This window comes from Pleomorphomonas koreensis DSM 23070, from assembly GCF_000425185.1.
GTDB lineage: Bacteria > Pseudomonadota > Alphaproteobacteria > Rhizobiales > Pleomorphomonadaceae > Pleomorphomonas > Pleomorphomonas koreensis.
In genome coordinates this window covers 167,014-278,833 of sequence record NZ_AULH01000006.1, presented here as the reverse complement: position 1 = coordinate 278,833, position 111,820 = coordinate 167,014, and the positions used below count along the sequence as shown (strand labels likewise).

The 111,820-nt window shown below is 68.4% G+C and carries 107 protein-coding genes, 4 tRNA genes, 1 other RNA gene and 1 riboswitch (2 of these 113 running past the window's edge); of the genes, 83 read left to right on the top strand and 29 right to left on the bottom strand.

The genetic code is table 11. The features are described 5' to 3' along the window. The 11 genes from H512_RS22510 to H512_RS0104780 all read left to right on the top strand — a co-directional run. Positions 1-659 carry the 3' portion of a phage portal protein gene (locus H512_RS22510; RefSeq protein WP_053239554.1) on the top strand. It extends 568 nt beyond the left edge of the window, so 659 of the gene's 1,227 nt are visible here — the last part of the coding sequence; the start codon falls outside the window, past its left edge; the stop codon is at positions 657-659. Next, positions 650-859 (top strand): hypothetical protein, encoded by a 210-nt coding sequence (locus tag H512_RS0104825; RefSeq protein ID WP_026782514.1) that lies wholly within the window; start codon positions 650-652, stop codon positions 857-859. Before H512_RS22510 ends, H512_RS0104825 begins: the two co-directional genes overlap by 10 nt. A gap of 253 nt (positions 860-1,112) precedes the next feature. After that, on the top strand, positions 1,113-1,301 hold the full coding sequence (locus H512_RS26845) for a hypothetical protein (protein ID WP_156899345.1): 189 nt from the start codon (positions 1,113-1,115) through the stop codon (positions 1,299-1,301). Next, positions 1,298-1,813, top strand: coding sequence for an HK97 family phage prohead protease (locus H512_RS22505; RefSeq protein WP_053239553.1), 516 nt, complete (start codon positions 1,298-1,300; stop codon positions 1,811-1,813). The genes H512_RS26845 and H512_RS22505 overlap by 4 nt, the downstream gene beginning before the upstream one ends. Before the next feature lie 82 nt (positions 1,814-1,895). Further along, complete coding sequence (locus H512_RS0104810; RefSeq protein ID WP_026782513.1) at positions 1,896-3,143, top strand: phage major capsid protein; 1,248 nt, start codon at positions 1,896-1,898, stop codon at positions 3,141-3,143. A gap of 97 nt (positions 3,144-3,240) precedes the next feature. Beyond that, positions 3,241-3,807, top strand: coding sequence for a head-tail connector protein (locus H512_RS0104805; protein WP_026782512.1), 567 nt, complete (start codon positions 3,241-3,243; stop codon positions 3,805-3,807). Further along, positions 3,804-4,217, top strand: a complete 414-nt coding sequence (locus tag H512_RS0104800) for a DUF3168 domain-containing protein (protein WP_026782511.1) — start codon at positions 3,804-3,806, stop codon at positions 4,215-4,217. The genes H512_RS0104805 and H512_RS0104800 overlap by 4 nt, the downstream gene beginning before the upstream one ends. Before the next feature lie 52 nt (positions 4,218-4,269). Continuing rightward, on the top strand, positions 4,270-4,683 hold the full coding sequence (locus H512_RS0104795; protein ID WP_026782510.1) for a phage major tail protein, TP901-1 family: 414 nt from the start codon (positions 4,270-4,272) through the stop codon (positions 4,681-4,683). Positions 4,684-4,685: 2 nt separating this feature from the next. Continuing rightward, entirely contained in the window at positions 4,686-5,081 is a 396-nt protein-coding gene (locus H512_RS22500) for a gene transfer agent family protein (RefSeq protein ID WP_053239552.1), read from the top strand. Continuing rightward, the gene (locus tag H512_RS25595; RefSeq protein ID WP_053239575.1) at positions 5,078-5,257 is read left to right on the top strand and encodes a phage tail assembly chaperone; all 180 of its coding nucleotides are present in this window, start codon (positions 5,078-5,080) and stop codon (positions 5,255-5,257) included. Before H512_RS22500 ends, H512_RS25595 begins: the two co-directional genes overlap by 4 nt. Continuing rightward, the gene (locus H512_RS0104780) at positions 5,232-5,795 is read left to right on the top strand and encodes a phage tail tape measure protein (RefSeq protein ID WP_026782509.1); all 564 of its coding nucleotides are present in this window, start codon (positions 5,232-5,234) and stop codon (positions 5,793-5,795) included. Before H512_RS25595 ends, H512_RS0104780 begins: the two co-directional genes overlap by 26 nt. Positions 5,796-5,820: 25 nt before the next feature. Here H512_RS0104780 and H512_RS0104775 read toward each other — a convergent pair whose 3' ends face one another. Further along, positions 5,821-6,072, bottom strand: a complete 252-nt coding sequence (locus tag H512_RS0104775) for an HP1242/YdcH family protein (RefSeq protein WP_026782508.1) — start codon at positions 6,070-6,072, stop codon at positions 5,821-5,823. 109 nt (positions 6,073-6,181) lie between these two features. On the opposite strand from H512_RS0104775, the gene H512_RS0104770 reads away from it, so the two are divergent. From H512_RS0104770 to H512_RS0104685, 18 genes are all read left to right on the top strand, one after another. Continuing rightward, positions 6,182-6,814: a DUF2460 domain-containing protein gene (locus tag H512_RS0104770; protein WP_026782507.1), complete on the top strand. Its 633-nt coding sequence runs from the start codon at positions 6,182-6,184 to the stop codon at positions 6,812-6,814. Further along, positions 6,811-7,689 (top strand): DUF2163 domain-containing protein, encoded by an 879-nt coding sequence (locus H512_RS0104765; protein WP_026782506.1) that lies wholly within the window; start codon positions 6,811-6,813, stop codon positions 7,687-7,689. The genes H512_RS0104770 and H512_RS0104765 overlap by 4 nt, the downstream gene beginning before the upstream one ends. After that, positions 7,686-8,117 (top strand): NlpC/P60 family protein, encoded by a 432-nt coding sequence (locus H512_RS0104760; RefSeq protein WP_026782505.1) that lies wholly within the window; start codon positions 7,686-7,688, stop codon positions 8,115-8,117. The genes H512_RS0104765 and H512_RS0104760 overlap by 4 nt, the downstream gene beginning before the upstream one ends. A gap of 17 nt (positions 8,118-8,134) precedes the next feature. After that, a complete protein-coding gene (locus H512_RS0104755) occupies positions 8,135-12,013 on the top strand; it encodes a baseplate multidomain protein megatron (RefSeq protein WP_026782504.1) in 3,879 nt (1,292 codons plus the stop codon). Continuing rightward, a complete protein-coding gene (locus H512_RS27750; protein WP_026782503.1) occupies positions 12,006-13,454 on the top strand; it encodes a DUF2793 domain-containing protein in 1,449 nt (482 codons plus the stop codon). Before H512_RS0104755 ends, H512_RS27750 begins: the two co-directional genes overlap by 8 nt. A gap of 66 nt (positions 13,455-13,520) precedes the next feature. Beyond that, positions 13,521-13,817: a PepSY domain-containing protein gene (locus H512_RS0104745; RefSeq protein WP_053239551.1), complete on the top strand. Its 297-nt coding sequence runs from the start codon at positions 13,521-13,523 to the stop codon at positions 13,815-13,817. 16 nt (positions 13,818-13,833) lie between these two features. Next, positions 13,834-14,496 (top strand): response regulator transcription factor, encoded by a 663-nt coding sequence (locus tag H512_RS0104740; protein WP_026782501.1) that lies wholly within the window; start codon positions 13,834-13,836, stop codon positions 14,494-14,496. Then, complete coding sequence (locus tag H512_RS0104735) at positions 14,493-15,875, top strand: ATP-binding protein (protein WP_026782500.1); 1,383 nt, start codon at positions 14,493-14,495, stop codon at positions 15,873-15,875. The genes H512_RS0104740 and H512_RS0104735 overlap by 4 nt, the downstream gene beginning before the upstream one ends. A gap of 169 nt (positions 15,876-16,044) precedes the next feature. Then, positions 16,045-16,509: an RT0821/Lpp0805 family surface protein gene (locus H512_RS0104730; protein WP_026782499.1), complete on the top strand. Its 465-nt coding sequence runs from the start codon at positions 16,045-16,047 to the stop codon at positions 16,507-16,509. A 135-nt stretch (positions 16,510-16,644) separates the two neighbouring features. Next, entirely contained in the window at positions 16,645-18,042 is a 1,398-nt protein-coding gene (locus H512_RS0104725; protein ID WP_026782498.1) for a hypothetical protein, read from the top strand. 123 nt (positions 18,043-18,165) lie between these two features. After that, on the top strand, positions 18,166-19,269 hold the full coding sequence (gene ccmI / locus H512_RS0104720; RefSeq protein ID WP_026782497.1) for a c-type cytochrome biogenesis protein CcmI: 1,104 nt from the start codon (positions 18,166-18,168) through the stop codon (positions 19,267-19,269). Positions 19,270-19,277: 8 nt separating this feature from the next. Beyond that, entirely contained in the window at positions 19,278-19,748 is a 471-nt protein-coding gene (gene ccmE, locus H512_RS0104715) for a cytochrome c maturation protein CcmE (protein WP_026782496.1), read from the top strand. Between the two features lie 116 nt (positions 19,749-19,864). Next, positions 19,865-21,847 carry a heme lyase CcmF/NrfE family subunit gene (locus H512_RS0104710; protein ID WP_026782495.1) on the top strand — a complete coding sequence of 661 codons (1,983 nt, stop codon included), beginning with the start codon at positions 19,865-19,867 and terminating at the stop codon, positions 21,845-21,847. A 12-nt stretch (positions 21,848-21,859) separates the two neighbouring features. Further along, positions 21,860-22,333 (top strand): cytochrome c-type biogenesis protein, encoded by a 474-nt coding sequence (locus tag H512_RS0104705; RefSeq protein ID WP_026782494.1) that lies wholly within the window; start codon positions 21,860-21,862, stop codon positions 22,331-22,333. Positions 22,334-22,474: 141 nt separating this feature from the next. Beyond that, the gene (locus H512_RS0104700) at positions 22,475-23,992 is read left to right on the top strand and encodes a Do family serine endopeptidase (protein WP_026782493.1); all 1,518 of its coding nucleotides are present in this window, start codon (positions 22,475-22,477) and stop codon (positions 23,990-23,992) included. A gap of 307 nt (positions 23,993-24,299) precedes the next feature. Then, positions 24,300-25,019 carry a response regulator transcription factor gene (locus H512_RS22495; protein WP_053239550.1) on the top strand — a complete coding sequence of 240 codons (720 nt, stop codon included), beginning with the start codon at positions 24,300-24,302 and terminating at the stop codon, positions 25,017-25,019. Beyond that, positions 24,998-26,383 (top strand): sensor histidine kinase, encoded by a 1,386-nt coding sequence (locus tag H512_RS0104690; protein WP_026782492.1) that lies wholly within the window; start codon positions 24,998-25,000, stop codon positions 26,381-26,383. The genes H512_RS22495 and H512_RS0104690 overlap by 22 nt, the downstream gene beginning before the upstream one ends. A gap of 129 nt (positions 26,384-26,512) precedes the next feature. Continuing rightward, entirely contained in the window at positions 26,513-29,470 is a 2,958-nt protein-coding gene (locus H512_RS0104685) for a bifunctional [glutamine synthetase] adenylyltransferase/[glutamine synthetase]-adenylyl-L-tyrosine phosphorylase (RefSeq protein WP_026782491.1), read from the top strand. A gap of 9 nt (positions 29,471-29,479) precedes the next feature. On the opposite strand, the gene H512_RS22490 is transcribed toward H512_RS0104685, so the two are convergent. Further along, on the bottom strand, positions 29,480-31,924 hold the full coding sequence (locus H512_RS22490; protein ID WP_084798301.1) for a sensor histidine kinase: 2,445 nt from the start codon (positions 31,922-31,924) through the stop codon (positions 29,480-29,482). A gap of 228 nt (positions 31,925-32,152) precedes the next feature. Continuing rightward, a complete protein-coding gene (gene pepN, locus H512_RS0104675) occupies positions 32,153-34,801 on the bottom strand; it encodes an aminopeptidase N (protein ID WP_026782490.1) in 2,649 nt (882 codons plus the stop codon). A gap of 354 nt (positions 34,802-35,155) precedes the next feature. Here pepN and H512_RS0104670 point away from each other — a divergent pair, with 354 nt between their 5' ends. After that, a complete protein-coding gene (locus H512_RS0104670; RefSeq protein ID WP_026782489.1) occupies positions 35,156-37,363 on the top strand; it encodes an anthranilate synthase in 2,208 nt (735 codons plus the stop codon). Between the two features lie 763 nt (positions 37,364-38,126). Further along, on the top strand, positions 38,127-38,486 hold the full coding sequence (locus tag H512_RS27570; RefSeq protein ID WP_245585345.1) for a hypothetical protein: 360 nt from the start codon (positions 38,127-38,129) through the stop codon (positions 38,484-38,486). Between the two features lie 91 nt (positions 38,487-38,577). On the opposite strand, the gene H512_RS0104660 is transcribed toward H512_RS27570, so the two are convergent. Further along, on the bottom strand, positions 38,578-39,015 hold the full coding sequence (locus tag H512_RS0104660) for a hypothetical protein (RefSeq protein WP_026782488.1): 438 nt from the start codon (positions 39,013-39,015) through the stop codon (positions 38,578-38,580). Then, positions 39,012-39,488 (bottom strand): MarR family winged helix-turn-helix transcriptional regulator, encoded by a 477-nt coding sequence (locus H512_RS0104655; protein WP_053239549.1) that lies wholly within the window; start codon positions 39,486-39,488, stop codon positions 39,012-39,014. The genes H512_RS0104660 and H512_RS0104655 overlap by 4 nt, the downstream gene beginning before the upstream one ends. Positions 39,489-39,745: 257 nt before the next feature. Between H512_RS0104655 and H512_RS0104650 the strand changes: the two genes are divergently transcribed. Then, entirely contained in the window at positions 39,746-40,300 is a 555-nt protein-coding gene (locus H512_RS0104650) for a class I SAM-dependent methyltransferase (protein WP_026782486.1), read from the top strand. A 7-nt stretch (positions 40,301-40,307) separates the two neighbouring features. Here the strand turns inward: H512_RS0104650 and H512_RS0104645 are convergent, their stop codons facing one another. Then, the gene (locus H512_RS0104645; RefSeq protein WP_026782485.1) at positions 40,308-40,877 is read right to left on the bottom strand and encodes an FMN-dependent NADH-azoreductase; all 570 of its coding nucleotides are present in this window, start codon (positions 40,875-40,877) and stop codon (positions 40,308-40,310) included. 96 nt (positions 40,878-40,973) lie between these two features. Here H512_RS0104645 and H512_RS0104640 point away from each other — a divergent pair, with 96 nt between their 5' ends. Further along, entirely contained in the window at positions 40,974-41,708 is a 735-nt protein-coding gene (locus H512_RS0104640; protein ID WP_026782484.1) for an AraC family transcriptional regulator, read from the top strand. On the opposite strand, the gene H512_RS0104635 is transcribed toward H512_RS0104640, so the two are convergent. Then, positions 41,709-42,380: a TetR family transcriptional regulator C-terminal domain-containing protein gene (locus tag H512_RS0104635; protein ID WP_026782483.1), complete on the bottom strand. Its 672-nt coding sequence runs from the start codon at positions 42,378-42,380 to the stop codon at positions 41,709-41,711. 88 nt (positions 42,381-42,468) lie between these two features. After that, positions 42,469-43,017 carry a cupin domain-containing protein gene (locus H512_RS0104630; RefSeq protein ID WP_026782482.1) on the bottom strand — a complete coding sequence of 183 codons (549 nt, stop codon included), beginning with the start codon at positions 43,015-43,017 and terminating at the stop codon, positions 42,469-42,471. 177 nt (positions 43,018-43,194) lie between these two features. Between H512_RS0104630 and aptA the strand changes: the two genes are divergently transcribed. Beyond that, positions 43,195-44,514 (top strand): omega-aminotransferase AptA, encoded by a 1,320-nt coding sequence (gene aptA / locus H512_RS0104625; protein ID WP_026782481.1) that lies wholly within the window; start codon positions 43,195-43,197, stop codon positions 44,512-44,514. Positions 44,515-44,531: 17 nt separating this feature from the next. Here the strand turns inward: aptA and mgtE are convergent, their stop codons facing one another. Continuing rightward, positions 44,532-45,899: a magnesium transporter gene (gene mgtE, locus H512_RS0104620; protein ID WP_026782480.1), complete on the bottom strand. Its 1,368-nt coding sequence runs from the start codon at positions 45,897-45,899 to the stop codon at positions 44,532-44,534. A gap of 326 nt (positions 45,900-46,225) precedes the next feature. On the opposite strand from mgtE, the gene H512_RS0104615 reads away from it, so the two are divergent. The 4 genes from H512_RS0104615 to hydA all read left to right on the top strand — a co-directional run bounded on the left by H512_RS0104615 (position 46,226) and on the right by hydA (position 50,063). Next, complete coding sequence (locus H512_RS0104615) at positions 46,226-46,606, top strand: VOC family protein (RefSeq protein WP_026782479.1); 381 nt, start codon at positions 46,226-46,228, stop codon at positions 46,604-46,606. 219 nt (positions 46,607-46,825) lie between these two features. Continuing rightward, on the top strand, positions 46,826-47,056 hold the full coding sequence (locus H512_RS0104610) for a hypothetical protein (protein ID WP_026782478.1): 231 nt from the start codon (positions 46,826-46,828) through the stop codon (positions 47,054-47,056). Positions 47,057-47,317: 261 nt separating this feature from the next. Beyond that, entirely contained in the window at positions 47,318-48,568 is a 1,251-nt protein-coding gene (locus H512_RS0104605; protein ID WP_026782477.1) for a Zn-dependent hydrolase, read from the top strand. A 40-nt stretch (positions 48,569-48,608) separates the two neighbouring features. After that, positions 48,609-50,063 (top strand): dihydropyrimidinase, encoded by a 1,455-nt coding sequence (gene hydA / locus H512_RS0104600; RefSeq protein WP_026782476.1) that lies wholly within the window; start codon positions 48,609-48,611, stop codon positions 50,061-50,063. 85 nt (positions 50,064-50,148) lie between these two features. Here hydA and H512_RS22485 read toward each other — a convergent pair whose 3' ends face one another. From H512_RS22485 to H512_RS22480, 4 genes are all read right to left on the bottom strand, one after another. After that, positions 50,149-50,472, bottom strand: coding sequence for an ArsR/SmtB family transcription factor (locus H512_RS22485; RefSeq protein ID WP_084798300.1), 324 nt, complete (start codon positions 50,470-50,472; stop codon positions 50,149-50,151). Between the two features lie 489 nt (positions 50,473-50,961). Further along, entirely contained in the window at positions 50,962-51,477 is a 516-nt protein-coding gene (locus tag H512_RS0104590) for a transglutaminase-like cysteine peptidase (protein ID WP_036789970.1), read from the bottom strand. Between the two features lie 576 nt (positions 51,478-52,053). Beyond that, a complete protein-coding gene (locus tag H512_RS0104585; RefSeq protein WP_053239547.1) occupies positions 52,054-52,671 on the bottom strand; it encodes a PilZ domain-containing protein in 618 nt (205 codons plus the stop codon). A gap of 97 nt (positions 52,672-52,768) precedes the next feature. After that, positions 52,769-53,434 (bottom strand): PAS domain-containing protein, encoded by a 666-nt coding sequence (locus H512_RS22480; protein WP_036789961.1) that lies wholly within the window; start codon positions 53,432-53,434, stop codon positions 52,769-52,771. 138 nt (positions 53,435-53,572) lie between these two features. On the opposite strand from H512_RS22480, the gene H512_RS26840 reads away from it, so the two are divergent. The 3 genes from H512_RS26840 (at position 53,573) to H512_RS0104570 (ending at position 55,222) form a co-directional block, all read left to right on the top strand. Then, a complete protein-coding gene (locus tag H512_RS26840; protein WP_156899343.1) occupies positions 53,573-53,725 on the top strand; it encodes a hypothetical protein in 153 nt (50 codons plus the stop codon). 203 nt (positions 53,726-53,928) lie between these two features. Next, a complete protein-coding gene (locus H512_RS22475) occupies positions 53,929-54,660 on the top strand; it encodes a rhomboid family intramembrane serine protease (RefSeq protein ID WP_053239546.1) in 732 nt (243 codons plus the stop codon). A gap of 127 nt (positions 54,661-54,787) precedes the next feature. After that, positions 54,788-55,222: a CBS domain-containing protein gene (locus H512_RS0104570; protein WP_036789958.1), complete on the top strand. Its 435-nt coding sequence runs from the start codon at positions 54,788-54,790 to the stop codon at positions 55,220-55,222. A 501-nt stretch (positions 55,223-55,723) separates the two neighbouring features. Here H512_RS0104570 and H512_RS0104560 read toward each other — a convergent pair. Then, positions 55,724-55,990: a hypothetical protein gene (locus tag H512_RS0104560; protein WP_026782472.1), complete on the bottom strand. Its 267-nt coding sequence runs from the start codon at positions 55,988-55,990 to the stop codon at positions 55,724-55,726. Between the two features lie 278 nt (positions 55,991-56,268). On the opposite strand from H512_RS0104560, the gene radA reads away from it, so the two are divergent. The 7 genes from radA to rnpB all read left to right on the top strand — a co-directional run bounded on the left by radA (position 56,269) and on the right by rnpB (position 62,949). Continuing rightward, entirely contained in the window at positions 56,269-57,690 is a 1,422-nt protein-coding gene (gene radA, locus H512_RS0104555) for a DNA repair protein RadA (RefSeq protein WP_026782471.1), read from the top strand. A 123-nt stretch (positions 57,691-57,813) separates the two neighbouring features. Further along, entirely contained in the window at positions 57,814-58,476 is a 663-nt protein-coding gene (locus H512_RS22470; RefSeq protein ID WP_084798298.1) for a CvpA family protein, read from the top strand. A gap of 341 nt (positions 58,477-58,817) precedes the next feature. Then, a complete protein-coding gene (purF, locus tag H512_RS0104545) occupies positions 58,818-60,287 on the top strand; it encodes an amidophosphoribosyltransferase (RefSeq protein WP_026782470.1) in 1,470 nt (489 codons plus the stop codon). 19 nt (positions 60,288-60,306) lie between these two features. Further along, positions 60,307-61,038 (top strand): SDR family NAD(P)-dependent oxidoreductase, encoded by a 732-nt coding sequence (locus H512_RS0104540; protein ID WP_245585344.1) that lies wholly within the window; start codon positions 60,307-60,309, stop codon positions 61,036-61,038. Then, positions 61,035-61,790: a peptidoglycan recognition protein family protein gene (locus H512_RS0104535; protein WP_026782468.1), complete on the top strand. Its 756-nt coding sequence runs from the start codon at positions 61,035-61,037 to the stop codon at positions 61,788-61,790. Before H512_RS0104540 ends, H512_RS0104535 begins: the two co-directional genes overlap by 4 nt. Before the next feature lie 149 nt (positions 61,791-61,939). Further along, positions 61,940-62,521, top strand: a complete 582-nt coding sequence (locus H512_RS22465) for a lytic transglycosylase domain-containing protein (protein WP_053239545.1) — start codon at positions 61,940-61,942, stop codon at positions 62,519-62,521. A 47-nt stretch (positions 62,522-62,568) separates the two neighbouring features. Beyond that, positions 62,569-62,949: RNase P RNA component class A (gene rnpB, locus H512_RS25610), an RNA gene on the top strand. Between the two features lie 3 nt (positions 62,950-62,952). Here the strand turns inward: rnpB and H512_RS22460 are convergent. Then, positions 62,953-63,870 (bottom strand): uracil-DNA glycosylase, encoded by a 918-nt coding sequence (locus tag H512_RS22460; protein ID WP_053239544.1) that lies wholly within the window; start codon positions 63,868-63,870, stop codon positions 62,953-62,955. 219 nt (positions 63,871-64,089) lie between these two features. Between H512_RS22460 and H512_RS0104520 the strand changes: the two genes are divergently transcribed. Genes H512_RS0104520 through H512_RS0104510 form a run of 3 tightly spaced genes read left to right on the top strand, consistent with a single transcriptional unit; the run spans position 64,090 to position 67,021 of the window. Then, positions 64,090-65,763, top strand: a complete 1,674-nt coding sequence (locus H512_RS0104520) for an electron transfer flavoprotein-ubiquinone oxidoreductase (RefSeq protein WP_026782467.1) — start codon at positions 64,090-64,092, stop codon at positions 65,761-65,763. Positions 65,764-65,796: 33 nt separating this feature from the next. Continuing rightward, positions 65,797-66,480: a LuxR C-terminal-related transcriptional regulator gene (locus H512_RS22455; RefSeq protein WP_053239543.1), complete on the top strand. Its 684-nt coding sequence runs from the start codon at positions 65,797-65,799 to the stop codon at positions 66,478-66,480. Between the two features lies 1 nt (position 66,481). After that, complete coding sequence (locus tag H512_RS0104510; protein WP_026782466.1) at positions 66,482-67,021, top strand: NUDIX domain-containing protein; 540 nt, start codon at positions 66,482-66,484, stop codon at positions 67,019-67,021. Between the two features lie 142 nt (positions 67,022-67,163). Here the strand turns inward: H512_RS0104510 and H512_RS0104505 are convergent, their stop codons facing one another. The 3 genes from H512_RS0104505 to H512_RS22450 all read right to left on the bottom strand — a co-directional run bounded on the left by H512_RS0104505 (position 67,164) and on the right by H512_RS22450 (position 71,437). Beyond that, complete coding sequence (locus H512_RS0104505) at positions 67,164-67,814, bottom strand: HD domain-containing protein (RefSeq protein WP_026782465.1); 651 nt, start codon at positions 67,812-67,814, stop codon at positions 67,164-67,166. A 204-nt stretch (positions 67,815-68,018) separates the two neighbouring features. Beyond that, positions 68,019-70,058 carry a glycine--tRNA ligase subunit beta gene (gene glyS, locus H512_RS0104500; protein WP_026782464.1) on the bottom strand — a complete coding sequence of 680 codons (2,040 nt, stop codon included), beginning with the start codon at positions 70,056-70,058 and terminating at the stop codon, positions 68,019-68,021. A 140-nt stretch (positions 70,059-70,198) separates the two neighbouring features. Next, positions 70,199-71,437, bottom strand: coding sequence for a cell wall hydrolase (locus tag H512_RS22450; protein ID WP_084798296.1), 1,239 nt, complete (start codon positions 71,435-71,437; stop codon positions 70,199-70,201). Positions 71,438-71,663: 226 nt separating this feature from the next. Here H512_RS22450 and H512_RS0104490 point away from each other — a divergent pair, with 226 nt between their 5' ends. Both H512_RS0104490 and H512_RS0104485 read left to right on the top strand, forming a co-directional pair. Then, the gene (locus tag H512_RS0104490) at positions 71,664-72,665 is read left to right on the top strand and encodes an MDR family oxidoreductase (RefSeq protein WP_026782463.1); all 1,002 of its coding nucleotides are present in this window, start codon (positions 71,664-71,666) and stop codon (positions 72,663-72,665) included. Positions 72,666-72,784: 119 nt separating this feature from the next. Then, the gene (locus H512_RS0104485; protein ID WP_026782462.1) at positions 72,785-73,684 is read left to right on the top strand and encodes a DMT family transporter; all 900 of its coding nucleotides are present in this window, start codon (positions 72,785-72,787) and stop codon (positions 73,682-73,684) included. Positions 73,685-73,708: 24 nt separating this feature from the next. Here H512_RS0104485 and apbC read toward each other — a convergent pair whose 3' ends face one another. Next, positions 73,709-74,836, bottom strand: coding sequence for an iron-sulfur cluster carrier protein ApbC (gene apbC / locus H512_RS0104480; protein ID WP_026782461.1), 1,128 nt, complete (start codon positions 74,834-74,836; stop codon positions 73,709-73,711). 118 nt (positions 74,837-74,954) lie between these two features. Here apbC and mobA point away from each other — a divergent pair, with 118 nt between their 5' ends. The 4 genes from mobA to H512_RS0104460 all read left to right on the top strand — a co-directional run bounded on the left by mobA (position 74,955) and on the right by H512_RS0104460 (position 78,405). Continuing rightward, complete coding sequence (gene mobA, locus H512_RS25590) at positions 74,955-75,629, top strand: molybdenum cofactor guanylyltransferase MobA (RefSeq protein ID WP_084798295.1); 675 nt, start codon at positions 74,955-74,957, stop codon at positions 75,627-75,629. Positions 75,630-75,853: 224 nt separating this feature from the next. Continuing rightward, a complete protein-coding gene (locus tag H512_RS0104470; protein ID WP_026782460.1) occupies positions 75,854-76,633 on the top strand; it encodes an ABC transporter substrate-binding protein in 780 nt (259 codons plus the stop codon). Positions 76,634-76,867: 234 nt separating this feature from the next. Next, positions 76,868-77,578, top strand: a complete 711-nt coding sequence (locus tag H512_RS0104465; protein WP_026782459.1) for an ABC transporter permease — start codon at positions 76,868-76,870, stop codon at positions 77,576-77,578. Beyond that, complete coding sequence (locus tag H512_RS0104460) at positions 77,578-78,405, top strand: ABC transporter permease (protein WP_026782458.1); 828 nt, start codon at positions 77,578-77,580, stop codon at positions 78,403-78,405. The genes H512_RS0104465 and H512_RS0104460 overlap by 1 nt, the downstream gene beginning before the upstream one ends. A gap of 87 nt (positions 78,406-78,492) precedes the next feature. Here the strand turns inward: H512_RS0104460 and H512_RS0104455 are convergent, their stop codons facing one another. Further along, positions 78,493-78,768, bottom strand: a complete 276-nt coding sequence (locus tag H512_RS0104455) for a hypothetical protein (RefSeq protein ID WP_026782457.1) — start codon at positions 78,766-78,768, stop codon at positions 78,493-78,495. Positions 78,769-78,941: 173 nt separating this feature from the next. On the opposite strand from H512_RS0104455, the gene H512_RS0104450 reads away from it, so the two are divergent. Beyond that, positions 78,942-79,811, top strand: coding sequence for an NAD(P)-dependent oxidoreductase (locus H512_RS0104450; RefSeq protein WP_026782456.1), 870 nt, complete (start codon positions 78,942-78,944; stop codon positions 79,809-79,811). A 406-nt stretch (positions 79,812-80,217) separates the two neighbouring features. Beyond that, a riboswitch (yybP-ykoY riboswitch) is annotated at positions 80,218-80,383 on the top strand. 4 nt (positions 80,384-80,387) lie between these two features. After that, positions 80,388-80,957 carry a manganese efflux pump MntP gene (locus tag H512_RS0104445; RefSeq protein WP_026782455.1) on the top strand — a complete coding sequence of 190 codons (570 nt, stop codon included), beginning with the start codon at positions 80,388-80,390 and terminating at the stop codon, positions 80,955-80,957. Positions 80,958-81,001: 44 nt separating this feature from the next. Here the strand turns inward: H512_RS0104445 and H512_RS0104440 are convergent, their stop codons facing one another. From H512_RS0104440 to H512_RS22435, 4 genes are all read right to left on the bottom strand, one after another. Next, positions 81,002-82,174, bottom strand: coding sequence for an MFS transporter (locus tag H512_RS0104440; RefSeq protein ID WP_026782454.1), 1,173 nt, complete (start codon positions 82,172-82,174; stop codon positions 81,002-81,004). A 59-nt stretch (positions 82,175-82,233) separates the two neighbouring features. After that, positions 82,234-82,779, bottom strand: coding sequence for a helix-turn-helix domain-containing protein (locus tag H512_RS0104435; protein ID WP_036789952.1), 546 nt, complete (start codon positions 82,777-82,779; stop codon positions 82,234-82,236). Positions 82,780-82,853: 74 nt separating this feature from the next. Continuing rightward, positions 82,854-85,517, bottom strand: coding sequence for a DUF2339 domain-containing protein (locus H512_RS22440; RefSeq protein ID WP_053239540.1), 2,664 nt, complete (start codon positions 85,515-85,517; stop codon positions 82,854-82,856). Positions 85,518-85,587: 70 nt separating this feature from the next. Further along, the gene (locus tag H512_RS22435; RefSeq protein WP_053239539.1) at positions 85,588-87,129 is read right to left on the bottom strand and encodes an ATP-binding protein; all 1,542 of its coding nucleotides are present in this window, start codon (positions 87,127-87,129) and stop codon (positions 85,588-85,590) included. Positions 87,130-87,349: 220 nt separating this feature from the next. Here H512_RS22435 and H512_RS0104420 point away from each other — a divergent pair, with 220 nt between their 5' ends. Both H512_RS0104420 and moaA read left to right on the top strand, forming a co-directional pair. Continuing rightward, positions 87,350-87,832 (top strand): Lrp/AsnC family transcriptional regulator, encoded by a 483-nt coding sequence (locus H512_RS0104420; protein WP_210162662.1) that lies wholly within the window; start codon positions 87,350-87,352, stop codon positions 87,830-87,832. Between the two features lie 103 nt (positions 87,833-87,935). After that, positions 87,936-88,946 (top strand): GTP 3',8-cyclase MoaA, encoded by a 1,011-nt coding sequence (moaA, locus tag H512_RS0104415; RefSeq protein ID WP_026782451.1) that lies wholly within the window; start codon positions 87,936-87,938, stop codon positions 88,944-88,946. On the opposite strand, the gene H512_RS0104410 is transcribed toward moaA, so the two are convergent. Beyond that, positions 88,947-90,551 (bottom strand): ABC transporter substrate-binding protein, encoded by a 1,605-nt coding sequence (locus H512_RS0104410; RefSeq protein WP_026782450.1) that lies wholly within the window; start codon positions 90,549-90,551, stop codon positions 88,947-88,949. A 270-nt stretch (positions 90,552-90,821) separates the two neighbouring features. Between H512_RS0104410 and H512_RS0104405 the strand changes: the two genes are divergently transcribed. Beyond that, positions 90,822-91,487 (top strand): phosphoribosyltransferase, encoded by a 666-nt coding sequence (locus H512_RS0104405; protein ID WP_026782449.1) that lies wholly within the window; start codon positions 90,822-90,824, stop codon positions 91,485-91,487. On the opposite strand, the gene H512_RS0104400 is transcribed toward H512_RS0104405, so the two are convergent. Beyond that, positions 91,484-92,242, bottom strand: a complete 759-nt coding sequence (locus H512_RS0104400) for a hydroxypyruvate isomerase family protein (protein WP_026782448.1) — start codon at positions 92,240-92,242, stop codon at positions 91,484-91,486. The two genes, H512_RS0104405 and H512_RS0104400, sit on opposite strands and share 4 nt — an antisense overlap. Positions 92,243-92,376: 134 nt before the next feature. Here H512_RS0104400 and H512_RS0104395 point away from each other — a divergent pair, with 134 nt between their 5' ends. From H512_RS0104395 to H512_RS0104380, 4 genes are all read left to right on the top strand, one after another. Beyond that, entirely contained in the window at positions 92,377-92,616 is a 240-nt protein-coding gene (locus tag H512_RS0104395) for a hypothetical protein (RefSeq protein ID WP_026782447.1), read from the top strand. 97 nt (positions 92,617-92,713) lie between these two features. Further along, on the top strand, positions 92,714-93,112 hold the full coding sequence (locus tag H512_RS0104390; protein ID WP_026782446.1) for a COG4315 family predicted lipoprotein: 399 nt from the start codon (positions 92,714-92,716) through the stop codon (positions 93,110-93,112). Between the two features lie 133 nt (positions 93,113-93,245). Continuing rightward, positions 93,246-93,752, top strand: coding sequence for a sigma-70 family RNA polymerase sigma factor (locus tag H512_RS0104385; RefSeq protein ID WP_026782445.1), 507 nt, complete (start codon positions 93,246-93,248; stop codon positions 93,750-93,752). Next, positions 93,749-94,525 (top strand): anti-sigma factor family protein, encoded by a 777-nt coding sequence (locus H512_RS0104380; RefSeq protein WP_026782444.1) that lies wholly within the window; start codon positions 93,749-93,751, stop codon positions 94,523-94,525. The genes H512_RS0104385 and H512_RS0104380 overlap by 4 nt, the downstream gene beginning before the upstream one ends. Before the next feature lie 21 nt (positions 94,526-94,546). Here H512_RS0104380 and H512_RS0104375 read toward each other — a convergent pair. Next, positions 94,547-94,631, bottom strand: a tRNA-Tyr gene (locus H512_RS0104375). A 182-nt stretch (positions 94,632-94,813) separates the two neighbouring features. On the opposite strand from H512_RS0104375, the gene H512_RS0104370 reads away from it, so the two are divergent. Both H512_RS0104370 and H512_RS0104365 read left to right on the top strand, forming a co-directional pair. After that, on the top strand, positions 94,814-95,656 hold the full coding sequence (locus H512_RS0104370; protein ID WP_026782443.1) for a TrmH family RNA methyltransferase: 843 nt from the start codon (positions 94,814-94,816) through the stop codon (positions 95,654-95,656). 58 nt (positions 95,657-95,714) lie between these two features. Beyond that, positions 95,715-95,789, top strand: a tRNA-Thr gene (locus H512_RS0104365). Between the two features lie 39 nt (positions 95,790-95,828). On the opposite strand, the gene H512_RS0104360 is transcribed toward H512_RS0104365, so the two are convergent. Next, positions 95,829-96,242, bottom strand: coding sequence for a GNAT family N-acetyltransferase (locus H512_RS0104360; protein ID WP_026782442.1), 414 nt, complete (start codon positions 96,240-96,242; stop codon positions 95,829-95,831). Positions 96,243-96,425: 183 nt separating this feature from the next. Between H512_RS0104360 and H512_RS0104355 the strand changes: the two genes are divergently transcribed. The 6 genes from H512_RS0104355 (at position 96,426) to H512_RS0104330 (ending at position 100,947) form a co-directional block, all read left to right on the top strand. Further along, positions 96,426-97,415, top strand: a complete 990-nt coding sequence (locus H512_RS0104355; RefSeq protein WP_026782441.1) for an ABC transporter permease — start codon at positions 96,426-96,428, stop codon at positions 97,413-97,415. Further along, entirely contained in the window at positions 97,412-98,239 is an 828-nt protein-coding gene (locus H512_RS0104350; protein ID WP_026782440.1) for an ABC transporter permease, read from the top strand. Before H512_RS0104355 ends, H512_RS0104350 begins: the two co-directional genes overlap by 4 nt. Next, complete coding sequence (locus H512_RS0104345) at positions 98,236-99,018, top strand: ABC transporter ATP-binding protein (RefSeq protein ID WP_026782439.1); 783 nt, start codon at positions 98,236-98,238, stop codon at positions 99,016-99,018. The genes H512_RS0104350 and H512_RS0104345 overlap by 4 nt, the downstream gene beginning before the upstream one ends. Then, positions 99,015-99,800, top strand: a complete 786-nt coding sequence (locus tag H512_RS0104340; protein ID WP_026782438.1) for an ATP-binding cassette domain-containing protein — start codon at positions 99,015-99,017, stop codon at positions 99,798-99,800. Before H512_RS0104345 ends, H512_RS0104340 begins: the two co-directional genes overlap by 4 nt. Further along, positions 99,797-100,834 (top strand): pyridoxal-phosphate-dependent aminotransferase family protein, encoded by a 1,038-nt coding sequence (locus H512_RS22430; protein ID WP_053239538.1) that lies wholly within the window; start codon positions 99,797-99,799, stop codon positions 100,832-100,834. Before H512_RS0104340 ends, H512_RS22430 begins: the two co-directional genes overlap by 4 nt. Positions 100,835-100,873: 39 nt before the next feature. Further along, positions 100,874-100,947, top strand: a tRNA-Gly gene (locus tag H512_RS0104330). 22 nt (positions 100,948-100,969) lie between these two features. On the opposite strand, the gene H512_RS0104325 is transcribed toward H512_RS0104330, so the two are convergent. After that, complete coding sequence (locus H512_RS0104325; protein ID WP_026782437.1) at positions 100,970-102,184, bottom strand: MFS transporter; 1,215 nt, start codon at positions 102,182-102,184, stop codon at positions 100,970-100,972. Positions 102,185-102,500: 316 nt separating this feature from the next. Here H512_RS0104325 and tuf point away from each other — a divergent pair, with 316 nt between their 5' ends. From tuf to rpoB, 9 genes are all read left to right on the top strand, one after another. Next, positions 102,501-103,691, top strand: a complete 1,191-nt coding sequence (gene tuf, locus H512_RS0104320) for an elongation factor Tu (RefSeq protein ID WP_026782426.1) — start codon at positions 102,501-102,503, stop codon at positions 103,689-103,691. 207 nt (positions 103,692-103,898) lie between these two features. Next, positions 103,899-103,974, top strand: a tRNA-Trp gene (locus H512_RS0104315). A gap of 101 nt (positions 103,975-104,075) precedes the next feature. After that, positions 104,076-104,273 carry a preprotein translocase subunit SecE gene (gene secE, locus H512_RS0104310; RefSeq protein ID WP_026782436.1) on the top strand — a complete coding sequence of 66 codons (198 nt, stop codon included), beginning with the start codon at positions 104,076-104,078 and terminating at the stop codon, positions 104,271-104,273. Between the two features lie 27 nt (positions 104,274-104,300). Beyond that, a complete protein-coding gene (gene nusG / locus H512_RS0104305; protein ID WP_026782435.1) occupies positions 104,301-104,831 on the top strand; it encodes a transcription termination/antitermination protein NusG in 531 nt (176 codons plus the stop codon). 170 nt (positions 104,832-105,001) lie between these two features. Beyond that, on the top strand, positions 105,002-105,430 hold the full coding sequence (gene rplK, locus H512_RS0104300; protein WP_026782434.1) for a 50S ribosomal protein L11: 429 nt from the start codon (positions 105,002-105,004) through the stop codon (positions 105,428-105,430). A gap of 5 nt (positions 105,431-105,435) precedes the next feature. Further along, the gene (gene rplA / locus H512_RS0104295; RefSeq protein ID WP_026782433.1) at positions 105,436-106,137 is read left to right on the top strand and encodes a 50S ribosomal protein L1; all 702 of its coding nucleotides are present in this window, start codon (positions 105,436-105,438) and stop codon (positions 106,135-106,137) included. Positions 106,138-106,557: 420 nt separating this feature from the next. Further along, positions 106,558-107,076, top strand: a complete 519-nt coding sequence (gene rplJ, locus H512_RS0104290) for a 50S ribosomal protein L10 (protein WP_026782432.1) — start codon at positions 106,558-106,560, stop codon at positions 107,074-107,076. 57 nt (positions 107,077-107,133) lie between these two features. Beyond that, positions 107,134-107,511 (top strand): 50S ribosomal protein L7/L12, encoded by a 378-nt coding sequence (gene rplL / locus H512_RS0104285; protein ID WP_026782431.1) that lies wholly within the window; start codon positions 107,134-107,136, stop codon positions 107,509-107,511. Between the two features lie 214 nt (positions 107,512-107,725). Next, positions 107,726-111,820, top strand: partial view of a DNA-directed RNA polymerase subunit beta gene (gene rpoB, locus H512_RS0104280; protein WP_026782430.1) — the 5' portion only. 42 nt of this gene lie beyond the right edge of the window; 4,095 of the gene's 4,137 nt are visible here — the first part of the coding sequence; it begins with the start codon at positions 107,726-107,728; its stop codon lies off the right edge, out of view.

Sequence of the window (111,820 nt, the reverse complement as noted above, 5' to 3'; positions counted from 1 at the left end):
CGCCGATCGAGGCGGCGCTGACCAGCCTCGATATCCACAACGCCGCCGCCGCCTGGAACAAGGCGCTGCTCGACAACGCGGCGCGGCCGTCCGGCGCGCTGGTCTACACCGGCGCCAACGGGCTCACCGACGACCAGTTCGAGCGGTTGAAGAAGGAACTGGAAAGCGGCTACCAGGGCACCGACAACGCCGGCCGGCCGCTGGTGCTGGAAGGCGGACTCGACTGGAAGGCGATGGCGCTCAGCCCCAAGGACATGGACTTCGTCGAGGCCCGCAACATGGCCGCCCGCGAGATCGCACTCGCCTTTGGCGTGCCGCCGATGCTGCTCGGCATCCCCGGGGACGCCACCTACGCCAACTACCAGGAGGCCAACCGGGCGCTGTGGCGGCAGACCATCCTGCCGCTGGCCCGCCGCATCGCCGACGCGGTCGGCGGCTGGCTGCTGCCGGCCTGGGGCGACGGCCTCGCCGTCGATCTCGACCTCGATCAGATCCCGGCGCTGCTGAGCGAGCGGGACGGTCTGTGGGAGCGGGTCGGCAAAGCGTCCTTCCTGAGCGAGGAGGAAAAGCGCGCTGCTGTCGGCTATGGCCCATCCGACAAGGCCAGGGCGGACAGGCCGGCCAGCGCCGCCGGAGCGGAGGAAGAGCGATGGACGTGACGCGCGCCTTCGTCGAGCGCGGCGATCTCGCCCACCTCGCGCTGTTCCTGTGGGCGTCGGGCGCCTCGGGCCTGCTGCTGATGGTGCTCAAGGAATTCGCCGCCCAGACCCGCCGCTTCGATGCCTTCGTCGGCGAGATCGCCCGCTTGAATCATCGCTTGAACGACGAAAGCGGCACTTCAACGACCGCCTCCAAGTGACTCGGAAGACTCGCCAATTCCGGTTCTCTTGAATCACTTGTTCAAGCGCCGGCGCGCGTCTTCGTCCGCACTTCTGAATCACAATCTCAGACGCCGGATTCATCCTGCGAGCCGGCTGATTCACTTCGCGAGGCCGCCGGAATCGCCTTGCGAAGTCGCTGCGGCGCTGCCTGAGGCCCTTTCTTATCCGGCTGCTTCCAGTTCACCCGCCGCTTCACGGAAGCGGATTCCAGATCTTCGCGAGGAGATGCAAATGCCGACGCGGACTCGTGTTTTGAAGTCGCTGATTCATCGCCTGAGCGGCGCGCCCGAAAATGCCGGACATGACGCCGAGGAGGTGTTCCGCGCCTTTGGCGAAACCGTCGAGAGACGGCTGCGGTCGGACACCGACAAGGCGCGCCGCCCCACCCGCCGGCGCACCGGCAAGGAGGCCGGCCGATGAGCGCCGTCGCATCGGTGGCGGCCGAGGCACGAGCCGGCGACGTGTTCTCCGGCTACGCCAGCCTGTTCAATGTCGCCGACCTCTCCGGCGACGTGCTGCTGCCCGGCGCCTTCCGGGCGTCGCTGGCGCGGCGGGGAGCGGCCGGCGTCAAGATGCTCTACCAGCACGATCCGGCGCGACCGATCGGCCGCTGGTTGCAGATCGCCGAGGACAGCCGCGGCCTCCGCGTCACCGGCCTCCTGCATACGGAGGTTGCAGCTGCCCGCGAGGTCAGAAGCCTCGTCGACGCCGGCATCCTCGACGGCCTCTCCATCGGCTTCCGTACGGTGCGCGCCCGCTCCGACGCCGCCGCCGGCATCCGCCGCGTCGCCGAGGTCGACCTCTGGGAAGTGTCCGTCGTCACCTTCCCGATGCTGCCCGCGGCGCGCATCGACCGCCTCGGCGGCGATGGCGCCGACCTTGCCCGCCGCATGGCCGAGCTGAGCCGCCGGCTCGTCGCGGCCCGCCGCTGACCTCCCTCCCTTCGGGCGCCGCGCGCCCCGACACCGGCCCGCCCGAGGCGGCCCGGCCTATCCCGCCGAAAGGACCGACACGATGATGGAAAAGAAAAGCGTGGTGCCCGAGACCAAGGGCACCGGCGACGTCGCCGCCGCGTTGAGCGAGCTGATGGGCGCCTTCGAGCTGTTCAAGGAAACGAACGACCAGCGTCTCGCCGCGATCGAGCGGCGGTCGGCCGACGTGGTCACCGAGGAGAAGCTCGCCCGCATCGGCGCCGCCATCGACGAGCAGAAAAGCCGTCTCGACGGCCTGTTCGTGCGCCAGAGCCGGCCGGCGCTGTCGGGCCGTGATGCGCCCCGCGACGGCGGCGACCTCGAGCATCGCTCGGCCTTCGCCGCCTACATGCGCTCCGGCAACGAGCGGGTGCTGGCGACGATCGAGGCCAAGGCGATGTCGGCCGGCAGCGGCAGTTCCGGCGGCTACGTGGTGACGCCGGCCGTCGAGGACGAGATCGGCCGCCGGCTCCTCGCCATCTCGCCGATCCGCGCCATCGCTGGCATCCGCCAGGTGTCGGTCGGCACCTACAAGAAGCCCTATCGCACCACCGGCCCGGCGGTCGGCTGGGCGGCCGAGACGGCGGCGCGCGCCGAGACGACCTCGCCGGTGCTGGCCGAACTGGTCTTCCCGGCCATGGAACTCTATGCCATGCCCTCGGCGACGCAGACGCTGCTCGACGACGCGGCGGTGGACATCGAGGCCTGGCTGGCTGAGGAAATTGAGCTGGCCTTTGCCGTGCAGGAAAGCGCCGCCTTCGTCTCCGGCAACGGCACGACGCAGCCCAAGGGCTTCCTCTCCTACACCAACGCGCCGGAAGCCTCCTGGGCTTGGGGCGGCCTCGGCTACAACGTCACCGGCGTGTCGGCCGGCTTCCCGGCCAGCAACCCTTCCGACGCGCTGCTCGACCTCGTCTACACGCTGAAGGCCGGCTACCGCCAGAACGGCACCTTCGTCATGAACCGCAAGACGCAGGCGGCGGTGCGCAAGTTCAAGGACTCGACCGGCAACTACATCTGGCAGCCGCCGGCGGTGGCCGGCGGACAGGCGAGCCTCCTGGGCTTCCCGCTGGTCGAGGCCGAGGACATGCCCGACGTCGCCGCCAACAGCCTCTCCGTCGCCTTCGGCGACTTCAAGCGCGGCTACCTCGTCGTCGACCGTCTGGGCACGCGCGTCATGCGCGATCCCTATTCGGCCAAGCCCTACGTGCTGTTCTACACCACCAAGCGGGTGGGCGGCGGCGTGCAGGACTTCGACGCCATCAAGCTCCTGAAATTCGGCACGGCCTGATCTCCCCCGTCTCCACGGGCCGTCCGAACGGCGGCGCCGGTCCCCCTCCCGCCGGCGCCGCCACCCTTTCCGGAGAGTTCCCCAACAGGGTTTTGCAATGACCTCGCGATTGCTGTCCGCCCCCGCCGTGGAGCCGGTCACGCTTGCCGACCTCAAGCGCCATCTGGAGATTGACGACGCCGCCTCCGACGATTTCCTGACGCCGCTGATCGTCGTCGCCCGCGCCGCCGTCGAGCGGCTGACCGGCCGGCTGATGATCACCCAGAGCTGGCGGCTGAGCCTCGACGCCGTGCCCGACGACGGCCTCGTCCGCCTGCCGGTCGGGCCGGTGCAGACGGTGAGCGCCGTGCGCGTGTTCGACGGAGCCGGCGGCTCGATCGTCTGGCCGGGATCGGGCTACACGCTCGACCTGGTTGGGGAGCCGGCGCGCCTCTTGTTCCACGGCAGCCTGCCGATGCCCGGCCGCCGCCTCGCCGGCATCGAGATCGACGTCGTCGCCGGATACGGCGCTTCGATCGCTGCGGTGCCGGCCGATCTCGTGCAGGCGGTGAAGCTGCTCGCCGCCCACTGGTACGCGACGCGCGGCGACGTCGACGCCGGCGGCATTCCCGCCGACGTGGCGGCGCTGACCGGCGGCTATCGCCGTCCGAGGCTGGTCGCATGAGCCTCCGTCCGACCGCGGCGGCGCTGGCGCTGCAGGCGGCGCTGACCGAAGCCTTCGCCGCCGACGCGACGCTCGCCGGCCTCGTGCGCGGCCGCATCCACGACGGCCCGGCCCGCGCCACCGTCGTCCCCTATCTCGCCTTCGCCGGGATGCGCAGCCGCGACTTCTCAAGCGGCGACGGCGGCGGCGCCCGTGTTTTCCTGACGCTGGAAGCGGTGACCGGCGACGGCGACCGCACGCGGGCGCTGGTCATCCTCGACGCCGCGCTCGCCGTGGCGACCGATCCGGCACTGGCGATCACCGGCGGCCGGCTCGTGCTCCTCACCGTCACCGCGACCGAGGTGGAACGCCTCAAGGCCGGCGATCGCTGGCGGGCAAGGGCGACCATCGAGGCGCTGGTCGACGGCTGAGCCGCCGGCCGCATCCTCACCATCAGATGACATAATTTGGCAGGAGATCGACATGACGGCTCAGAAGGGGCGCGACCTGCTCCTCAAGGTCGACAGCACCGGCGCCGGCGTCTTTGCGACGGTGGCCGGCCTGCGCGCCCGCAAGCTCTCCTTCACCTCCGGCACGGTCGACGTCACCGATGCCGACAGCCCCGGCCGCTGGCGCGAGCTGATCGAGGGGGCGGGCATCCGCCGCGCCTCGATCTCCGGCAGCGGCCTGTTCCGCGACGCCGCCGCCGACGAGACGGTGCGCGGCATCTTCTTTGGCGGGCTGCTCAGGACCTGGCAGGTGGCGATCCCGGATTTCGGCATCGTCCAGGGCGCCTTCCAGCTCACCGCGCTCGACTACGCCGGCACCCACGACGGCGAAGTCACCTACGACATCGCGCTGGAATCGGCCGGCGCGCTCACCTTTACGGCGGTCTGATCATGGCGAACCTTCATCGCGGCGAGATCGCCGCCTTCATCGGCGGCGCCGAACGGCGCCTGCGGCTCACCCTCGGCGCGCTGGCCGAACTGGAGGAGGCCTTCGGCGCCGAAGACCTCGCCGACCTCGCCCGCCGCTTCGCCTCCGGCTCGCTGAAGGCGCGCGACGTCATCCGCGTCCTCGCCGCCGGCCTCAGGGGCGCCGGCGAGGCGCTCACCGACGCCGATGTCGCCGCCCTGCCGGTGGAGGGCGGCATCGCCGGCTATGCCGACACCGTGGTCCGGCTGCTCGCCGCCACCTTCGGCGGCGAGGAGGAGGCGCGCCCTTTGGACGGTCCGGCGCCGGCCGCCGCGCCTTCCCCTGGGACGACGTCCTCGCCTTCGGCTTCGGCGTCCTGAAACTTCCGCCCGACGCCTTCTGGGCGATGACGCCGCGCGAGCTGGCCGCCGCGTTGCGCGCCCACCGGCGGCCGGCGGCGGCCGAGCCGCTGGAGCGCGGCGCCTTCGACCTGCTGATGCACCGCTTCCCCGACCACAACGGAGGCCCCGATGGCCGAGACAACCGATACCAGTGATCTCGAAGAACGGCTGAAGCTGCTCGAAAGCCTGAACGGCGCCGCCGACCGCTTCGGTGCAACCATGACCACCGGCCTGAAGCAGGCGGTGGTGCAGGGCAAGTCGCTCGACGAGGTGCTGAAGTCGATGGCGCTCCGGCTGTCGTCGAACGCCATCGACGCGGCGCTGAAGCCGCTGTCGTCGCTCCTGTCCTCGCTGGCCGGCAATCTGACGAGCGGCCTCGGGTCGGCGCTGTCGTCGATCCTGCCCTTTGCCAAGGGCGGCGTCGTGCCGTTCGCCGACGGCGGCGTGGTGGCGAGCCCGACCTATTTCCCGCTGGATGGCGGCCTCGGCGTGGCCGGCGAGGCCGGCGCCGAGGCGATCCTGCCGCTGGCGCGCGGCGCCGACGGCCGGCTCGGCGTGGCCGGCGGGCAGGGCGGCAACGTGGCGGTGACCTTCAACGTCACCACGCCCAATGTCGAGAGCTTCCGCCAGTCCGAAGCGCAGGTGACGGCAATGCTAGCCCGCGCCGTCGGACGGGGACGGCGCGGGCTATAGCGCAGGGGCCCAACGAGGAGGGGTGTCAAGCCACGGCGCGTTCGGACGCGGCGAGGGCGGCCGCGATTTCATCCTTGAGCAGGGACCGATGGCGCCTGAGATCGTCGAGGACGCCCGGCCCGGCCGGTTCCTCCAGCGACTCGATGCGGAAAATGCGCCGGTTGATCTCCTGATAGGCAGTGGCGAGGTCGCAGAAACCGGCATCGAACAGCATGAGCTGTTCGATGGTCTCCCAGTTCTGCGGGAGTTCCTCGGCAAGCTCGTGCGGGATGCTCATCGCGCCAACCCCTCCATTCTCATGCTCCCGAAGCTAACCTTCATGTCGCAACAAGACCTTGAGGTGGATCAAAAGACGCTTCGGGCCATTCACCAACAGGGGTTTTCCTATGTCCGGCTTCCATGAGACGCCGTTTCCGCTGGCCGTGGCGCTCGGTGCCAGCGGCGGACCGGAGCGGCGGACCGACATCGTGACGCTGGCCTCCGGCCGCGAGCGCCGCAACGGCCGCTGGGCCGACAGCCGCCGCCGCTACGACGCCGCCTCCGGCATCAAGACGCTCGATGAGCTGCATGCGGTGATCGCCTTCTTCGAGGAACGGCGCGGCCGGCTCTACGGCTTCCGCTTCCGCGACCGGGGCGACGACCGGTCCTGTCCGCCGCTCCAGACGCCGGGGCCGCTCGACCAGCGCATCGGTACCGGCGATGGCACGACCAGGGCATTCCAGCTCGTCAAGACCTACGGCGGCGCCTTCGCGCCCTATGTCCGCACCATCGCCAAGCCGGTGGCCGGCAGCGTCGCCGTTGCCGTCGATGGCGCAACGCTGGCCGGCGGCGCCGTATCGGTCGACACGACGACCGGCATGGTGACGCTGGCCACGGCGCCGGCTGCCGGCAAGGCAGTGACGGCCGGCTTCCGCTTCGACGTGCCGGTGCGCTTCGACACCGATCGGCTGACCGTCGACCTCAACCAGTTCGCGGCCGGCGCCGTTCCTGCCATTCCCATCGTCGAGATCCTGCCATGAGGGACATCCCCGCCGCCTTCGCCGCCCGCATCGCCGGCGAGGCGACGACGCTCGCCACCGCCTTCGTCGTCCGTCTCGCCGACGGCACGGTGCTCGGCTTCACCGATCACGACCGGCCGCTCACCGTCGCCGGCGTCACCTGCCGGCCGGACAGCGGCTTCACGGGCAGCGAGGCGACGCGCCACGCCGGCTTCGCGGTCGGCGAGGAGGAGGTGGCCGGCGCGCTCAGTTCGGAATTCATCACTGAGGCCGATCTCGCCGCCGGCCGCTGGGATGGCGCGACGATCGAGGTCTGGCGGCTCGACTGGACCTCGCCCGCCGATGGACTGCTCCTGCGCACCGGCCGGCTCGGCGAGGTGACGGAACGCGATGGCGCCTTCCGCGCCGAGCTGCGCGGGCCGGCCCACGCCCTCGGGCAGGTACGCGGCCGGCTCTATTCGCGCTTCTGCGATGCTGCCTTCGGCGACGGCCGCTGCGGCGCCGACACCGCCGCCTGGCGACGCGCGGCAACCGTGGCGGCCGGATCGGATGGCCGCGTTGTCCGCCTCGCCGGCATCGACGACCTCGCCGCCGGCTGGCTCGCCCGCGGCACCTGCCGCTTCGACGGCGGCGCGCTCGGTGGCCGCAGCTTCGCCGTCGACGACCACGTCAAGGACGTCGCCGGCAGCGGCGTCATCCTGCGCCGGCCGCTGCCGGCCGTGCCGGAACAGGGTGTGACGGTGATGCTGACGGCCGGGTGCGACAAGCAGTTCGCCACCTGTCGCGACCGCTTCGGCAACGCCGACAACTTCAGGGGATTCCCGCACATGCCCGGCCGCGATTTCGTCTTCTCCTTCGCATCCGGCTCAGCCGGCGACGAGGTGCTGTTCCGATGACCCGCGACGAACTGGTCGCCGAGGCCCGCTGCTGGCTCGGCACGCCCTATCGCCATCAGGCGTCGCTGAAAGGGGTGGGCTGCGATTGCGCCGGCCTTATCCGCGGCCTCTGGCGTGCCTTCCTCGGCCCGGAACCCGAGCCGCTGCCGCCCTACAGTCCGGAATGGGCGGAGGTGGGCGGCGCCGAGCTGATGGCCGGCGCGGCCGGCCGTCATCTCCTCGCCATCCCGCTCGATGAGGCGGGGCCGGGCGACGTGCTGCTGTTCCGCTGGCGCGACGGCCTGCCGGCCAAGCACGCCGGCATCGTCACCGTGCCGGGGCGGTTCATCCACGCCCAGGAGGGCGCCGTGGTCGCCGAGGTGCCGCTCGGCCGCTGGTGGCAGAGCCACGCCGCCGCCGCCTTCCGCTTCCCCGGCCTCGACGGCTGACCTTCAGGAGACTTGTCATGGCGACGCTTCTTCTCGCCGCCGCCGGCTCGGCGGTCGGCGGCCTGTTCGGCGCGACCGCCGCGCTGCTCGGCCAGGCGGCGGGCGCGCTGGCCGGCGGCGTACTCGACCGGGCGCTGTTCGGCAGCGGCCGCAACACCTCGATCGGCAAGCTCGCCGACCTCGATGTGCAGACCTCCAACGAGGGCGCGCCGATCGCCCGCCTGTTCGGCCGCGTGCGGATCGCCGGCGAGGTGATCTGGGCGTCGAGCTTCGAGGAGACAAGCACCACCGAGACAAGCGGCGGCAAGGGCTCGGGCGGCAGCAAGACCACCACCTACCGCTATTTCGCCAATTTCGCCGTCGGGCTCTGCGAGGGGCCGATCGCCCACATCGGCCGCGTCTGGGCCAACGGCAAGCTCGTTGATCTCACGCGCGTCACCATGCGCGTCCATTCGGGCACCGAAAACCAGCAGCCGGATTCGCTCATCCTCGCCCACCAAGGCACGGCGCCAGCCTATCGCGGCCTCGCCTATGTGGTGTTCGAGCGCCTGCCGCTCGACGACTTCGGCAACACGCTGCCGCAGCTCTCCTTCGAGGTGATCCGGCCGGTCGGCCGGCTGGAGCGCAAGCTGAAGGCGGTGACCATGATCCCCGCCGCCACCGAATTCGGCTATGCCACGACGCGGGTGACGCGCAGCCTGTCGCGCGGCGTCACCGCCACCGAGAACCGCCACGCCGCCACCGGCGCGACCGATTTCGCCGCCTCGCTCGACGAACTCTGTGCCGTCTGCCCCAATCTCAAATCGGTGGCGCTGGTCATCACCTGGTTCGGCGACGACCTCCGCGCCGGCGCCTGCTCCATCCGGCCGAAGGTTGACAACGCCACCAAGGCAACCACCGGCCTCGAATGGCGGGTGAGCGGCCTCGCACGCGGCGCGGCGCGGCTGGTCAGTTCTGTGGACGGCCGGGCGGCCTATGGCGGCACGCCGTCCGACGCGAGCGTCGTCGAGGCGATCAAGGCGCTGAAGGCGAGGGGGCTCGCCGTCACTTTCAACCCCTTCGTGATGATGGACATTGCCGCCGGCAACAGCCTGCCGAGCCCCTATGGCGGCACCTCCCAGCCGGCCTATCCCTGGCGCGGCCGCATCACCTGCCATCCGGGAAAGGGCGTCGCCGGTTCGCCCTGGGGCACCGCCGCGGCGGCGAGCCAGGTGGCCGCCTTCGTGGGCGCCGCCGTGCCGTCGCAGTTCGGCGCGAGCAGCGGACTTCCCACCTATACCGGGCCGGTGGACTGGGGCTACCGGCGCATGGTGCTGCACTATGCCAAGCTCTGCGCGCTCGCCGGCGGCGTCGATACTTTCCTGATCGGCTCGGAGCTGCGCGGCCTCACTTCGGTGCGCGCTGCCGGCCGCAGCTACCCATTCGTTACCGCGCTGACGGCGCTGGCCTCCGATGTCAAGGCGATGCTTGGCGCCGGCACGGCGGTGTCCTACGCCGCCGACTGGAGCGAGTGGAACGGCGATCAGGCCGGCGACGGCGACTTCGCCTTCCATCTCGATCCGCTGTGGACGAGCCCGGCGGTCGATTTCGTCGGCATCGATGCCTATTTCCCGCTGAGCGATTGGCGCGACGGCGAGCACGCCGACGGCCTTGTCTATGAGGGACCTTGCGATCCCCGCTATCTCAGGGCCAACGTCGCCGGCGGCGAAGGTTTCGACTGGTTTTACGCCAGCGACGCCGACCGGGCCGCCGGCACGCGCACGCCGATCACCGACGGTCTCGGCAAGCCCTGGGTCTGGCGAACCAAGGATCTCAAGGGCTGGTGGTCGAACCGCCACTACGACCGCGTCGGCGGCGCCGAGCTTTCGAGCCCCACCGCCTGGGTGGCCGGCATGAAGCCGATCCGCTTCACCGAATTCGGCTGCCCGGCCGTCGACCGCGGCGCCAACCAGCCCAACGTCTTCCCCGACCGGCGGTCGAGCGAGGGCGCCGTGCCCTGGTTCAGCGCCGGTGGCCGCGACGACGCCATGCAACGCCGCTATCTCGAAACGATCATCGACCACTTCGATCCGGAGGGCGCCGATTTCAGCGAGGCCGACAATCCGCCGTCGCCTGTCGATGGCCGGCGCATGGTCGACATGGCGCGCGCCTATGCCTGGACCTGGGACGCGCGGCCCTATCCATGGTTTCCGCTCGCCCTCGACGTCTGGTCCGACGGCGGCAACTGGCAGACCGGCCACTGGCTGAACGGCCGGCTCGGCGCCGCCGCTCTCGGCGAGGTGGCCGAGGCGCTGCTCGCCGACGCCGGCGCCGGGGCGGTCGACGCTGTGGCGCTGACCGGCGTCGTCGACGGCATGGTCATCGGCAACCGGTCGAGCGCCCGCGACGTGCTGGAGCCGCTCTCCGACCTCCTGCGCTTCGATCTCCTGGAGACGGCGACCGGCCTGCGCCTCGCCGACCGCAGCCGGCTGAGCCGCGCCGACCTCGGCCTCGACAACCTGGTGGCGGCCGGCGACGGCGCCGATCTCGAACGCCGCCGCGCGCAGGACGAGGACATCGCCGGCGAGATCGCCGTCACCTTCCTCGACAGCGACCGCGACGGCCTGTCGGCGGTTGCCTCGGCCCGCCGCGACGGTCCGCCGGGCAGCGAGGATATCGTGCTGCCGGTGATGGCCTCGGCCGCAGTGATCGAGGGGCTGGCCGACCGGGCGCTGCGCGATCGCGAGGCCGAGCGGGAGACCTTCGTGTTCCGCCTGCCGCCCGAGCGGCTGGCGCTGGAACCGGGCGACGTCGTGCATCTGACCACCGGTGCCGGCCGGCAGGCGCTGCGCATCCGCAAGGTGACCGATGGCACCGACTGCCGCATCGAGGCGGTGACCGTCGATCTCGACAGCCTCAGGCGATCGACGGCGGCCGATACCAGCTCCAACGTCGTGTCGCCGCCGGTCTCCGCGTCGGTGGCCGAACCGGTGGCGCTGGTGCTCGACCTGCCGGCCCGCTTCTCGGGCGAGGAAGCCTGGCGACCCTATATCGCCGCGACGGCCTCGCCCTGGCCGGGCCGCCTCGCCGTCTATCGCCTTTCCGGCGATAGCCCGTCGCTGATGACGACGCTCGACCGGCCGGCCACCATCGGCACGCTGGAGGCGCCGCTCGGCGCCGGCCGGCCGTGGCTGTTCGACAGGGCGAATGCGGTGGAGGTGGAACTGGTGCGCGGCACGCTGTCGAGCGTCGGCGATCTCGCCCTGTTCGATGGCGCCAACATGGCCGCCGTCGGCTCGATGGACGGCGGCTGGGAAGTCATCCAGTTCCGCGCCGCTGAACTCGTCGGCGACCGCCGCTACCGGTTGACCGGCTTGCTGCGCGGCCTCGGCGGCAGCGAGCGCTTCGCGGCAAGCGGCCATTCGTCCGGTGCCGACTTCGTGCTGCTGGACGGTTCGGTGCAGCGGCTGCCGATCACCCGCGACCAGACGGGACGGCCGATGACGTTGCGTATCGGCGACGCCACCGCCGGTCTCGGCGATCCGGAGTTGGTCGAACTGACCATGACGCCGGCCGCCATCGGCCTGATGCCGCTCTCGCCCGTCCATCTCAAGGCGCGTCGCGACGCCGCGTCCGGCGACATCCTGATCGGCTGGACGCGCCGCACCCGCCTCGACGGCGACGACTTCGACGCCCGCGAGGTGCCGCTCGGCGAGACCAGCGAACTCTACGAGGTGGAGATCCGCGCCGGAAGCGCCATCCGGACGCTCGCGGTGACGACGCCGTCGGTCGCCTACGCGGCGGCCGAGCAGATCGCCGACGCCGGCGGTCTCGTCACGTCCTTCGACCTCTCCGTCGCCCAGGTCTCCGAGACCATGGGCGCCGGCTGGCCCGCCAGGAGCACCCTGCATGTCTGATACACCCAACCTCGGCCTGCCGCTGATCGCCGCGGCACAGGCGCAGAAGCACGTCACCCACAACGAGGCGCTCGACCTCCTCGACCGGCTGGTCATGCTGACGGTGAAAAGCCGCGGCCTGACGGCGCCGCCGAGCGGCGCGGCGGCCGGCGACCGCTACCTCGTCGCCTCGGGCGCCACCGGCGCCTGGGCCGGGCAGGACAACACCATTGCCGTCTGCGAGGGCGGCAATTGGTCGTTCCTGACGCCGAAGGCCGGCTGGCTGGCCTATGTCGCGGACGAGACGGCGCCGGCCGTCTATACCGGCACCTACTGGGGCAGCTTCGGCCGGCTGGGCATCGGCACCAGCCCGGATTCCACCAACCAGTTCGCCGCCGCGCTGACCGCCGCGCTGTTCACCGATCTCGGGGCAGGGTTGCAGTTGAAGGTCAACAAGTCGGTGCCCGGCGTCACCGCCTCGTACCTGTTCCAGACGGGCTGGTCGGGCCGGGCGGAGTTCGGCTTGATCGGCGGCGACGATTTCGCGCTGAAGGTGTCGGCCGACGGCGCCGCCTGGACCGAGGTGCTGCGCGTCGACCGGACGAGCGGCGTTGCCGCCTTCGCCAAGGGCAGCGCTCGCGTATCCTGCGACGTGTTCGACAGCTCGGGCACCTGGACCAAGCCGGCCTGGGCGCGCCTCGTTACCGTCGTCTGCATCGGCGGCGGCGGTGGCGGCGGCTCGGGCCGGACGGGCGTCGCCGCCACGTTGCGCTACGGCGGTGGTGGCGGCGGCGCCGGCGGTCTGGTCAGCGAGCAGTATCTCGCCGATGAACTCGGCGCGACGGTAACCTGCACGGTTGGCGTCGGCGGCACCGGAGCGGCGGCGGTGTCGGCAAGCACCACCAACGGCGCGGCCGGCGTCGCCGGCGGCTACACGGCGGTGTCGAGCAACGGCGTCGAGTTGCTGCGAGCGACCGGCGGCAATCCGGGCGCCGGTGGCGGTACGACGGTTGGTGTCGGCGGCACCGGCGGCTGCGGCGCGAGCGCGGCCAGCAACTCAGGTGGTAACGGCGACGGCGGCGCGGGAAGTCCGCTTTCCACCAGCTCGGCCGGCGCCTCGGCCGCACCGGGCGGCGGCGGTGGCGGCGGCTACATCGACACCGCCAACGCCACCTTCGCCGGTGGTGCCGGCGGCATTGGCGGTCGTTCCGGCGGCCCCTCCTCGCAGGCGGCCGGCGGCACGGGCGGCGTGGCCGGGGCGAGCGGTGGCGTCGGCGGTTCGAAAGCGTGGACACGCGGTATGGGCGGTGGCGGCGGCGGCGGTGGTTCGGCCGGCAAGGGGGGCAACGGCGGTGTCCCCGGTGGCGGTGGCGGCGGCGGTGGCGGCGCCCTCAACGGCACGGCGAGCGGCGCCGGCGGCGCGGGCGGACGCGGCGAAATCCGCATCATCGCCATTGGTTGACGCCTGAACGGCAAGCAGCGCGCGTGTTCATGGACCGTTCAGCCTCAACTGGTTAATCTCCGGCCCATGAACACCAAACGCACGCGATTCCGTCTCGCCCTCCTGGGGCTGGCGATGCTGCCGCTTGTAGCGGGACATGCCGCCGAGGCACGCTGCCTGACGCCGAACGAGGCGCAGGCCGTCGTCAGCAAGGGGGCCGTCCAGAGGCTCAGCGTCATTGCCCGCGTCGTCGGCGGCGAGATCGTCGACGCCCGGCTCTGCGAGGGCGGCGGGCTGCTCGTCTACCAGCTCGCGGTGATGCGTGAGGGCGGGCGGGTCGACAACATCGTCGTCGATGCCACGTCGGGCCAGAGGCTTCGCTGAACCGGGAACATTGAGCATGCGGATTCTTGTGGTCGAGGACGACCGCGACCTGAACCGACAACTGGTCACCGCCTGCCGCGATGCCGGCTACGCCGTTGACGCCGCCTTCGACGGCGAGGAAGGGCATTTCCTCGGCGACACCGAACCCTACGATGCGGTGATCCTCGATATCGGCCTGCCGAAGATGGACGGCCTCAGCGTGCTCGAAGCCTGGCGCCGCGATGGCCGGCTGGTGCCGGTGCTGCTGCTCACCGCCCGCGACCGCTGGAGCGACAAGGTGGCCGGCATCGACGCCGGCGCCGACGACTATGTCGCCAAGCCCTTCCACATGGAAGAGGTGCTGGCCCGCCTGCGTGCCCTGACGCGCCGTGCCGCCGGCCGCGCCTCCAACGAGGTGGAGGTCGGCAAGGTGCGGCTGGATGTCAAGGCCGGCCGCCTCACCGTCGACGGCAATCCCGTCAAGCTCACCTCGCACGAGTTCCGCCTCATCCAGTATCTCATGCTGCACATGGACAAGGTGATCTCGCGCACCGAGCTGGTGGAGCATCTCTACGATCAGGACTTCGACCGCGACTCCAACACCATCGAGGTGTTCGTCGGCCGGCTGCGCAAGAAGATGGGCATCGACCTCATCGAGACCGTGCGCGGCCTCGGCTACCGCGTCGCGTCCGGCAAATGAGAGCAGGTGTCAAAAAACTTGGCGAGTGGCTGACCAGTTCGCTGGCCCTCAGGCTCGTCCTCGCCTCGGCGCTCTGGGCGGCGATCGCGCTGGCCGCCTTCGGCTGGCTGCTCACCGAGCTTTACCGGGCCAGCCTGATCCGCTCCTTCGACGAGCGCATCATCGTCTACGAGAAGACGCTGGCCGGCATCGTCGCCTCGGCGCCTGAAGGCAACATGCCCGACCCCGGCACCATGGGCGACCCGCGCTTCGGCCGCTACCAGTCCGGCTGGTACTGGCTGGTGATCGACGCCAAGACGCAGGCCACCATAGCCACCAGCCAGTCACTGTTCGGCGAACTGCTGACGCTGCCGCCGCCGCCCGCCAACGGCGTGGTGGTGACCGACGACGCCCGCGATCCCTCGGGCACCGCCCTGCGTCACGCCAAGCAGCGCATCTTCCTCAGCAGCGGCCGCATGTACGACCTGCACGTCACCGGCAACGTCGCCGAGCTGGCCGACGAGATTTCCACCTTCCGCTTCCAGGTGTTCGCGACGCTGGCCGCCTTCGCGCTCGGCCTCGTCGCCGCCGCCGCGCTGCAGGTGAGCTTTGGCCTCCGGCCGCTCGCCGCCATGAGCCGCCGTCTTGCCGACATCCGCGAGGGCCGCGCCAGCCGCCTCGAAGGCCGGCTGCCGCGCGAGATCGCCGTGCTCGGCAAGGAACTCAACGCCCTCATCGACACCAATTCGGCCATCGTCGAACGGTCGCGCACCCAGGTCGGCAACCTCGCCCATGCGCTGAAGACGCCGCTCGCCGTCATCCTGAACGAAGCGCGCGCCGAGGGCGGGCCGCTCGCCGACAAGGTGGTCGAGCAGGTGACGGTGATGCGCGACGAGGTCGACCGCTATCTCGACCGCGCCCGGCTCGCCGCCGACCGCAAGGTGATCGGCGCGGTGGCCGACGTCCGCCCCTCGCTCGAAGGGCTGATCCGGGTGCTGAGCCGCGCCTATCCCGATCGCAGCCTGTTCCTCGACGCGCCGGCCGGCGCGCAGCCCAAGGCGCGCATCGAGCGGCGCGACCTGGAGGAACTGGTCGGCAACCTGATGGACAATGCCTGCAAATATGGCCGCGAGCAGGTGCTGATCGCGCTCGCCGTCGACGATGCCGACCGCGACCGACCGATGGTGGAGATCCGCGTCGAGGACGACGGCGCCGGCCTGCCGCCCACCGCCTATGCCGAGGTGCTCGGCCGCGGCAAGCGGCTCGACGAAACGCAGCCGGGCTCGGGCTTCGGCCTCGCCATTGCGGCCGAGATTGCCGAGACTTACGGCGGCTCGCTGGTGCTTGGCCGGGCCGGTCTCGGCGGTCTGGCTGTGACCTTCCGCATCCCGCGAAGCTGAATGGGATTGACAGATCGATGCACAATGACGGCAGTAAACGGAAAGGAGGGGGAGGGCGCTGACGGCAAGACCAGGTTGCAACCAAAATTCGGCCATGGTTTCAGGCCATTGCGGATATCAACGGGCGATTCGCCCCAGACCATTGCTTCTATTCTCGGAGACCGGAAACATGTTGGTGAAGAAACTTGTGATTGTCGGCCTGACGGCAACCATGCTGGCGGGATGCGCGACAGGCGGCGGCAACCAGAACGCGACGCTCGGCACGCTGGCCGGTGCCGTCGGCGGCGCCGCTCTCGGCTCGGCCTTCGGCCAGGGCAGCGGCAAGGTGGCGGCCATCGCCGCCGGCGCGCTGGTCGGCGGCTTCCTCGGCAACCAGATCGGCGCCTCCCTCGACGCCGATTCGCAGCGCTACAACTACGCGGCCAGCGTCAATGCGCTCGACAGCGGCGCCCCGCAGCAGTGGCAGAACCCGCAGACCGGCGCCTACGGCACGGTCAATCCGGGGCCGGCCAACTATGTCAACAATCGCATGTGCCGCCCCTATACCAACACCGTCTACATCGACGGCCAGCCGCAGGTGGCGCGCGGCACCGCCTGTCGCAACCCGGACGGCAGCTGGCAGGTGGTCGGCTGACGGCCGACGACCCTCTTCCCCACGAAATCCGAAAGGCCGGCTCCCCCGCGAGCCGGCCTTTTCGCATCCGTTACCAGTCATAAACCATCTTGCGGCAGGATCGGTTTGGTAAAGGAGCGGTTTACGGGATTCGCGATGGACGAGCGTACGGCGGTTGCCGACAAGGCCGAGAGTTTTCTGCGGGGCCTGACGCCCAGGGCGCGCGGCATGCTGGTCCGTCGCCTTGAAAATGGCGGCGCGGCGCCCGACGCGGCCGAAGCCCGTCGCCGGCTGATCCTCGGAGCGGCTCACGCCATCGCCGATAGCCGCCGTGCCGCCCAGCGGTCTGCTATTCCCGGCGTACCGCCCGACATGCGCCGGCTGATGTTCGCCGCCTTCGAGCCCTACGTGATCGAGGAGAGGTTGAGCTTTCCGGGCCGTGGCTTCATCACCGCGGCGACGCTGTCCCATCTCTGGTCCTATGCCGCCACCGAACTGCTGCCGGCCGAGTTCGCCGTCTGGAACGATCCGGCGACGGCGCCGTCCCTGCCGAACGAGGCGGCTGGACGCGAGGCGGCGCGGCTCGAAGCCCGCCTGTTCGAGGCGCTGGCGCGGCATGTCGAAGCCATCGCCGACGAGCCCAAGCTACAGCAGCGTTTCATGTCGCGCCTTGGCGGCGAGCTGGCCCGCGGCGAGGTCGATGACATGCTCGCCGTGCGCGACCGCCTTCCCGATTTACCGACGCTGAGCGCTGCCATCGTGCACCTGATCGGCGCCGGCCCGGTCGATATGGCGCTGCTCGAACAGATCGCCGCTTATCTCACGCGCTATCCCGAGACGGCCGGCTGGGTGGCCGGCGGTGCCTTCCGGCGCCTCGCGGCCGTGGCGCCGCTCGTCACCTTCGCCAAGATGCTGGCCGGCGGCGACAGCGCCCGTCGCGTCCGCGCCACGCCTGCCGCCGCGGCCTTCGTCGACCTTGGTTTCGCCGTCGCCGATCGCGCCGCCTCGCGCTTCCTGACGATCTGCCGGGGCAGCCGCAACCCCGCCGACGCCGTACGCGAGATCAATGCCTTCCGCACGACGCTGAACGAGCTTTCCGCCAGCCTCGACGTCGAGAGTGACGGCTGGTGGCAACAGCGGGCGGTGGCCATCAAGCGGCGCTTTTCGGAAGTGCTGTTCGCCGAGTTCGACAAGCTGCTGCCGGCCATGCGCCGTGCCTTCCGCGTGCAGGATGCCCCGTATCCGGGACCGGCCGACGGTGCCGAGGCCGTCTTCCTCGCCGCCATCTTCGCCGCCGCCGGCCGCGCCCGCGACACTCTGGCCGTCAACGGACTGATCGGCCGCCTGACGCCGCTGGTCGATCAGGCCGTTGAACTCTACGCCCTCGACCTGCCGATGAAGTTGCGCAGCCTCGACGGCGAGGCGCGAACGGCGGCGCTGTCGGCGGTCGACCACCTGATCAAGGCGGCCGGCTTCCTCTATGGCGACGACTACGCCGCTCATCTCCGCCGCAGCAAGGAGCAGCAGCTCAAGGGGCGGCGAACGGCGGCGTGACGCCGCCACCCTTTTCTGGAATCCTTCTCAAATTCACCCAGAAGTCCATTGAGAAACCGGCGAAGTTGCCCTATTCGCATGCAACGGGTAGCGACAGAGACGCTGCCCGAGGGAAAGAGCGAAGTGGTTTTCTGGGTTCTCCTGGCATTGACGACGGCCGCCGTCGTTCTCGTCGTTATCGCCCCGCTGGCGCGGCCGGCCGGCGCCTTCCCGACCGATAGCGGCGAGGAGACGCGCGTCTACCGCGACCAGCTGGCCGAACTCGACCGCGACCGCGAGCGCGGCCTGATCGGCGGCGAGGAGGCCGAAGCCGCCCGCGCCGAGATCGGCCGCCGCCTGCTGCAGGCCGCCCGCGCATCGGCGCCGGCCGAAAGGCCGCGCCCCGCCGCCAACCGCCTGCTGGCGCTGCTGACGGTGATCGCCGTGCCGGCCGTCGCCCTGCCGCTCTATCTCTGGCTCGGCCAGCCCGACATGCCCGACGCGCCGCTGGCCGGCCGCCTTGCCGCCGCGCCGGCCACCGACAACATCTCGGAGATGGTCGGCCGCGTCGAGAAGCACCTCGCCAGCAACCCCGACGACCTCGCCGGCTGGCGCGTCGTTGCCCCCATCTACACCCGCATGGGCCGGCTCGACGACGCGGCGGACGCCTGGGGAAGGCTGGTCAAGGGCGGCCAGACGGATCCCGAAACCCTCGAAAGCTATGGCACCAGCCTGGTGGACGCCGCCGAGGGCGTCGTGTCGCCGGAAGCGCAGTCGATCCTCGCCCGCGCCATCGCCGCCGATCCCAACCGGCCGCGTGCCCGCTTCTACCATGCCGAGGCGATACGGCAGGCCGGCAAGCTCGATGCGGCGCTCGAGGAGATCGACGATCTGATCCGCCGCTCGCCGTCCGACGCGCCCTGGCTGGAAACGGTGCGCGACAAGCGACACGAAATTCTCGCCGCATCGAACAAGCCGGCCGACACGCCGGAGCCGCCGACCTTGCCGGCCGCCGGCCTGACCATCGAGAGCATGGTCGATCAGCTCGCCGAGAGGCTTGCCGCCAACCCCGCCGACCGCGACGGCTGGATCCGGCTGATGCGCTCCAATGTCGTGCTTGGCCGCGACGAGGCGGCCAGGGCGGCGCTCGACGGCGCGCGCAAGGCGTTTGCCGGCGACGCCGCATCGCTCGCGGCGATCGAGGACGCGGCCGCCGCGCTCGACATCGGCAAAGCGGAGGAAAAATGACCAAGGCCATGACGCGCAAGACGCGCCGCCTCATCCTGATCGGCACGGTCGGCGCGGTGCTCGCCGCCGCCGTCGGCCTCGTGCTCTACGCGCTGTCCGGCGAGATCACGCTCTATCGCACGCCGACCGAGATCGCCGAGCAGCCGCCGAAGGAGGGGCAGCGGCTGAGGATCGGCGGTCTGGTCGAGGCGGGCAGCGTGGTGCGCGGCGACGCCGGCCGGGTGGACTTCAAGGTGACCGACACGGCGACCGCCTTGCCCGTCACCTACGTCGGCCTGTTGCCGGATCTCTTCCAGGAAGGGCAGGGCGTGGTCGCCGAGGGCAAGCTCGATCCGGCCGGCCTGTTCCACGCCGACACCGTGCTCGCCAAGCACGACGAGCGCTACATGCCCAAGGAAGTGGTCGACGCGCTGAAGGCCCAGGGCGTCTGGGAAGAAGGCCAGCCCGGCGGACCGATGCCGCCGACCGCCAAGAACTAGGGCAGCGGGCCGGGAGGTGCGCCTCTCGGAAAAATCCGTTGCTTCGATAAGGAGACAGGGCAACGTAGCGCATTCGTCTGGGATGCACGTTGCCTGAGGCGAGGAGAGAGCCCGGCATGATCGTCGAATTCGGCCATTTCGCCCTGATCCTGGCGCTGGCGGTGGCCGTTGCGCAGTCGGTGCTGCCGATCGCCGGCTCGATCCGCCGCGATCCGGCGCTGATGGCGGTAGCGCCGCGGGCGTCGGTGGTGCAACTGCTGCTGGTCGTCATCGCCTTCGCGGCGCTCACCTATGCCTATCTCGTCTCCGATTTCTCGCTTCTCAACGTCGTCGAGAACTCGCATTCGCAGAAGCCGCTGATCTACAAGATCTCCGGCGTCTGGGGCAATCACGAGGGCTCGATGCTGCTCTGGGTGCTGATCCTGGCGCTGTTCGGCGCGGCGGTCGCCCTGTTCGGCGGCAACCTGCCGGCCACTCTGAAGGCCAACGTGCTGGCCGTGCAGGGCTGGATCAGCACCGCCTTCCTCGCCTTCATTCTGACGACCTCCAACCCCTTCCTGCGCCTCGCCAAGCCGCCGATCGAGGGGCAGGACCTCAACCCGGTGCTGCAGGACATCGGGCTCGCCATCCACCCGCCGCTTCTCTACCTCGGCTATGTCGGCTTCTCGATCGCCTTCGCCTTTGCCGTGGCGGCGCTGATCGAGGGCCGCATCGACGCCGCCTGGGCGCGCTGGGTGCGGCCCTGGGTGCTGGCCGCCTGGATCTTCCTCACCGCCGGCATCGCCATGGGCTCCTACTGGGCCTATTACGAACTCGGCTGGGGCGGCTTCTGGTTCTGGGACCCGGTGGAGAACGCCTCGCTGATGCCCTGGCTGGCTGGCACGGCGCTGTTGCATTCGGCCGTGGTGATGGAGAAGCGCGAGGCGCTGAAGGTGTGGACGGTGCTGCTGGCCATCCTCGCCTTCTCGCTGTCGCTGCTCGGCACCTTCCTGGTCCGCTCCGGCGTGCTGACCTCGGTGCATGCCTTCGCCACCGATCCGACGCGCGGCGTATTCATCCTGGCCATCCTCTGCCTGTTCATCGGCGGCGGCCTCGCCCTGTTCGCCTTCCGCGCCGGCAGTCTCAGCCAGGGCGGCCTGTTCGCGCCGGTCAGCCGCGAGGGCGCGCTGGTGCTCAACAACGTCTTCCTGACGGTGGCGGCCGGCGTGGTGCTGTTCGGCACGCTGGTGCCGCTGATCGTCTCGGCCTTCGGCGGCGCCATCTCGGTCGGCGCGCCCTATTTCAACACGGTGTTCGGCCCGCTGTTCGGCGCCACGCTGCTGGTGGTGCCGCTCGGGCCGCTGCTCGCCTGGAAGCGCGGCGACCTGCTCGGTGCTCTCCAGCGCCTTTCGGTCGTGTTTGTCCTTGCCGCGCTGGTTGCCCTTGTCGTCGCCTGGCTGAACGGCGCGACGCATCTCCTCGCCGCCGTCGGCCTCGGTGTCGCCGTCTGGGTGCTGGTCGGCGCCTTCGCCGAGCTGTGGACGCGCGCCCGCTTCCGCGAGGCGGGATTGGCCACCGGCTTCCGTCGCCTCGTCGGCCTGCCGCGCTCGGCCTACGGCACGGCGCTCGCCCACGCCGGCCTCGGCGTGACGCTGATGGGCATCGTCGTCACCTCGGCCTTCCAGAGCGAGACGATCGTCGAGATGAAGCCGGGCGAGACCGCGACCGTCGGCGCCTATGCCGTCACCTTCGACGGCATCCACAGCGCCGCCGGCCCCAACTATTCCGAGATCGTCGCCAGCATGAGCGTGCGGCGGGACGGTGTGCTGCGCTTCGTGGCCGCGCCGTCGCGGCGCCTCTACACCACGCGACAGATGCCGACCTCCGAAGCCGGCATCCACACCCACGGCCTGTCGCAATTCTACGTGACGCTGGGCGGCGAGGGCCGACAGCTCGGCGCCGTGGTGGTGCGCATGTGGGACAAGCCGCTGGTGACGCTGATCTGGCTCGGCGCCCTGGTGATGATGGCCGGCGGCGCCCTGTCGCTGGCCGACCGCCGCCTGCGCGTCGGCGCGCCGAAGCCGGCCCGCCGGGCGGCGCCGACCGTTGCCGCCGACTGACGGAGACCGCCGATGCGCTTCGCTGCTGCCTTTGCCCTCATCCTCGCGCTGGCCGGCCCGGCCTTTGCCGTCGATCCGTCCGAACGGCTGGCCGATCCGGCGCTTGAGGAGCGCGCCCGCGTCGTCTCCGAGGAACTGCGCTGCCTCGTCTGCCAGAACCAGTCGATCGACGCCTCGGACGCCCAGCTCGCCAGGGACCTGCGCGTCCTGGTGCGCGAGCGCATCGCCGCCGGCGACAGCGACGACGAGGTGCGCGACTTCCTGGTTGCCCGCTACGGCGAGTTCGTGCTGCTGAAGCCGCGCGCCCACGGCGTCGGCCTCATGCTGTGGGTGCTGCCGCCGGCCCTGTTGCTGATCGCCGGCCTCGGCCTGTTCCTCGCCGTCCGCCGGCGGACCGCCATACCGGCCGGAACAAGACTCACCGCCGAGGAGGAGGCAGCGCTGAAAGCCTTGTCGCAGGAAGGGGATGGGAAACCAACCCCTTGAAATATGGCAGCTTTTCGGCGGGCTTTCTTACAAAAGTTTAATCCGGCCGCAATCTTCAGGTTAGGAGCGGGGTGGCTATATCTCCTCCATCGAAACCGGAACGGTCCGGTTTTCCGAGGCTCATTTCCTGGAGATCGTTCCATGCTCAGGACTTCCAACAAGTCGGCCACCTCCCGCGTCAAGGCGCTGCTGCTCGGGTCGGTCTTCGCACTGGCGCTCGGCGGCATCGTCGCCGGCGAGACGGCGTTCATCTTCGGCAACACGGCGCAGGCGCAGAACCTGTCGGAGCCGCAGAGCCAGCCGGTGTTCTCCTTTGCCGACATGGTGCAGCGCGTCCAGCCGGCCGTCGTCTCGATCCGCGTCAAGACCGACGAGACCGTTGCCCAGCGCGGCGACAACGACGGCCTGCCGCCGGGCCTCACCCCCGACAGCCCGTTCTACGACTTCTTCAAGCGCTTCGGCATGCCGGGCATGCCCGGCAACCGCAACGGCGGCCCGCAGCACCGCTACGGCATGGCGCAGGGCTCCGGCTTCTTCATCTCGGCCGACGGCTACGTCGTCACCAACAACCACGTGGTCGAGAACGCCACCGACGTGAAGGTGGTCACCGACAACGGCACCGAGCACGCCGCCAAGGTGATCGGCACCGATCCCAAGACCGACCTGGCGCTGGTCAAGGTCACCGACGGCAAGGACTTCCCGCACGTCTCCTTCGCGGCCAACGAATCGCGCGTCGGCGACTGGGTGGTGGCGGTCGGCAACCCGTTCGGCCTCGGCGGCACGGTGACCGCCGGCATCATCTCGGCCCGCGGCCGCGACATCGGCGCCGGCCCCTACGACGACTTCCTGCAGATCGACGCGCCGATCAACAAGGGCAACTCCGGCGGCCCGGCCTTCAACGCCGGTGGCGAGGTGATCGGCGTCAACACCGCCATCTACTCGCCGTCGGGCGGTTCGGTCGGCATCGGCTTCGCCATTCCGGCGCGCACCGCGCAGCAGGTGGTCGCCTCGCTGATGGAGAGCGGCAAGGTGGTGCGCGGCTGGCTCGGCGTGCAGATCCAGCCGGTGACCGAGGAGATCGCCAGTTCGATCGGTCTCGACAAGGCGCGCGGCGCCATGGTGACCGAGCCGCAGGACAACTCGCCCGCCGCCAAGGCCGGCATCAAGTCGGGCGACACCATCCTGTCCGTCAACGGCCAGGATGTCGAGGACGCCAAGGATCTTGCCCGCAAGATCGCCGCCTATCCGCCGAAGACCACGGTGGACGTCACGCTGTGGCGCGACGGCAAGGAGAAGGCCGTCAAGGTCGATCTCGGCGAGCTGCCGAACGAGCAGGCGGCCAACGCGCAGTCGAACGACAGCGGTGATACCGACCATACCTCGCTCGGCGACTACGGCCTGACGCTCGCCCCGGCCGACGCCGCGGGTGCCGGCGACCGCGGCGCCGTCATCACCGACCTCGACCCGAACGGCAAGGCGGCCGATCGCGGTCTCAAGGAGGGTGACGTCATCCTGGAGGCCGGCGGCCAGACCATCGCCGGGCCGCATGACGTGTCGAAGGCCCTGACCGCCGCCGAGAAGGCCGGCAAGAAGGCGATCCTCCTGCGTGTGAAGTCTGGGGACAGCGTGCGCTTTCTGGCGCTGCCTCTCGGCAAGTGAACCGCTAGCCGCTAGCCGCCAACGGAGCGAACCTGGCATCTGAACCCGACCCACATCGGGCGCCGGAACAAGTGCCAGGTTCGAGAACTCCAATAATAACAATAAACTGCCAGTGGTTCCCTTGACTCCGACATCTGCACCGGGCCTCGTATCGGCCGGCTGCCAGTGTCGGAGTCGAACCGCTGGTCGTACCGGCGGGCGGGCTCGGCGCCTCGCCGGTACGCGCCTTCCCCGCAACGCTTTTCCCTTGCGCCGGTCGTCGCCGGCGCTAAATCATTGTCATTGAACCCTTTGCGGACCAAACGACATGCGTATCCTGGTGATCGAGGACGACAGGGAAGCGGCAGCCTATCTCGTCAAGGCGCTGGACGAGATGGGACACGTTGCCGAGCACGCCGCCGACGGCGACGCCGGTGCCTTCATGGCCGAGGAGGGCGGCTACGACGTGTTGATCGTCGACCGCATGTTGCCCAAACGCGACGGCCTCTCCGTCATCGAGGACATGCGCAAGCGCGGCGACCATACGCCGGTGCTGGTGCTCTCCGCCCTCGGGCAGGTCGACGACCGCGTGCGCGGCCTCAGGGCCGGCGGCGACGACTATCTCACCAAGCCCTACGCCTTCACCGAACTGCTCGCCCGCGTCGAGGCGCTGGCCCGCCGCAACCGGCCGGCCGACATCGAGACCACCTACCGCGTCGGCGACCTGGTGCTCGACCGGCTGTCGCACACGGTGACGCGCGCCGATGCCGAGATCCCCTTGCAGCCGCGCGAGTTCCGCCTGCTCGAATATCTGATGCGCAACGCCGGGCAGGTGGTCACCCGCACCATGCTGCTGGAGAACGTCTGGGACTATCACTTCGATCCGCAGACCAACGTCATCGACGTCCATGTCTCCCGGCTGCGCGGCAAGATCGACAAGGGGTTCGAGAAGCCGCTGCTGCACACCGTGCGCGGCGCCGGCTACATGATCCGCGAGGCCGGCCCTGACAGGGGCGGGGAGGCTGCATGGGCGCGCTCGGGCGGCTGATCCGCACCACGGCCTTCAAGCTGTCGCTGGTCTATCTCGTCGTCTTTTCCGGCCTGACGCTGTTCCTGACCGCCTATATCGCCAACAACACCGCCGACCTGCTCGATTCCCAGATCAACGACACCATCCAGAGCGAGATCAACTCGCTGTCCGATCAGTATGAGCGCGGCGGCCTGAGGCAGCTGGTCAGCGCCGTCGATCTCCGCAGCCGGCGGCCGGGCGCCAGCCTCTATCTCGTCGCCGACTCCTCCGGCCGCACGGTGGTCGGCAACGTCGCCGACCCGCCGCTGTCGCTGCTCGGCCTGTCCGACGGCGCCGCCACCACCGTCTCCTACCAGCGGCTCGACGGCGAAACGAGCCGCCGCTACGACGCGGTGGTCAGGGTGTTCGCGCTGCCCGGCGGCTTCAAGCTGCTGGTCGGCCGCGACATCGGCGAAATCAGCCAGTTGCGGTCGCTGATCTTCGACGCCTCCCGCTATGCCATCATCGTCATGGTGCTGACCGGCTTCGTCTCCTGGTTCTTCGTCGGCCGCTCGGTGCTGAAGCGCGTCGAGAACATGGCCGAGACGTCGCGCCGGCTGATGTCCGGCGACCTCACCCACCGCCTGACGGTCAAGGGCTCGCACGACGAGTTCGACAATCTCGCCTTGAGCCTCAATGAGATGCTCGACCGCATCGAGGCGCTGATGACCGGCCTGCGCGAGGTGTCCGACAATATCGCCCACGATCTCAAGACGCCGCTCAACCGGCTGCGCGGCCGCCTGGAGGAGACGCTGCGGCGCGGCGGGCCGGTGGAGGACTATCGCGAGGCCATCACCTCGGCCATGGAAGAGGCGGACAACCTGATCCACATCTTCGACGCCCTGTTGAAGATCGCCCGCATGGAGGCGGGATCGTCGGGCGACAGCTTCGAGGCGCTGGACGCCGCCGGCATCCTCGACGAGATCGTCGAACTCTACGAGCCGGTGGTGGAAGACGCCGGCGGCCGCCTGACGCTGGAAACGGCGCGGCCTCTGCCGCTGAAAGGTAACCGGACGCTGCTGAGCCAGGCCTTGTCCAACCTGATCGACAATGCCATCAAGTACGGCCAGCCGGAGGGCGGCGGGCTGTCGATCGCGCTGACCGGCACGGTCGAGGACGGCGAGGTCTGCCTCAGCGTGGCCGACGCCGGCCCCGGCATTCCCGAGGCCGACCGGCAGAAGGCGCTGTCGCGCTTCGGCCGGCTTGATGCCGCGCGCAGCCGGCAGGGGTCTGGCCTCGGCCTGTCGCTGGTGGCGGCGGTGGCGCGCCTGCACGGCGGGCGGTTCATGCTCGGCGACGCCGGGCCGGGTCTCAGGGCCAGCCTCCATCTGCCGAGGGTCTAGAGAAAATCCGGCGAAAAATCGGAGCCGGTCTTGCGTCCGGAATTGCGCTAGAACAGCGAGATAGGAAACTCTCGGGGAGCCTGGTCGCACCGGAAATGCTCCGGGAACACCGGATGGATGGAGCGGGCGATGGCGGATGCGGGGCAGGGGAACGACGGCGCACTCAAGGATCGCATCGCGATCATTCCCCCCGAAGGACCGGACATCGCCATCGCCGCCTCGCTGCTCGACGATTGCCTGAACGGGCCGGCCGGCGAGGCGCTGGCCGCGCTGTTCGCCGCCGCGCCGAAAGCGCGCGACTTCCTGCTGGCCGTCGCCTCCAACAGCGCCCACCTCAGGGAATCGGCGACACGCGACGGCGAGCGGCTGCGCCGCGTTCTGTCGAGCGATCCGGCGGTGCTGGTCGACGGCCTGATCGCCTCGCTGGCCGAGCCGGCCATCGACGAGCCGTCGCTGCGCCGGCATCTCCGCCGCGTCAAGGCCGAGGCGGCGCTGGCTATTGCCCTCGCCGACATCGCCGGCGCCTGGGACGTCATGGAGGTGACCGGCGCCCTGACCCGGCTCGCCGACGCCGCCATTTCCGCCGCCCTCCGCTTCCTGCTGCGCGAGGCCGACGCCGCCGGCAAGCTCAGCCTGCTAGACCGCGACGACCCCGAGCGGGATTCCGGCTGGATCATCCTCGCCATGGGCAAGGAAGGCGCCTTCGAACTCAACTATTCCTCGGACGTCGACCTGATCGTCTTCTTCGACCCGGCCGTGGTGCCGGCCGCCGACAAGGACGACCTGACGACGCTGTTCGTCCGCCTGACGCGCCGCCTCGTCGCCATCCTGCAGGACCGCACCGCCGACGGCTACGTCTTCCGCACCGACCTGCGCCTCAGGCCCGACGCCGGCGCCACACCGCTCGCCATGTCGACCACGGCGGCGCTGATCTACTACGAGAGCGCCGGCCAGAACTGGGAGCGGGCGGCGATGATCAAGGCGCGGCCGGCCGCCGGCGACATCGCCGCCGGCGAGCGCTTCCTGTCGGAGCTGCGGCCCTATGTCTGGCGCAAGTATCTCGACTACGCCGCCATCCGCGACATTCACTCGATCAAGCGGCAGATCCACGCCCACAAGGGCCACGGCGAGATCGCCGTCGCCGGCCACAACGTCAAGCTGGGGCGCGGCGGCATCCGCGAGATCGAATTCTTCGTGCAGACGCAGCAGTTGATCGCCGGCGGCCGCAACCCCGACCTGCGCGGCCGCCAGACGCTGCCCATGCTCGACGCGCTGGTCGCCCAGGGCTGGCTCGACGAGCCGGCGCGCGATCTCCTGGCCGAGGCCTATCGCTTCCTGCGTCGCGTCGAGCACCGCATCCAGATGCTCAACGACGAGCAGACCCACACGCTGCCCGACGACGCCGAGGGGCTCGCCCGCGTCGCCCATCTGATGGATTTTGCCAACCCCGACGACTTCGCCGCCGCGCTGACGGAGCGGCTGGTGGCGGTCAGCGACCAGTACTCCGCGCTGTTCGAGGAGGAGGCCGACCTCTCCTCGCAGCATGGCAACATGGTGTTCACCGGTAACGACATCGACCCCGGCACGCTCGACACCTTCACCCGGCTCGGCTTTGCCCGGCCCGAGGACGCCATCCGCATCGTCGCCTCCTGGCACTTCGGCCGCTATCCGGCCATGCGCTCGGCCCGCGCCCGCGAACTGCTGACCGAGATCACGCCGCGCCTGATGGTCGCCTTCTCGGAAACCGAGGCGCCGGACGCCGCGCTGCTCGCCTTCGATCACTTCCTCGCCCGCCTGCCGGCCGGCGTGCAGCTGTTCTCGCTGATGTCCTCCAACCAGCCGCTGCTGACGCTGCTTGCCATGGTGATGGGCAACTCGCCTTATCTCGCCGACACCGTGGCGCGGCGGCCGCACGTCGTCGACGCGTTGCTCGAACCGCAGTTCTTCGGCGCGCTGCCGGGGCGGGTCGAGCTGACGCGCCGGCTCGACGCCTTCTTCGGCGAAGCGACCGGTTATGAGGACGTTCTCGACCGCGCCCGCATCTTCGCCCAGGAGCAGAAGTTCCTGATCGGCGTGCGCGTCATCACCGGCACCGCCGCCGCCCGCCAGCTCGGCCAGAGCTTCTCCCGCCTCGCCGACCTGTTGCTCGGCCGCGTGCTCGACGCGACGTCCGCCGAGCTGGAGCGCCGGCACGGCCGCGTGCCGGGCGGCCGCGTGGCGCTGGTCGCCATGGGCAAGCTCGGCAGCGAGGAACTGACGGCGGCCTCCGACCTCGACCTGATCCTGCTCTACGACCACGAGCCGGAGGTGACCGAGAGCGACGGTATCAGGCCGATCTCGCCGGCCCAGTATTACGCCCGCCTGACGCAGCATTTCGTGACGGCGATCACCGCGCCCACCGCCGAGGGCACGCTCTACGAGGTGGATTTCCGCCTGCGGCCGTCCGGCAACGCCGGGCCGCTCGCCACCCGCCTCGACGCCTTCGCCCGCTACCAGCGCGACGAAGCCTGGACCTGGGAGCACATGGCGCTGACCCGCGCCCGCGTCGTCGCCTCGACCGGCGGCCTCGGCGAGGCGGTCGAACGGGTGATCGCCGAGACGTTGTCGCGCCGCCGCGATCCCGACAAGGTGCGCAGCGACGCCGCCGACATGCGCGCCCGCCTCGAACAGGAAAAGGGCTCGACCGATCCCTGGAACCTCAAGCGAGCGCCGGGCGGCCTCGTCGATCTGGAGTTCATCGCCCAGACGCTGCGCCTCAACAACGACTGGCGCGAGCCGGCCATCCGCCTGCGCAACACCGAGGCGATCCTGCTCACCGCCGCCACCCACGGCCTCATTTCGCCGGCCCACCGCGACGTGCTGCTGCCGGCCATCCGCCTGTTTGGCGATCTGACGCAGGCCCAGCGCCTGACGCTGCCGGTCAAGGCGTCGGTGGCGGAAGCGCCGCGCGGCGTCCACGACGTGCTGTGCCGCGTCGCCTCGGCGCCGTCGCTGCCCCAGCTTGAAGCGGAACTGCGCGAGCGGCAGGCGGCGGTGCGCGAGGCGTTCACGGAGATCGTCGGGCCGGTGGTGCGCCGCAGCGAGTGAGGCCGACCTTCAGTGGACGGTGCGGCGCGGCCCGGTGAAAGCCTCGGGCGCCGCGACCACCCGCGGATAGGCGGTGCCGGCCGGAGCGGTCTGCGACGTCGTCACGGCGGCGGTGCCGTCGCTGGCCGTCGGCGCGGCGATGCGCGGCATCGAGACGGTGACCGTCGTTCCCGATCCCTCCACCGACTCGATGGTCATGTGGCCGCCATGCAGCCCGACCAGCGATTGGGCGATGGCGAGGCCAAGGCCGGAGCCGGGATGCTTGCGTGTCAGCTGGTTTTCCACCTGCACGAAGGGCTTGGCGATCTGGTCGAGCGAGACGGCGGGAATGCCGATGCCGGTATCGCTCACCGAGAACAGCACGTTGTCGCCGAGCTGCCGTGTCCGCACCGTCACCGTGCCGGCGGCCGGGGTGAACTTCAGCGCGTTGGACAGGAGGTTGAGCGCCACCTGCTTGACGGCGCGGCGGTCGGCCACCATCGGCTCGGCGGCGGCGAAGTCGGAGACGAGGGCGATCTGCCGCGCCTCGGCCTGCGGCGACATGATGCGCACGCACTCGCCCAGCACCTCGTCGACCACCACCGATTCCAGCGCCAGGTTGACCCGGCCGGCCTCGATCTTCGACATGTCGAGAATGTCGGAGATGACGTTCAGCAGGTAGATGCCACTGTCATGAATGTCGCGGCAGTAGCCGGTGTACTTGTCCGAGCCGAGATCGCCGAACATGCCGGACATCATGATATCCGAGAAGCCGATGATGGCGTTGAGCGGCGTCCTGAGTTCATGGCTCATCGAGGCGAGGAATTCCGACTTGGCCCGGTTGGCCGCCTCGGCGCGCGCCTTTTCCTCGGCGTATTTCTCGGCCAGCTCGACGAGCTGCGTCGTCTGGAGCTGCATCTTGTGGCGATGCTGGCGCAGGTCGGCGACGGTGGCCATCAACTGCCGCTCGCTTTCGAGGAGGTTCTCCTCGTGGCGCTTGAGCTGCGTGATGTCGGTGCCGACCGACACGAAGCCGCCGTCCTTGGTGCGGCGCTCGTTGATCTGCAGCCAGCGGCCGTCGTCGAGCCGCGCCTCGTAGGACCGCTCGCCGCCGGACAGCGAATAGCGCAGGCCCTCGCTCGACACCTTCGGCTGGCGGGCCGCCGCCATCACCTCGGCATAGGGCGTGCCGGACTTGACGACGCCGTCCGGAAGCTGGTGCAGGCTCTGGTATTTCGAGTTGCACATCACCAGCCGGTTCTCCGAGTCCCAGATGACGAACGCCTCGGAGATGGTGTCGATGCCGTCGCGCAGGCGGATGGCCGCCGTGGCGTTCTCCTCGGCCAGCGTCTTCTGCTCGGTGACGTCGACGGTGATGCCGATCAGGTGCGGCGAGCCGTCACGGTCGCGGACCACCTCGGCGCGCATTCGGAGCCATACCCAGTCGCCGCCGGCGTGGCGGATGCGGAACTCCAGGTCGACGGCCGGCTGGCCGGTCTCCAGAAGATCCTTGGCCAGCTCGTAGAGATCGACGTCGTCGTCGTGGATCATCGCCTGCAGGTCGTGGAAGCCCATCAGGTCGGAGTTGGGCTCCATGCCGAGGATGACGTACATCGACGGCGACCAGAACAGCCGGCCTCGCGCGAGGTCCCAGTCCCAGAGACCGCAGCGGCCGCGGCGGAGCGCCGTGTCGACGCGCGCCTGCGTGGCGTTGTAGATGCGGTCGGCCTCGCGCGCCCGGCTCATCTGGGCGAAGAAGGCGTAGACCACGGCGATCAGGATCAGCGACGTACCGACGAACAGCACCGCCGTCATGGTGACGTCGTGCCGCCAGCCGACGTAGACCTGGGCGAGCGGCTGGTAGACGGCGACGGTGCCGCGCTCGCCGGAAAGGTTGCGCACCGTGGCGAGCGCTTCGGTATCGTTCGACAGCGTCACGTCCAGCACGCCGGCCCGCTTGCCGAACACCAGCATCGGCTGGTCGGCGCCGAACAGGTCGGCAAGATTGCCGCTGCCGGCGAAGGCGCCTTCCGGCGCCGTCGCCCGGATGTTGCCCTTGGCGTCGGCGAACAGGATGACGCGGCCGTCGCTGGTCGCCGACGGCGGCAGGCTGTCGCGCAGCGCGGCGCGCATGACGCCGGAATAGCCGCCTTCGGCCTTGTCGAGCGAGGGATGGGCAGAGAGGTCGGCGTCGAGCGCCTCGGCCAGCAGCGCCACCATGTCCGAGGCGGCGCGATAGGTGTCGGTGCGCTGATCGAGCAGGTTGGAGACGTGGAAGATGCCGCCGAGCAACAGGAACAGCGAGATCAGCACCGGGATCGAGCGGCGGAACAGCGGCTCGGCCTGGAGAAGGCGGAGATAGGAGGGGCGGACCAAGAGGCCGGCGTGACCCTTGAGGATGCTCTCGGTCTCGGCGTCGCCGAAAAAGCGCGCCCTCCACGTTGCCGACCCTCTTCCGAGGTCGTTGCCCGCCATGTCGTTGCCCCGCCGCATGTTGTTGGGGAACGCAAAACACCCCCGAATCAAGGGCAGTTTGAATCATGCGGAATCGCTCTGTCCATAGGTTAAGGAGCGCTGAATCCGCTTTTTGAATCCGTGCCGACGAATGGGGCGGCTTGTGACATTCCTGCCGAGTCGCCTGGGGAAAACGGGCGGTAGAAACACGGAGGGGAGGGCCGGCCGAACGGCCGGTCCTCCCATTCCCTACGCCAGCGTGCGCTCCAGGATGTCGGCGACGTCGCGCGACAGCTGCGGCTTGATCTGGATCGAGCGCAGCGCCGTCTCGGCCTGGACGCGCCGCTTCGGCTCGTAGGAACGCCATGAGCGGAAGCTGACGAGCAGCCGCGCCGCCAGCTGCGGATTGGCGTCGTCGAGCCGCGCGATGACGTCGGCGACGAAGCCGAAGCCCCGGCCGTCGGCCCGCCCGAACTGGGTGGGGTTGGCGGTGGCGAAGGCGCCGATCAGCGCCCTGACGCGGTTGGGGTTGCCGAAGGAGAAGGCCGGATGCCGGGTCAGCTCCATCACCTTGTCGAGCGTCTCCGGCAGCGGCGCCGACGCCTGCGCCGACAGCCACTTGTCGACGACGAGCGGCACCTCGCCGAAGCGGGCGAAGAAGGCGGAGAGCGCCGCCTCGGCGCCGGCGTCGCCGCGGTGGACCAGAATGGTCAGCGCCGCCAGACGGTCGGTCATGTTGGTCGCCGTCTCGAAGCGCCGGCGCACCAGCGCCATCGCCTCGGGCGAACCGGTCATGGAAAGGAGGTCGAGCGCCGTGTTGGCGAGTGAGCGGCGGCCCGAACCGGCGGCGTCCGGCACGTAAGGCTCTCCGGCTGCCGCCTCGTCGGCGTCGAGAACCGCCCGGAAGCGCGCTTCCAGCCGGGCGGCGATGGTGCGGCGATAGGCATGATGGGCGGCCGCCACGGCGTCGGGATCGACGTTCTCGCCGACCTCGCGCGCCACGTCGTTCTCGCTCGGCACGGCGATCAGCAGCGCCTTGAAGGCGGCATCGAGAGCCGGGTCGTCGAGGAGGCTGCCAAGCGCGTCGATCGGCGCCGTCTCGAAGGTCGGAGCCTGGCCGGCGCGCACCTGCTGCGTCGCCTTGACCAGCGCCGTCATGGCCAGCGTGGTGCCGGCCTGCCAACGGTTGAAGCTATCGGCGTCGTTGGCCAGCAGGAAGATCAGATCGCCTGACGACAGCGACTGCCGCACCTTCACCGGCGCCGAGAAGCGGCGGAACAGCGACGGCACCGGCCGCGACGGCAACCCCTCGAAGACGACGGTGTGCGACGGCTGCGTCAGAATCAGCGTGTCGCCGTTCACTTCGGAGCCGGAGATCGAGGTTGGCCGCATGTCCTCGCCGCCGGGGCCGACCAGGCCGAAGCGCACGGGAATGACGCGCGGCTTCTTCGTCTGCTGGCCGGGCGTCGCCGCCGTCACCTGGGCGAGCGTCAGCGTGTAGCGCCGCGCCGCCTCGTCCCAGCTCTCCTCGACCGTGACGATCGGTGTGCCGGCCTCGCGATACCAGACCATGAACGGTTCGAGATCGCGGCCGGATGCCTCGGCGAAGCAGGCGACAAACTGCTCGATCGTGGCGGCTTCCCCGTCGTGGCGGGCGAAATAGAGGTCCATGCCGCGTGCGAAGGCGTCGTCGCCGATCAGCGTCTTCAGCATGCGGATGACCTCGGCGCCCTTCTCATAGACGGTCGCCGTGTAGAAGTTGTTGATTTCCTTGTACTGCTCCGGCCGCACCGGATGGGCGAGCGGGCCGCCGTCCTCGGGGAACTGCTGGCTGCGCAGCAGGCGGACGTCGGAAATGCGCTTCACCGCCCGCGAGCGCATGTCGGAGGAGAACTCCTGGTCGCGGAAGACGGTGAGGCCCTCCTTGAGACAGAGCTGGAACCAGTCGCGGCAGGTGATGCGGTCGCCGGTCCAGTTGTGGAAATACTCGTGGGCGATCACCGCCTCGATGCCGGCATAGTCGGTGTCGGTGGCGATCTCCGGATCGGCCAGCACGTATTTGTCGTTGAAGACGTTGAGGCCCTTGTTCTCCATCGCCCCCATGTTGAAGTCGGAGACGGCGACGACGTTGAACACATCGAGATCGTATTCGCGGCCGAACACCTCCTCGTCCCACTTCATCGAGCGCTTGAGCGAATCCATGGCATAGGCCGCCTTCGGCGCGTTGCCCTTCTCGACATAGATGGCGAGCTTGACCTTGCGGCCGCTCATCGTCGTGAAATCGTCCTCCAGGGCGTCGAGGTCGCCGGCCACCAGCGCGAACAGGTAGCTCGGCTTCGGCCAGGGATCCTGCCAGACGGCGAAGTGGCGGCCGTCGGCCAGCTCGCCCGACGACACCGGGTTGCCGTTGGACAAGAGGATCGGCGCCTCGGCCTTCGGCGCGGCGATCCGCACCGTGAACACGGAGAGCACGTCCGGCCGGTCGTAGTAATAGGTGATGCGGCGGAAGCCCTCGGCCTCGCACTGGGTGCACCAGGTGCCGGACGAGCGGTAGAGGCCCATCAGCTTGGTATTGGCGGCCGGATTGAGGCGGGTGGTGGTCTCCAGGCGGAAGCTGCCGGCCGGCGGCGCCTTGATCGTCAGCCGGTTGGCGCTCGCCTCGTAGTCGGTCGATGCGAGTTCGCGGCCGTCGAGGACGACGCGCACCAGTTCCAGCTCGTCGCCGTCGAGAACGAGCGGCTCGCCGGCGGCGGTGCCGGGCCGCGGCGAGAGGACGAGCACGGCGGTGACCAGGGTGGTTTCGGGCGTCAGGTCGAAATCGAGATCCACCGTGTCGATGGCGTAGGGCGTGGGCCGATAGTCGGCGAGACGGATGACGGGAGACGATGACTGGGACAAGGCGATACCTGTTTGCTGGGAAATGCGGCGCAGGGCGCCAAAATCGGGTGGGCCGGATGCGGCCGGCGATGCAAGGTTTGTAAGATCGATCGGAGGAAATGCAAACTCCTCTTTGCGAATGTGTCGCGATGTTGATCGGCTTTACAAGCCGCGCCGCTTCGCCTATGGGAGAGAGCATGAACGGTTCTATCGCCCTGAATGCCGCGTGGTGGTGGCGCTTCTCGTAACGAGAGCGGCCGACGCGGTGTGTCCAGGCGGGACGAATTGAGCGAGGGCTGCTCCGGGAGACCGGAACGGCCCTTTTTGTTCAGGGTGTCCGAGCGGTCTCTCCGGGTGGCGACAGGGGAGATGGCAATGATCAAGCGCGACGCGGAAGCCGGCCCGTCCGGCAATAAAGAGTCCTTCGTCACGGCGGGCGGCGTCGAGGTGGCGCGAAGCGCCCGGCCCGACCACTACAAGACGGCGATATCAGGCTATTTCGACAAGCTGGACACCCGGCGCGGCGCCGTCCTCTCCTCCAACTACGAGTTTCCCGGCCGCTATTCGCGCTGGGACATCGCCTTCGTCGATCCGCCGGTGGCGATCACCGCCCGCGGTCGCGCAATGACCATCGAGGCGCTCAACGCGCGCGGCCGGGTGCTTCTCCCCGCCTTTGCCGCCGCCGTGCGCGGCCCCGACCTCGCCACCCTCACCGTAGACGACCGGCTGATCTCGCTGGAAGTCGCCGCCCCGGCCGGCCTGTTCGCCGAGGAGGACCGCTCGCGCCAGCCGTCGGTGTTCTCGGTGCTCCGCCGCATCATCGCCAAGTTCGCGACGCCCGAGGACGACAGGCTCGGCCTGTGGGGCGCCTTCGGCTACGATCTCGCCTTCCAGTTCGACAGCGTCGACTTCAAGCTGCCGCGTCCTGACGACCAGCGCGACCTCGTGCTCTATTTCCCCGACGAGATCGTCATCGTCGACCACCACCGCGCCGCCGCCACCGTCTATTCCTACGACTTCGTCGTCGAGGGCAAGCTCACCGTCGGCCTGCCGCGCGACGGCGAGACGCTGCCCTTCGAGGCGAGCGACCGCGATCCGGGCCGCGGCGACCACCGGCCGGGCGAATATGCCGCCTCGGTGGCCGACGCGGTGGAGTATTTCCGGCGCGGCGACCTGTTCGAGGTGGTGCCGGGCCAGGTGTTCTACGAGAAGCCGGCCGCGCCGCCGTCGGCCATCGCCCGTCGCCTGCAACAGATCAATCCGGCGCCCTTCGGCTTCATGATCAACCTCGGCAACGCCGAATACCTGGTCGGTGCCAGCCCCGAGATGTTCGTGCGCGTCACCAACGGCAAGCGCGTCGAGACATGCCCGATCTCCGGCACCATCCGGCGTGGCCGCAACGCCATCGAGGATGAGGAGCAGATCCGCCGGCTGCTCAATTCCAAGAAGGACGAGGCCGAGCTGACCATGTGTTCGGACGTCGACCGCAACGACAAGAGCCGCATCTGCGAGCCCGGCTCGGTGCGTGTCATCGGCCGCCGCCAGATCGAGATGTACTCGCGCCTCATCCATACCGTCGACCATATCGAGGGCCGCCTGCGCGACGGCATGGACGGCCTCGACGCCTTCCTCTCCCACGCCTGGGCGGTGACGGTGACCGGCGCTCCGAAGCTCTGGGCCATGCAGTTCATCGAGGATCACGAGAAGAGCTGCCGCGCCTGGTATGGCGGCGCCGTTGGCGCCCTCCTGATGAACGGCGACGTCAACACCGGCCTGACGCTGCGCACCATCCGCCTGAAGGACGGCATCGCCGAGGTGCGGGCCGGCGCCACGCTGCTCTACGATTCGGTGCCGGAGGAGGAGGAGAAGGAGACCGAGCTGAAGGCGTCGGCGATGATCGCCGCCATCCGCGAGGCCGGCACGGTGCCGGTCGTCGCCGCATCGGTGATGCGCGAGGCGGTCGGCACCGGCGTCAAAGTGGTGCTGGTCGACCATGAGGACAGTTTTGTCCATACGCTCGCCAACTACTTCCGCCAGACCGGCGCCTCGGTGAAGACGCTGCGCGCCGGCAAGGGGCGTGGTATCGACCCCGCCCTGATCGCCGCCGAGCAGCCCGATCTCGTCGTCATGTCGCCGGGGCCCGGCAACCCCTCGGACTTCGAGTGCGCGAGGACGATTGCTGCGGTGCGCCAGCTCGGCCTGCCGGTGTTCGGCGTCTGCCTCGGCCTTCAGGCGATGGTCGAGACCTATGGCGGCAAGCTCGCCCGGCTCGACACGCCCTATCACGGCAAGCCGTCGAAGGTCGCGGTGTCGGCCAACTCGCTGCTGTTCGCCGGCCTGCCGCCCGAGATCGTCGTCGGCCGCTATCACTCGCTCGCCGCCGACCGCCCGCACCTGCCCGAAGCGTTCCGTGTCACCGCCGAAACCGACGACGGCGTGATCATGGCCATCGAGCACGCAAGCGAACCGCTCGCCGCCGTGCAGTTCCACCCGGAATCGATCATGTCGCTGTCCGGCGATGCCGGACATATCATCGTGGAGAATGCCATCCAGGGTTTAGTTCGTTTCCGCTTAAACACCTAGTCTATAAATTTGCTGGTCCATCGTCCAACGATGCGTGCCCAATCGCGGTGGCGGCCGGGGTGGGGCAGCGGCGAATATCGGTGGGTGAGGAGGTGCCGGCCGGCTGCGGAGCCGATATGGAGGCTCCATCAAGGGGGCAGGGCGCCGCGCATTCGTTTGGGCAGGTAGTGTTTCGTTAAGTTTATCAACGGGATGGATGGCTAAGCCGGCGTTCTTTCATGGCGGGTGCGGCGTTGTTGCAAGGATGTCGCACTTGCTGGGGGAATCTGGACTTTCTGCCACGATATCGACAAAAATGTGCAAGGGGCAACTTTTGGTGCTGGAAGATTGCCCGCGAAACGCTATCATAAAAATTGCGACAACGTTGCTGGCTCAACTCGTCGCGGGGTTAGCAGCCCCTTTCCGCGGTTTCGCGGACTAGCGGTCCAAAACAACTAGAGGGCGCAAGCCCTCTTTTTTTGGGCGGATGGTTCCGGTGCCCGCCGGCTCGCCGTGGCGGCTCCCCGGCGGCCCGATCGCCTGTCTATCCACCCAACCGCGCTGCTCGATCCTTTCCTTTCCACGCTCCCGAGCCGTCGCGCGCTAAAAATGCGGGGCAGAGATAAGGGCGACGGTTTGCGTTCGCCAGTTTGTGCTCGTAGGGGCGTATGACGCTCCAGCAACGGGCCAATCTCCATGCCGGACATGTCAGCAGGAGAACTCGGCGCGACCGATCGCGCGAGGCACGTCTCGGACGACACCCGCCGCTCGGCGCGCATGAGGCTTGGCCGAGAGCGGCCGCTGTTACTTCTGCTTCGGCGCGCCTTGCGCCGCCGCCTGCCCGACCTCGATCGACATTCCCCTGGTCATCCGCAAGATCGGCACGGGCAATGTCGACAATGCCATTGAAACCATCGCCTCCGCCAACATCCTTGGCGGCATGCGCCCGCGTCTATCCCGCCGGAACGCCGTGCGAGGAGACCTGCATGGGCGACGTCGCCGGGGACAGACCTGTCCGTATCGGCCTCCCACGCCGCCCATGTATGGCCACGTGCCGGCTACCTACCAGCCGCGGGGTGGCTGTCGGTGGCGCCGGCCCGGCCGGCCTCGCCTGCCGCCAGGAGTTGGCGCTGCGGGGGCATGAAGTGACCATCAACGGGCCCGCGGCCTCAACGAGTTCGGCATCGCCGCCTACAAGGCCGTCGATGACCGCCTTCGCGGCGGAATGAGGTCCGTCAGCCGGCCCGGCGCCGCCTGAGGCCGAGGCCGTCGCGGAAGCTCAGCGTCAGCAGCGCGACGTTGACGGCGCCGGCCGCCAGTTCGACCGCCTGCACCGCGTAGAACAGCGGTCCGATGGTGCCGCTGGCGGCGAGATGGTGCAGGACAAAGGCCGCCGGCACCAGGATCAGCAGGCCGTTGCCGGCAATTACCGGCATGCGCCGCCGCTTGGCGACGACGCGCGGATGGCGCGAGCGGCCGCCAAGACGCATGCCGCTCATGCCCACCGCCAGCATGGCCGGCACCAGCACGAGCAAGCCCCGGAGGATGCCGGTCTTGACGGCGAGGATCGCCGCATGGCCGCCGAACAGCTCGACGGCGACCGTCGACAGCCAGAAGGCGGCGATGGTGACGAGCGCCAGCAGACCGGCGATGGCGTGCAGCCGCTTGATCATCGCAAAGCCTCCGGATCGGCATTGTGGGTCAGCCGCTCGACGACAGTGCCAAGCAGGACGATCGCCGCCTCGATCGTCTCTCCGGCCATGCCGGCGAGAAGCGCTTCGGCAGTCGGGCGCCAGGCGGCGTTGGCGGCGGCAAAGGCTTCCCGCCCGCGCGCCGTCAGCCGCACCAGCCGGGCACGCCGGTGGTTGGGGTTGTCGTGGAGGCCGATCAGCCCGCCGGCTTGCAGTTCGTTGACCAGCCGCTGCACCGACTGCCGGGTGAGGCCCATGTTGCGGCCGATCTGGGCAGCCGTCAGCCCGGCGTCGTCACCGGCCGCGATGGCGCCGAGCACCTGCCAGCGGGCCGAGGTGAGGCCGATCGGCCGCGCCGTCTGGTCGCCCGCGGCGATCAGCGCGCCGTTGGCGCGGAAGATGGCCAGCGCCAGGCGGTTGGCCGGATGGTCGAAAGGAGAGAAGTCGCTTGGCATAATGACAATATGCTGTCATTAAGTAAGCATGCTGTCAATATCCGTCTACGCACTCGTCCCGAGCGGCGATGCTATCGACGGCCGCCGTCCGCCACCCCATCTCTAGGCATCGGCAGGCGCACCGGCCGGTTCGCCGCTTGTTTGCCAGGGCAATTCCAGCAAAAGTGGGAAACGGGTTTGCGTCCGGAGTTGCGTGAAGAAACATGGCATGTCCGATGAGTCGGCTTTCACGGACATGCTCCAGAGGGAGGAGCGCGGTGCCCCATCGCTGTCCCTGGTATCTCGGCTATGTCCTGCTCAACCCGTTGCGCCGGCTGCTTCAGCGCCCGGCCCGGCTGCTCGCCCCTTACGTGCGGCCGGGCTTCCGCGTGCTGGAGCCCGGCCCCGGCATGGGCTATTTCACGCTCGAACTGGCCCGCCTCGCCGGCCCGGCCGGCAAGGTCCATGTCGTCGACATCGAGCCGCGCATGCTGGCTGCCCTCGGCCGCCGCGCCAAGTCGGCCGGCTGCGCCGATCGGATCGACATGCGCCTCGCGCCGGAGCGCGGCCTCGGCGTCGCCGATCTCGCCGGCGAGATCGACTTCGTCCTCGCCTTCGCCGTCGTCCACGAGCTGGACGATGCCGCCGCCTTCTTCGTCGAGGCGGCGTCGAGCATGAAGCCCGGCGCGCGGCTGCTGATGGCCGAGCCGACCGGCCATGTCTCCGGAACGCTGTTCGCCAGGGAGTGCGCGGCGGCGGAAGCCGCCGGTCTTGTCCTTATGGAGCGCCGGGACATCTGGCGGAGCCACGCCGCCGTCTTCGTGAGAACCTGAGGCGAGGTCAGGCGTCGACGGCCTGCCGCCGTTCGGCGCGGAGGCGGGCGGCGATGCCAGCGATCTCGGCGTCGGCCGCCGCCAGTGCCCGCGCCTTGTGCTCGTCGGAGATGTTGACGCCCTCGGCGCGCACCACGTCGATGTCCTTGATGCCAAGCAGGCGGAAGAAGGAGCGGAGGTAGGGATCGACGAAATCCTCCTCCGGCCCGCGGTGGAAGCCGCCGCTCGCGTAGGCGACGATCACCCTGCGGCCGCCGGCCAGGCCCTCCGGCCCCTTCTCGGTGTAGCGGAAGGTCTTGCGCGGAATGGAGATCGAGTCGAGCCACGCCTTGAGGCGCGACGGCACGCTGAGGTTATACATCGGCGCGCCGATGACGATCACGTCGGCGGCGAGGAACTCGTCGGCAGCAGGACTGTCGCCGGCGCGCGGGTTGATGGCGGCCGGCGCCTCGGTGGTGAGATCGTGGCGGATTACCGTCTCGCCCGGCTCGGCCACGGCCGCGACGATGGCGGCGGTGAGCCGGCGCGAAACCGAGCCCTCGGTCTGGATGCTGGAATCGATATGCAGGATGGTCACGTGTCTGGCTCCGATTGACTGTCGGGCGACACCCTATCGCTGGCGCCGGCGATCTGTTATCGATAGTGGATCAATCAATATTGAGTTTGGGCCAAAGTGACCGACGCCTGCCATAACCGTCTCGTCGAGAGCGATCGGCGCCACAGCGCCGCCATGCACACCCACGACCAGGGCCAGCTCACCTATATCGAGCGCGGCGTGCTGAGCCTTGAGGCCGACGGCGGCATCTGGGCCATCCCCGCCGGCCGGCTGCACTGGATTCCGGCCGGCCTGCCGCACGCCTCCCGCTCGCACGGCGAGGTGCGTTTCTGGCTGACGCTGGTCGCCGACGACTTCGCCCGCCGCCTGCCGGACCGCATCACCGTGCTGGAGGCGTCGCCGCTGCTGCTGACGGCGCTCGAACGGTTGCGCGGCCTTGAACCGGGCGACCCGCTGGTCGGACCGCTGCTCGACGTCGTCGCCCACGAGATCGAGGCCGGCGCCGGCGACGAAGCCGGCATGCGCCTGCCGGGAAATCCGCGCATGCGCGACTGGGCGCTATCCTTCCTCGCCGCACCGAGCGTCAAGACCGGCATCGACGCCGCCGCCGCCGCGGTGGCCATGTCGCGCCGGAGCTTCACGCGGCATTTCGAGCGCGAGGTCGGCATGACCTTCGCCGCCTGGAAGCGGGCGGCCATCGTCCACCGGGCGGCGACGCGCCTCGCCGACGGCATGGGCGTCGGCGACGTCGCCATCGAGGCGGGCTATGAGAGCGTCAGCGCCTTCGTCGCCATGTTCCGCGCGGCGCGCGGCCTGCCGCCGGGCGCCTTCAGGCGGCGGGCGGAAGCCTGATCAGCGGTTGCCCGGCAGGATGCCGCGCATCAGCACGCCGATCACCGTGTCGGAGGCGGCGCGGAAGGTGGCGGGGTCGTCGATGCCGCACCCCAGCACCGAGCGGACCTGCACGTCGAAGTCGGCGTAATGCTGCGTCGTTGCCCAGATCATGAAGATCAGGTGGACGGGATCGACGTCGATCAGCCGGCCAGCCTTGATCCAGCGGCGGATCACCTCGGCCTTCTCGGCGACCAGCGACTTGAGGTCGGTCTTCAGCACGCCGTCGAGATGCGGCGCCCCTTGCAGCACCTCGCCGATGAACAGCCGGCTTTCCAGCGGAAAGTCGCGCGACTGCTCCAGCTTCTGGCGGATGTAGCCGCTCAGCTCGGTCTCCGGATCGCCTTCCTCGGCCATGTCGCGAAACGGCGCGAGCCACATGTCGAGCGTGCGCGTCAGCACGGCGGTGTAGATGTCGTGCTTGCGGCGGAAATAGTAGAGGAGGTTCGGCTTGGACATGCCGGCCCGTTCGGCGATCTGGTCGACGGTGGCGCCGCGGAAGCCGTAGCGCGAGAACACCTCCAGCGCCGCGTCGAGGATACGCTCCTCATTCTCGACCTGGATGCGCGTCCGCTTCTTCGAGCCGCGCGCTCGGGCGAGGTCGTTGCTGTCGGGGACTGTATCGTAGGTCATGCCGCGACTGTCCACGCAATCCAGGCGTTCGGCAAGTCCCGATCGATCGCAAAACGGCGGTGGCAGTGGATGAATTTCATCGGAGTCTTCAGAAGCTTGGCGGCGTGCAGACCGAGATCACCTCGCAGACCTCATCGCTGACGTTGCGGAAGCGGTGCGGCTCCTGGCTTTTGAAATAATAGGCTTCGCCGGGGCCGAGCACCTGCCGCTCATCGCCGACCGTCACCTCCAGCTGGCCGCAGAGCACGATGCCGCCTTCCTCGCCCTCGTGGCGGATGCGGATGCGGCCGGAATCGCCGCCCACCTCGTAGCGCTCGGACAGGATCTGCAACGCCTTGCCGGAAAGGTCGCGGCCGACCTGCCGGTAGGAGACGCCGCCGCGGCCGATCTCCATCAGGTCCTCGGCCCGGAAGAATATCTGCTCGGCGGCCGGCGCTTCCTCGGCGAAGAAGTCCGACATCGGCAGCGGCAGCGCGTCGAGGATGCGCTTCAGGGCCCCCACCGACGGGCTGATGGTGTTGGATTCGATCTGGCTGACCGTGGCGTTGGAGATGCCGGCCCGCCGGGCCAGCTCGCGCTGGGAGAAGCCGCGCGCCTCGCGAAACCGCCTGAGCCGGCCGCCGAGATCGAGCGTCATGCCGTCCTCCCTGTTAACTCGTTCGATATTCCGAACAGGCCGCCACGAATCGCCCGCAATTGCAAGGGGTGGCCCCTGCGCAAGATAACTGCTTGTTCAGGAAACCGGCCTGTCGTTATCTACGTAGCGACACGGAGGCCGCAGGAGCCGCCGCGATCCGTTCGCCCGGAGATCCTCATGAACGTGCCCGTTCCCAACAACCTCGAAGCCTTCTGGATGCCGTTCACCGCCAACCGGCAGTTCAAGAAGGCGCCGCGCCTTCTGGCCTCCGCCTCGGGCATGTACTACACCACCGTCGACGGCCGGAAGCTGCTCGACGCCGCCGCCGGCCTCTGGTGCGTCAACGCCGGCCACGGCCGCCGCGAGATCGTCGAGGCGATCGCCGCCCAGGCCGGCGAACTGGATTACGCGCCGGCCTTCCAGATGGGCCATCCCAAGGCGTTCGAGCTGGCGGCGCGGCTGACCTCGATGCTGCCCAAGCCGCTCGACCACGTGTTCTTCACCAATTCCGGCTCGGAATCGGTGGAAACGGCGCTGAAGATCGCCATCGCCTACCAGCGGGCGCGCGGCAAGGGCACCAAGATGCGGCTGATCGGCCGCGAGCGCGCCTATCACGGCGTCAACTTCGGCGGCATCTCGGTCGGCGGTATCCCAACCAACCGCAAGTTCTTCGGCTCGCTGCTGACCGGCGTCGACCACATGCGCCACACGCATGATCCCGAGCGCAACGCCTTCTCGCGCGGCCAGCCCGAATACGGCGCCGAATTTGCCGACGAGTTGGAGCGGATCATCTACCTGCACGACGCCTCCAACATCGCCGCCGTCATCGTCGAGCCGATGTCCGGCTCCACCGGCGTGCTGGTGCCGCCCAAGGGCTATCTCGAACGCCTGCGCGAGATCTGCACCAGGCACGATATCCTGCTGATCTTCGACGAGGTGATCACCGGCTTCGGCCGCCTCGGCGCGCCGTTCGCCGTCGACTATTTCGGCGTCGTGCCGGACATGGTCGTCACGGCGAAGGGCATCTCCAACGGCGTCGTGCCGATGGGCGGCGTGTTCGTCGGCTCGGATATCTACGACGCCTTCATGACCGGCCCGGAGAACGCCATCGAGCTGTTCCACGGCTACACCTATTCGGCCCATCCGGTGGCCTGCGCCGCCGCCATGGCGACGCTCGATATCTATGCCAACGAGGGCCTGCTCACCCGCGGCGCCGAGCTGGCGCCCTATTTCGAGGATGCGCTGCATTCGTTGAAGGGCCTGCCGCACGTCATCGACATCCGCAACATCGGCCTGGTCGGCGCCGTCGAACTGGCGCCGATGGCCGGCGAGCCGACCAAGCGCGCCTTTGCCGCCTTCCTCGCCGCCTACGAGAAGGGCGTGATGGTCCGCACCACCGGCGACATCATCGCCCTGTCGCCGCCGCTGATCGTCAGCAAGGCGGAGATCGACACGCTGGTGTCGGTGCTCGCCGACGTCCTCAGGGCGCTGCCCTGAGGACTGCCGGATGGCGGTCAGAGCAGCGTGCCGCGCAGGATCAGCAGCGCCACGCTGAAGTAGATGACAAGGCCCGTGACGTCGACCAGCGTGGCGACGAACGGCGCCGAAGCGCTTGCCGGGTCGAAGCCCAGCCGTTTCAGCATGAACGGCAGCATCGAACCGGCGAGCGAGCCAAAGGTGACGATGCCGACGAGGCCGACGCCGACCGTCAGGGCGATCAGCTCCCAGTGCTGGCCATAGTCGAAGATGCCGAGCGTCTGCCAGGCGGCGATGCGAACCATGCCGATCACGCCGAGGCTGGCGCCGAGCGTCAGGCCGATCGGGATTTCGCGTAGCGCCACCCGCCACCAGTCGCGCAGCCGCAACTGGCCGAGCGCCAGGGCGCGGATCAGCAGCGAGGTCGCCTGCGAACCGGAGTTGCCGCCCGAACTCATGATCAGCGGTATGAACAGCGTCAGCACCACCGCCTTCTGCAATTCGTCCTCGAAATGCTGCATGGCGCTGGCGGTCAGCATCTCGCTCAGGAACAGCACGGCGAGCCAGCCGGCGCGCTTGCGGTACATGCTGAAGAAGCCGGTATCGAGATAGGGCTCGGTCACGCCCTCGACGCCGCCGAACTTCTGCACGTCCTCGCTGCCTTCGGCCAGGATGGCGTCGATCACGTCGTCGACGGTGACGATGCCCAGCATCTGCCGCCGCTCGTTGACTACCGGCACCGACAGGAGGTCGTGGATGGAGATCAGCCGGGCGACCTCCTCGCGGTCGATCTCGGCGCGCACGGTGATCGGCTGGCGATCGGGGGCGAGATCGAGGATCGGTTCTTGAGGCTCGCCGATGATCAGTTCGCGCAGCGTCACGACCCGCTTGAGGGCGCGCGTCTGCGGGTCGAGCACGTGAATCGAATAGACCGTCTCGCGGGTGCTCTCGACCTCGCGGATGTGGCGCAGCGTCTCGGCCACCGTATAGGTGTCGGGCACGCTGACGAACTCGGTCGACATCAGGCTGCCGGCCGTGCCCTCGGGATAGGCGAGCAGCCGCTTCAGCGGCCAGGCGCTGTCGAAGTCGACGCGCTTCAACAGCTCGGAGCGATCCGCCTCGTCGAGCGCGCGCAGCACGTCGGCGGCGCGGTCGTCGGCCATGCCCTTGAGGATTTCGCCGGCCCGGTCGTGCGGCAGGTCGAGGAGCAGGTCGCCGGCGCGGGTCAGCTCCGGCCGGTCGAACACGTCGATGGCGCGTTCGAGGGGGAGGTGGGCGAGCACCGCCGCCGCAGTCTCCCTGTCCTCGTCATTGAGACGGGCAACGATATCGGCGGCATGCGCGTCAAACAGGTCGGCAAACAGTACCAGATCGACCGCGCCGGGCGCGATGCGGATGTCTTCCATGGTCTCACCTCTCGATCCGTCGTCACGGCGGATCGCGGGTGAGCCAACCCATGCGGGTCAGTCCGGCGTCGGCCGTGACGACAAGGACAATCGACTACTGTCGCTTGGCATGGGGTTGTGTTCCTTAGGACTCACGCCTCCGGCCGGAACCGGTCAGCGCGCCGGGAAGATGGTCCTCCAGGCCGTCAAGGTCAAGTCAGTCCGCGAGAAAAAGCCATTCCGGCCGGCGTCGTCCGCCATGGCGGCGGCCGACAATGCGGGTTGCGCCGGACGGCTCGATAGTTCATGGTATGTTCTGCGCGTAATCCAACGGAGAGGAGATCGTCATGATCAAGCACGGTACCTTCATCTGGAATGAGCTGATGACGCCCGACGTCGCCGCCGCCACGGCGTTCTACGCCGCCGCGCTCGGCTGGACCTTCACCGAGCAGAACATGGGCGAGGGTGGCATCTACACGCTGGCCCACGCCCCGTCGCAGGAGATGCCGGTGGCCGGCATCTACGAATGGCCGGACAGCCAGCCCGGCTCGCGCGACTGGTTCCCCTATGTGGCGATCGACGACATCGACGCGGCGGTGGCCAAGGTGGGGCCGGCCGGCGGCAAGGTGCTGCGCGGTCCGTGGGCGATTTCGGGCGTCGGCAAGGTCGCCATCGTGCAGGATGCCGCCGGCAGCGCGATCGGCTATCTCGAACCCGAGCCGATGTGACGGGCCGCCGCTCATCGGACTGTTCTGTCGGTCATCTGCGTCGGCCGCCTTGTCCCGGAGGGATCGCGGCGGCTGGTGCGATGCGGCAGGCCGGGATGTCCGGCGTTATTTGTCGCCAATCGCGATCTTGTGATCCAGCTGCCCCCGTTTTGCCCCGATCCGGCCATTTCGTGCGTCGGGCGGAAGCGTTGATTTCCGCCGGTCTCGACGGGGTGAGCCATGACTTGGGTTGTCGCCGTGACCATGTTGGTTGCCGCCTTCTGCGGCCTGATGCGACGTCTCGCTGCGGCACTCGTCGGAATGTTCCTGCTGGTCATGTCCGGCATCGGCAACATGCTCATGCGCCAGCCGGCGTCGCTTCTTCACCTGACGCTGCATGCCTTCCATCTGATCCTGATTTTCAACATCACCTACGCCGCTTTCCTGCTTCTGGCCGCGGTCGTTTTCTGAGCCGGCTGCCGGTCTCCCGGCCGGCGATGCGTGACGATGCTGGCCTGGGCGCGTCTCCGGCAGGCGCTGAAAACCAAGGCTCGGCCGGGACTTGCTGCCCAATAATCATCCTTGACCATCTCAACGGCAAACGGGACCATGGCTTTGTCGATCGGTAAATGATCTGCGGTCCGATGCCGGCGCCCCGCCGCTGGTGTATGACGGGGCAGGATCACCGTTTGCGTCAGGGTGGATGCCGCAGGCGGCGCGCGAGGGAACGGGATGACGAAGCCGGCCGACAACATGCGCGTCAATGGAGCGCGTCTCTGGGACAGCCTTCAGGAAATGGCAACGACCGGCCCCGGCCTCCGGGGCGGCTGCAATCGCCAGACGCTGACCGACGCCGATGCCAGCGGGCGGGCGCTGCTCAAGTCCTGGGGCGAGGCGGCCGGCATGACGCTCGGCGTCGACAAGTTGGGCACCATGTTCTTCACCCGCCCCGGCACCGATGCCGGCGCGCTGCCGGTTTACGTCGGCAGTCATCTCGACACCCAGCCGACCGGCGGCCGCTACGACGGCGTGCTCGGCGTGCTCGGCGCCCTCGAAGTCGTGCGCTCGCTCGACGACCTCGGCATCCGCACCAGACATCCGATCGTCGTCGTCAACTGGGCCAACGAGGAAGGCGCCCGCTTCGCGCCGGCCATGCTGGCTTCCGGCGTGTTCGCCGGCGTCCACAGCCTCGACTACGCCTATTCCCGTCAGGATCTCGACGGCAAGACCTATGGCGACGAACTGTTACGCATCGGCTGGCGCGGCGACGAGGAGGTCGGCGCGCGCAAGATGCACGCCTATTTCGAGTATCATATCGAGCAGGGGCCGATCCTCGAAGCCGCGGGCAGAGAGATCGGCGTCGTCACCCATTGCCAGGGCCTCTGGTGGCTGGAATTCACGCTGACCGGCAGGGAGGCGCACACCGGCTCGACGCCGATGGACATGCGCGTCAATGCCGGCCTCGCCATGGCCCGCATCTTGGAACTGGTGCAGAAGGTGGCGATGGACAACCAGCCGGACGCCGTCGGCGGCGTCGGCCAGGTGAAGGTCTCGCCCAACTCGCGCAACGTGCTGCCCGGCAGCGTCGTCTTCACCGTCGACATCCGCTCGCCCGAGCAGGACAAGCTCGACCGCATGCGGGCGATCATCGAGGCCGAGGCACTGAAACTCTGCGCCGCGCTGGGCGTCGGGTGCGCGGTGGAGGTGGTCGGTCATTTCGATCCCGTCACCTTCGACCCGACGCTGGTCGCCCGCGTCCGCGCGGTGGCCGAAAGGCTCGGCTACAGCCACATGAACATCGTCTCCGGTGCCGGCCACGACGCCTGCTGGGCGTCGAAGGTGGCGCCGGCCACCATGATCATGTGTCCTTGCGAGGGCGGCCTCAGCCATAACGAGGACGAGAGGATCACGCCCGAATGGGCGGCGGCCGGCGCCGACGTGCTGCTGCACGCCGTGCTGGAAATAGCGGAGATCGTCGCCTGACAGGCGGCGCGCCGGTTATGAAACAACGGGGGAGGGAGCCATGTCGAAGGTCATCAAGGGTGGAACCGTCGTTACCGCCGATCTGACATATGAGGCCGACGTGCTGATCGACGGCGAGCGCATCGCGGCGATCGGCCCCGATCTCCGGGGCGACGAGGTGCTGGACGCCTCCGGCTGCTACGTCATGCCGGGCGGCATCGATCCGCACACCCATCTCGACATGCCGTTCATGGACACCTATTCGGCCGACGACTTCGACAGCGGCACGCGGGCCGGCCTGGCGGGCGGCACCACCATGGTTGTCGACTTCGTGACGCCGCGCCCTGACCAGTCGATGCTGGAGGCCCTGCAGAGCTGGCACAATCGGGCGAGCCGCGCCAACGCCGATTACTCCTTCCATATGTGCGTGACGTCGTGGAGCCGGCAGATCTTCGACGAGATGAAGGTGATCGTCGAGGAGAAGGGCATCAACTCCTTCAAGCATTTCATGGCCTACAAGGGCTCGCTGATGGTCGACGACGACGAGATGTTTCAGTCGTTCCAGCGGCTTGCCGAACTCGGCGCCTTGCCGATGGTGCATGCCGAGAACGGCGACGTCGTCGCCCAGATGCAGCAGAAGCTCTATGCCGAGGGCAACACCGGCCCCGAGGCGCACGCCTATTCGCGTCCGCCCGAGGTGGAAGGTGAGGCCACCAACCGCGCCATCATGCTGGCCGACATGGCCGGCGCGCCGCTCTACGTCGTGCACACCTCCTGCGAACAGGCGCACGAGGCGATCCGCCGTGCCCGCCAGAAGGGCATGCGCGTCTACGGCGAGCCGCTGATCCAGCACCTCCTGCTCGACGAGAGCGAATACGCCAATCCCGACTGGGATCATTCGGCGGCCCGCGTTATGAGCCCGCCCTTCCGCAACAAGCTGCACCAGGACAGCCTGTGGGCCGGCCTTGCCGCCGGCTCGCTGAGCTGCGTCGCCACCGATCACTGCACCTTCACCATCGCCCAGAAGCGCAACGGCCTCGGCGACTTCCGCAAGATTCCCAACGGCACCGGCGGCCTCGAAGACCGCATGCCGCTCTTGTGGACCTACGGCGTCCGCACCGGCCGCCTGACCATGAACGAGTTCGTGGCCGTCACCTCCACCAACAGCGCCAAGATCCTCAACATGTACCCCAGGAAGGGGGCGGTGCTGGTCGGCGCCGACGCCGATCTCGTGGTCTGGGACCCCAGGCGCTCCAAGGTGATCTCACCTGGGAACCAGCAATCGGTGATCGAATACAACGTGTTCGACGGCTACGAGGTCACCGGCCTGCCGCGCTTCACGCTGTCGCGCGGCCGCGTGCTGGTCGAGGAATCGACCATGAAGACCGAGGAGGGCTACGGCCGGTTTGTGCCGCGCAAGCCGTTCACGGCGGTGGCTCGGTCGCTCAGCCAGTGGAAGAACATCGTGGCGCCGCGCCGCGTCGAGCGCGCCGGCCTCCCGGCGACCGGCATCTGAGGCCGGCCTCCGTGCCTGGCAGCCGGCAGGAGCCGATCGCGACACGCAGGACAAGCTCGCATCGATCCGGAGACGCCGCGCCGTCTCAGCCGAGCAGACAGCGCAGCCCGGCGAGGAAATCGATGAGGCGCTGGCGATGGGCGCAGTAATAGATGGTCCGCCCCTCGCGGCGGGCCAGCACCAGACCGTCCGACCGCAGGCGTGCGAGCTGTTGCGAAACCGCAGGTTGCGGAAGCGCCAGCTTCCTCTCAAGTTCGCCTACCGAGCATTCCTTGCCGCATAAATGAACCAGGATAGTAAGGCGCTGCTCGTGCGAAAGCGCCCTGACGGTGCCGCACAAGTCGTGAATCAGCGACGAGATGCTTGCCTCGCCGTCCTCCGGCAAAGCGATCTGGGTAGGGTCTTGCATGGCTCAGTTCACCTCGACGCATGAGGTGCCTTCGTCGGCACTAAACCGTCAACGCCAAGGAAACACAAGGCGAGCCAGCAGACGGCTTCCGTGTGTCGGTCGCCCGAAAGGCGTCGCCATATAACCTTTGCGAGTGATACTAACAATGATAATATAATCATATAAAAAAGTGAACAAAAGAACTAATGGGCGATAATGTAGACTGTTTTTAGAAACGATGGGTTTTCGGGGGAATTTCAAGCCGGTAGAATGGCAGCTACTCCGGATGAAACGGGGCAAGCATAATATCCGCTCGTCTCGCCGTCGGGATAAATAAAATCTTGAGTTGTAGTAAATCTTGCGAATTATTCCTGAGGAAATTACTGCGCCTGATGGTCCAGGCGCGTCTTTTGGACATGATCAGCGATTGTTCACCGTCACGCGCTGGAAAAGAGAATCGAAACGTCGCCATTTCCCTTCCGGGAAACGGCGACGTTCTGGTGTCTGCGGTTACTTCAGAGAGCCGACCAGCGAGGCGCGGGCGTCCTCGATGAGGTCCCAGGTGTTGGGGTCCGTGGTCGATTGGCGCTTCAGATAGGTATAGGGCGTGTCGGCCCAGACCAGGATGCGATCGGTCTTGTTGTCGAGCACCACGTCGCCGCGATTGGTACGGACGGTGAGCACCGCGTGGCCGGAGCCAGTTTCGTCGCGCACCACGGTGATCAGCAGCGCGCTTTCCGGCCAGCCGGCGCGCAACAGGTCGCGCCGCTTCTCCAGCACGTAGTCCTCGCAGTCGCCGGCCAGCTTCGGATAGTCCCAGTGCTCGAGCACACCGTAGATTTCCATGTCGGTGGCCGGCAGCACGGCGGTGTTGACGGCCGTGTTGACCTGGTTGAGCTGGTTCCACACCGCCTGGGTCAGGCTGACGACCTGATTGGCGTCCTTTGCGCCCCGGCAATCGGCGGGATACTCGGCGCAGAACTGCACGTAGCCGACCGGCGGCGCCGCGATGCCGCGGATTTTCATTTCCTTCTCGGCCGCATTGGCGCTGGCAGCTGCAAATAGAGCCGAAGCAAACAGAACCGTTGTTCTTAGCGTCGCGATCTTTCTCATCGTCGTGACGTCTCCCTGTTGTTAGTCAGGAGAATGACACAATTGTTTTTCGGTCACGTGAAATGGAGGAATCAAAACGGCCGTATCGCGGAAATGATCTGTTTACGAAAATTCGAGATGCATTTTATGATTTGTTTATACTGATGAAGTCGATCGTGTTTACTTTCCATCCACCATGGTTCATGCGTTCGGCCGCCGGCGTTAAGGCTTGGTGACCCGGAGGGAACGCACCAGCGGCCGGGACGCTCCCGGTTGTCCGATTTCGGAACGTCCCGTCTCGATGGCTGCATTAACCCTGCCAGGGCGAGGTGTCCGGCAATGGCACAGCCGGCACGGTGCGGGGGAGGGGAGGAGGGCGCCGATAGCGGGCGCGGGACAGGCGCGATCGCGCCGGCCGGGCGTTGGGACGGCCGGGCCGGCGGATGGCGTAATCATGGCTTGGTTAGCGAAGGGGAAATGCCGCGGCGGCCGTCATGGCCGCCGATCTCCTCAGAGATTGTTCTTCAGCATGTCCTCGGATTGCAGCATCGCGAATTCCAGGGCGATGCCTTCCTTGAAGTGGCGCACCACGCGGGCGCGCATGCGGCCAAGCGTCACCGCGGTGCCGAGCGGCGGCTTGAAGTCGGTGGCGATGGCCGCGCCCGACAGCGACACGTCGATGATCTTGCAGCGGCTTTCCTGCCCGTCGGGCAGGACCAGATTGGAGAACGGCCGTTGTGGCGTGATGCGCTCGTGGCGGCGGTCTTCCGGCAGGTTGAGGTTGTCGCGGTTGGCGAGCCAGGTGAGCTGGGAGGCCAGCTTCTCGCGCTTGCCGGCCGTGGCGTTCACCGTCATGGCGAAGCCGCCCTCGAACAGGCGTGTGATCTGCCCTTCGATGCGGCCGACGTGGTCGAGATAGGCGACGACCCGCTCGCCGACGTCGCCGGATACCGGCGTCATCAGCGCCACGCCGCCGGGCGACATATCCTGCACCTGGCAGGGGTATTCGTTGCGGCTGGGCAGCATGAAGCGGCCGAGCACGTCGATCTTGACGCGCTGGAACCGCCGGCGTTCCGGCTTGGGAAATCTGCTCGTCCGGGGGGGCGTCGGGGCCGCGAGGGTTGCCATGCCGCTGTCCACTGGCGGCCACGAGCGGCCGCTCACCCCACAACGGTAAGCATCCAACCTTAAGATTGGGTTTAGCCGGTCCGTCCGTACCGCCTGATCAGTCGCTGCGGCCGCCCTCGATGACGCGGAAATGGCGGAACACCCGGCCCGACGCCTGAGGAGGAACGGGGCGGCGGCGGTCGAAGCGCAGCGGCGGCGGATCGTGGCGGACCGGCGAGCCGCCGTGCGTGCCGTCCACCTTCTCCGTGTTGAGCAGGAAGGCCGGCTTCTCGTCGGGCCAGATCAGCCGCAGGCTCTGCAACGGCTGCCGTACCACCGGGTAGAGGCCGAGCCAGTAGGGTTGATCCATCGGCGCGAAGCAGCCGAGGATGCGGGTGTGGTTCGGCCCCTCGTGATGGAGCGGCAGGAACATCACCTCCACCGGCATGATCTGGCCGCGCTCGTTGGTGGCGCTGAGGCCGAACACGGCGGCCGCGCCATCCTCGACGACGGCCGCCAGCAGGCAGGCGATCGATTCGCGGTCCTTGCCGGACCAGAAGTCCAGCATGTTGCGCCCCTTGAGTTCGCGGCCATAGGCGGCGCAGAGGCGCGTGCCGGCCAGGCGGAAGGAATAGGTGTGGCGGTCGAGCGCCTCGAGGATGAAGGTGTCGCCGAGCAGGCCGCGGATGGCCGCGGGGTCGACCTCGTTGCGCTCGGGCGCCGGTCGCTGGCCACGCAGCTTCGTCCAGTAGTCATAAAGTGAACGCGCGACGACGCTTTTCATCGGAATCCCCGCAAAACCGGACCGATCCGGCTCAAGATGCCTGGCCCGACGGAGCGCCATGCCATTTCGGCACAGTCATGCCCCCGTCTCGGACCAATCTGAAGGCTCCCGAGCAGACCTCGTGCCAGGAGACTTTTCTTGTCCCCGCTGTTCTCGGGGAGAAGGGGATCGGCAGTTGAAAAAGCGGCCTGCCGAGTGGAGTGGCCGTTCGTCCGACCTGTTCCTGAAATGACGAATGCGGACGTTCTGAAAGGAACACCGGCGGCGGAAGCGTTCGCCGCTGAAACATGACCATTCGGCGCCGGTATGTATTGATGATCGGTTAGCGCGGCCGTTAAGTTTCGAGTCGATCGGTCGATCGCCGCGCCGGCTGCCCCGTTGCGGCACGTCCGGCCGCCGCTGTGCCTTTTTGACTGCGCTCTGGCACGGCTGCCGCCTTTGGGCTAAAGCCTGTCAGGCCCGCCGGCCGGACGGCGGATGCTGAGGGAGCCGCGATGCAGGGCGACAACGACAATCATCAACCGATGTTCAACCTGCCGCGAGTGATCCTCGCCTTCATCCTGCTGTCGGCCGGCATCTTCGTCGGACGCACCTGGTATCTCGGCGGCGACGGCGCCACCACCTTCCTCCTCACCTTCTCCTTCACGCCGATGCGCTACCGCTTCCTGGCGTCGGGCGTCGACTTCCCCGGCGGCTGGGCGGCCGGCCTGTGGAGCCCGTTTACCTACGTCTTCCTCAGCCCGACGCCGTCGGCCCTGGTGTTCGACCTGCTGTGGCTGACCGCCTTCGGCTCCGCCGTGGCGCGTCGCTTCGGCCCCTGGCGCTTCGTCGGCTTTTCCGCCACGGCGGCTCTGGTCGGCGCCGGCCTCTACTGGCTGCTGATGCGGGACGGCCAGTCGGTGCTGCTCGGCCCGAGCTTCGTGGTGGCGGCGCTGCTCGGCGCGGCGATCCGCTTCGTCTACGCCGCCGGCATCGGCGGCATCATGACGATGGGCGGCGACGCCTGGAACCAGCCGGCGCTCGGCATCGTCGAGATGTGGTCGGACGTCCGGGTGCTGCAACTGTTCGGCTTCATCTTCGCCGCCAACGCGTTGTTCGCCGTGCTCTACGCCTCCTCCGGTCTCGATGGTCGGGCGCTGTTGCAGAACGCCCTCGGCTACATCGTCGGCATCCTGCTGTTTTCGCTGTTCGATCCCCGACGGCCCGTTCCGGGCCGTGCCGGCTAAGGGAAATTCCCTAGAAGGCGCTTGAATCGGCGTGCAATTCATTCCATCCTTTATCCAAGGCGACGGGGAGGACGGCCGCCGGGAGACCGGCGGGCCCGGAAAGCCAGGATGAGCTGGAGGGATAGCAATGACGACCGTCAGGCAGATTTTGTCCGCCAAGGGCGATGGAGTGGTCACCGGCGACCGAACGATGTCGCTGGGACAGGCGGTGGCGCGACTGGCCGACAACCGGATCGGCGCGCTGATCTTCGTCGATGACGACAGCCGTGTCGTCGGCATTCTGTCGGAGCGCGACGTGGTGCGCTCGCTGGCCAAGCACGGCGCGCCCGTGCTGGACGATGCCGCTGCCGATCACATGACGCGGCAGGTCAAAACCTGCACGCGGGAGGATACGGTCGAGGATCTGATGGACATGATGACCGCCGGTCGCTTCCGCCACCTGCCGGTGGTTGAGGAGGGGCGGCTGGTCGGCATGGTGTCGATCGGCGACGTCGTCAAGCACCGCGTCGCCGACATCGAGCATCAGGCCAAAGAGATCCGCAACTACCTGTTCACCTCGTGAACGGGCCTGCCGGCGCGGGATCGCCGGCATGGTTTTCCACTGCCCGGCGTCCGGATGGCGCCGGGCGCAAAGAAATTCCGCTTTTCTCGTGGAAGGTTGGAAGGATATTCGCCTTATTGCCCATGGCAAGCGGGCGGAAATGCGTTGCGCTCCGGCGAGAGGCCGCTAAGATTTCCATCAAGCCCGGTCGACTGGGTGCGCGGTTTCGTGTTCACGGAGCCGCATGAACAGCGGTTCCGCCGGCGGCGGAGCTCACGAACAGGTTGAAACGTTCTGTTTCGGCGATGGTCCGGAAGCCGCTTGTCGGAGGCCGGAGGATCGCCAAGGCACGAAGGAGACCCGCGATGAGCCTGACCCGTAGCCTCAACACCCTCGTCGTCTGTGCCGCGTTTCTGTTCGTCGTAGCCATTGTGGCCGGCGTCATCTGAAATTGCGGCGCACGTCGGTTCCCGACAAGCCGATCAGCGGAGGCCCGCCGGTCGGCTTTTCCGTTTCCGGGCGTCAGGACGCGATGACGATGCGCTCCACCTCGGCGCGGCGGGAATCGAAGCGGCCGAAGATGCGCGCCGACAGGGCGCGCTCGCCCTTCAGCACGATGGTGGCGTCGCCGTCGAACAGGCAGTCGACGGTGCTGAACGTGCCGGAATGCGTCTCGATCCGGTCGAGTTCGGGCTTGTCGCCGCCCGCCGAAAGGCTGACCCAGGCCGGCGAAGCCTCGATCTGGTAGCGCTTGATGGCATCGGCGATCATCGTCTTGGTCGGGTGCATGATGGTCCTCGGGAAATCTCTTGGGAAGAATACATACGCGACAAACGTTCTTTTCCGGCTAATGACGACAAAACTAAGGCGTTTTCCTCCACTTGCGACCTTGGTCGGGGGAACGCGCCGGATTGCCGCAAGCCCTTGAGCGGCGACAAACTTTTTCCGTCTGGTCAATGCGGCATCGACGTTTTGCTGTGGACAAAACAGGAACATTCGGTCATTGTCCGTCAACCATGTCCGCTGTTTTCTGGCGGGCCGACCGATTCCCCCGCTCCGGAGACCCCATGGCCAAGCGCACCACCCAATTCGTCTGCCAGTCCTGCGGCGCCGTCAGCCCGCGCTGGGTGGGCAAGTGCGAGGCCTGCGGCGAGTGGAATTCCTTCGTCGAGGAGGTCGGCGGCGGCGCCGGCATGGGCTCGGCGGTGTTCGGCCAGAAGGGCCGGCCGATGCGCAAGGGCCGCGTCGTGCCGCTGGTGGAATTGTCCGGCGAGATCGTCCAGGCGCCGCGCCTCTGCTCGGGCATCGCCGAGTTCGACCGCGTCACCGGCGGCGGCTTCGTGCGCGGATCGGCGCTCCTGGTCGGCGGCGATCCCGGCATCGGCAAGTCGACGCTGCTGATCCAGGCGGCGGCGACGCTGGCCCGCCAGGGCGCCCGCGTCGTCTACGTCTCCGGCGAGGAGGCGGTGGCGCAGGTGCGCCTCAGGGCCGAGCGGCTCGGCCTCTCCGACGCGCCGGTGGCGCTGGCCGCCGAGACCTCGGTCGAGGACATCCTGACGACGCTGAACGCCGGCCCGCGTCCCGACCTCGTGGTGATCGATTCGATCCAGACCCTGTGGACCGAGCTGGTCGAATCCGGCCCCGGCACGGTGACGCAGGTGCGCACCGCCGCCCAGGCCATGGTCCGCTACGCCAAGGAGAGCGGCGCCACCGTCGTGCTGGTCGGCCACGTCACCAAGGACGGCTCGATCGCCGGCCCGCGCGTCGTCGAGCACATGGTCGACGCCGTGCTCTATTTCGAGGGCGACGGCGCCCGCCATTTCCGCGTGCTGCGCTCGGTTAAGAACCGCTTCGGCCCCACCGACGAGATCGGCGTGTTCGAGATGACCGGCGAGGGCCTGCGCGAGGTGCCGAACCCCTCCGAGCTGTTCATGGGCGAGCGCGACGGCGCCGCGGCCGGCGCCGCCGTCTTCGCCGGCATGGAGGGCACGCGGCCGATGCTGGTGGAGATCCAGGCGCTGGTGGCGCCCACCTCGCTCGGCACGCCGCGCCGCGCCGTCGTCGGCTGGGACAACAGCCGCCTCGCCATGATCCTCGCCGTGCTGGAGGCCCATTGCGGCGTCCGCTTCGGCCAGCACGACGTCTATCTCGCGGTAGCCGGCGGCCTCCGGATCCAGGAACCGGCCGCCGACCTCGCCGTCGCCGCCGCGCTGGTGTCGTCGCTGGCCGGCGCGCCGCTCGGTCACGACTGCGTCTATTTCGGCGAGGTCAGCCTGTCGGGCGCCGTCCGGCCGGTGGCGCACGCCGCCGCCCGCCTCAAGGAAGCCGAAAAGCTGGGGTTTGCTCGGGCGGTCGGGCCGAAGCTCGCCCGCGGCGACGCGCCGACCGGGCTGAAGCGGGCCGCCGTCGCCCAACTCGTCGATCTCGTCACCCGCATAGCGGCCGACGGGGCCGGCGCGCCGGCGGCGCGGCGCGAGCAGCGTGGATAAGCGGCCGGCCGGGGAAGGGCATTTCCGTCCGTTGATTGAATTTGCCGAGCCGGGCCATTACCGTTAACTCGGTTCGGGCTTGAAGGAATCAGGGGGCGGGCTTCGGACGCCAAAGGGGCAGAGATGTCGATTACGCTACTCGACGGTATCCTCATCGTGGTCATGCTGATCTCGGCGCTGCTCGCCATGATCCGCGGCTTCGTGCGCGAGGTGCTGTCGATCGCCGCCTGGGTGGCCGCCGCCGTCGCCGCCTTCCTGCTCTACGGCGACGTCCTGCCCTTCGTTCAGCCGCACATCTCGCAGAAGCAGCTGGCGCTGGTGGCCTCGGCCGGCGGCATCTTTGTGGTGACGCTGATCATCGTCAGCTTCATCACCATGCGCATCTCTGATTACGTGCTCGACAGCCGCATCGGCCCGCTCGACCGCACGCTGGGCTTCGTGTTCGGCGCGGCGCGCGGCCTGCTGCTAGTGGTGGTCGGCATGCTGTTCTTCAACTGGTTCATCCACGATCCGGCATCGCAGCCGGCCTGGGTGGCCGACGCCAAGTCTCGGCCGCTGCTCAACGCGCTCGGAGCCCAACTGATGGCGGCGCTGCCGGAGGACCCGGAAAAGCAGATCCTCGACCAGTTCCGCAATCCGAGCCTCGACGACGGCGCGCCGGTGCCTGACGGCGACGACAGCCAGCCGCCGTCCGACGATGCTGCGCCCGGCGACGGCGCCTATCGCCAGGGCGAACAGAACGGCCTCAATCAGCTGATCCAGTCGACCAACGCCCCGAAGCCTTGAGCGGCCATGCGGATGCGCAGGTCCATTCCGGCGCCACGCGACGCGGAGCCCGCCGGCCAATGAAGCCGTGACGGAAAGCAGGGCCGTCGTCTTCCCGAGCAGTTCCGGCGGAATCGGAAACCGGCGTGGCGTCCACAATAGCGCCAAAACAAGCGGATAGAGCCTGTCCGGCGTGTCGCAATCGGACCGGACATGCGCTGGCGATTGCCAGCCCGGCGTATTTGACGTTTTGAAGACGGCGACGGATGCTTTATACGGGCGCCGTGCGCGGTGGTCTTCCTGTGTCGCGAGATGCCGGAGAGTGGCGCGGTCCTGAAATCTCGAAAGTGGGTAGGCCGACCATGGACGATTTCACCCTCGACCCCTTCGCCGCCGACGGCGACGACCGCTTCCACGAGGAATGCGGCGTGTTCGGCGTGTTCGGCGTGGAAAACGCCTCGGCGCTCGCCGCTCTCGGCCTGCACGCGCTGCAGCACCGCGGCCAGGAGGCGGCGGGCATCACCACCTTCGACGGCAAGGAATTCTACACCGAGCGGCACATCGGCCTCGTCGGCGACAACTTCACCAAGGCCAAGGTGCTGGCCCGCCTGCCGGGCAACCGGGCGATCGGCCACACCCGCTACTCGACCACCGGCGGCTCCGGCCTCCGCAACGTCCAGCCGCTCTATGCCGAACTGTCGGCCGGCGGCTTCGCGCTCGCCCACAACGGCAACCTGACCAATGCCATGACCATCCAGCGCGACCTTCAGCGCCGGGGGGCCATCTTCCAGTCGACCTCCGATACCGAGACCATCCTGCACCTCGTCGCCACCAGCCAGAAGGCGGCGCTGGTCGACAAGGTGGTCGACGCGCTGCGTGCCGTCGAGGGCGCCTATTCCATCGTCTGCATGAGCCAGGAGAAGATGATCGGCTGCCGCGATCCCTTCGGCATCCGGCCGCTGATCCTCGGCGATCTCGACGGTGCGGTGATCCTCGCCTCCGAGACCTGCGCCCTCGACATCATCGGCGCCCATTTCGTGCGCGAGGTCGAGCCCGGCGAGATGGTGGTGGTCACTGAGCGCGGCATCGAGAGCCTGCGTCCGTTCGACAGGCGGCCGCCGCGCTTCTGCATCTTCGAGTATGTCTATTTCGCCCGGCCGGATTCGGTCTACGCCGGAACCTCGGTCTACCAGGTCAGGAAGCGCATCGGCGCCGAGCTGGCCCGCGAGACGCCGGCCGTCGCCGACGTGGTGATCCCGGTGCCCGACAGCGGCACGCCGGCCGCCATCGGCTTTGCCGAGGCGTCGGGCATTCCCTTCGACTTCGGCATCATCCGCAACCATTATGTCGGCCGCACCTTCATCTCGCCGACCGACACCATCCGTCACATGGGCGTCAAGCTGAAGCACAACGCCAACCGCACGGTGATCGAGGGCAAGCGCATCGTGCTGGTCGACGACTCGATCGTCCGCGGCACCACCTCGCTGAAGATCGTGCAGATGATGCGCGAGGCCGGCGCCGCCGAGGTGCACATGCGCATCGCCTCGCCGCCGACCACCGATTCCTGCTTCTACGGCGTCGATACGCCGGAGAAGGGCAAGCTCCTGGCCTCGCGCATGTCGATCGAGGAGATGACGCGCTACATCCAGGTCGACAGCCTCGGCTTCCTGTCGATCGACGGCCTCTACCGCGCCGTCGGTTCGGCCGCCCGCGACAACGAGCAGCCGCAATATTGCGACGCCTGCTTCACCGGCGACTATCCCACCGCCCTAACGGATGCCGCCGGCTCCGGCCCGGTGCGGCAGCTGTCGCTTCTGGCCGACGCCGGCTGACCGTATCGGGGAGGAGAGGGTGACCGAGAAACGCATCGTGGTGGTAACCGGCGCGTCCCGTGGCATCGGCTACGAGGCGGCGCTGGCGCTTGGCCGGGCCGGCTGGCACGTCGTCGCCGTCGCCCGCACGCAGGGCGGGCTCGAAGAGCTTGACGACGCCATACGCGACGCCGGCGGCTCGGCCTCGCTGGTGCCGCTCGACCTTGCCGATGCCGCCCGCATCGATGAGCTTGGCGCCGCGCTCAACCAGCGCTTCGGCCGCATCGACGCGCTGTTCGGCAATGCCGGCCTGCTGGGCGGCCTGGCGCCGGTCGGCCACATCGACCCGAAGAAGTGGGACCAGGCCTTCGCCGTCAACGTCACCGCCAACTACCGGCTGATCCGTTCCCTCGACCCGCTGCTCCGGCAGTCGCCGGCCGGCCGCTGCCTGTTCGTCACCTCGGCCGCCGCCTGGAAGGGCTCGCCCTTCTGGGGCGTCTACGCCGCCTCCAAGGCGGCGCTCAACGCGCTGGCCGTCGCCTATGCCGAGGAAGTCAGGAACTTCGGCATCACCGTCAACCTCCTCAACCCCGGACCGCTCCGGACGCGCATGCGCGCCCAGGCCATGCCCGGCGAGGACCCCGATGCGCTGGCAAGCCCCGCCGATCTCGCGCCACATATCGTCTCGATCCTCGATGGCGATGACGGCCGTACCGGCGAGCTTTACGACTTTCCGACGCTCTCGTGGATGAAGCCGCGGCCGCCGCAATGAGCCCCTACGACATCGATCGCGCTTATGCCTCGCCCAATTCGGGGCACCGGCCGCCGGGCAGCGTCGTCGATCATCTGGTGTTGCACTATACCGGCATGCGCTCGGAGGAGGGCGCCCGCGACTGGCTGTGTGACCCGCGCTCGCAGGTGTCGAGCCATTACATCGTGTTCGAGGACGGCCGCGTCTTCCAGCTCGTCGATGAGAGCCGCCGCGCCTGGCACGCCGGCCGCTCCTTCTGGCGCGGCGTCACCGACCTCAATTCGCGCTCCATCGGCATCGAGATTGCCAATCCCGGCCACGAATTCGGCTACCGGCCGTTTCCCGACCGTCAGATCGAGGCGGTGATCGGCCTCTGCCGGTCGATCTTCGCCCGCCATTTCATTCCGCCGCATCAGGTGGTCGCCCATTCCGACGTGGCGCCCGACCGCAAGGAGGACCCCGGCGAGCTGTTCCCCTGGGAATGGTGCGCCGCCTTCGGCATCGGCCTCTGGGTGCCGCCGGCGCCCTTCGATCACGCTCCGGCGCTCGGCCTCGGCGATAGCGGCGAGAAAGTGCTGGAACTTCAGCGGCTTCTGGCCGGCATCGGCTTCGATATAGCCCCGAACGGCGCCTTCAACGAATGGACCGAAACCGTCGTCCGCGCCTTCCAGCGCCATTGGCGGCCGGCCCATGTCGACGGTCGCGCCGACCCCTCTACGCTCGACACGATGGCGCGCGTCGCCGACGTTTTCGCGGCGTCCGCCGGGGCCTGATCCTTTGCCGGCTGCCCGGCCAATGCGGCGAAGATGCGGACCATTTCGCGGCCGCATGGCTGGTATGCGCCACATTGACGGCCCCGCATGGCCCGATTCGTCGGTCAATTCCTTGCCTCACGACTGGGGGGCAATGGAACAGAGACCGCATGACACTGATCAAGACGCTTGCCACCGCCACGCTGCTTCTCGCCTTCGCGGCGCCCGCCATGGCCGATACCGCCAAGCCGGAGGTGGCCGCTCCCGAAGCCGCCGCCGAAAAGCCCGACAGCATCTTCGAGCTGATGTTCGGCACCAAGGCCGACAAGAGCGCCGCCGCCGAGACGATCGTTGAGCCTGCCGCCAAGGGCGGCCCGGAAGCCACTCTCCGCCACCGCATCGCCGCCCATGCCAGGGCGGCCGGTCTGCCGGCCGAACTGGCCGAGGCGGTGGTCCGCCACGAGAGCCGCTTCAATGCGAGGGCGCGCGGCCGCCACGGCGAGATCGGGCTGATGCAGATCAAGCCGCAGACCGCCCGCGGCCTCGGCTATCGCGGCACGGCCGCCGGCCTCTACGACGTCGAGACCAACCTCAAGTGGGGCATGGCCTATCTGGCCGGCGCCTACAAGCTGGCCGGCGGCGACACCTGCGGTACCATCCTGCGCTACAACGCCGGCCACGGCGCGACGCGCATGAACCGCATCTCCCGTGCTTACTGCTCGGAGGTGGTCACCTACGTCGCCTCGCTGTGATCCTCTTTCCTTGACCTTCCGGCGGGGGCATGCCACATGGCTCCCCGCCAGTCGGTCGGACGACCGCGCGGACAACAGGCGAAAGCCCGTCCGGGAGGAAAGTCCGGGCTCCACGGAAACACGGTGCCGGGTAACGCCCGGCGAGGGCGACCTCAGGGAAAGTGCCACAGAGATCGAACCGCCCCGGCATGCCGGGGTAAGGGTGAAAAGGTGGTGTAAGAGACCACCGCGGCCCCGGCAACGGGACCGGCATGGCAAACCCCACCGGGAGCAAGACCGAATAGGGACGACGCGGGGGCAACCCCGGCCTGTTTCCGGGCCAGTCGTCCGGGTTGGTTGCATGAGGCGTCCGGCAACGGCCGTCCCAGATGAATGGTCGTCGGGCGGGAAACCGCTCACAGAACCCGGCTTACAGACCGACTGGCCCTTTCCTACGCGGGCGGCAGCGTGCCGCCGTTCTCCAGGAACAGCTTGGCCGTCAGGAAGTCGCGCCACGCTTCCCGCTTCTTGATCGGCGTCCTCAGGAGATAGGCCGGATGGAAGGTCGGCAGCGCCTTGAAGCGTTTGCCGCCGATCTCCAGTTCGCACCAGCGGCCGCGCAGCTTGTTGATGCCCTGCTTCACCGCCTCGCCGCCGAGCAGCGCCTTGGCCGGCTGCGCCCCGAGGAAGACGATCAGCGCCGGGTCGATCAGCTCGATCTGCCGGAGGATGAACGGCCGGCAGATAGCCACCTCGACGTCGGACGGATCGCGATTGCCCGGCGGCCGCCAGTAGATGACGTTGGCGATATAGGCGTTATGGTTGCGGCTGTAGCCGATGGCATTCAGCATGCGGTCGAGCAACTGGCCGGAGCGGCCGACGAAGGGGCGGCCCTCGATATCCTCGTCGCGGCCCGGCGCCTCGCCGATCAGCATCAACTTCGAGGCCGGATTGCCGTCGCCGAACACCGTGTTCTTGGCGGTGAGCTTCAGATTGCAGCCGTCGAAGCCATGGATCAGCGCCCTGAGTTCGTCGAGCGTGGTCGCCGATTGCGCGGCGGCGCGCGCCTGCATCACCGTGGATTCGGTCGGAAGCTGCGCCGTCGGACCTGTGGCGACGACCGGGCGGGCTGGCGATCGCTGCGGTGCAAAGTCCGTCGCCGGCGGCAGCGGCCGGCCGGCCCCGGCCTGCGGTGGTGGCGGGCGCCGTTCCGCCCGCGTCTCGGCCGCCGCCTTCGCCTTGGCGCTCTCCTCGAAGCGATCGACCGGCGCCTCGGCGAGCGGCGTATCGACGCCCGTCGCCGCATACCATTCGAGCAGCGCGGCGGCGGCATCGAGGCCGGAGGAGGGATTGGTCGGATCGGACGGCATGGCCTTCTCTATAGACGAGGACGGCCGCCGTGGAAACGCCGCAGCCGTCAGGCTTGCGAAAGCGCCGGAGCCGGCCCGAAAGCGTTTGATCGCGCCGGCCGTTCGTGGTTGAAGAGCCGCAATGCGCTTCATCCGTGTTTGTCGGTAGCCGGCGCGCCGCCGCCTGGCGCGATGGTTGCAAAGATCCTTGCCGATCAGCTGCTTGGAAGAGAGTGAGCCATGAGCACCGAACTGCCCGAGCGTGAGTCGATGGAATTCGACGTGGTGATCGTCGGCGCCGGCCCGGCCGGCCTTGCCGCCGCCATCCGCCTGAAGCAGCGGGCCGCCGCCGGCGGGCAGGACATATCCGTGCTGGTGCTGGAAAAAGGCTCGGAGGTCGGCGCCCACATCCTGTCCGGCGCCGTGGTCGACGTCTCGGGCATCTCGGCGCTGCTGCCCGACTGGCGCGATGATCCCGGCAATCCGTTCAGGACGCCGGTCACCGACGACCGCTTCTATTTCCTGTTCGGGAAGACCGGCATCCGCCTGCCCAACGTCCTCCTGCCGCCGCTGATGCACAACCACGGCGCCTACGCCGTGTCGCTGGGCAACGTCTGCCGCTGGCTGGCGCAGAAGGCCGAGGCGCTCGGCGTCGAGATCTATCCGGGCTTCGCCGCCGCCGAAGTGCTCCACGACGAGGCCGGCCGGGTGATCGGCGTCGCCACCGGCGACATGGGCGTGAAGAAGGACGGCACGCCCGGCACCAACTACCAGCGCGGCATGGCGCTTCTGGCGAAATACACCCTGTTCGCCGAGGGCGCGCGCGGCTCGCTCACCAAGAGGCTGATCGCCCGCTATCGGCTCGACAACGGCTGCGAGCCGCAGAAATTCGGCATCGGCATCAAGGAGCTGTGGGAGGTGGCGCCGGAGAGGGCCCGGCCCGGCCTCGTGCAGCATTCCTTCGGCTGGCCGCTCGGCGCCGGCACCGGCGGCGGCTCCTTCCTCTACCACCTTGAGAACAATCAGGTGGCCGTCGGCTTCGTCGTCCACCTCAACTACGAAAATCCCTATCTCTCGCCGTTCGAGGAGTTCCAGCGCTTCAAGACGCACCCGCTGGTGCGCGACACCTTCGAGGGCGGCCGGCGCGTCTCCTACGGCGCGCGGGCGCTCACCGAGGGCGGCTGGCAGTCGGTGCCGAAGCTGGTGTTTCCCGGCGGCGCGCTGATCGGCTGCGCGGCCGGCTTCATGAACGTGCCGCGCATCAAGGGCAGCCACAACGCCGTTCATTCGGGCATCCTCGCGGCCGATGCGGCCATCGAGGCGATCGCTGCTGGTCGGGCACAGGACGAGCTTTCCGCCTTCGAGACGGGCTGGCGCGGCTCGGCCATCGGCCGGGACCTCAACCCGGTGCGCAACGTCAAGCCGCTGTGGTCGAAGTTCGGCACGCTTCTCGGCATCGGCCTCGGCGGCCTCGACATGTGGATGCAGACGCTGTTCGGCGTGTCGCCCTTCGGCACGCTCCGCCACGGCAAGACCGACGCCGACTGCCTGAAGCCGGCCGCCCGCTTCCAGCCGATCGCTTACCCTAAGCCGGACGGCAAGCTCACCTTCGACAAGCTGTCGTCGGTGTTCCTGTCGGGCACCGCCCACGAGGAGGACCAGCCGGTTCATCTCAGGGTTCTCGACCCGGACCTCCAGAAGATTTCGGAACTCGAGGTGTTCGCCGGTCCGTCCGTCCGCTACTGCCCGGCCGGCGTCTACGAGTGGATAAACGAGCCAAATGCCGGGCCGCGTTATGTAATCAATGCCCCAAACTGTGTTCACTGCAAAACTTGTGATATCAAGGACCCCAATCAGAATATCGATTGGGTCGTTCCGGAGGGGGCGGGCGGACCCAATTATCCGAACATGTAGTGGTCATTTCGTTCCAGCGGGTAGGGTGGATTGATGAGCGAGCGGGTAGAAGACGCGCAGCCGGCCGACGTCGGCCAGAATTGGACGGCGATCGTCGCCGAGGACCATCCGATCATCCAGTCGGCCGTGGTGCGCATCCTGAAGAAACGCTTCGGCTTCCGGCAGCCGATTCTGGCCACCGCCTACGATGAACTTGCCGACGCCGTGCTCGACACCGGCGACAACACCCTGGTCATCACCGACCTGGTGATGCCCGGCATGCGCGGCCTCGACACCATCAAGCACGTCCGCTCGCTGGCGCCGAAGGCTTTCGTGGTGGTCTATTCCTCCAATTCCGGCGAGGAACTGGCGCAGGGTTGCCTCGATCTCGGCTGCCGCGCCTTCATCGGCAAGCGTTCGTCTGAGGACATGCTGGCCGCGGCCATCGAGACGGTGCTCGACGGCGGCACCATTATCGAGGTCGGCGCCGACAATTCGGCGGTGTCGCAGGCGGTGCTGGAACGCTCGGCGCTGGTGGCCGAATTGTCGCCGCAGCAGCTCAAGGTGTTCCAGCTCCTGGGCGACGGCCTCCTCAACAAGCAGATCGCCTATCAGCTCGGCATCTCCGAGGCGACCGTCAAGGCGCATGTCGGCAAGATCCTGGAAACGCTGAAGATCACTTCGCGCAGCCAGGCCGCCATCACCTCCGCCTGGATGGCCGAGCACGGCCTGATCTGAGGTGATCCGCACCGTCGAGAGCCGCGTCGTCTATGAGAACCGCTGGATGCGCGTCCGCGAGGACGCCATCGAGCGGCCGGACGGCTCGCGCGGCCTCTACGGCGTCGTCGAGAAGCCGGACTTCGTGGCCATCGCCGCCGTCGACCGGCCGCGCCGCCTGATCCATCTCGTCGAGCAATATCGCTACCCGGTGGCCGGCCGCTACTGGGAGCTGCCGCAGGGCTCATGGGAAACGCGGCCCGACGTGCCGCCGGAGGAGGTCGCCCGCGCCGAACTCGGCGAGGAAACCGGCATCGTTGCCGGCAAGATGACCTATGTCGGCGCGCTGTTCCTCGCCTACGGCTACTCCTCGCAGCGCTACCACGTCTTCCTGGCCGAGGACCTGACGGCCGGCGCCACGGCGCTGGAAGCTGAGGAGGCCGACCTCGTCTCCCGCGCCTTTCCGCTTTCCGAGGTGGAGGCGATGATCGCCGACGGCGTCATCCGCGACGCCACCACGGTGGCGGCGCTGGGGCTGATCCGGCTCAAGGGATTGCTCTGAGGGGGTGACGGGGCTGCCGGTTCCGGCTGGTTTGCCTCTTCCTGCCCGAGGTGGTCCGCCTTCGCGGACCATGACGATTAAACATAACAACAACAATGTCATGGTCCGCGAAGGCGGACCACCTCATCCCGAAAGGGGCGCCTCAAATCTCTTCCAGCAAATCGTCGTAGAAGCGCTTCAGCCGGGCGTGCCGCTCGGCGGCGAGGCGGCGGCCGGTGGCCGTCTTGAAGCCGTCGCACAGCCGGAACAGCTTGGTCATGAAGTGGTCGAGCGCGAAGCGGCTGTCGTTGAGCGGCCGCTCCTCGGCGGCCGGATCGCCGGCATCGTAGAGATGATTGTTAAGCCGACCAGCCACATAGAAGCAGCGGGCGGCGCCGATCATGCCGATGGCGTCCAGCCGGTCGGCGTCCTGCAGGATGCGTGCTTCCAGCGTCAGCGGCTCGATGCCGCCCGAGAAGCTGTGCGCCTCGATGGCGTGCGCCACCTTCTCCCGCCGCTCCGCTTCCCAGCCGATTTCGGCCAGGATGCCCCGCGCCTTGCGCCCCGAGAGTTGCGAGGCGCGCGGCCGGTCGGGCGAATTCTTCTCGACAGCGACGCAATCGTGCAGCAGCACCGCGGCAACGAGAATCTCGCTGTCGCCACCCTCGTTGTCCGAGATGATGGTGGCGTTCTTCCAGACGCGGATCAGGTGGGAAACGTCATGGCTGCCGTCCGTGGTGCAGACGCAGGCGCCCGAGTGGGGCAGCAGCAGGGAAGCAAGGCGGTCGTGCGGAGAGAACAGCGAAAAGGTCAACAGCGCTCATCCGTTTGGCTAAGATATGACGGCCAGCATACGCCGAAAGTCGTAACTGCCAACCCCTTTTGCGTAAGAAACGTGCAAAAAAGCATACCGGCCGAATCGTAACGATTTCGGCCGAACTTCGTTCCGCCGGATGAAAACAGAAGAGCCGCCCGCCAACATTGGCGGGCGGCTCGTCTCGTCATAAATAACGATGGATCAGCCTTCGATCTTCGAGAAGTCGGCGACCTGATGGCAGGCGTCGCGCAGCACGGTCAGGAGGGCGAGGCGGTTGGCGCGCACGGCGGCGTCGGCGTCGTTGACCAGCACCTTGTCGAAGAAGGCGTCGACCGGCGCCCGCAGCGTCGCCAGCGCCTTCATGGCGCCCTCGAAGTCCTCGGCGGCGACGGCGGTGCGGGCGGCCGTGGCGGCCGTCTCCACGGCGGCGGCGAGTGCCTTCTCCTCCACCTCGCGGAACAGCGCGGCATCGACGGCGGCGGCGACCGCGGTGCCCTTCTTCTCCTCGGCCTTCAGGATGTTGGCGGCGCGCTTGTAGCCGGCGAGGAGGTTCCTGCCGTCGTCGGTGGCGAGCAGGGCGCCGAGCGCCTCGACGCGCTTGACGATCAGCAACAGGTCGTCCTGGCCGCCAAGCGCGAACACCGCGTCGACGAGATCGAAGCGGTTGCCCTGCTCGCGGAGCTGCACCTTCAGCCGGTCGGCGAAGAAGTTGAGGAGATCGGGCGTCTTCTCGGCATAGGCGCCGAGCGGCAGGCGCACGCCGTTGTCGAGGATGATGCGGATGACGCCGAGCGCCGCCCGGCGCAGCGCGAACGGGTCCTTGCTGCCGGTCGGCTTTTCGTCGATCGCCCAGAAGCCGGTGAGCGTGTCGAGCTTGTCGGCCAGCGCCACGGCGATGGAGACCGGCGCCGCCGGCACCCGGTCGGATGGCCCCTGCGGCTTCCAGTGCTCCTCGATGGCGGCGGCCACCGCCGTATCCTCGCCGGCGTGGGCGGCGTAATAGCGGCCCATCAGGCCCTGCACCTCGGGGAACTCGCCGACCACGCCGGTGAGCAGGTCGGCCTTGGCGAGCAGGGCGGCGCGGGCCGCCTTGTCGGGATCGGCACCGACCAGCGGCGCGATCTCGCGGGCAAGCTCCACGATGCGCCGCACGCGGTCGCCCTGGCTGCCGAGCTTCTCGTGGAAGGTGATGCCGTCGAGCTTGGGCACCAGCGTGTCGAGCGAAATGGCGAGATCGCCGTCCCAGAAGAACTTGGCGTCCGACAGGCGGGCGCGGATGACGCGCTCGTTGCCGGCGACGATGGTGGCGCCGCCGTCGGTCGCCGCCATGTTGGAGGTCAGGATGAAGCGGTTGGCGAGGCGGCCGGTCCTGGGGTCCCGCAGCACGAAGCACTTCTGGTTGGCGCGGATGGTGGCGCGGATCACCTCGTCGGGCACGTCGAGGAAAGCGGAATCGAACGAACCCATCAACACCACCGGCCATTCGACGAGGCCGGCCACCTCATGCAGCAGGCCCTCGTCCTCGACCAGTTCCAGGCCGGCGGCCAGCGCCAGATCGCGGGCGTCGTGCAGGATGATGTCGCGCCGGCGGGCCGGATCGAGCACCACCCTGGCCTTTTCGAGCTTCTCGACATAGTCGGAGAAGCGCCTCACCTTGATCGCCTCGGGGGCGAGGAAGCGGTGGCCGTAGGTGACGTTGCCGGAGCGGATGCCGTCGACCTCGAAGTCGACGACGACCGGCTCCTCGGTCTCCGGGCCGAAGGTGCAGACGATCGAATGCAGCGGCCGCACCCAGCGCAGCGTGCCCGAGCCCCAGCGCTGCGACTTCGGCCAGGGGAAACCGCGGATCACCGACGGCATCAGCTCGGCGATGATGCCTTCGGCGGCGCGGCCGGATTTCACGAGGTCGGCGACATAGAAGTCGCCCTTCTTCGGATCGGAGACGACGCGCGCTTTCGCTATGTCATCGAGCCCGGCGCCGCGCAGAAAACCCTGGATGGCGCCGGCCGGCGCGTCGGTGCGCGGCCCCTTCTTCTCCTCGCGGATGTCGGGCGAACGGGTGGTGAGGCCGTGGACGGTCAGCGTCAGGCGGCGCGGCGTGGCGAAGGCGGCGGCGCTTTCGTAGGTGAGGCCGGCGTCCACCAGACCGCCCGTCACCAGGCCCTTGAGATCGTCGGCGGCCTTCGCCTGCATGCGGGCGGGGATCTCTTCGGAAAAGAGTTCGATGAGCAGATCGGGCATGGTGGTCCTCGGGTCGTCCCGGCGGTGCCGGTCGTCTGGCGATGCTGCGCCTGATTAGTCGGTTCGGGGCTGAATGTCATCCCCGAATAGGCGCGGCAGAGGCGGACGGACGCGAGGAAGCGAGGGGGAAAACGCGGCTCTCAGCTCCAGCCGCCGTTGATCGTCTGGTAGAAGACGTGCATGCCGATCTTCGCCTTCTTCTTGAACACGCTCGCCCAGTTCGGCCGCACGTAGGTGGCGTGATAGTGGGTGGCCGTGCCGACTTCGTCGATCCAGGCGGCGCCGCTGGTCACCTCGCCGGCGATCTGCTGCGCCCGCCTGAAGGCCGCCTTGTCGAAGATGATGTCGCGCTTGCCGTCGCAGGCGAACGAGAACTGGCACTCGTTGTAGCGGTCGCGGTTCTGGTAGACCACCTTGCAGATGGTCTCGGGGTAGGCCGGATTCTTGACGCGGTTGAGCACCACCTGCGCCACGGCGATCTGGCCCTTGCGCGGTTCGGAGCGCGCCTCGAAATAGATCGCCTCGGCGAGGCATTTCTGCTCGCCGTCGTTCCAGACGCTGGCCGGCAGCGGATTGGCCGCCCACCAGTGATCGCCCGGCCGCACCACCGGCGCCGGTGGCTCGGGCTTGTCGCCGGGCATGGCGAACAGCGGCGCGAACATGTCCTGGCTGACCACCGAGCTGTCGGGCGCGTAGGCGGCCAGCAGCGCCGAGGCGGCGGCGCCGGTCTCGGCCGGCGCGTAGGCGCGCGACGGATAGCTCGACGCCACCAGCATCGTCCGGCCGGGCTTGTGCTGGGGCAGCGGTATCGGCGCGAGATCGGCGACGGCGGTCTCCGGCTTGGGGCTGATGAAGCGCGATACGGCGAGAACGGACAGCGGCGCCGACGATTCCTCGAAGGCCATGGTCGGCAGCACGGCCGGCGGCGTCAGGCGGCTGTTGTCGTTGAAGGTGATCGAGCCGGCCGAGAAGCCGCGCTCGGTGGGCGGCGTCGTGACCGTCATCGGCAGGTCGCCCTTCCACGAGCGGTCGATGCGCTCCTCGTCGGGCACGAAGGCCGAGCCGTCGATGGCGCCGGTGATGACGTCGCCGACGCCCTCGACGACGATCGAGCCGCCGTTCATCTCGACGCGGGCCGAGGCGGCCTTGACCTCGCCGAGGCGCGGCGCGACCACGGTGCTCTCGCCGCCCGGTCCGACGCCGAGCGTCACCGCCCAGCGGCTTTCCGGCTTGTTGATCTGGTCGACGACGAGGCTGGCGATGTCCTGGTAGGCCACGCGGGTCGGGAAGGCCGCGGCAGCGAGAAACACCACGCCGGCGGCGACGAGCCCGACGCGCCCGTGTCCGGGCCGGACTCTGCTACGAGGAACGCGACGCATGGACTGACGGCCTCCGCGGGAACAGGACTGTGACGAACGATGACGGAGACGAAAGCTGCTCCCGGTCCGGATGCTGGCGGATTAACCTTGAAAAGCCGTTAATGGCGTTGCGCGGGCCGGTCGCGGGCGGCGCTTTTCCGCGGAAAACGTCGATCCGCGAGTGTTTTGAAGGTACTGGCCAAATCGTCGTCGTGGTAAACGGTGGCGGATGCAGGGAGGAACAGGGATGACCGATTTCGCCGCGGTGCTGCTCGAACGGAACGGCGAGGGCGCCACGAGCGCGCGCCTCGCCCGGCTTGCCGAAGCCGACCTGATGGATGGCGACGTGACGCTGGCCGTCCGCGCCTCGGCGGTGAACTTCAAGGACGGTCTCGCCGTCACCGGCCGCCTGCCGGTGGTGCGCCGCTGGCCGATGGTGCCGGGCGTCGATGCCGCGGCCACGGTGATCGCCTCCGACGACACGCGCTGGCGGCCCGGCGACGAGGTGATCCTGACCGGCTGGGGCGTCGGCGAGACGCATCTCGGCGCCTGGGCCGGGCGGATGCGCGTCTCCGGCGATTGGCTGGTGCGGCGGCCTCCAACACTGTCGCCGGTCGAGGCGATGGCGCTCGGCACGGCCGGCGTCACCGTCGCCGCCGGGCTGGAGCGCCTTGCCCGCCACGGCCTGTCGCCGGCCGACGGCCCGGTGGTGGTAACCGGCGCGGCCGGCGGCGTCGGCTCGCTCGCCGTGCTGCTGCTGGCGGATGCCGGCTGGAGCGTCACCGCCGTCACCGGCCGGCCGGAGGAGGCCGAACGGCTGCGGGCGCTCGGCGCCGCCGAGGTGATCGGCCGCGAGCCCTTCGCCGGCCCGCTGAAGCCGCTCGCCAGGGAGCGCTGGGCGGCGGCCTTCGACACCGTCGGCTCGACCGTGCTCGCCCATGTCGTGTCGATGCTGAAGCCGGGCGGCGCGGCGATCGCCTGCGGCAATGCCGCCGGCATGGATTTTCCTGCCAGCGTGGCGCCGTTCATCCTGCGCGGCGTCAGCCTGATCGGCGTCGACAGCGTCCGCCTGCCGGCCGCGCAGCGCGAGGCGATCTGGCAACGCCTGTCGGAAACGGTCGATCGGCGCCGGCTCGCCGCCATGACGCAGGTGATTCCGCTCGATGCGGCCATCGATGCCGCCCGCCGCATCGTCGATGGTCGCCTGGCCGGCCGGACGGTGGTGGCGATCGGCAATCTGGACGGCTGACAGCCACCGGCAGGTCACGCGTCAGGCGGACGTCAGCGACATGGAGTCTTTCCTTGCCGTGAATCGTTCCATGGGCGATATAGGGGCAGATTGACCGTTCTCGAGGCAAACCCCGTCCCATGACCGACTTCCGCGACACGCTGCGCGGCATCGTCGCGATGCTGCTCAGCTGCCTGTTCTTCATTATCAACGACACCGCCATCAAGGTGACGGCCGAGGGCCTGCCGCTCGGCCAGGTGCTGTTCCTCCGTTCGGTTCTGGCCACGGCGGTGGTGCTGGTCATCGTCTGGAAGATGGGCCTTCTGCCGCGCGTGCTGCCCCAGACCTCGCGCTTCGTCCTGACGCGCTCGATCGTCGAGGGTGTGACGACGCTGGCCTACATCGGCGGCCTGATGCACCTGCCGATCGCCAACGCCTCGGCCATCGCGCAAGCCACGCCGCTGGCGCTGACGGCGGCCGGCGCCATCCTCCTCGGCGAGGCGGTGGGCTGGCGGCGCTGGCTGTCGGTGGCGGTCGGCTTCTGCGGCATCCTGATCATCGTCCGGCCGGGGCCGGACGGCTTCAACGCCTGGGCGCTGCTGATCCTGCTGTCGGTGGTGCTGGTCACCATCCGCGAGCTTTCCACTCGCTTCATCGCGCCGAATACCGATACCGCGGTGGTGTCGCTGGTCACCCAGGTGATGGTGACGATCGCCTGCGGCCTGCTCGCGGCCACCGAGGTCTGGCAGCCGATGGACATGATGCAGATCGGCCTGATCGTGCTGGCCAGCGTCGGCTGCCTGCTCGGCGTCCACTTCTCCATCGACGCCATGCGGCACGGCGACATCTCGCTGGTCGCCCAGTTCCGCTATTCCTTCATCCCCTTCGCCATCTTCCTTGGCTGGCTGGTGTGGGGCGACGTGCCCGATCTCCTGACCTTCGTCGGCATCGCCGTGGTGGCCGGATCGGGCATCTACGTCTTCTATCGCGAGCGGGTTCGCCACCAGTTGCTGGCAAGCCGCGCCGAGCCCGGAATCTGATCCCGGACTCCAGCGCAGCGGTGCTCACTCGATGACGATGCGCGGCGCCGCCCGTTGCGGCTTGCCGGCCAGCGCGTCGAGCACGCGGCCGGCGATGGCGAGGTAGGATTCGGCGTGCGGGCCGGCCGGCTCGGTCGCCACCACCGGCAGGCCGGCGTCCGACGTCTCGCGGATGCGCATCTCCAGCGGCACCTCGCCGAGGAAGGGCACGCCGATGCGGCGGGCTTCCTCGGCCGCGCCGCCGTGGCCGAAGATGTCGTGGTGGGTGCCGCAGTTGGGGCAGACGAAATAGGCCATGTTCTCGACGATGCCGAGCACGGGCACCTCCACCTTCTGGAACATGGCGACGCCACGCCGCGCGTCGAGCAGGGCGAGATCCTGCGGCGTCGAGACGATGACCGCGCCGGTCAGTGGCACCTGCTGCGCCATGGTCAGCTGCACGTCGCCGGTGCCGGGCGGCATGTCGACCACCAGCACGTCGAGATCGCCCCAGGCACTCTCGCGCAGCATCTGCGTCAGCGCCGAGACGGCCATCGGCGCCCGCCAGATCATCGGCGTCTCCTCGTCGACCAGGAAGCCGATCGACATCACCTTGAGGCCGTAGTTCTCGAGCGGCACCAGCCGGCGATCCTCGCCCATCTCCGGCTTCTCGCCGCTGAGACCCATCAGCCGCGGCACCGACGGGCCGTAGATGTCGGCGTCGAGAATGCCGACCTTGAGGCCGCGTGCCGCCAGCGCCAGCGCGAAGTTGACCGCCGTCGTCGACTTGCCGACGCCGCCCTTGCCAGAGGCGACGGCGATGATCGACTTGACGCCGGGAATGGCATTCTTGGCCGGCATGGCATGGCTGTGTCCGTGATCATGGCCCTGCGCCGGCGGCGCCTGACGCGGCGCGCTGCCGGGCGCCACCTCGGCGGTCAGCGCCACCGTCGCCTTGACGACGCCGGGCACCGACTTCACCGCCGCCTCGGCCGCCGCGCGGATCGGCTCGAAGCGGGAGGCCTTGTCGGAGGGCACCGAGATCGACAGCATCACCTTGCCGTCCTTCTCGTAGATGTCCGACACGGCGCCGGCCGCGACGATGTCCTTGCCCGTTCCAGGCATGGTGATCTTGCTGAGAGCGGCGGCGACTTGGTCCTTGAGGCTTGGCATGGCGGGCTCCGAATTGGCTTTTGCTCTACCTAATCCATAACGCGCGGGATCGGGAGTGAATTTGCGGCAGGGCAAGCATGCTGGCCGAACCTGCGGGGGGCTTGCCCGGTTCCTCCAGATGCCGTTCACTTGGGGCATGACGACATTTGCCGGTCTCATCCTCGCCGGAGGGCGCTCAAGCCGCATGGGCACGCCGAAGGCTCTTGCCGTGCTCGACGGCGCCACGCTGCTCGACCGGACGGCCGCCCTGCTGGCGCCGCAGGTCGAGCATCTCGCCGTCAGCCTGCCGCCGGATATCGACTTGCCCGGCCTCACCCTGCCGGTTCTGCACGACGAGGCGCCGACTTTCGAGGGACCGTTCGCCGGTGTGCTGGCCGGGCTCCGCTGGGCCGCCGCGCTGCCGGTCCGGCCGACCCATCTCCTGACCGCGCCGGTCGACCTGCCGTTCCTGCCGGCCGACCTCGCCGCCCGTCTTGCCGAAGCGATCGGCGATGCGGATGCCGTCATCGTCGCCGAGGGACCGAACGGGCGGGCGCCGCTCTGCGCGCTGTGGCCGCTCGACGCCGAGCCGCGCCTTGCCGGCTTCCTCGCGGCGGGACAGCGGCGAGTGCTGACCTTCCTCGCAGGCGCGCCGCTACGGACCGTAACCTTTCCCCGGGCGATCGTCGGGGGAAGGGCGGTCGACCCCTTCCTCAACGTCAACGCGCCAGACGACCTCGCGGCGGCGGCCGAAGCGATCGCCGCCGACCGTCCGTGGTCATCCCGGCGTGCGGAATCCGGGCCGGCGCAGTAATGTCCCGTTGCATCCGGCCGCCGAATGAGTTGAAGATGTAGGCGGGTCGGCTTTCGCACAAGGTTTAGGCATGGCGCCGATCCGACGAAAAGTTCGTGCGCGGATTGCCGCCGCGACGCAGGATTTGAACTCCGGCGGCGCCCGCATTGAGAATAAACGGGGTCCGTCGGCCGGCTGCGACCGCCGCAGCCGCGGCCGATCAAAGAGGTTCAGAGGGGATAAACATGAAGTTCGCCAAGACACTCGTCACCGCCGCCGCCCTCGTCGCGCTGTCGCTCGGCGGCGCCGCGGCCAAGGAGTGGAAGAAGGTCATCATCGGTACCGAGGGCGCCTATCCGCCGTTCAACTACGTCGACACCGACGGTAAGATGAAGGGCTTCGACGTCGACATCGCGCTCGCCCTCTGCGACGAGATGAAGGTGGAATGCGAGGTGGTCGCCCAGGACTGGGACGGCATGATCCCGGCGCTGCTCGCCGGCAAGTTCGACGCCATCATCGCCTCGATGTCGGCGACCGACGAACGCAAGAAGGTCATCGACTTCTCGGAGAAGTACTACAACACGCCGCCGGCCATCGTCGCGCCGAAGGACACCGACATCAAGGGCGTGACGCCGGACGATCTCGCCGGCAAGACGATCGGCGCGCAGGTGTCGACCATGCACGCCGACTTTGTTGAGAAGGTGCTGACCAAGAGCGAACTCAAGGCCTATCCCACCGCCGACGAATACAAGCTCGATCTCGAAAACGGCCGCCTCGACGCCGCCAACGACGATGTGGTCGTCCTCTCCCAGTGGCTGAAGACCGAGGCCGGCGCCTGCTGCAAGCTGGTCGGCACCATCACGCCGATCCGCGAGATCCACGGCCCCGGCGCCGCCATCGGCGTCCGCAAGGAGGACACCGACCTGCGCGACATGTTCTCGGCGGCCATCAAGGCGATCCGCGCCAATGGCAAGTACCAGGAGATCAACCAGAAGTACTTCGACTTCGACGTCTACGGCGGCTGAGACGGAGCATCCGGAACCATCGATCGATGCGGCGCGGGATTTGCTTGACGAGGCGATCCCGCGCCGCTTTCGGTGCGCGCAAGGCTCGAAAGGCGGCAAAGCATCCGCGCGGGGGCTTGCCAAGATTTCCGATCCGGCGGATATGGCCGGGGGCCGGGCTGACATGCGTTCCGGCTGGGGTCCGCTTTTGCTCCGGGACGAGGCGCCGGGGGCGCTGTTGGGGAGACCGGCCTGATGGCCAACTACATGCAACTGCTGTCCTTCGGTGACAGCGGCTGGGGCGACGAACTGGCGCGCGGCGTCCTGGTGACCGTGACGCTGGCGCTGGCCACGCTGCCGCTTGGCCTTCTCATCGGTTTTCTGATCGCCGTCGCCAAGAACTCGTCCGAGCCGCTGCTGCGCAACGCCGCCCACGTCTACACGACGATCTTCCGCGGCCTGCCCGAATTGCTGACGCTGTTCCTGATCTACTACGGCGGTCAGATGGCGATGTCGGCGCTGTGGCGCCTCTTGTTCGGCACCCCCTTCGAGATCAACAGTTATCTCGCCGGCATGATCGCGCTGGCGCTGGTGTTCTCCTCCTATGCCAGCGAGGTGTTCCTGTCGGCCTTTAAGGGCATCACCCTCGGCCAGTACGAGGGCGCCTACGCGCTCGGCCTGTCGCGCTCGCGCACCATGCTGCTGGTCATCCTGCCGCAGCTGGTCCGGCTGGCGCTGCCGGGCCTCTCCAATCTCTGGCTCAATCTCCTGAAGGATACGTCGCTGGTGTCGGTGATCGGCCTCAGCGACCTTCTCCGCAACACCAACATCGCCGTCGGCGTCACCAAGCAGGCGTTCTTCTTCTTCTTTGTGGCCTGCTCGCTCTATCTCGTCATGTCGATCATCTCGTCCTTCGGCCTGCGCCGCGTGTCGGCCTGGGCGGAACGCGGCGAAGGGAGGCGCTGATGGCCTACGTCGACGCTCCCTCCACCGAGCGGCCGCCCGCCGCCGCCCGTCGCCGCTGGACCGGCGCCCGTGTCATCGGCCTGCTGCTGATGGTGCTCTGGGCGCTGCTCGGGGTCTCCATCGTCTACATGCTGATCGTCGGATACGATCCCGAGAAGGTGGCCAAATACGGCCCGCGCATCGTTCAGGGCATCTGGGTGACGCTGCACCTGGTCACCATGTCGCTGCTGCTCGGCGCCGTCATCTCGATCCCGGTCGCCGCTGGCCGCATGTCCGCCAACCCGGTCATCGGCGGCATCGCCTTCGGTTATTCCTACTTCTTCCGCGGCACGCCGCTGCTCGCCCAGACCTTCCTCGTCTACTACGGCGCCGGCCAGTTCACCGACGCGCTGAAGGCGGTGGGGCTGTGGGTATTCTTTCGCGACGCCTATTTCTGCGCCGTGCTCACCTTTTCGCTGAACACCGCCGCCTATCAGGCGGAAATCCTGGCCGGCGCCATCCGCGCCGTGCCGGCCGGCCAGTGGCAGGCCGCCGATTCGCTCGGCCTTCGCCATTTCACCACCATGCGCAAGGTGATCCTGCCACAGGCGCTGATCACCGCGCTGCGGCCCTACGGCAACGAGGTGATCCTGATGATCAAGGCGTCGGCGATCGCCTCGATCATCACCGTGCTCGATCTGATGGGGCAGACCCGCTACGTCTTCTCCAAGACCTACGATCTACAGGTCTACATCTGGGCGGCGGTGATCTACCTCGCCACCGTCGAGGTGTTGCGACGCTTGTGGGAACTGATGGAGCGCCGCCTCACCCGCCATTTGAGGCGCTGAAAAGCACAAGGCCCGAGGCGGGTAGCCTCGGGCCTTGCGTGAGAGAGGGGAACGCAGCCGTCCCGCAATTCTCCGACGGACGAGCCGTTAGCGGCAGGGCGCCCGGTAGGCGCGGCCGTAGCGGTCGTAGGCAATGCAGTCTTCCCGCTGAGCCGTGGCGCCAGCCACCGCCGCGCCGCCAATGCCGCCGGCCACTGCACCGATCGCCGCACCCTTGCCGCCGCCGGCGATGCCGCCGATTGCCGCGCCGCCCAGGGCGCCAATGGCAGCGCCGGTGGTGACGCGCTGCTGGTTGGGCGTCTGGTTGGCACAGGCGCCGAGACCCAGCGCCAGAGCGGTGACTGCAATAGCAAGAACTTTCATGACTGCCTCCAGTTTGGTCCTGTCGGTGACTTCAACGCGCCGGCTATAAAATGGTTCCCCGGCCGCCGCATCGCTGGCATCTGGTTCGGGCCGGCGTCTTTTGATAGATGCGGTAAGGACAAACGCCGGCAAGGATAGGCGAAATCGCGGCAGATGGATAGGTGAGGTTGAAGATGGCAAAGGTCGCATTCCTGGGTCTCGGCGTGATGGGCTATCCGATGGCCGGCCACTTGGCGCGGCGCGGCGGCCACGCGGTGACGGTCTACAACCGCACGGCCAAAAAGGCGGACGCCTGGGTCGAGGCTTTCGGCGGCACTGCCGCGCCGACGCCGCGCGAGGCGGCAGCCGGCGCCGACTTCGTCTTCGCCTGCGTCGGCAACGACGACGATCTCCGCTCGGTGGTCCTCGGCCCGGATGGCGCCTTCGCCGGCATGACGGCGGGCGCGGTGTTCGTCGATCACACCACCGCCTCGGCCGGTGTCGCTCGTCAATCGCAGGAAAAGGCCGTTGCCCTCGGCCTCGACTTTCTCGACGCGCCGGTGTCCGGCGGCCAGGCCGGCGCCGAGAACGGCGCGCTGACGGTGATGGTCGGCGGCAACGACAAGAGCTTCGCCGCCGCCGAGCCGGTCATGGCCGCCTATGCCAAGGCAATCGTCCACCTCGGGCCATCCGGCTCGGGGCAGCTCGCCAAGATGGTCAACCAGATCTGCATTGCCGGCGTGGTGCAGGGGCTCGCCGAGGCCATCCACTTCGCCAAGTCCTCCGGCCTCGATGTTGAGAAGACCATCGCCGCCATATCGAAGGGCGCCGCCCAGAGCTGGCAGATGGAGAATCGCTGGCAGACCATGGCGGCCGGCAAGTTCGACTTCGGCTTTGCCGTCGACTGGATGCGCAAGGACCTCGGCATCGTGCTCGACGAGGCGCGGCGCACCGGTGCCCGCCTGCCGCTGACCGCTCTGGTCGACCAGTTCTACGCCGACATTCAAGCAACCGGCGGCAATCGCTGGGACACGTCGAGCCTGATCGCCCGGCTGGAGACGTGAGGATTTCGCCCCCGCTCGCCATGGCCTGCCTTCAGGCATCGTGACGGGCATTCCGTCCGCGGATCAATAGCAAGGCCTGTCTTCCTGCACCCGGCTGGAGGAGGGCGGGCCGGCAAAGGCGTGCCGCAGGTCTGGAGTGCCTCGCCTTCGCCGATTCCTTGCGGCTGCCCTTCGCGGGTCACCGCTCGACGTCGCCTGCCCGTTTACCGCATGGTTGCCATTCGCTCTCCGCAGGGCTGTGGGCCGGCTGTCGTCCAGCCCTCCGTGCCCATGTCCGGAAACGGCAATTCCATCAGGACCATAGTGCCGCACGATCGCTCCGCCATCGGTCGCCGATAGTTGCAAATGAATGTCATTTTCATATAAGTACCTGAAATCGCTTGATTTTCGCCTGTACCTTGTTTATCCCGCCCGCATCGGGGAGTAGCCACCGTCGCTTGTGACGGGACCGCGTCAACATGCTCGCACTCAATTGCGTGGCGCGGTCGGCCTGAAGGTTCGGCAAGACCGTGGTGGCGCCATCTTCGAGCGAGGTGTGACGACGCCATCCGGTCTTTCGCTCGTCTGGTATCTGCGATGTCTCCGATCTCCATCGCCGTGCTCGCCGTGGGCATGTCCATCGACAGCCTGCTTGTCTCGGTCAGCGGCGGCGCCAGCCTCCGCCGCGGCTGCCGCATCTGCGATGCCGTGCTGGTTGGCGCGGTGTTCGCCGTGGTGCAGATGATCACGCCGCTGATCGGCTGGACGGCCGGCGCTGCCGCCAGTTCCTATGTGGCGCGCTTCGATCACTGGCTGGCCTTCGGCCTTCTGACGCTGGTCGGCGGCCGTATGATCCTGCTGGCCCTTCGCGCCGACGAGGGAGAGGGGCGCGAGACCAGCTTCATCGGCACGCCGGTGACGCTGCTGTTCACCGCCGTCGGCACCTCCATCGACGCCATGGCCGTCGGCGTGTCGCTCGCCTTCATCAAGGCCAACATTTTCGTCATCGTGGCGGCCATCGGCGCCACCACCTTCCTGATGTCGGCCGGCGGCGTGCTGATGGGCCGGCTGATCGGCAACCGGTTCGGCCGCTCGGCCGAGGTGGTCGGCGGTCTGGTGCTGATCGGGCTCGGCTGCCTGATCCTGCGCGAGCATCTCGCCGGCTAGCGAGCACATTCGGATCGACAATCTCGGCTGAACCGGCGGCTTCGTTACCGCCGCACGGCCAGCCGCTCGCCGAATGCGAAGCCGAGGAAGGACAGCAGCGACAGGCCGGCTATCATCGGCGCGACCACCGGCCAGCCCCAGCGGCTCGCGGCATAACCGATCAGCGGCGGGCCAATCAGCGATCCGGCGGCGCCGAACTGGGCGAACACGCCGTTCGAGGCGGTGACCAGCGACAGCGGCGCGCCGCTGCGGCGGAGCAGGTCCGGCAGGCGGGCGAAGGCGACGGCGGCGACGATACCGGAAACGGCGTTGGCGGCGATCACCGCCAGGGCGACGGTATTGTCCGCGAGATGCCCGGCCAGACTCTCGCCGGGAAAGCCGATGAAGAACAGCATGGCTGGCAGGAGGAGGCCGAGGCCGATCAGCGCGAGCGGCCGGCCGGCGCCGCGCCGCATCAGGCGGGCGGCCGCGTAGCTGCCGGCGATGGTCGCCGCCGAGGTGATGCCGGTGATCGTGCCGGCCGGGCCGATGGCGAAGTTGCGAGCGTCCGTGAGATAGGCCGGCAGCATGCCGAGCACGCCGACTTCCAGTGTCGTGTAGAAGCCGAAGCCGATGGCCAGCGCCCAGACGGCCGGCGGCGGTACGGCAAGCCGGCTCTGCCGGTGCTCGGCCATCGCCGGCAGGCGCAGGGTGCCGGGCAGGATTGCCAGCATCAGCAGCGCCCAGACGGCGAGGATCGGCCGCCAGCCGGCCACATCGGCGGCGATGCCGGAGAGGCCGGTACCCAGAGCGATGCCGATCGGCACGAAGGTGCTCCAGAGGGCGAGCGCCGCCGCGCTGTCGCGGCCGGACACCAGGGCGATCAGGCTCGGCGCGGCGATCACCACCATCAGGTAGCCGAGGCCCTCGACGAAGCGTGCCGCGTAGAGCAGGCCGATGCCGGGCGCCATGGCCGCCGCGAGGCCCGCCATGGCGATCAGCGCCGCCCCGAGGACCAGCACGCTACGCGCCGAGAAGCGCGCCGCCGCGAGGCCGGCGATGCTGCCGAGGCCGGCGCCGCCCGCCTCGATCAGCGACACCATCAGCCCGGCGGCGCCGAGCGTCAGGCCAAATTCGGCGCGGATGGCCGGCGTGAGTGCCGCCATCTTGCCGAGCTGGGCGGCGGCCAGCACACCGCTCAGCCAGAGAAGGAGAATGGTCGGCCAGCGTCCGGTCATCGTCGTCGATCCTTTCGGACCTGCGCTAGCAGCGTCGACGGCCGGCCGCCACGCATGAATTATGCGGACCGCTCGTAGAAGGAGGTGACCAGCCGGCCGGCCGAGCCGTCAGAAAGGCGCAGCCGCTCCCACAGCATCGGGCCGGGCCGGATGGGGAGGTCGGGATCGCCGTTGGCGCCGGTGTCGAAGGCCAGCGAGGAAACGTCGCCATCGTTCCAGCCGATCCCGTCGAGCCGCGCCTCGGCGGCGAGGATCTCCGTGGAGGCGTAGACCAGCAGCGATTTGCCGAGATAGTCGGAAAGGTTGACGCGCCAGTCGGCGGTGCGCACCGGCGAAGCGGCGAGCAGCCGGTGAGTGCGGTCGCAGATGAGATGCACGGGGATCGTCGAGGTCTCGACCAGCCGCTTCAGCGCCGCGTCCTGCGCCGGATCGGGCGGCGTCACGAAGATCGCCTGCAAGGCGCGTGTCTGCTCGGCCGTCGGCGGCAGTTCGCCGCTCTCCCAGCGCGACACAGTCGACTGCGCCACGCCCATCCGCTCGGCGAGATGCGCCTGCTTCATGCCGGCGAGGCGGCGCAGGCGGCGGAGCGGCAGGGTCGGGACCATGGCATATGCCTTATCGGATCGGGCCGGCGAGGGTAGGGCACCGCCGGCCCCCCGGCAAGCCCCGCCGGCAAGCCTCAACGCCGCCGCAGCACCGTCTGGTAGGCGAGGCCGATCGCCACCAGCACGCCGCCGAGGCCGATGAAGGACAGCGCCCTGAGCGCGCCGGTCAGGCCGGCGGTGTCGATCAGGAACACCTTGGCCACCACTGCCGCGACGATTCCCGCGGCGACCAGCCGCACCGTCCGGTTTTTCAGGGCGAAACCGATGACCAGCACCGCGAGTCCAAGCACCAGCCAGACAGCGGAATAGGCGTAGAGTTCGCCCTCCTGCACGTCGCCCCAACTGAGGTCGCCGCTATGCCAGCCGGCTCGCACGGCGAGCGTCGCCCACATGGCGATCAGCAGGCCGGCCATGGTGGCGGCAATGGCGGCATGGCGGCGGGGCGGTTCGGACCGGCGGTGCGCCACCCAGGCGACCAGCAGGGCGAGGACGGCCGGCGCCAGATAGCCGACGATCAGCGTGCCGTCGAAACTACCGCCGTCGATCGGCTCGCCGGTGACGGCCGGGTTGTGGGCGGTCAGCAGGCCGGCCGCCGCCATGATGAGGCCGAGGCCGCCGAACACCGGCGCGCCCCAGGTCAGCACCATCGACGGACGCCGGGCAGCGATCCAGTTGAGGCCGAGCGAGATCGCCAGCATCACCATGGTGAGGAGGCTCTGCTCGGCAAGGCCGGATATCGGCGCGAACAGATCGCCGCCATTCATGGCGTGATGGATTTCGAGCGTCGCCGTCAGCGCGGCGAACACCACGGCCAGCGCCTCGAACATCGGCACGTAGCGCTGGTCGCCCGGCGTGCGGCCGAAGCGCCAGGCGGCATAGGCGAAGGCCAGCGTCGGCACGCCGTAGCCGTAGAGCAGCGGATTGAACAGGATGGTCGTGCCGAGGTCGGCGCCGACGACGCGCGGATCCCAGGCGAAACGGGCGACCACCACCAAGGCGACGGCCAGTGCCGTCGGCCTGAGCGCGGCGACCGGCCGGCGCGCCTCCACCCAGGCGATGGCGGCAACCATCAGGGCAAGGGCGACGGTCAGCATGCCCTTCTCGAAGCCGATGGCCAGCGCTGCGCCGAGCGTCGCGACGCAGCCGACCGCATAGGCGGCGATGGCGCCGTCGCGGCCGAGGGCGTCGGCCGGCCGGCGGCGGCCGAGATATTCGGTGACCGAGGCGAGATAGCCGGCGGCGGCCAGCGCCGCCACGGCAAAGGCCGGTGACGCCGCGAGGTCGCGGCTGGTGGTGAGATAGGCGAGGGCGATCAGGCCCGGCGCCGCGAAGGCGCCGGCCACGGCGAGTTGCGGCCGGCCGCGCGACAACAGCGCACCGGCGAGGCCGGCGATCGTCAGGAGCAGGCCGAGGAAGACGCCGATGCCGAGATAGTCCTTGCCGGCCGGCGAGGCGAGCAGATCGGCAAAGCCCGGCATGGTCGGCTCGCCAGTCACCGGATCGATGACGACGCCGGCCACTGTCACGTTGAGAAGGCCGTAGGCAAGCACCGTCGAGATGACGGCGGTCACCGCGAGGCCGCGTGCCGCCGGCCATTCGGAGGCGAGCGCCATCGTGACGATCGCGAAGGCGGCGACGAGGCCGACCGTCAACGGTCCGCTGCCGGCGGCGCCGGTGAAAGCGAGGAGCGGCAGGGCGAACAGGCTGAGCACGGCGGTGGCCGTGCGATCGAAGGCGGCATCGGCCGTCCGGTCGCGCGGAGCGTGGCTGGTGACGAACACCACGGCGGCGAGCAGCAGCGAGATGAGGAAGTGGGCGGCGACGTTAAGCTGGACGCTCGCATCGCCGGAGGCGACGCTGATGGTCAGCAGCAGCGACCACAGGAGATTGGCGACGGTGGCGGCCACGGCCAGCCAGCGCCACAGGCGGAGGCGCGCGACGCCGTAGGTGGCGACGGTGACCACGGCGAGATAGACGACGAGCGGCGTCAGCGCCGGCTCGGCGCTGGAGACGAGCAGCGGCGTCGCGTAGGAGGCGAGGAGGCCGAGCGCCGCCAGCGCCGGCCCGTGCCGGAGCGCCAGCGCCAGCGTTGCCACGCCGACCGCGCCAAGGCCGATGAAGGCGGCGGCCGGCCCGATCAGCCCGTAGAGGCCATAGGCGGCATAGACCGAGGCGAAGGCCGACACGGCGCCGGCGGCGGCCAGCACGCCCGGCACATAGGCCCGCCGGGCGGCGCCGGCCGTCTCGGCCAGGCCCGAGCGACGCAATCCCTCGCTGCCGGCGATCAGCGCCACCGCGAACAGCAGGCCCAGCAGCACGCGCGCCGTCGGGCCGAGCAATCCGGCCTCGATCGAATAGCGGACGAGGAAGATGCCGCCGAGGCCGAGGGCGAGGCCGCCGACCCAGACGGCCCAGCGGCCGCCGATCTTCTCCTCGAGCGAGACGCGGGCGGCTTGCGGCGCCGCCTCGGCGAGCGGCGTTTCCTCGGCCGATTGCTCCAATGCTTCGGGGGGCGGCTCCGTTTCGGGCGTGGCGAACAGGTCGGCCGTCTCGGCTTCCGGTGTCGGCTCGGGAGCCGCCTCGTCGGTGACGGGCACCCGCGTGGCGCGCAGTTCCGCTTCCAGACGCTCCACCCGGCGCCTGAGGTCGCGCGTCCGGCCGAAGGCAACGAGGCCGAGCAGCGAACCGACGAGGATGGTCAGCAGAACGAGAAAGGCAAGAAGCAGCAGATCATCCATGGCGCAACCGGTTCCCTTTGGAAAACCAGTCATAACCGATGACGCCGGTTTGCGGAATGGCTGCCGGCTGTCAGCCGTAGCGGCGCTGGCCAGCCCGCCTTGTCCGGCCGGTGGTGCCTTCCTCGATCGGCGGCATCACCTCCATGACGCGCGACGGCGGGAAGGTGATGGTCACCTCGGTGCCCTCGCGCAGCTTCGACTGCAGGTCGAGCGTGCCGCCGTGCATCTGCATCAGCGCCACGCAGATCGGCAGGCCGAGACCGGTGCCCTGCTCGGCGGTCTGAATGGCCAGCGAACCCTGGCCGAAGGCTTCGAGCACGGTGGGAATCTCGTTCTCGGGAATGCCGGGGCCGTTGTCGCGCACCGACACATATTGGCCGCCGCCGGCTGTCCAGCCGAGGCGGATGTGGATCTCGCCGCCGGGTTGGGTGAACTTCACCGCATTGGACAGGAGGTTGAGGATGATCTGCCGCACCGCCCGCTCGTCGGCCCAGATCTTCGGCAGGTCCGCCTCGAAATGCTCGAGAATCGTCAGGTTCTTGGTCTTGGCCTTCAGCTTCAGGAGGTGGTGGCACTCCTCGGCCAGGAAGGAGAGGGTGACCGCCTCCTCGTTGATCTGATAGCGGCCGGCCTCGATGCGCGACAGGTCGAGGATTTCATTGATCAACTTCAGGAGATGCTGGCCGGAGGTGTGGATGTCGGCGGCATATCCCTTGTAGTGCTGGTTGCCGACCGGGCCGAACACCTCGTTCATCATGATCTCGGAGAAGCCGAGAATGGCGTTGAGCGGCGTCCTGAGTTCGTGGCTCATGGTGGCCAGGAACTTCGACTTGGCGAGGTTGGCCTCCTCGGCACGGCGGCGGCTGTCGTCGGAGATCGCCTTGGCCTGCTCCAGCTCGGCGATCAGCGCGTCCTTCTCGACGCGGAACTCCATCATGGTCAGCGTCGCCTCGTAGAGACGATAGGCGAGCAATACGAAGAAGATTTCGGCCAGAACCAGGAAGCCGGCCATCGAATAGTCGACGAAGCCGCGGCCCATTGCGAGCTTCAGGGCGCCACCGATGGCGATCGGCAGCGTGCTCAGCACCACGGCGCGCGGCAGGTTGCTCGCCACCATGGCGAGCACGGCAATGCCGGTCAGCAGCGCGCCGAAGGCGAAGGTGCCGGAGCCGCCGAACAGGGCGCCGGGCAGGAAGAACAGCGCCGAGAAGGTGAGGCCAAACAGCGCCTCGGCGATCAGGAACTGGCGCCGCCAGTAGCGGAGGTTCACCGACGGCGCCGGCATCTGGCCGAAGCGGCGGGCGATCAGGCCGATCAGCGCGTGGGCGAGGAAGACGGCGCCGAACCACACCGCCACATACTCGCTGGTCATCCAGTAGGCGGCGGTGCCGCCGAGCGCCACGATCAGCAGGCCGACCGACAGCCAGCTCGACAGCCGGTTGCGGGCGTATTCCAGCAGGATCTCGTAGTCGAAGGCCGGCCGTGTTCCAGTGTCGGAGGACAGACGTTCGCGCACGTCCCGCACCGCCCGCGTCACGTCGCGGCGGCGCAGGGAACGCTGCCTGTTCTGCTCCAGGCGGGCGGTCTGCGACTGGTCCGAACCCCGGTTCATGCTCGCTGTCAACTTCCGGCCGATGCTCCCAATTCACTAAAGCCCGGTTTTCCCTAACGGCCGGTTCGTTCGCATGGTTAACGAGCGATGAGCGTTGATGGCGAGCCGTCGTTTGTTCACGCCGGGGCTTGACAGAATGGAGAAAAAAATTCTTATTATAGGCCATATGGGCCGACAAAATAGAAACTCATTTCACGGCCTTGGTGAGTGCACGATCATGCTGGACCGGCTGGACAAGAAAATTCTCTCGATCCTCCAGGAGGATGCCACCATTCCCGTGGCCGAGGTGGCCAAGCGCGTCGGTTTGTCGACGACGCCCTGCTGGCGCCGCATCCAGAAGCTGGAGGAGGACGGCGTCATCCTGCGCCGCGTGGCGCTGCTCGACCCGAAGTCGGTCAACACCAAGGTGACGGTGTTCGTGTCCATCGTCACCAACCAGCATTCGGAGGAGTGGCTGCGCCGCTTCGCCGAACTGATCCGCGAATTCCCCGAGGTGGTGGAGTTCTACCGGATGAGCGGCCAGGTCGACTATCTCTTGCGCGTCGTGGTGCCGGACATCGAAGCCTACGATGCCTTCTACAAGCGGCTGATCGCCAAGATCGAGATTTCCGACGTTTCCTCGGCCTTCGCCATGGAGCAGATCAAGTACACGACGGCGCTGCCGCTGTCCTATATCCAGCTCGACAAGGACAAGCCCGTCTGATCCTCCGGGAAAAGCTGACAACCAAACGGAGGTTTCCTCCCTCCCTTGATTGGACTATCTTTGCCGCTTCGGCCGGTCCGGCCGCCGAGGTGAACGCGACGTCATGCAGCAGCCCGTTTCCGATCTGATCGACCCGTTCGGCCGGCGCGTCGATTACCTGCGCGTCTCGGTGACGGATCGCTGCGATTTCCGCTGCGTCTACTGCATGTCCGGCGACATGACCTTTCTGCCGCACAGCGATCTCCTGACGCTGGAGGAGCTGGATCGTCTCTGCGGCGCCTTCATCCGGCGCGGCGTCCGCCGCATCCGCGTCTCGGGCGGCGAGCCCTTGGTGCGGCGCGGCATCATGGCGCTGTTCCGCTCGCTGCGCGCCTATCTCGACGACGGCCGCCTCGAGGAGGTGACGCTGACCACCAACGGCTCGCAGCTCGCCCGCTTCGCCGGCGAACTGGCCGACTGCGGCGTCCGCCGCATCAACGTGTCGCTCGACAGCCTCGACGCGGAAAAATTCCGGGTGATCACCCGCACCGGCAGCCTCGACAAGGTGCTGGCCGGCATCGACGCCGCGGTGTGCGCCGGCCTCAAGGTGAAGATCAACACCGTGGCGCTGCGCGAGGTCAACGAGTTCGAGATCGAGGACATCCTCGCCTGGGCGCACGGCCGCGGCTTCGACCTGACGCTGATCGAGACCATGCCGCTCGGCGAGATCGATGGCGACCGCCTCGCCCAATACCTGCCGCTCAGCGAGATGCGGGCGCGGCTTGCCCGCCGCTTCACGCTCGACGACACGGCCTATCGCACCGGCGGCCCGGCCCGCTACGTGACGGTGCGCGAGACCGGCGGCCGGCTCGGCTTCATCACGCCGATGACCCATAATTTCTGCGAAAGCTGCAACCGCGTCCGCGTCACCTGCACCGGCACCGTCTACATGTGCCTGGGGCAGGAGGACCGCGTCGACCTGCGTGCGCCGCTGCGCGCCTCGGAGGGCGACGCGCTGCTCGACGCCGCCATACTGAAGGCGATCGCCCGGAAGCCGCGCGGCCACGACTTCGTCATCGACCGCGCGGGGCTTCCCTCGATGAAGGGCCGGCACATGAACGTGACCGGCGGCTAGTTATTCCTTCAGGCCAACGTCGGCCCAGTTGGACACCGCCCAGCGCGGGTTGCTGGCGACGTTCTCGACGCTGTCGCGCGCCACGGTGATGAAGCCCCATTCGGCGACGTTGATCAGCGGCAGGTCGGCGGCCACGTCCTTCTGGAACTCCTTGTAGAGTTCGGTGCGGGCGGCGGTGTCCACCGTCTCGGCCGCCTTGTCGATCAGCGCGTCCAGTTCGGCGTTGGCATAGCCGCCCTGGTTGGAGAAGGGCACCCCGTCAGGTGTGCCGGAGCGCACCAGGATGGTGGTGGAGATGGCCGGATCGCCGCGGAACACCGGCGGCGCCACCGCCAGATCGAAATCGTGGTCGGTGTAGACGGCCTTCTGGTGGGCAGCCGCGTCGTTGTTGACGATCGTCGCGTCGATGCCGACGGCGGCCAGTGCCTGCCGGAGATAGTCGCCGAACTGCCGCGTCTCGTTGAAATAGGGCGCCGGCAGCAACTTGAGCCGGAAGCGCACGCCGTCGTCGCCGCGCTTGTAGCCGGCCTCGTCGAGCAGCGCGTTGGCCTTGTCGACGCTGAAGTCGTAGGTCGGCACGTCGGCGGTGTAGAACTCCGGCGCGTTCTTCGGCACCGGGCCGGTGGAGGCCGCCGCATAGCCGAGGAAGATGGTGTTGACCACGAACTCCTTGTCGATGGCGTGGGCGATCGCCTGTCGCACCTTGAGGTCGGCCAGCTCCTTGCGGCGATGGTTGATCTCGACAACCAGCTGATAGGTCAGCGCCTCGTATCCCTTGGAAATCACCTTGATGCCCGGCACCTTGGAGATGCGGTCGAGGTCGGCGAGCGGCACCGCCGAGAAGGCGGCGAGGTGGATTTCCTCCGCTTCCAGCGCCGCGCCGGCGCCGGCCCGGTCGGGCAGCACGCGGAAGACGATCTCATCCACCTTCGGCTCGCCCTTGTCCCAGTAATTGTCGTTCTTCGACAGGAGATAGTATTCGCCGGGCTTGTATTCGGTGAACTTGAACGGCCCGGTGCCGATCAGCTTGTCGATGGTCGGCGCGGCCTTGAGGTCACTGCCGGCGAAGACGTGCTTCGGCAACACGGCGGTGACGGCCGGCAGCGCGTTGCGGATCAGCTGGACCGGCGTCGGCTTGCCGAACCTGAACACCGCCGTGTGCTCGTCCGGCGTATCGACGGCCTCAAGGTTGGCGAACACCGAGCGTCCGAGGTTCTGGAGCGGCTTCCACACCTCCAGCGCCGAGAAGGCGACGTCTTCAGAGGTGAACGGCTGGCCGTCGTGCCAGGTCACGCCTTCGCGCAGCTTGAAGGTGACGGAGAGGCCGTCGTCGGCGCCTTCCCAGGAGAGGGCGAGGCGTGGCGCCAGGCCGTTCTCGCCGTCGTAGGACGCCTCGGCCAGCGGCTCGATCACCTTGCTCGACAGGAAGAACACACCGTTCGAGGCGACGATGGCCGGGTTGAGGTTCTTCGGCTCGCTGTCGGCCGCCACCACCAGGCGGGTCTTGTCCTGCGCGAACAGACGGTTGGTGGACAGCGCCGTCGAGGCGGCAAGCACGAGGGAAGCCTTGATCAGGCTGCGGCGGGAAAGGACGGCAAGGGTCATGGCAGGCTCCGGCGAAAGCGGCGGCGATCGGACCGTCGCGGATGCGATCGTGACGACACTGTCGATCCGCGGCGCCGGATGTTACAGGGATGAAATTGCCGGCGGCAACGGTTGGGAGAACTATTTTTCGCGTGGAACGCCGTCCGGCGCGCCATGGGCATGCGGAGGGCTGGATTTGCCGGCTCTGGCGCCAATTCTTTCCCACCCGCCTCGCCCCTTGCATGGCGCCGCGGCTTGCCTCTACACCGGAAGCAGCAACCGGGGCCGTCCATGCAGCCGCACGATTTCTGGCAGACCCTCCATCCCGCCGGCACCCATGCCGGGGCCGGCCCGTTCGCCGACGCCTGGCCGGCCCGCCTCGCCGACGGCCGGCAACTGCTGCTGCCGATCCGGGCGCTGGCCGACGGCCGGCACGGCCTCGCTTCGCTGATCGTCAACCAGGCGAGCTTTGCCGTGCTGGCGGCGCTGGCCGATGATCTCGCCGCCCGGTTGGCGGCCTTCGCGCCCGAGGTGGTGGTCGGCCTGCCGACGCTGGGGTTGACGCTCGCCGCCGCCGTCGCCGAGCGGCTCGGCCAGTCGCGTTATGTGCCGCTCGGTACCTCGCGCAAATTCTGGTACGTCGAGGAACTGTCGGTACCGATGAGTTCGGTGACCACCCATCACCTCAAGCGCCTCTACGTCGACCCGCGCATGCTGCCGCTGCTCGATGGCCGCCGCGTCGCCCTCGTCGACGACGTGATCTCGTCCGGCACCTCGATCGTCGCCGGCCTGCGGCTGATGGCGGCGGTCGGCGTCGAACCGGCGGCGATCGGCGCCGCCATGCTCCAGACCGAACGCTGGCGTCCGTCCCTCGCTGCCTTCGGCGGCCGGGTGGTCGGTTCGCTGGCAACACCGCTCCTCGAACGGACGGATAACGGCTGGATCGCCGCGTCCTAAGCCTCGAGCACCGCCTTCAGGCTTGCCGCCGTATCGCCGGTCGGCTGGTATTCGAGCCCGATGAAGCCGTCATAGCCATTGGCCTCCAGCCAGGCGACGCAGGCCCGCCAGTCGAAACTGCCGCTGCCGGGCTCGTGGCGGCCGGGCAAGTCGGCGAGATGGCAATGGACGACGCGGTCGAGCCGGTTCGACAGCACCTTGGCGATGTCCTCGCCCATCACGGCGGAGTGGTAGAGGTCGTAGAGCAGGCGGATTTCCGGCCGGCCGACCTCGTCGATGATGTCGAGTCCCTCGGTCGTCGACGGCAGGAAATAGCCGGGATGGTCGATCAGCGTGTTGAGCGGTTCCAGCGCCAGCACCACGCCGGAGCCCTTGAGCACGTCGGCGCAGCGGCTGAGCCCCTCGACCAGCGCCGCCCGCTGCTCGGCGGGGTCGCGGCCGGGAATGTCGGGACCGGCCTGGGCGATCAGCACCGGTGCGCCGAGCCGGCGGGCGACGTCGAGCGACTGCCGCAAGCCGTCGAGATACTCGCCATGCCGCGCGGCGTCGGTGAGCGGCGCCATCGGCTCGGACACGAAGGCGGCGAGCGGCAGGCCGGTCTCGTCGAGCGCCACCTTGATCGCCTCGATCGGCTTGTTGCGCCATTGCCAGAACTCGACGCCGGCGAGCCCGGTCCTGGCGGCAAGGCGGATGCGGTCGGCGATGTCGGGCGCTTCCTTGGCGAATAACCACTCGATGCAGGCGGTGTAGCGCATGGCCGTCTCCCTTGCCTGATGCGAGAGGCAGAGTGCGCCTCGCCGCCCCCGTCTGCAAGATGGACGGGGAGAGGCAGGAAACCGGTGGCCGCTCCGCGCGTTGATTTGCAGGAAGTCTAGCAAGGGAGACGACGATGAGCCTCCGCCTGATGATCACTCCGCTCGTCTACATGATGGTGCAGGCCGTGCTGTTTGGTATCGGCATGATCACCATCCTCATGACGCCGCTGATGCAGAACGCTCTGGTGCTGGTGCCGGTGATGATCGTCATCAGCTTCGTGGTGGCGCTGCCGATCGCCGTGTACATCGCGCCGCGCCTCGAAGGCTACCGCGAGATGCGCAGCCGCAAGCCGCCGACGGTCTCCGGAACCTGACGGCCGTCCGCAAAAATTTGCTCCGGCCGGGAATAAAACCCGGCGGCCGGTGTTGTTGTCTTCGGGAGGCGGTTTTCGCCCTCCCGAGGAGGACACCATGAACCGACTGATCGTTTCCGTGCTGCTGGCCGGTGGTCTTGCCGCCCCGGCCCTGGTCCCGGCTCTTGCCGAGGACTACGCCTCGGGCGCCATCAAGACGATGGACAGCGCCAAGGGCGAAATCCTGACCGATGCCAACGGCATGGCGCTCTATACCTTCGACAAGGATGCCGCCGGCGTCTCCAGTTGCTACGACGATTGCGCCGTGAAATGGCCGCCGGCCATGGCGGCTGCCGGCGCCATGGCGTCCGACGACTTCACGCTGGTCGCCCGCAAGGACGGCTCGCAGCAGTGGGCCTTCAAGGGCAAGCCGCTCTACCTCTGGCAGGGCGACAATAAGCCGGGCGACGTCAGCGGCGATGGCATGGGCGGCGTCTGGCACCTTGCGAAGGAGTAAAACCAAGAGGCATTGAAAATGCTCTTGGTATTCCGTTTGCCGATGTCTCATGCCGCTGACGCACATGAGGCATCGGCAATGACTGAATGAGCGGATGCGTCAGCATCTTCGCGAATTGGTATAGCTTCGAGCCATGCCGGGCTTCCTGGACGACATCGAGACGCTGGTGCCCGCGCTGCGCCGCTACGCGCGGGCGCTCACCGGCAATGCCGATCGGGCTGACGATCTCGTCCAGGATTGCCTGGAGCGGGCCATCGCCAAGCAGAGCCTGTGGCGGCCGATCGGCCCGCTCCGCCCCTGGCTGTTCACGATCATGATCAACCTCCACCGCAACGACCGCCGCCGCCGGCGCGCCGCGCCCGAAGCCGAGGCGCTCGATGTGCTGCCGTTCGAACCGGCCTCGCCGCCGTCGCAGGGCGCCCGCCTGGCGCTGGCCGAGACGGCGGCGGCGCTCGACCGCCTGCCGGCCGAGCAGCGCGAGGCGCTGCTGCTGGTGGCGCTCGAAGGCATGAGCTACGCCGAGGCGGCCGGCGTCCTCGGCGTACCCGTGGGCACGCTGATGTCGCGCATCGGACGGGCGCGCGAGGCCCTGCGCGCCCTGGTAGATGGCACGGGACCGAAACTGAGATCGGTGAAATGAACGACAGGAACACCATCAGCGAGGCCGACCTCAACGCCTATGTCGACGGCGAGCTGGCGCCGGCGCGGCGTGCAGCGGTCGAGGCCCTTCTCGCCGACAGCCCCCGCGACCGCGAGCGCATCGCCGCCTGGCGGGAGCAGGGCGCGACGCTCGCCGCCCTCTACGGCCACGTCGCCGACGAGGCGATGCCGGCCCGGCTGTCGCCGCATCGCCTGGCCGCCGAGCGGCGCGGGGGCTTTGGGCGCCTCGCCGTCGCGGCTGCCGCCGTGGCGCTGGTTCTTGCGGGCGGCGCCGGCGGCTGGATCGGCCGTGGCCTCGTCGCCCCCGACGCTGCCGAGACGACGCTGATCGGCGAGGCCGAGGCGGCGCATGTACTCTACACGCCGGAGGTGCTGCATCCGGTGGAGGTGAGCGGCGCGGAGGGCGCCCATCTCGCGAAATGGCTGTCCCGGCGGCTCGACCGCACGCTGATCATCCCCGATCTAGCGCCCGAGGGCTTCTCGCTGGTCGGCGGCCGCCTGTTGCCGGCGGCGGGCAGCGCCGCCGCGCTTCTGATGTATGAGAGCGACGACGGCGCCCGCATTACGCTCTATGTCGTGCCGAGTGCCGGCGAGGAGACGGCGATGCGCGTCAGCTCGGCCGACGGACTCACCGCCGTGTCCTGGCACGCCGAGACGCTTGGCTGCGTTCTGGTCGGCGCCCTGCCGCGCGAAACGCTCTTGAGGCTTGCCAAGGCGAGCTACGGCAGCCTCGACCAGGCGCCGGACATCTGAGCGATATCAATGGAAAAGAGATGGTGGGAGAAGTAGGACTCGAACCTACGAAGGCCTAGCCAGCGGATTTACAGTCCGCCCCCTTTGCCGCTCGGGACATTCTCCCATCCCGTTCCGGCCGCGCCCGAAGGCGTCGGCTGGACGGGCGCTCTTATGGCGGCCATGCCGGGCGCTGTCAACCCCATCGCCCGATTGTTTTGTCGACAATGCAATCCGCCCGAAGGCGAAACGACCGGCCGGTGGGACGCGCCACTGGCGCCGGCGGATTGTGGCGGCTATAAGCGCCGCATGTCCGACGAAACCTCCTCTCCGAAGCGCCCCGGCAAGCGGCCCGACCGCCCGCACGGCCGGCCGGCCGGCAAGTTCGGCCCGCGCGATTTCCGACCCCGCCCCAAGCGCGAGCGCGAGGCCGGCGAGGCGCTCTGGCTCTATGGCCTGCACACGGTGGAATTCGCGCTGAAGAACCCGCGCCGTACCGCCCTGCGCCTTCTGGCCACCCGCAACGCCACGGCCCGGCTTGCCGAGCGCTTCCCCGAAGGCAAGTTGCCGATCACCGTCGAGGAGGCGTCGCCATATGTTCTCGACAAGCTCCTCGGCTCGGAAGCCGTGCATCAGGGCTGCGCGCTGGAGGTCGAGCCGCTGAAGCCGCTGACCAAGCTGGAGCTTTCGGGCGCTCGGCTGGTGCTTGCGCTCGACCAGGTGACCGACCCGCACAATGTCGGCGCCATCCTGCGCTCGGCCACCGCCTTCGCCGTCGATGCGGTGCTGACCACAGCGCGCCACAGCGCCGCCGAATCCGGCGTGCTGGCGAAATCCGCGTCGGGCGCGCTCGACGTGGTGCCGGTGACGACGGTTCGCAATCTCGGTGACACGCTGGAGGAGATGAGGGCGGCCGGATTCACTGTGGTGGGGCTCGATTCGGAGGCGCCGGCGCCGCTCGACGAGGCCCACCTCGCCGCGCCGGTCTGTTTGGTGCTCGGCGCCGAGGGCAAGGGTCTCCGCCAGCGCACGCGTGAACTCTGCGATGTGCTCGCCCGCATCGACATGCCCGGCGAGATCAAGAGCCTCAACGTCTCCAACGCCGCCGTGCTGTCGCTCTACATGGTGAGGAAGGCGATGGCCGCGGACTGATCCGCCGGCCCGCCTCAGGGTTGCGCCTCTCCTTGCCATCGGCTATTCGGAAATCCGTGCCGGCGTAGCACAGCGGTAGTGCAGCGGTTTTGTAAACCGAAGGTCGGGAGTTCGATCCTCTCCGCCGGCACCATTTCCGACCGGGGCTGCCAAGCCCTGAAAACATCCGCCCTTATCGGCCGATCCATTGCGCCATGCCGATCGAGGCGGGCGCCGTCGGAACAAAGCCGTATTGCGCGTAGAGATGCTTTGCATCGCCGTCGGCGATCAGGCTGACATAGGCCTCCGCCGGGGCGATTTGCCGCAATTCCTGCATCAGCCGTGCGACGATCGCCTTGCCGAGGCCGCGCCCCTGATGGACCGGCTCCACGGCGATGTCGACGATCTGGTAGCAGAGCCCGTCGCCCACCGCGCGCCCCATGCCCACCACACGGTCGCCCTGCCTGACCAGTACGCCCACCACGGTGTTCGGCAGGCCGGCCGCTGCCGCCGTCTCGCTGCGGGGCGTCAGGCCGGCCTCGCGGCGCAGGCGGCAATAATCCTCGACCGAGGGCACCTCGACGCTCACCTTGTACTCGTCCATCATGTCGGCCCGTCTCCATCCGAAAGGCTGGACGATGTCCGTTTTCCGGCGGCCATGCAACGGAGCCAGCCGGCGGTGGCCTTCGGCTGGAATATTTTTCCTTGATTTCGCATGTCGGGAAGCCTTTCAAAGGTGTCGTTCCAGTCGCCTGGAGTCCTTGGGCAAAGCAGCCGGGAGTGTTCTAGCGTGCATCGCGCCCTGTCCCTGATCCGGCGGCGGGCGGTCAGCGCCGTGCCGGTGCTGCTGATCGTCGTCATCGCCACCTTCCTGATGCTCGAAGCGGCGCCGGGCGACGCCGTCGATGCCTATCTCCTGTCGGCCGGCGGCGGCGACGCCGCGCTGGCCGCTACCCTGCGCGCCCAATATGGTCTCGACCAGTCGCTGCTCTCCCGCCTCTTTCTCTACGTTGCCGCCCTCGGCCGGCTCGATCTCGGCTGGTCGGTGGCCTTCGAGCGACCGGTGCTCGATCTCGTTCGCGAACGCCTGCCGGCGACGCTGCTGCTGATGGGCTCGGCGACGGCGTTGTCCTTCGGCCTCGGTTCGCTGCTCGGCGTCGTCGCCGGCAGCCGGCCGGGCTCGCTCCGTGACCGGGCGCTGTCCGTCGGCGCGCTGACCCTCTATGCCGTGCCCGGCTTCTGGCTCGGCCTCGTGCTGGTGCTGGTCTTCGCGGTGGCGCTCAGGTGGCTGCCGATCGCCGGCCTGGAGACCATCGCCTCCGGCAAGCACGGTCTTGGCCGCGCCCTCGATATCGCCCGCCATCTGGTGCTGCCGGTCGCCGCGCTCGGCTTCATCTACCTCGCCCTGTTCCTCAGGGTGATGCGCGCCTCGATGGCCGAGGTCTGGCGCCAGGACTTCGTGCTGGCGGCGCGCGCCAAGGGCCTCGGCCGCCGCCGCATCGTCTGGCGGCACGTGGTGCGGGCAGCGCTGTTGCCGCTGGTCACCGTGCTCGGCCTGCAATCGGCCGGCATGCTCGGCGGCTCGGTGGTGATCGAGAGCGTGTTCGCCATTCCCGGCTTCGGGCGGCTGGCGCAGGAGGCGGTGGCCGGCCGCGACGCGCCGCTGCTGATCGGCATCATCCTGACCTCGGCGGTGCTGGTGATCCTGGTCAACCTCCTGGTCGACATCCTCTACGCCTTTCTCGATCCGCGCATCGGCGCCTCGGAGGCGTCGGCATGAGCGTCCTCCGCCGGCTGCTGTCGAGCCCCACCGGCGCCGTCGGCGTCGCCTTGCTCGCCGTCATCGCCGTTGCCGCGCTCTCCGCCCCGTGGATTGCGCCCGGCGATCCCTTGCGCATCGCCGGGCCGGCGCTGCTGCCGCCGTTCACCGATCCGGCGCTGCCGCTCGGTACCGACCGGCTCGGCCGCGACGTGCTGGCCGGCCTGCTGCACGGCGCCCGCACCTCGCTGATCGTCGGCATCGCGGCGGCGGCGGCGGCCATCATCGTCGGTTCGCTGGTCGGCACCATCGCCGGCTTTGCCGGTCGGCTGGTCGACGAGGCGCTGATGCGCGTCGTCGACGCCTTCCAGATCGTCCCCGGCTTCCTCCTGGCGCTGGCCTTCGTGTCGGTGGCCGGCGGCTCGCTCTCCACCGTCATCCTGGCGATCGCGCTCAGCGCCTGGGCGCAGCCGGCCCGCCTCGTCCGCGCCGAGGTGCTCAGCATCCGCGAGCGCGATTATGTCGCCGCCGCCCGCGTTCTCGGCATGCACCCGGTCGAGATCGCCCTCAAGGAGATCCTGCCCAACGCCCTGCCGCCGGTGCTGGCGCTCGCCGCGGTGATCGTCGCGGCGGCCATCCTCACCGAGGCGGCTCTGTCCTTCCTCGGCCTCGGCGATCCCAACGTCGTCACCTGGGGCTCGATGATATCGGAGGGGCGCAACGTGCTGCGCGCCGCGCCCTTCCTGTCGGTGATCCCCGGTATCGGCCTGGTCGCCACGGTGCTCGGCGTCTATCTGGTCAGCGAGGCGGCGTCCGAGGCGCTTGGCCGGGGAGGGCGGCCATGAGCGCGCTCGCCGCCATCTCGAACCTCGCCGTCGCCTACCGCAACGCCGCATTGCCGGCACTCTCGGACGTGTCGCTGGAGATCGAGGCCGGCGAAATCCTCGCCGTCATCGGCGAAAGCGGCTCCGGAAAGTCGACCTTCGCTCGCGCGCTGATCGGCCTGCTGCCCCAGCGGACGGCTATCTCCGGCCGCATCGACTGGCCGGGCCTCGACGGCGCACCGCGCGCCGGTCGCGACATCGGCTGCGTTTTCCAGGACCCCGGATCGAGCCTCAACCCCGTGCTGCGCATCGGCGAACAGGTGGGCGAGGGCGCCCGCCGCCATCTCGGCCTTGGCCGCCGCGCCGCCGACGCCGAGGCCGTCCGGCTGATCGGCCGCGTGCGCCTGCCGGAGCCCGAGCGCATCGCTCGCGCCTTTCCGCACCAGCTCTCCGGCGGCCAGCGGCAGCGGGTGGCCATCGCCGCCGCCATCGCCGCCCGGCCGCGCCTGCTGGTCGCCGACGAGGTGACCTCGGCGCTCGACGTGGTGGTGCAGGCGGCCATCGTCGATCTGCTGGTCGAACTGGTGCGCGCCGACGGCATGACGCTGGTGTTTGTGACGCACGATCTGGCGCTCGCCTCCGGCATCGCCGACCGCATCGCCGTGATGGCGGCCGGCCGTCTGGTCGAACTGGGGCCGGCTGCCGAGCTGGTCGCCGCGCCCAAGACCGCCGCCACGGCGGCGCTGGTCGCCGCGCATATCGACCTCGCGACGCCGCCGCTGGTCGGAGATGCGCCATGACGGCGCCGCTGCTGATCGCCCGCGATCTGCGCCGCACATTCGCGAGCGGCGGCCGCCGCGTCGCGGCGCTCGATGGCGTTTCGCTGGAGATCGCGCCCGGCGAGACGCTCGGCCTCGTCGGCGCCTCGGGCTGCGGCAAGTCGACGCTGGCGCGCGTCCTCACCCGTCTCGTCGCGCCGGAGGCCGGCTCGGTTCACTTCATGGGCGCCGACTGGCTGAAACTGTCCGGCAGCCGCCTGCGCGCTGCCCGCCGCCACATGCAGATGGTGTTCCAGGAGCCGCTCGCCGCCTTCAATCCGCGCGCCACCGTCGCCGGCGTGCTCGCCGACGCCCTGCGCATCCACGCCGTCGTGCCGAAGGCCGAGCGCGGCGCCGAGATCGCCCGCCTCGTCGACCGCGTTGGCCTGCCGGCGGCGCTGGCCGGCCGGTCGATCCGCAACATTTCCGGCGGTCAGCGCCAGCGCGTGGCGATTGCCCGCGCCATTGCCGTGCGGCCGCGCCTCGTCATTCTCGACGAGGCGGTGTCGGCGCTCGACGTGTCGGTGCGCGGCCGCATCCTGGACCTGCTGGTCGACCTGCAACGGGAAACCGGCGTAAGCTATCTCTTCGTCTCGCATGATCTTGCCGTGGTGCGCGCCGTCTCCCACCGCATCGCGGTGATGGACGCCGGCCGCATCGTCGAGGAAGGGCCGGCGGCCGAGGTGATCGCCGCTCCGTCCACCGCCGTCCTCGGCCGGCTGATTGACGCCGTGCCGCGCCTCAAGGGAAAGCCTCAAGCATGAGCGATTTCGATCCCGCCTGCCTTCTCGATCCGCCGCCCTTTCCGGCCGACCGCGTCGCCGGCCTCGCCGATCGCCTGGCACGGCTGATCGGCACCTCGGGCGACGTGCTGTTCGTGCAGGCGGAGGCGGTGACGGCGCTGGAAGCGGCGGCGGCCAGCCTGGGCCGGCCGGGCGTCAAGGCGATCAACGTGGTGACCAGTCCTTATGGCGCCTGGTTCGGCCGCTGGCTGCGCAAAGCCGGCGCCGCCGTGGTCGAGATCCGCGCCGAGCCGGCGCGGCCGGTCAGCCTGCGGGCGGTGGCGGCGACACTCGACGCCCATCCCGACGCCGGCCTTCTCGCCGTCGTCCACGCGGAGTCGGCGAGCGGCATCCGCAACCCCATCGAGGCGATCCTGCCGCTCGCCCGCGAGCGCGGCCTTCTCACCGTCGTCGATGCGGTCGCCTCGCTGGGTGGCCACGCCTTCCCGGCCGACGCGCTCGGCGCCGACGTCGTGGTGATCGGGCCGCAGAAGGCGCTGGCCGGGCCGGCCGGCATCTCGGCCGTCGCCGTCGGCAAGCGCGCCTGGGAGGCGATCGACCGGCCGGACGCGCCGCATACCTCGACGCTGTCGCTCATCGACCTCAAGCGCCTCTGGCTCGACGCCGGCCGCGGCGCGTTGCCGGGCACGCCGTCGCCGCTCGAACTTTGGGCGCTTCAGGCGGCGCTCGACCGCGTCGAGGCGGAGGGTTTGGACAGCATCATCACCCGCCATGCCGAGGCGGCCGCCGCCGCCCGCGACGGTCTTGTCGCGCTTGGCCTGACGCCCTGGGCGGCGGCGGGCGAGGCGTCGCACCTCGTCACCAGCTTCGCGATGCCGGCCGACGTCGATGCCGATGCCTTCCTCGCCCGCCTCCGCGCCGCCGATCCGGAGATCTCGCCGGGCGTCGGCGCCGGCGCCGGCCGGCTCGTCCGCCTCAACCATACCGGCCGCCGCGCCGATCCCTCGGTGGTGCACGCCATGATCGCCGCCGTCGCCGCCGCGCTGCGGCGTTGACAAGCCCCGGCCGCGTCCCTAAACATCCGGCCATCCCGAGCGGGTGTAGCTCAATGGTAGAGCAGCAGCCTTCCAAGCTGAATACGAGGGTTCGATTCCCTTCACCCGCTCCAGCTTCCTCCCTGTAGCATCTCCTCAGGCGGCCACGGTTTCGGGCTTGCGGTTCGGCATCGGCCGGAAGGTCGAGGCGATCAGGAAGGCGCCGATCCCCATGCCGAACGAGCCGATGTAGAGCCACTGGTAGCTCGACGTGGCGTCGTAGATCATGCCGCCGACCAGCGGCCCGGCCGCCATGCCGAGGCTGCCGGCCATGGCGGTGCCGCCGATCACCGTGCCCATCATCCGGAGCGGGAAGTTCTCGCGCACCAGCACGGCATAGAGCGGCATGATGCCGGCGTAGATGAAGCCGAACAACGCGGCCACCGAGTAGAAGCTGACGAGGCTGGAGGCGAAGATGTAGGCGAGCGCGCCGAGCGACTGGGCGAGGAGGCCGAGCACCAGGACGCGCTTGGCGCCGAACCGGTCGCCCATCAGGCCGAAGGCGATGCGGCCGCCCATGCCTGCCAGGCCCTCGACGCTGTAGATGGTGACGGCGGCGATCATCGGGATGCCGCAGGTCACCGCATAGCTCACCGTGTGGAAGATCGGTCCCGAATGGGTGGCGCAGCAGAAGAAGTTGGTGAACACCAGGATCAGGAAGGGCGGTGAGCGCAGCACCTCCGACACCGTCATGCCGCCGGTCGGGTCGGCCTCGGCGGCGGCCGCCTGATGGGCGCCCTGAAGCACCGGCGGCTGGCGGAGCAGGAGAGCGGCCGGCAGCATGATCGCCGCGGCGAAGCCGGCGAGGATCAGCATCGAGGTCCGCCAGTCGTGGCCGGTGATCAGCCAGGCGGCGAACGGCGCCATGGTCAGCGGCGCCATGCCCATGCCGGCCGACACCAGCGACACGGCGAGGCTGCGATGGGTGTCGAACCAGGCGGTGACGGAGGTCATCAGCGGCGTCATGATGGCGGCGGCCGCGCTGCCGACCACCACGCCGAACACCACCTGGAAGAACAGGAGAGACGGCGACAGGCCGGAGAGAGCCAGCCCGATCGCCAGGAGCGACGCGCCGATCAGCACCACCGGCCGGGCGCCCCAGCGGTCGGTCAGGCTGCCCCACAGCATGCTGGTGAAGGCCATGGCCAGGAAGCCGATGGTCATGGCGCTGGAAATGCCGGTCACCGACCAGCCGCTCGCCTCCGACATCGGCCTCAGGAACACCGGCAGCGCGAACACCGCGCCCATGGCGACGCAGCCGATCAGGCCGCCGGCCGCCACGATCACCCACCTGTAGCGGGAGTTTTCCATGCGTCCGCTCCTCTCCATGCCCTGTCCGTAGTTCCTCGTAGAAAGGGGTAAACCCGTTCCGGTGCCGCCGCAAGCGCCGGACGGGGCGCCGGCGGACCGGGCATAGCCATCCTTCGCCCTGTTGCGAACTTGAATTTTCAGGGCAAACGGTCCATATGGCTCAACCTCGGCGCCGACAGCTCTTTTGCGGGGAGAGCGGCGCGAAAGAGGGCTTGAACCCGGCGTTAAAAGGCACTATTCGAGCCGCCAACCGGCCGCCCGGTTCGGGGGCAACGCACGAAAAGGCCCCATCAAACCTTTCGAGAGAGACGAAGCGATGGCCAAGGAAAAGTTTTCGCGGACGAAGCCGCACTGCAACATCGGCACGATCGGTCACGTCGACCACGGCAAGACGTCGCTGACTGCGGCGATCACCAAGGTTCTGGCCGAGACGGGCGGTGCGACGTTCAAGGCCTATGACCAGATCGACGCGGCTCCGGAAGAGAAGGCGCGCGGCATCACGATCAACACGGCGCACGTCGAGTACGAGACGCAGAACCGTCACTACGCGCACGTCGACTGCCCCGGCCACGCCGACTATGTGAAGAACATGATCACCGGCGCCGCCCAGATGGACGGCGCGATCCTGGTGGTCTCGGCGGCCGACGGCCCGATGCCGCAGACCCGCGAGCACATCCTGCTCGCCCGTCAGGTCGGCGTTCCGGCGATCGTGGTGTACCTGAACAAGTGCGACATGGTCGACGATCCGGAGCTGCTGGAGCTGGTCGAGATGGAAGTGCGCGAGCTTCTGTCGTCCTACGACTTCCCCGGCGACGACATCCCGATCATCAAGGGTTCGGCTCTCGTTGCCCTCGAGGGCGGCGATCCGGTGCTGGGCCATGACTCGATCCTCGAGCTGATGACCCAGGTCGACGCCTACATCCCGCAGCCCGACCGTCCGGTCGACCAGCCGTTCCTGATGCCGATCGAGGACGTGTTCTCGATCTCCGGCCGCGGCACGGTGGTGACCGGCCGCGTCGAGCGCGGCATCGTCAAGGTCGGCGAGGAAGTCGAGATCGTCGGCATCCGCCCGACCACCAAGACGACGGTGACCGGCGTCGAGATGTTCCGCAAGCTGCTCGACCAGGGCCAGGCCGGCGACAACATCGGCGCGCTGCTGCGCGGCACCAAGCGCGAGGACGTCGAGCGTGGCCAGGTGCTGTGCAAGCCGGCTTCGGTCAACCCGCACACCAAGTTCAAGGCCGAAGCCTACATCCTGACCAAGGAAGAGGGTGGCCGCCACACGCCGTTCTTCACCAACTACCGCCCGCAGTTCTACTTCCGCACGACGGACGTGACCGGCGTGGTGACGCTGAACGAAGGCGTGGAGATGGTGATGCCGGGCGACAACGTGACGATGAACGTCCAGCTGATCGTGCCGATCGCCATGGAGGAGAAGCTCCGCTTCGCCATCCGTGAAGGCGGCCGTACCGTCGGCGCCGGCGTCGTCGCTTCGATCGTCGAGTAAGAAGGCTTTCCGGCGGCTCCGGCCGCCGGAATCTTCCGGATTTCCGGGCCGGCTTCCGGCCAAGTCCTTCGGGAGAAAAAAGAAATCGCCGGACGGGGTTGCCCCGCCGGCGAGAATCGGTAAGAAGGACGCACCGCGCTTTTGGTGCTTGATCCTGAAGCCGGTTCGGCTATAAGCGAACGGACTGGCGTCCGCGAGCGGAAGTCTAGGGGTATAGCTCAGTTGGTAGAGCGGCGGTCTCCAAAACCGCAGGTCGCGGGTTCGAGCCCTGCTGCCCCTGCCATTTCCCTCTTGCGCGGATACGCCGAACGCTATAGATAACGGTTCCCATCTCGTGGCGCGCGGAACTGACGTTCCGCGCGCCCGACCGTCATGAGTGGATGTATGGCCAAGACCAGCCCCCTTGAGTTTCTGCAGCAGGTTCGGACCGAGGCCAGCAAGGTCACGTGGCCGACCCGGCGCGAAACTGCGATCACGACGACCATGGTGTTCATCATGGCCATCCTTGCGGCGATCTTCTTCCTCGTCGCCGACATGATCATGAACTGGGGTGTCGGGTTGCTGCTCGGCCTCAGCGGCTGACGAACGACCGCCGAGGGGAACGACGACATGGCAAAACGCTGGTACATCGTGCACGCCTACTCGAATTTCGAGAAGAAGGTAGCCGACTCCATCAAGGAGCAGGCGCAGCAGCGCGGTCTCGCGCACCTCTTCGAGCAGGTTCTGGTGCCGACCGAGAGCATCACCGAGGTGCGCCGTGGCCGCAAGGTGGCGGCCGAGCGCAAGTTCTTTCCGGGCTACGTCCTCGTCCGCATGGACATGACCGACGATGCCTATCACCTCATCAAGAACACGCCGAAGGTGACCGGGTTCCTCGGTTCCGACAACAAGCCGGTGCCGATTCCCGACCGCGAGGCGGAGCGGATCATCAATCAGGTCGAAGTCGGCGTTGAGCGGCCCAAGCCCTCCGTCAGCTTCGAGATCGGCGAGCAGGTCAAGGTGTCCGACGGCCCGTTCGCCTCCTTCTCCGGCCTTGTCGAAGAGGTGGACGAGGAGCGCAGCCGCCTCAAGGTGGCGGTGTCGATCTTCGGCCGCGCCACGCCGGTCGAGCTGGAATACGGTCAGGTCGAGAAGGTCTGACGTCGAGTTTGCGGCTGCCGGCTTGCCGGCGCCCGCGTCCGCCGCCCGGCGTGCCGGTCGGCATCACCCCGTGGGAGAGGGGCCCCGGCCATCGCCGCCGGGACATGGCCCTCCGACCACGAACCTGAAGGCGGGCCGGCCATGCCGGATACGCCGACGAGGAGAACAAAATGGCGAAGAAAATCACCGGCTACCTGAAGCTTCAGGTGGCGGCCGGTTCGGCGACCCCGTCGCCGCCGATCGGCCCCGCGCTCGGTCAGCGCGGTCTCAACATCATGGAATTCTGCAAGGCGTTCAACGCGCAGACGCAGGGTATGGAAAAGGGCATGCCGATCCCGGTGCTCTTCACCATCTTTGCCGACCGCTCGTTCACCTTCAAGCTGCGCACGCCGCCGGTCTCCTACTTCCTGAAGAAGGCCGCCGGTATCGACAAGGGCTCGAAGACGCCGGGCACCGGCGCGGCGGGCTCCGTGACCAAGGCGCAGCTGCGTGAAATCGCCGAGAAGAAGCTCGTCGACATGAACGCCACTTCCATCGACGCCGCCATGCTCATGGTCGAGGGCTCTGCCCGCTCCATGGGCTTCCAGATCGCGGAGTGACCGACATGGCCAAGCTTGCCAAGCGCATCGCCGCCACTCGCGAAGGCATCGATCGCAAGAAGTTCTATCCGCTGACCGAGGCCCTCGGCCTGATCAAAGAGCGGGCCACCGCAAAGTTCGACGAGACCGTCGAGGTCGCCATCAACCTCGGCGTCGACCCCCGTCACGCCGACCAGATGGTGCGCGGCGTCGTGCAGCTGCCGCACGGCACCGGCAAGACCGTCCGCGTCGCCGTGTTCGCCCGCGGCCTCAAGGCCGACGAAGCGACTGCCGCCGGGGCTGACATCGTCGGCGCCGAGGATCTGGTCGAGACCATCCAGAAGGGCGAGATCAACTTCGATCGTTGCATTGCCACGCCGGATATGATGCCGCTGGTCGGCCGCCTCGGCAAGGTGCTCGGCCCGCGCGGCCTGATGCCGAACCCGAAGGTCGGCACGGTGACGCAGGACGTCGCCGCCGCCGTCAAGGCGTCGAAGGGTGGCGCGGTCGAGTTCCGCGTCGAGAAGGCCGGCATCGTCCACGCCGGCGTCGGCAAGGCGTCGTTCACGCCCGAAGCGCTGCTCGACAACGTGCGCGCCCTGGTCGATGCCGTCCAGAAGGCCAAGCCGTCGGGCGCCAAGGGTACCTACCTGCAGCGCGTGTCGGTGTCCTCGACCATGGGCCCCGGCGTTAAGGTCGAAGTCGGCTCCGTGGGCGCCGCCTCCTGACGAGATTTCCGGCCCATCCGGGCCGGCCGCCCCGCGAGGGGCAACGAGCTTCCCGCCGGCTCCGGCCGGCGGGATCGGCGGCTTCCCCAAGGGGTCTCCCCGGCGGAAGCGGCCGCCCTGTCCGAGATTGCGGGTGTCCGGCCTTGTGCCGCGACCTAAGCCATGCGGACCGATCCCGGCCTTCCGGGTGACGTCGGGGCCTGCATGAGACGGGAGTGAGACCCGTAATTGCATCCGAAGGGCGGTCCGCCGTCCTTCCCTGGACGAGTAACGGTTCTGACTCTTCCCTCCAGCCGCGCCGGATCACCGGGACGGGTTGGCGGACAGGCCGCGAACGTCGCGTGCGAGCCGCAAGGCGGACGCGCGGCAACAGCAACTGACGATGGGGCGCAAGCCTTGTCGTTCATCTGGAGACTGGCCGTGGATAGAGCGGAAAAGCGGGAACTGATCGACGCACTCAACGCCTCGTTCAAGGGCGCTGGCGTCATCGTCGTGTCCCACTACCAAGGCCTCACCGTCGCTGACCTGCAGGCGTATCGCGCCCGCATGAGGGAAGCCGGCGGCAAGGTCAAGGTCGCCAAGAACCGCCTCGCCAAGCTGGCTCTTCAAGGCACCGACGCCGAGCATATCACTGACCTGTTCACAGGTCCGACCGTCATCGCCTATTCGGCGGATCCGGTCGCGGCGTCCAAGGTCACCGTCGATTACGCCAAGACCAACGACAAGCTCGTTGTTCTCGGCGGCGCGATGGGCAAGACCAACCTCGATGCCAACGGCGTCAAGGCTCTCGCGAGCCTGCCGTCGCTGGACGAACTGCGCGCCAAGCTGCTGGGTATGATCAATACCCCGGCCACCCGCATCGCAGGCGTCCTGCAGGCACCCGCGGGCCAGCTGGCCCGCGTGTTCGGGGCTTATGCCAAGAAGGACGAAGCGGCGTGAGGCCGTTCGACCTGGAACAAAAATCTGGTCCGAACCGTTACTGAAGGAAGAAGTGAAATGGCTGATCTTGCCAAGCTGGTCGACGATCTGTCGGCCCTGACCGTCCTGGAAGCCGCCGAGCTGTCGAAGCTCCTCGAGGAGAAGTGGGGCGTTTCGGCCGCCGCTCCGGTGGCCGTCGCCGCTGCCGGCGGCGCTGCCGCCCCGGCTGCCGTCGAGGAAGAGAAGACCGAGTTCGACGTCATCCTCGTCGACGCCGGCGACAAGAAGATCAACGTGATCAAGGAAGTCCGCGCCATCACGGGCCTCGGCCTCAAGGAAGCCAAGGACCTGGTCGAAGGCGCTCCGAAGCCGGTCAAGGAAGCCGTGTCCAAGGACGAGGCCGCCAAGATCAAGAAGCAGCTCGAAGAAGCTGGCGCCAAGGTCGACGTCAAGTAATCGACCTTGCAATTCTGACGGTGGGCGGCTCGACAAAATCGGGCCGCCCAACGGTTGTTTTTAAGATGGCCTTTATTTGGCCCGAATCGGATCGAATTGGCTAAAGACTTGGCCGTTCGATCGGCGGTCGGTTTGTCCCGAGCCCTTCGGCAACGTTTGAAGCGTTGCGCATCAAAGGGTTCCGGTCTGCCGATCACGGTGTACGAGGGAAGCAATGGCGCAAACGTTCAACGGCCGCAGGCGTGTCCGCAAGTTCTTCGGAGACATCCGGGAAGTTGCCGAGATGCCGAACCTGATCGAGGTCCAGAAGGCGTCCTACGACCAGTTCCTGATGGTCGAGGAGCCCAAGGGCGGCCGCCCGGAGGAGGGCCTGCAGGCCGTCTTCAAGTCCGTTTTCCCGATTTCCGATTTCGCCGGCACGGCTTTCCTCGAATTCGTCCGCTACGAGTTCGAGGCGCCGAAGTATGACGTCGACGAGTGCCGCCAGCGCGGCATGACCTTTGCCGCTCCGCTCAAGGTAACGCTGCGCCTGATCGTCTTCGACGTCGACGAGGATACCGGCGCCAAGTCGGTCAAGGACATCAAGGAGCAGGACGTCTACATGGGCGACATGCCGCTCATGACCGATAACGGCACCTTCATCGTCAACGGCACCGAGCGCGTCATCGTCTCGCAGATGCACCGCTCGCCGGGTGTGTTCTTCGACCACGACAAGGGCAAGAGCCATTCGTCGGGCAAGCTGTTGTTCGCTGCCCGCATCATTCCCTACCGCGGTTCCTGGCTCGACATCGAGTTCGACGCCAAGGACATCGTCTACGCGCGCATCGATCGTCGCCGCAAGATCCCGGTGACCTCGCTGATGTTCGCCCTCGGCCTCGACGGCGAGGAGATCCTCGACACCTTCTACAACAAGATCATCTACGAGCGCGCCAAGGACGGCTGGCGCATGCCCTATGACGCGGGCCGCATGAAGGGCATGAAGGCGGTCGCCGACCTGATCGACGCCGACACCGGCGAAGTGGTCGTCGGCGCCGGCCGCAAGCTGACCGCCCGCGCCGCCCGCCAGCTGGCCGAGAAGGGCCTCAAGGCGCTGAAGGTCACCGACGAGGAGCTTGAAGGGCTCTACATCGCCGAGGACGTCGTCAACATGCAGACGGGCGAGATCTACGCCGAAGCCGGCGACGAGATCACCCCGAAGATGATGGCGCAGCTCACCGATCTCGGCATCGACGAGCTGCCGCTCCTCGACATCGACCACGTCAACACCGGCGCCTACATCCGCAACACGCTGGCCGTCGACAAGAACGAGTCGCGCGAAGGCGCGCTGTTCGACATCTACCGCGTCATGCGTCCGGGCGAGCCGCCGACCATCGACACCGCCGAGGCGATGTTCAAGTCGCTGTTCTTCGACGCCGAGCGCTACGACCTCAGCGCCGTCGGCCGCGTCAAGATGAACATGCGTCTCGACCTCCAGTGCCCCGATACCGTGCGCATCCTGCGCAAGGAGGACATCCTCGCGGTCATCAAGACGCTGGTGGAACTGCGCGACGGCAAGGGCGAGATCGACGACATCGACAACCTCGGCAACCGCCGCGTCCGTTCGGTCGGCGAGCTGATGGAGAACCAGTATCGCGTCGGCCTCCTGCGCATGGAGCGCGCCATCAAGGAGCGCATGAGCTCGGTCGACATCGACACGGTGATGCCGCAGGACCTGATCAACGCCAAGCCGGCGGCGGCGGCGGTGCGCGAGTTCTTCGGCTCGTCGCAGCTTTCGCAGTTCATGGACCAGACCAACCCGCTCTCCGAGATCACCCACAAGCGCCGCCTGTCGGCGCTTGGCCCGGGCGGCCTCACCCGCGAGCGCGCCGGCTTCGAGGTGCGTGACGTCCACACCACGCACTACGGCCGCATCTGCCCGATCGAGACGCCGGAAGGCCCGAACATCGGCCTGATCAACTCGCTCGCCACCTTTGCCCGCGTCAACAAGTACGGCTTCATCGAGAGCCCGTACCGTATTGTCGAGGACGGCCGGGTGACCGACAAGGTCGTCTACCTCTCGGCCATGGAGGAGAGCAAGTACACGGTCGCCCAGGCCAATGCCGAGCTGGACGACGAGGGCCACTTCGTCAACGACCTCGTCATCTCCCGCCACGCCGGCGAGACGGCGCAGGTGGCCAAGGAGCGCGTCGACCTGATGGACGTGTCGCCCAAGCAGGTGGTGTCGGTCGCCGCGGCGCTGATCCCCTTCCTGGAGAACGACGACGCCAACCGCGCCCTGATGGGCTCGAACATGCAGCGTCAGGCCGTGCCGCTGGTACGCGCCGAGGCGCCGTTCGTCGGTACCGGCATGGAGCCGATCGTCGCCCGCGATTCCGGTGCCGCCATCGCCGCCCGTCGCGGCGGCGTCATCGACCAAGTGGACGCCACCCGTATCGTCATCCGCGCCACCGAGGACCTCGATCCGTCGAAGTCCGGCGTCGACATCTACCGCCTGATGAAGTTCCAGCGCTCCAACCAGTCGACCTGCATCAACCAGCGTCCGCTGGTGCGCGTCGGCGACGTGGTGGCCAAGGGCGACATCATCGCCGACGGTCCGTCGACCGACCTCGGCGATCTGGCGCTCGGCCGCAACGTGCTGGTCGCCTTCATGCCGTGGAACGGCTACAACTACGAGGACTCGATCCTTCTCTCCGAGAAGATCGTCGCCGAAGACGTGTTCACCTCGATCCACATCGAGGAGTTCGAGGTGATGGCCCGCGATACCAAGCTGGGGCCTGAAGAAATCACCCGCGACATCCCGAACGTCTCGGAAGAAGCGCTGAAGAACCTCGATGAAGCCGGTATCGTCTACATCGGCGCCGAGGTGCAGGCCGGCGACATCCTGGTCGGCAAGATCACGCCGAAGGGCGAAAGCCCGATGACGCCGGAAGAAAAGCTCCTGCGCGCCATCTTCGGCGAGAAGGCATCGGACGTGCGCGACACGTCGCTGCGCGTGCCGCCGGGCGTCACCGGCACCATCGTCGAAGTGCGCGTCTTCAACCGCCACGGCGTCGAGAAGGACGAGCGCGCCATGGCGATCGAGCGCGAGGAGATCGAACGCCTCGCGAAGGACCGCGACGACGAGCAGGCCATCCTCGACCGCAACGTCTACGGCCGCCTGATGGACATGCTGATCGGCAAGACCGGCGTCGGCGGTCCCAAGGGCTTCAAGAAGGATCAGGTTCTCGACCAGGAGAAGCTGGAAGAGTTCCCGCGCTCCCAGTGGTGGCAGTTCGCCCTCGAAAGCGAGCAGGCCATGGGCGAGATCGAGGCCCTCCGCAAGCAGTATGACGAGAGCCGCAAGCGGCTGGAGCAGCGCTTCATCGACAAGGTGGAGAAGCTGCAGCGCGGCGACGAGTTGCCGCCGGGCGTCATGAAGATGGTCAAGATCTTCGTCGCCGTGAAGCGCAAGATCCAGCCGGGCGACAAGATGGCCGGCCGCCATGGCAACAAGGGCGTCGTCTCGCGCATCGTGCCGGTGGAGGACATGCCGTTCCTCGAGGACGGTACCCACGTCGACATCGTGCTCAACCCGCTCGGCGTGCCCTCGCGCATGAACGTCGGCCAGATCCTGGAGACCCACCTCGGCTGGGCTTGCGCCGGCATGGGCCGCAAGATCGGCGAGATGCTGGAAGCCTACCGGCACAGCCACGACATCCAGCCGCTGCGCGAGCTGGTGGTCGACACCTATCTGGGCTCGCCGAAGACGGAAGATATCTCCGCCTATACCGACGACGAGATGGTGCTGCTCGCCACGCAGGTGAAGAAGGGCATCTCGATCGCCACGCCGGTGTTCGACGGCGCCCGCGAGCCGGACATCAACGAACTCTTGGCCAAGGCGGGGGTCAACACCTCCGGCCAGTCGGTGCTCTACGACGGCCGCACCGGCGAGCCGTTCGACCGCAAGGTCACGGTGGGCTACATCTACATGCTGAAGCTCCACCACCTCGTGGACGACAAGATCCACGCCCGCTCGATCGGCCCCTACTCGCTGGTCACCCAGCAGCCGCTGGGCGGCAAGGCGCAGTTCGGCGGCCAGCGCTTCGGCGAAATGGAGGTGTGGGCGCTCGAAGCCTACGGCGCGGCCTACACGTTGCAGGAGATGCTGACGGTGAAGTCGGACGACGTGGCCGGCCGCACCAAGGTCTACGAGGCGATCGTCCGCGGCGACGAAGCCTTCGAGTCCGGCATCCCCGAGAGCTTCAACGTGCTGGTCAAGGAAATGCGCTCGCTCGGCCTCAACGTCGAGCTGATCAACTCCAAGGAGCAC

What these genes read in the sequence shown, in the direction of transcription:
- purF (WP_026782470.1), top strand. Translation starts at nt 58,818, where the DNA reads ATGGACGATTTCACCCTCGACCCCTTCGCCGCCGACGGCGACGACCGC.
- H512_RS0104770 (WP_026782507.1), top strand. Translation starts at nt 6,182, where the DNA reads ATGTCCGGCTTCCATGAGACGCCGTTTCCGCTGGCCGTGGCGCTCGGT.
- mobA (WP_084798295.1), top strand. Translation starts at nt 74,955, where the DNA reads ATGCCGTTCACTTGGGGCATGACGACATTTGCCGGTCTCATCCTCGCC.
- H512_RS0104760 (WP_026782505.1), top strand. Translation starts at nt 7,686, where the DNA reads ATGACCCGCGACGAACTGGTCGCCGAGGCCCGCTGCTGGCTCGGCACG.
- H512_RS0104535 (WP_026782468.1), top strand. Translation starts at nt 61,035, where the DNA reads ATGAGCCCCTACGACATCGATCGCGCTTATGCCTCGCCCAATTCGGGG.
- H512_RS0104395 (WP_026782447.1), top strand. Translation starts at nt 92,377, where the DNA reads ATGAGCCTCCGCCTGATGATCACTCCGCTCGTCTACATGATGGTGCAG.
- H512_RS0104615 (WP_026782479.1), top strand. Translation starts at nt 46,226, where the DNA reads ATGATCAAGCACGGTACCTTCATCTGGAATGAGCTGATGACGCCCGAC.
- radA (WP_026782471.1), top strand. Translation starts at nt 56,269, where the DNA reads ATGGCCAAGCGCACCACCCAATTCGTCTGCCAGTCCTGCGGCGCCGTC.
- H512_RS0104745 (WP_053239551.1), top strand. Translation starts at nt 13,521, where the DNA reads ATGAACACCAAACGCACGCGATTCCGTCTCGCCCTCCTGGGGCTGGCG.
- ccmE (WP_026782496.1), top strand. Translation starts at nt 19,278, where the DNA reads ATGACGCGCAAGACGCGCCGCCTCATCCTGATCGGCACGGTCGGCGCG.
- H512_RS0104805 (WP_026782512.1), top strand. Translation starts at nt 3,241, where the DNA reads ATGACCTCGCGATTGCTGTCCGCCCCCGCCGTGGAGCCGGTCACGCTT.
- H512_RS0104400 (WP_026782448.1), bottom strand. Translation starts at nt 92,242, where the DNA reads ATGCGCTACACCGCCTGCATCGAGTGGTTATTCGCCAAGGAAGCGCCC.
- H512_RS22475 (WP_053239546.1), top strand. Translation starts at nt 53,929, where the DNA reads ATGCAGGGCGACAACGACAATCATCAACCGATGTTCAACCTGCCGCGA.
- H512_RS0104440 (WP_026782454.1), bottom strand. Translation starts at nt 82,174, where the DNA reads ATGACCGGACGCTGGCCGACCATTCTCCTTCTCTGGCTGAGCGGTGTG.
- aptA (WP_026782481.1), top strand. Translation starts at nt 43,195, where the DNA reads ATGAACGTGCCCGTTCCCAACAACCTCGAAGCCTTCTGGATGCCGTTC.
- H512_RS0104660 (WP_026782488.1), bottom strand. Translation starts at nt 39,015, where the DNA reads ATGATCAAGCGGCTGCACGCCATCGCCGGTCTGCTGGCGCTCGTCACC.
- H512_RS0104405 (WP_026782449.1), top strand. Translation starts at nt 90,822, where the DNA reads ATGCAGCCGCACGATTTCTGGCAGACCCTCCATCCCGCCGGCACCCAT.
- H512_RS0104360 (WP_026782442.1), bottom strand. Translation starts at nt 96,242, where the DNA reads ATGATGGACGAGTACAAGGTGAGCGTCGAGGTGCCCTCGGTCGAGGAT.
- H512_RS0104740 (WP_026782501.1), top strand. Translation starts at nt 13,834, where the DNA reads ATGCGGATTCTTGTGGTCGAGGACGACCGCGACCTGAACCGACAACTG.
- rplA (WP_026782433.1), top strand. Translation starts at nt 105,436, where the DNA reads ATGGCCAAGCTTGCCAAGCGCATCGCCGCCACTCGCGAAGGCATCGAT.
- H512_RS0104590 (WP_036789970.1), bottom strand. Translation starts at nt 51,477, where the DNA reads ATGAAAATCCGCGGCATCGCGGCGCCGCCGGTCGGCTACGTGCAGTTC.
- H512_RS0104630 (WP_026782482.1), bottom strand. Translation starts at nt 43,017, where the DNA reads ATGACGCTCGATCTCGGCGGCCGGCTCAGGCGGTTTCGCGAGGCGCGC.
- secE (WP_026782436.1), top strand. Translation starts at nt 104,076, where the DNA reads ATGGCCAAGACCAGCCCCCTTGAGTTTCTGCAGCAGGTTCGGACCGAG.
- moaA (WP_026782451.1), top strand. Translation starts at nt 87,936, where the DNA reads ATGCAGCAGCCCGTTTCCGATCTGATCGACCCGTTCGGCCGGCGCGTC.
- apbC (WP_026782461.1), bottom strand. Translation starts at nt 74,836, where the DNA reads ATGCCAAGCCTCAAGGACCAAGTCGCCGCCGCTCTCAGCAAGATCACC.
- tuf (WP_026782426.1), top strand. Translation starts at nt 102,501, where the DNA reads ATGGCCAAGGAAAAGTTTTCGCGGACGAAGCCGCACTGCAACATCGGC.
- H512_RS0104585 (WP_053239547.1), bottom strand. Translation starts at nt 52,671, where the DNA reads ATGGCAACCCTCGCGGCCCCGACGCCCCCCCGGACGAGCAGATTTCCC.
- H512_RS0104390 (WP_026782446.1), top strand. Translation starts at nt 92,714, where the DNA reads ATGAACCGACTGATCGTTTCCGTGCTGCTGGCCGGTGGTCTTGCCGCC.
- H512_RS0104380 (WP_026782444.1), top strand. Translation starts at nt 93,749, where the DNA reads ATGAACGACAGGAACACCATCAGCGAGGCCGACCTCAACGCCTATGTC.
- H512_RS0104570 (WP_036789958.1), top strand. Translation starts at nt 54,788, where the DNA reads ATGACGACCGTCAGGCAGATTTTGTCCGCCAAGGGCGATGGAGTGGTC.
- H512_RS0104755 (WP_026782504.1), top strand. Translation starts at nt 8,135, where the DNA reads ATGGCGACGCTTCTTCTCGCCGCCGCCGGCTCGGCGGTCGGCGGCCTG.
- H512_RS0104485 (WP_026782462.1), top strand. Translation starts at nt 72,785, where the DNA reads ATGACCGACTTCCGCGACACGCTGCGCGGCATCGTCGCGATGCTGCTC.
- H512_RS0104775 (WP_026782508.1), bottom strand. Translation starts at nt 6,072, where the DNA reads ATGAGCATCCCGCACGAGCTTGCCGAGGAACTCCCGCAGAACTGGGAG.
- H512_RS0104765 (WP_026782506.1), top strand. Translation starts at nt 6,811, where the DNA reads ATGAGGGACATCCCCGCCGCCTTCGCCGCCCGCATCGCCGGCGAGGCG.
- H512_RS22465 (WP_053239545.1), top strand. Translation starts at nt 61,940, where the DNA reads ATGACACTGATCAAGACGCTTGCCACCGCCACGCTGCTTCTCGCCTTC.
- H512_RS22500 (WP_053239552.1), top strand. Translation starts at nt 4,686, where the DNA reads ATGGCGAACCTTCATCGCGGCGAGATCGCCGCCTTCATCGGCGGCGCC.
- H512_RS22505 (WP_053239553.1), top strand. Translation starts at nt 1,298, where the DNA reads ATGAGCGCCGTCGCATCGGTGGCGGCCGAGGCACGAGCCGGCGACGTG.
- H512_RS0104705 (WP_026782494.1), top strand. Translation starts at nt 21,860, where the DNA reads ATGCGCTTCGCTGCTGCCTTTGCCCTCATCCTCGCGCTGGCCGGCCCG.
- H512_RS0104825 (WP_026782514.1), top strand. Translation starts at nt 650, where the DNA reads ATGGACGTGACGCGCGCCTTCGTCGAGCGCGGCGATCTCGCCCACCTC.
- H512_RS27750 (WP_026782503.1), top strand. Translation starts at nt 12,006, where the DNA reads ATGTCTGATACACCCAACCTCGGCCTGCCGCTGATCGCCGCGGCACAG.
- H512_RS0104460 (WP_026782458.1), top strand. Translation starts at nt 77,578, where the DNA reads ATGGCCTACGTCGACGCTCCCTCCACCGAGCGGCCGCCCGCCGCCGCC.
- H512_RS22460 (WP_053239544.1), bottom strand. Translation starts at nt 63,870, where the DNA reads ATGCCGTCCGATCCGACCAATCCCTCCTCCGGCCTCGATGCCGCCGCC.
- H512_RS0104735 (WP_026782500.1), top strand. Translation starts at nt 14,493, where the DNA reads ATGAGAGCAGGTGTCAAAAAACTTGGCGAGTGGCTGACCAGTTCGCTG.
- H512_RS0104725 (WP_026782498.1), top strand. Translation starts at nt 16,645, where the DNA reads ATGGACGAGCGTACGGCGGTTGCCGACAAGGCCGAGAGTTTTCTGCGG.
- H512_RS22430 (WP_053239538.1), top strand. Translation starts at nt 99,797, where the DNA reads ATGAGCGATTTCGATCCCGCCTGCCTTCTCGATCCGCCGCCCTTTCCG.
- H512_RS0104610 (WP_026782478.1), top strand. Translation starts at nt 46,826, where the DNA reads ATGACTTGGGTTGTCGCCGTGACCATGTTGGTTGCCGCCTTCTGCGGC.
- H512_RS0104490 (WP_026782463.1), top strand. Translation starts at nt 71,664, where the DNA reads ATGACCGATTTCGCCGCGGTGCTGCTCGAACGGAACGGCGAGGGCGCC.
- rplK (WP_026782434.1), top strand. Translation starts at nt 105,002, where the DNA reads ATGGCGAAGAAAATCACCGGCTACCTGAAGCTTCAGGTGGCGGCCGGT.
- H512_RS0104370 (WP_026782443.1), top strand. Translation starts at nt 94,814, where the DNA reads ATGTCCGACGAAACCTCCTCTCCGAAGCGCCCCGGCAAGCGGCCCGAC.
- H512_RS0104520 (WP_026782467.1), top strand. Translation starts at nt 64,090, where the DNA reads ATGAGCACCGAACTGCCCGAGCGTGAGTCGATGGAATTCGACGTGGTG.
- H512_RS22480 (WP_036789961.1), bottom strand. Translation starts at nt 53,434, where the DNA reads ATGAAAAGCGTCGTCGCGCGTTCACTTTATGACTACTGGACGAAGCTG.
- mgtE (WP_026782480.1), bottom strand. Translation starts at nt 45,899, where the DNA reads ATGGAAGACATCCGCATCGCGCCCGGCGCGGTCGATCTGGTACTGTTT.
- H512_RS0104700 (WP_026782493.1), top strand. Translation starts at nt 22,475, where the DNA reads ATGCTCAGGACTTCCAACAAGTCGGCCACCTCCCGCGTCAAGGCGCTG.
- H512_RS0104670 (WP_026782489.1), top strand. Translation starts at nt 35,156, where the DNA reads ATGATCAAGCGCGACGCGGAAGCCGGCCCGTCCGGCAATAAAGAGTCC.
- H512_RS0104795 (WP_026782510.1), top strand. Translation starts at nt 4,270, where the DNA reads ATGACGGCTCAGAAGGGGCGCGACCTGCTCCTCAAGGTCGACAGCACC.
- rplL (WP_026782431.1), top strand. Translation starts at nt 107,134, where the DNA reads ATGGCTGATCTTGCCAAGCTGGTCGACGATCTGTCGGCCCTGACCGTC.
- H512_RS0104445 (WP_026782455.1), top strand. Translation starts at nt 80,388, where the DNA reads ATGTCTCCGATCTCCATCGCCGTGCTCGCCGTGGGCATGTCCATCGAC.
- glyS (WP_026782464.1), bottom strand. Translation starts at nt 70,058, where the DNA reads ATGCCCGATCTGCTCATCGAACTCTTTTCCGAAGAGATCCCCGCCCGC.
- H512_RS0104455 (WP_026782457.1), bottom strand. Translation starts at nt 78,768, where the DNA reads ATGAAAGTTCTTGCTATTGCAGTCACCGCTCTGGCGCTGGGTCTCGGC.
- H512_RS0104800 (WP_026782511.1), top strand. Translation starts at nt 3,804, where the DNA reads ATGAGCCTCCGTCCGACCGCGGCGGCGCTGGCGCTGCAGGCGGCGCTG.
- H512_RS0104710 (WP_026782495.1), top strand. Translation starts at nt 19,865, where the DNA reads ATGATCGTCGAATTCGGCCATTTCGCCCTGATCCTGGCGCTGGCGGTG.
- H512_RS0104685 (WP_026782491.1), top strand. Translation starts at nt 26,513, where the DNA reads ATGGCGGATGCGGGGCAGGGGAACGACGGCGCACTCAAGGATCGCATC.
- H512_RS0104470 (WP_026782460.1), top strand. Translation starts at nt 75,854, where the DNA reads ATGAAGTTCGCCAAGACACTCGTCACCGCCGCCGCCCTCGTCGCGCTG.
- H512_RS0104350 (WP_026782440.1), top strand. Translation starts at nt 97,412, where the DNA reads ATGAGCGTCCTCCGCCGGCTGCTGTCGAGCCCCACCGGCGCCGTCGGC.
- H512_RS0104730 (WP_026782499.1), top strand. Translation starts at nt 16,045, where the DNA reads ATGTTGGTGAAGAAACTTGTGATTGTCGGCCTGACGGCAACCATGCTG.
- H512_RS22455 (WP_053239543.1), top strand. Translation starts at nt 65,797, where the DNA reads ATGAGCGAGCGGGTAGAAGACGCGCAGCCGGCCGACGTCGGCCAGAAT.
- H512_RS0104810 (WP_026782513.1), top strand. Translation starts at nt 1,896, where the DNA reads ATGATGGAAAAGAAAAGCGTGGTGCCCGAGACCAAGGGCACCGGCGAC.
- hydA (WP_026782476.1), top strand. Translation starts at nt 48,609, where the DNA reads ATGTCGAAGGTCATCAAGGGTGGAACCGTCGTTACCGCCGATCTGACA.
- H512_RS0104655 (WP_053239549.1), bottom strand. Translation starts at nt 39,488, where the DNA reads ATGCCAAGCGACTTCTCTCCTTTCGACCATCCGGCCAACCGCCTGGCG.
- H512_RS0104465 (WP_026782459.1), top strand. Translation starts at nt 76,868, where the DNA reads ATGGCCAACTACATGCAACTGCTGTCCTTCGGTGACAGCGGCTGGGGC.
- H512_RS0104690 (WP_026782492.1), top strand. Translation starts at nt 24,998, where the DNA reads ATGGGCGCGCTCGGGCGGCTGATCCGCACCACGGCCTTCAAGCTGTCG.
- H512_RS0104450 (WP_026782456.1), top strand. Translation starts at nt 78,942, where the DNA reads ATGGCAAAGGTCGCATTCCTGGGTCTCGGCGTGATGGGCTATCCGATG.
- H512_RS26845 (WP_156899345.1), top strand. Translation starts at nt 1,113, where the DNA reads ATGCCGACGCGGACTCGTGTTTTGAAGTCGCTGATTCATCGCCTGAGC.
- H512_RS22470 (WP_084798298.1), top strand. Translation starts at nt 57,814, where the DNA reads ATGTCGATTACGCTACTCGACGGTATCCTCATCGTGGTCATGCTGATC.
- H512_RS22435 (WP_053239539.1), bottom strand. Translation starts at nt 87,129, where the DNA reads ATGAACCGGGGTTCGGACCAGTCGCAGACCGCCCGCCTGGAGCAGAAC.
- H512_RS0104385 (WP_026782445.1), top strand. Translation starts at nt 93,246, where the DNA reads ATGCCGGGCTTCCTGGACGACATCGAGACGCTGGTGCCCGCGCTGCGC.
- H512_RS0104560 (WP_026782472.1), bottom strand. Translation starts at nt 55,990, where the DNA reads ATGCACCCGACCAAGACGATGATCGCCGATGCCATCAAGCGCTACCAG.
- H512_RS0104340 (WP_026782438.1), top strand. Translation starts at nt 99,015, where the DNA reads ATGACGGCGCCGCTGCTGATCGCCCGCGATCTGCGCCGCACATTCGCG.
- H512_RS22485 (WP_084798300.1), bottom strand. Translation starts at nt 50,472, where the DNA reads ATGCAAGACCCTACCCAGATCGCTTTGCCGGAGGACGGCGAGGCAAGC.
- H512_RS0104635 (WP_026782483.1), bottom strand. Translation starts at nt 42,380, where the DNA reads ATGACCTACGATACAGTCCCCGACAGCAACGACCTCGCCCGAGCGCGC.
- H512_RS0104605 (WP_026782477.1), top strand. Translation starts at nt 47,318, where the DNA reads ATGACGAAGCCGGCCGACAACATGCGCGTCAATGGAGCGCGTCTCTGG.
- H512_RS0104780 (WP_026782509.1), top strand. Translation starts at nt 5,232, where the DNA reads ATGGCCGAGACAACCGATACCAGTGATCTCGAAGAACGGCTGAAGCTG.
- H512_RS0104410 (WP_026782450.1), bottom strand. Translation starts at nt 90,551, where the DNA reads ATGACCCTTGCCGTCCTTTCCCGCCGCAGCCTGATCAAGGCTTCCCTC.
- H512_RS0104325 (WP_026782437.1), bottom strand. Translation starts at nt 102,184, where the DNA reads ATGGAAAACTCCCGCTACAGGTGGGTGATCGTGGCGGCCGGCGGCCTG.
- H512_RS0104435 (WP_036789952.1), bottom strand. Translation starts at nt 82,779, where the DNA reads ATGGTCCCGACCCTGCCGCTCCGCCGCCTGCGCCGCCTCGCCGGCATG.
- H512_RS0104345 (WP_026782439.1), top strand. Translation starts at nt 98,236, where the DNA reads ATGAGCGCGCTCGCCGCCATCTCGAACCTCGCCGTCGCCTACCGCAAC.
- H512_RS22450 (WP_084798296.1), bottom strand. Translation starts at nt 71,437, where the DNA reads ATGCGTCGCGTTCCTCGTAGCAGAGTCCGGCCCGGACACGGGCGCGTC.
- H512_RS22440 (WP_053239540.1), bottom strand. Translation starts at nt 85,517, where the DNA reads ATGGATGATCTGCTGCTTCTTGCCTTTCTCGTTCTGCTGACCATCCTC.
- H512_RS22495 (WP_053239550.1), top strand. Translation starts at nt 24,300, where the DNA reads ATGCGTATCCTGGTGATCGAGGACGACAGGGAAGCGGCAGCCTATCTC.
- H512_RS22490 (WP_084798301.1), bottom strand. Translation starts at nt 31,924, where the DNA reads ATGGCGGGCAACGACCTCGGAAGAGGGTCGGCAACGTGGAGGGCGCGC.
- nusG (WP_026782435.1), top strand. Translation starts at nt 104,301, where the DNA reads ATGGCAAAACGCTGGTACATCGTGCACGCCTACTCGAATTTCGAGAAG.